Annotated in this window: 108 protein-coding genes (2 of these 108 cut by a window edge); 62 read left to right on the forward strand and 46 right to left on the reverse strand. The window is 72.6% G+C overall.

All coding sequences use genetic code 11. From position 1 onward, the window contains the following. Positions 1-318, forward strand: partial view of an L-lactate permease gene (locus BJY14_RS29570; RefSeq protein ID WP_179846599.1) — the end only. It extends 1,347 nt beyond the left edge of the window; only the last 318 of its 1,665 coding nucleotides appear in the window; its start codon lies off the left edge, out of view; its stop codon occupies positions 316-318. A 15-nt stretch (positions 319-333) separates the two neighbouring features. Here the strand turns inward: BJY14_RS29570 and BJY14_RS29575 are convergent, their stop codons facing one another. Further along, positions 334-579, reverse strand: coding sequence for a DUF2630 family protein (locus BJY14_RS29575; RefSeq protein ID WP_179846600.1), 246 nt, complete (start codon positions 577-579; stop codon positions 334-336). Positions 580-701: 122 nt separating this feature from the next. Between BJY14_RS29575 and BJY14_RS29580 the strand changes: the two genes are divergently transcribed. The 3 genes from BJY14_RS29580 to BJY14_RS29590 all read left to right on the forward strand — a co-directional run bounded on the left by BJY14_RS29580 (position 702) and on the right by BJY14_RS29590 (position 2,492). Continuing rightward, positions 702-1,115: an STAS domain-containing protein gene (locus tag BJY14_RS29580; protein WP_179846601.1), complete on the forward strand. Its 414-nt coding sequence runs from the start codon at positions 702-704 to the stop codon at positions 1,113-1,115. Between the two features lie 246 nt (positions 1,116-1,361). Then, positions 1,362-2,225: an acetate uptake transporter family protein gene (locus tag BJY14_RS29585; RefSeq protein WP_179846602.1), complete on the forward strand. Its 864-nt coding sequence runs from the start codon at positions 1,362-1,364 to the stop codon at positions 2,223-2,225. An 81-nt stretch (positions 2,226-2,306) separates the two neighbouring features. Beyond that, entirely contained in the window at positions 2,307-2,492 is a 186-nt protein-coding gene (locus tag BJY14_RS29590; RefSeq protein ID WP_179846603.1) for a hypothetical protein, read from the forward strand. A gap of 41 nt (positions 2,493-2,533) precedes the next feature. On the opposite strand, the gene BJY14_RS29595 is transcribed toward BJY14_RS29590, so the two are convergent. After that, the gene (locus tag BJY14_RS29595) at positions 2,534-3,730 is read right to left on the reverse strand and encodes a PucR family transcriptional regulator (protein ID WP_179846604.1); all 1,197 of its coding nucleotides are present in this window, start codon (positions 3,728-3,730) and stop codon (positions 2,534-2,536) included. Between the two features lie 98 nt (positions 3,731-3,828). On the opposite strand from BJY14_RS29595, the gene BJY14_RS29600 reads away from it, so the two are divergent. Together BJY14_RS29600 and BJY14_RS29605 are read left to right on the forward strand one after the other, a co-directional pair. Then, positions 3,829-4,743 carry an SGNH/GDSL hydrolase family protein gene (locus BJY14_RS29600; protein WP_246396160.1) on the forward strand — a complete coding sequence of 305 codons (915 nt, stop codon included), beginning with the start codon at positions 3,829-3,831 and terminating at the stop codon, positions 4,741-4,743. Positions 4,744-4,834: 91 nt separating this feature from the next. After that, positions 4,835-5,635: a maleylpyruvate isomerase family mycothiol-dependent enzyme gene (locus tag BJY14_RS29605; RefSeq protein WP_179846605.1), complete on the forward strand. Its 801-nt coding sequence runs from the start codon at positions 4,835-4,837 to the stop codon at positions 5,633-5,635. A 19-nt stretch (positions 5,636-5,654) separates the two neighbouring features. Here BJY14_RS29605 and BJY14_RS29610 read toward each other — a convergent pair whose 3' ends face one another. Continuing rightward, entirely contained in the window at positions 5,655-6,149 is a 495-nt protein-coding gene (locus BJY14_RS29610) for a nuclear transport factor 2 family protein (RefSeq protein ID WP_179846606.1), read from the reverse strand. Next, complete coding sequence (locus tag BJY14_RS29615) at positions 6,146-7,018, reverse strand: TIGR03619 family F420-dependent LLM class oxidoreductase (protein WP_179846607.1); 873 nt, start codon at positions 7,016-7,018, stop codon at positions 6,146-6,148. Before BJY14_RS29615 ends, BJY14_RS29610 begins: the two co-directional genes overlap by 4 nt. A 179-nt stretch (positions 7,019-7,197) precedes the next feature. On the opposite strand from BJY14_RS29615, the gene BJY14_RS29620 reads away from it, so the two are divergent. Continuing rightward, a complete protein-coding gene (locus BJY14_RS29620; protein WP_246396162.1) occupies positions 7,198-8,178 on the forward strand; it encodes an IclR family transcriptional regulator in 981 nt (326 codons plus the stop codon). Between the two features lie 37 nt (positions 8,179-8,215). Here the strand turns inward: BJY14_RS29620 and BJY14_RS29625 are convergent, their stop codons facing one another. Beyond that, complete coding sequence (locus BJY14_RS29625) at positions 8,216-8,830, reverse strand: flavin reductase family protein (protein WP_179846608.1); 615 nt, start codon at positions 8,828-8,830, stop codon at positions 8,216-8,218. A gap of 284 nt (positions 8,831-9,114) precedes the next feature. Here BJY14_RS29625 and BJY14_RS29630 point away from each other — a divergent pair, with 284 nt between their 5' ends. Genes BJY14_RS29630 through BJY14_RS29645 form a run of 4 tightly spaced genes read left to right on the forward strand, consistent with a single transcriptional unit; the run spans position 9,115 to position 13,928 of the window. Beyond that, on the forward strand, positions 9,115-9,984 hold the full coding sequence (locus BJY14_RS29630) for an alpha/beta fold hydrolase (RefSeq protein WP_179846609.1): 870 nt from the start codon (positions 9,115-9,117) through the stop codon (positions 9,982-9,984). Further along, positions 9,981-11,699 (forward strand): FAD-binding protein, encoded by a 1,719-nt coding sequence (locus BJY14_RS29635; RefSeq protein WP_179846610.1) that lies wholly within the window; start codon positions 9,981-9,983, stop codon positions 11,697-11,699. The genes BJY14_RS29630 and BJY14_RS29635 overlap by 4 nt, the downstream gene beginning before the upstream one ends. Beyond that, on the forward strand, positions 11,696-12,721 hold the full coding sequence (locus BJY14_RS29640) for a 2Fe-2S iron-sulfur cluster-binding protein (RefSeq protein WP_179846611.1): 1,026 nt from the start codon (positions 11,696-11,698) through the stop codon (positions 12,719-12,721). Before BJY14_RS29635 ends, BJY14_RS29640 begins: the two co-directional genes overlap by 4 nt. A gap of 22 nt (positions 12,722-12,743) precedes the next feature. Continuing rightward, the gene (locus BJY14_RS29645) at positions 12,744-13,928 is read left to right on the forward strand and encodes an acyl-CoA dehydrogenase family protein (RefSeq protein ID WP_179846612.1); all 1,185 of its coding nucleotides are present in this window, start codon (positions 12,744-12,746) and stop codon (positions 13,926-13,928) included. Between the two features lie 82 nt (positions 13,929-14,010). Here BJY14_RS29645 and BJY14_RS29650 read toward each other — a convergent pair whose 3' ends face one another. Then, the gene (locus tag BJY14_RS29650; protein ID WP_179846613.1) at positions 14,011-14,847 is read right to left on the reverse strand and encodes an SDR family NAD(P)-dependent oxidoreductase; all 837 of its coding nucleotides are present in this window, start codon (positions 14,845-14,847) and stop codon (positions 14,011-14,013) included. Positions 14,848-14,999: 152 nt separating this feature from the next. Between BJY14_RS29650 and BJY14_RS29655 the strand changes: the two genes are divergently transcribed. The 6 genes from BJY14_RS29655 to BJY14_RS29680 are packed head-to-tail and all read left to right on the forward strand — an operon-like array spanning position 15,000 to position 21,191. Beyond that, positions 15,000-15,911, forward strand: coding sequence for a VOC family protein (locus BJY14_RS29655; RefSeq protein WP_179846614.1), 912 nt, complete (start codon positions 15,000-15,002; stop codon positions 15,909-15,911). 5 nt (positions 15,912-15,916) lie between these two features. Beyond that, positions 15,917-17,404, forward strand: coding sequence for an FAD-dependent oxidoreductase (locus tag BJY14_RS29660; protein WP_179846615.1), 1,488 nt, complete (start codon positions 15,917-15,919; stop codon positions 17,402-17,404). After that, positions 17,401-18,288 carry an LLM class F420-dependent oxidoreductase gene (locus BJY14_RS29665; protein ID WP_179846616.1) on the forward strand — a complete coding sequence of 296 codons (888 nt, stop codon included), beginning with the start codon at positions 17,401-17,403 and terminating at the stop codon, positions 18,286-18,288. Before BJY14_RS29660 ends, BJY14_RS29665 begins: the two co-directional genes overlap by 4 nt. After that, positions 18,285-18,749, forward strand: a complete 465-nt coding sequence (locus tag BJY14_RS29670) for a nuclear transport factor 2 family protein (protein ID WP_179846617.1) — start codon at positions 18,285-18,287, stop codon at positions 18,747-18,749. The genes BJY14_RS29665 and BJY14_RS29670 overlap by 4 nt, the downstream gene beginning before the upstream one ends. Then, a complete protein-coding gene (locus BJY14_RS29675) occupies positions 18,742-19,554 on the forward strand; it encodes an SDR family NAD(P)-dependent oxidoreductase (RefSeq protein WP_179846618.1) in 813 nt (270 codons plus the stop codon). The genes BJY14_RS29670 and BJY14_RS29675 overlap by 8 nt, the downstream gene beginning before the upstream one ends. A 41-nt stretch (positions 19,555-19,595) precedes the next feature. After that, on the forward strand, positions 19,596-21,191 hold the full coding sequence (locus tag BJY14_RS29680) for an AMP-binding protein (RefSeq protein ID WP_312879469.1): 1,596 nt from the start codon (positions 19,596-19,598) through the stop codon (positions 21,189-21,191). Between the two features lie 80 nt (positions 21,192-21,271). On the opposite strand, the gene BJY14_RS29685 is transcribed toward BJY14_RS29680, so the two are convergent. Genes BJY14_RS29685 through BJY14_RS29700 form a run of 4 tightly spaced genes read right to left on the reverse strand, consistent with a single transcriptional unit; the run spans position 21,272 to position 24,235 of the window. Further along, positions 21,272-22,060 (reverse strand): SDR family NAD(P)-dependent oxidoreductase, encoded by a 789-nt coding sequence (locus tag BJY14_RS29685; protein ID WP_179846620.1) that lies wholly within the window; start codon positions 22,058-22,060, stop codon positions 21,272-21,274. After that, positions 22,057-22,848: an SDR family NAD(P)-dependent oxidoreductase gene (locus tag BJY14_RS29690; RefSeq protein ID WP_179846621.1), complete on the reverse strand. Its 792-nt coding sequence runs from the start codon at positions 22,846-22,848 to the stop codon at positions 22,057-22,059. Before BJY14_RS29690 ends, BJY14_RS29685 begins: the two co-directional genes overlap by 4 nt. Continuing rightward, positions 22,845-23,081: a ferredoxin gene (locus BJY14_RS29695; protein WP_179846622.1), complete on the reverse strand. Its 237-nt coding sequence runs from the start codon at positions 23,079-23,081 to the stop codon at positions 22,845-22,847. Before BJY14_RS29695 ends, BJY14_RS29690 begins: the two co-directional genes overlap by 4 nt. Further along, complete coding sequence (locus BJY14_RS29700; protein WP_179846623.1) at positions 23,078-24,235, reverse strand: 3-ketosteroid-9-alpha-monooxygenase, oxygenase component; 1,158 nt, start codon at positions 24,233-24,235, stop codon at positions 23,078-23,080. The genes BJY14_RS29695 and BJY14_RS29700 overlap by 4 nt, the downstream gene beginning before the upstream one ends. 143 nt (positions 24,236-24,378) lie before the next feature. Between BJY14_RS29700 and hsaA the strand changes: the two genes are divergently transcribed. After that, a complete protein-coding gene (gene hsaA, locus BJY14_RS29705; RefSeq protein ID WP_179846624.1) occupies positions 24,379-25,545 on the forward strand; it encodes a 3-hydroxy-9,10-secoandrosta-1,3,5(10)-triene-9,17-dione monooxygenase oxygenase subunit in 1,167 nt (388 codons plus the stop codon). A 142-nt stretch (positions 25,546-25,687) separates the two neighbouring features. Here the strand turns inward: hsaA and BJY14_RS29710 are convergent, their stop codons facing one another. The 3 genes from BJY14_RS29710 to BJY14_RS29720 form a co-directional block, all read right to left on the reverse strand. Further along, the gene (locus BJY14_RS29710; protein ID WP_218905633.1) at positions 25,688-26,644 is read right to left on the reverse strand and encodes a ferritin family protein; all 957 of its coding nucleotides are present in this window, start codon (positions 26,642-26,644) and stop codon (positions 25,688-25,690) included. Between the two features lie 167 nt (positions 26,645-26,811). Continuing rightward, positions 26,812-27,969 carry an alpha/beta hydrolase family protein gene (locus BJY14_RS29715; protein ID WP_179846625.1) on the reverse strand — a complete coding sequence of 386 codons (1,158 nt, stop codon included), beginning with the start codon at positions 27,967-27,969 and terminating at the stop codon, positions 26,812-26,814. Next, positions 27,966-29,486: an FAD-dependent oxidoreductase gene (locus tag BJY14_RS29720; RefSeq protein ID WP_179846626.1), complete on the reverse strand. Its 1,521-nt coding sequence runs from the start codon at positions 29,484-29,486 to the stop codon at positions 27,966-27,968. The genes BJY14_RS29715 and BJY14_RS29720 overlap by 4 nt, the downstream gene beginning before the upstream one ends. Before the next feature lie 179 nt (positions 29,487-29,665). Between BJY14_RS29720 and BJY14_RS45750 the strand changes: the two genes are divergently transcribed. The 3 genes from BJY14_RS45750 to BJY14_RS29735 are packed head-to-tail and all read left to right on the forward strand — an operon-like array spanning position 29,666 to position 31,886. Then, a complete protein-coding gene (locus tag BJY14_RS45750) occupies positions 29,666-30,301 on the forward strand; it encodes a TetR/AcrR family transcriptional regulator (RefSeq protein ID WP_179846627.1) in 636 nt (211 codons plus the stop codon). Positions 30,302-30,348: 47 nt separating this feature from the next. Beyond that, on the forward strand, positions 30,349-31,098 hold the full coding sequence (locus BJY14_RS29730) for an SDR family NAD(P)-dependent oxidoreductase (RefSeq protein ID WP_179846628.1): 750 nt from the start codon (positions 30,349-30,351) through the stop codon (positions 31,096-31,098). Between the two features lie 11 nt (positions 31,099-31,109). Then, positions 31,110-31,886, forward strand: coding sequence for an SDR family oxidoreductase (locus BJY14_RS29735; protein ID WP_179846629.1), 777 nt, complete (start codon positions 31,110-31,112; stop codon positions 31,884-31,886). 59 nt (positions 31,887-31,945) lie between these two features. Here BJY14_RS29735 and BJY14_RS29740 read toward each other — a convergent pair whose 3' ends face one another. Next, a complete protein-coding gene (locus BJY14_RS29740; protein WP_179846630.1) occupies positions 31,946-32,866 on the reverse strand; it encodes a 3-oxoacyl-ACP reductase in 921 nt (306 codons plus the stop codon). Between the two features lie 169 nt (positions 32,867-33,035). Between BJY14_RS29740 and BJY14_RS29745 the strand changes: the two genes are divergently transcribed. From BJY14_RS29745 to BJY14_RS29760, 4 genes are all read left to right on the forward strand, one after another. Next, the gene (locus tag BJY14_RS29745; RefSeq protein ID WP_179846631.1) at positions 33,036-34,628 is read left to right on the forward strand and encodes an acyl-CoA synthetase; all 1,593 of its coding nucleotides are present in this window, start codon (positions 33,036-33,038) and stop codon (positions 34,626-34,628) included. A gap of 68 nt (positions 34,629-34,696) precedes the next feature. Then, positions 34,697-35,857, forward strand: coding sequence for a steroid 3-ketoacyl-CoA thiolase (locus tag BJY14_RS29750; protein WP_179846632.1), 1,161 nt, complete (start codon positions 34,697-34,699; stop codon positions 35,855-35,857). A 7-nt stretch (positions 35,858-35,864) separates the two neighbouring features. After that, entirely contained in the window at positions 35,865-38,042 is a 2,178-nt protein-coding gene (locus BJY14_RS29755) for an acyl-CoA dehydrogenase family protein (RefSeq protein WP_179846633.1), read from the forward strand. Beyond that, complete coding sequence (locus BJY14_RS29760) at positions 38,039-38,650, forward strand: PaaI family thioesterase (RefSeq protein WP_179846634.1); 612 nt, start codon at positions 38,039-38,041, stop codon at positions 38,648-38,650. Before BJY14_RS29755 ends, BJY14_RS29760 begins: the two co-directional genes overlap by 4 nt. A gap of 3 nt (positions 38,651-38,653) precedes the next feature. Here the strand turns inward: BJY14_RS29760 and BJY14_RS29765 are convergent, their stop codons facing one another. Further along, positions 38,654-39,247, reverse strand: a complete 594-nt coding sequence (locus tag BJY14_RS29765) for a GNAT family N-acetyltransferase (protein WP_179846635.1) — start codon at positions 39,245-39,247, stop codon at positions 38,654-38,656. Further along, positions 39,244-39,852, reverse strand: coding sequence for a TetR/AcrR family transcriptional regulator (locus BJY14_RS29770; RefSeq protein WP_179846636.1), 609 nt, complete (start codon positions 39,850-39,852; stop codon positions 39,244-39,246). Before BJY14_RS29770 ends, BJY14_RS29765 begins: the two co-directional genes overlap by 4 nt. Positions 39,853-40,067: 215 nt before the next feature. Between BJY14_RS29770 and BJY14_RS29775 the strand changes: the two genes are divergently transcribed. From BJY14_RS29775 to BJY14_RS44590, 3 genes are read left to right on the forward strand one after another with little or no spacing between them, the layout of a single operon-like run. After that, positions 40,068-40,640, forward strand: a complete 573-nt coding sequence (locus BJY14_RS29775) for a TetR/AcrR family transcriptional regulator (protein ID WP_179846637.1) — start codon at positions 40,068-40,070, stop codon at positions 40,638-40,640. Beyond that, entirely contained in the window at positions 40,637-41,374 is a 738-nt protein-coding gene (locus BJY14_RS44585; protein ID WP_218905635.1) for an epoxide hydrolase family protein, read from the forward strand. Before BJY14_RS29775 ends, BJY14_RS44585 begins: the two co-directional genes overlap by 4 nt. A gap of 32 nt (positions 41,375-41,406) precedes the next feature. After that, positions 41,407-41,760: an alpha/beta fold hydrolase gene (locus tag BJY14_RS44590; protein ID WP_218905636.1), complete on the forward strand. Its 354-nt coding sequence runs from the start codon at positions 41,407-41,409 to the stop codon at positions 41,758-41,760. A 6-nt stretch (positions 41,761-41,766) separates the two neighbouring features. On the opposite strand, the gene BJY14_RS29785 is transcribed toward BJY14_RS44590, so the two are convergent. Then, positions 41,767-42,111: a hypothetical protein gene (locus BJY14_RS29785; protein ID WP_179846638.1), complete on the reverse strand. Its 345-nt coding sequence runs from the start codon at positions 42,109-42,111 to the stop codon at positions 41,767-41,769. Next, positions 42,111-42,488, reverse strand: coding sequence for an ATP-binding protein (locus BJY14_RS47820; protein ID WP_376770020.1), 378 nt, complete (start codon positions 42,486-42,488; stop codon positions 42,111-42,113). Before BJY14_RS47820 ends, BJY14_RS29785 begins: the two co-directional genes overlap by 1 nt. Before the next feature lie 485 nt (positions 42,489-42,973). Here BJY14_RS47820 and BJY14_RS29795 point away from each other — a divergent pair, with 485 nt between their 5' ends. The 3 genes from BJY14_RS29795 (at position 42,974) to BJY14_RS29805 (ending at position 45,099) form a co-directional block, all read left to right on the forward strand. Next, positions 42,974-43,450, forward strand: a complete 477-nt coding sequence (locus BJY14_RS29795) for an Imm26 family immunity protein (RefSeq protein WP_246397367.1) — start codon at positions 42,974-42,976, stop codon at positions 43,448-43,450. A 249-nt stretch (positions 43,451-43,699) separates the two neighbouring features. Next, the gene (locus BJY14_RS29800) at positions 43,700-44,317 is read left to right on the forward strand and encodes a Type 1 glutamine amidotransferase-like domain-containing protein (protein WP_179846641.1); all 618 of its coding nucleotides are present in this window, start codon (positions 43,700-43,702) and stop codon (positions 44,315-44,317) included. A 191-nt stretch (positions 44,318-44,508) separates the two neighbouring features. Beyond that, positions 44,509-45,099, forward strand: a complete 591-nt coding sequence (locus BJY14_RS29805; RefSeq protein ID WP_218905637.1) for a hypothetical protein — start codon at positions 44,509-44,511, stop codon at positions 45,097-45,099. Positions 45,100-45,274: 175 nt separating this feature from the next. On the opposite strand, the gene BJY14_RS29810 is transcribed toward BJY14_RS29805, so the two are convergent. The 3 genes from BJY14_RS29810 to BJY14_RS29820 all read right to left on the reverse strand — a co-directional run bounded on the left by BJY14_RS29810 (position 45,275) and on the right by BJY14_RS29820 (position 47,504). Continuing rightward, the gene (locus BJY14_RS29810) at positions 45,275-46,240 is read right to left on the reverse strand and encodes an IS481 family transposase (protein WP_179843367.1); all 966 of its coding nucleotides are present in this window, start codon (positions 46,238-46,240) and stop codon (positions 45,275-45,277) included. A gap of 110 nt (positions 46,241-46,350) precedes the next feature. Then, positions 46,351-47,094, reverse strand: coding sequence for a hypothetical protein (locus tag BJY14_RS29815; RefSeq protein WP_179846643.1), 744 nt, complete (start codon positions 47,092-47,094; stop codon positions 46,351-46,353). An 11-nt stretch (positions 47,095-47,105) separates the two neighbouring features. Further along, entirely contained in the window at positions 47,106-47,504 is a 399-nt protein-coding gene (locus tag BJY14_RS29820; protein WP_179846644.1) for a MerR family transcriptional regulator, read from the reverse strand. 86 nt (positions 47,505-47,590) lie between these two features. Here BJY14_RS29820 and BJY14_RS47420 point away from each other — a divergent pair, with 86 nt between their 5' ends. Continuing rightward, positions 47,591-48,598: an SDR family NAD(P)-dependent oxidoreductase gene (locus BJY14_RS47420; protein WP_179846645.1), complete on the forward strand. Its 1,008-nt coding sequence runs from the start codon at positions 47,591-47,593 to the stop codon at positions 48,596-48,598. Between the two features lie 47 nt (positions 48,599-48,645). On the opposite strand, the gene BJY14_RS29830 is transcribed toward BJY14_RS47420, so the two are convergent. Beyond that, positions 48,646-49,152, reverse strand: a complete 507-nt coding sequence (locus BJY14_RS29830; RefSeq protein ID WP_179846646.1) for a DUF4240 domain-containing protein — start codon at positions 49,150-49,152, stop codon at positions 48,646-48,648. 109 nt (positions 49,153-49,261) lie between these two features. Between BJY14_RS29830 and BJY14_RS29835 the strand changes: the two genes are divergently transcribed. Together BJY14_RS29835 and BJY14_RS29840 are read left to right on the forward strand one after the other, a co-directional pair. Next, positions 49,262-50,683, forward strand: coding sequence for an AAA family ATPase (locus BJY14_RS29835; protein ID WP_218905638.1), 1,422 nt, complete (start codon positions 49,262-49,264; stop codon positions 50,681-50,683). A 773-nt stretch (positions 50,684-51,456) separates the two neighbouring features. Continuing rightward, a complete protein-coding gene (locus BJY14_RS29840) occupies positions 51,457-52,245 on the forward strand; it encodes an SDR family oxidoreductase (protein ID WP_179846648.1) in 789 nt (262 codons plus the stop codon). A gap of 4 nt (positions 52,246-52,249) precedes the next feature. Here the strand turns inward: BJY14_RS29840 and BJY14_RS29845 are convergent, their stop codons facing one another. After that, a complete protein-coding gene (locus tag BJY14_RS29845) occupies positions 52,250-52,762 on the reverse strand; it encodes a DUF6624 domain-containing protein (protein ID WP_179846649.1) in 513 nt (170 codons plus the stop codon). A 30-nt stretch (positions 52,763-52,792) separates the two neighbouring features. Next, positions 52,793-54,400, reverse strand: a complete 1,608-nt coding sequence (gene casG / locus BJY14_RS29850) for a steroid-24-oyl-CoA synthetase (protein ID WP_179846650.1) — start codon at positions 54,398-54,400, stop codon at positions 52,793-52,795. Between the two features lie 243 nt (positions 54,401-54,643). Here casG and BJY14_RS29855 point away from each other — a divergent pair, with 243 nt between their 5' ends. The 15 genes from BJY14_RS29855 (at position 54,644) to BJY14_RS29925 (ending at position 70,918) form a co-directional block, all read left to right on the forward strand. After that, on the forward strand, positions 54,644-55,405 hold the full coding sequence (locus tag BJY14_RS29855; protein WP_179846651.1) for an SDR family NAD(P)-dependent oxidoreductase: 762 nt from the start codon (positions 54,644-54,646) through the stop codon (positions 55,403-55,405). 115 nt (positions 55,406-55,520) lie between these two features. Then, positions 55,521-56,939, forward strand: a complete 1,419-nt coding sequence (locus tag BJY14_RS29860; RefSeq protein WP_179846652.1) for an ABC transporter substrate-binding protein — start codon at positions 55,521-55,523, stop codon at positions 56,937-56,939. 57 nt (positions 56,940-56,996) lie between these two features. Beyond that, a complete protein-coding gene (locus tag BJY14_RS29865) occupies positions 56,997-59,207 on the forward strand; it encodes a branched-chain amino acid ABC transporter permease (protein ID WP_179846653.1) in 2,211 nt (736 codons plus the stop codon). Beyond that, positions 59,200-59,949 (forward strand): ABC transporter ATP-binding protein, encoded by a 750-nt coding sequence (locus tag BJY14_RS29870; protein WP_179846654.1) that lies wholly within the window; start codon positions 59,200-59,202, stop codon positions 59,947-59,949. The genes BJY14_RS29865 and BJY14_RS29870 overlap by 8 nt, the downstream gene beginning before the upstream one ends. Continuing rightward, positions 59,942-60,688 carry an ABC transporter ATP-binding protein gene (locus BJY14_RS29875; RefSeq protein ID WP_179846655.1) on the forward strand — a complete coding sequence of 249 codons (747 nt, stop codon included), beginning with the start codon at positions 59,942-59,944 and terminating at the stop codon, positions 60,686-60,688. The genes BJY14_RS29870 and BJY14_RS29875 overlap by 8 nt, the downstream gene beginning before the upstream one ends. Positions 60,689-60,694: 6 nt before the next feature. Beyond that, complete coding sequence (locus BJY14_RS29880; RefSeq protein WP_179846656.1) at positions 60,695-61,048, forward strand: hypothetical protein; 354 nt, start codon at positions 60,695-60,697, stop codon at positions 61,046-61,048. Between the two features lie 85 nt (positions 61,049-61,133). Further along, entirely contained in the window at positions 61,134-62,381 is a 1,248-nt protein-coding gene (locus BJY14_RS29885; RefSeq protein WP_179846657.1) for an NADH:flavin oxidoreductase, read from the forward strand. After that, on the forward strand, positions 62,374-64,074 hold the full coding sequence (gene casI, locus BJY14_RS29890) for a steroid-22-oyl-CoA synthetase (protein ID WP_179846658.1): 1,701 nt from the start codon (positions 62,374-62,376) through the stop codon (positions 64,072-64,074). Before BJY14_RS29885 ends, casI begins: the two co-directional genes overlap by 8 nt. A 16-nt stretch (positions 64,075-64,090) precedes the next feature. Then, positions 64,091-65,254 (forward strand): acyl-CoA dehydrogenase family protein, encoded by a 1,164-nt coding sequence (locus BJY14_RS29895; RefSeq protein WP_179846659.1) that lies wholly within the window; start codon positions 64,091-64,093, stop codon positions 65,252-65,254. Beyond that, positions 65,251-66,219, forward strand: coding sequence for a bifunctional MaoC family dehydratase N-terminal/OB-fold nucleic acid binding domain-containing protein (locus tag BJY14_RS29900; protein ID WP_179846660.1), 969 nt, complete (start codon positions 65,251-65,253; stop codon positions 66,217-66,219). Before BJY14_RS29895 ends, BJY14_RS29900 begins: the two co-directional genes overlap by 4 nt. Further along, a complete protein-coding gene (locus tag BJY14_RS29905; protein ID WP_179846661.1) occupies positions 66,219-67,283 on the forward strand; it encodes an acyl-CoA dehydrogenase family protein in 1,065 nt (354 codons plus the stop codon). Before BJY14_RS29900 ends, BJY14_RS29905 begins: the two co-directional genes overlap by 1 nt. Then, the gene (locus tag BJY14_RS29910; RefSeq protein ID WP_179846662.1) at positions 67,280-67,744 is read left to right on the forward strand and encodes a MaoC family dehydratase; all 465 of its coding nucleotides are present in this window, start codon (positions 67,280-67,282) and stop codon (positions 67,742-67,744) included. Before BJY14_RS29905 ends, BJY14_RS29910 begins: the two co-directional genes overlap by 4 nt. Beyond that, positions 67,741-68,916, forward strand: a complete 1,176-nt coding sequence (locus BJY14_RS29915; protein ID WP_179846663.1) for a lipid-transfer protein — start codon at positions 67,741-67,743, stop codon at positions 68,914-68,916. Before BJY14_RS29910 ends, BJY14_RS29915 begins: the two co-directional genes overlap by 4 nt. A gap of 81 nt (positions 68,917-68,997) precedes the next feature. Beyond that, positions 68,998-69,849 (forward strand): MaoC/PaaZ C-terminal domain-containing protein, encoded by an 852-nt coding sequence (locus tag BJY14_RS47425; RefSeq protein ID WP_312879470.1) that lies wholly within the window; start codon positions 68,998-69,000, stop codon positions 69,847-69,849. A 439-nt stretch (positions 69,850-70,288) separates the two neighbouring features. Next, positions 70,289-70,918 carry an HNH endonuclease family protein gene (locus tag BJY14_RS29925; protein ID WP_179846665.1) on the forward strand — a complete coding sequence of 210 codons (630 nt, stop codon included), beginning with the start codon at positions 70,289-70,291 and terminating at the stop codon, positions 70,916-70,918. 57 nt (positions 70,919-70,975) lie between these two features. Here the strand turns inward: BJY14_RS29925 and BJY14_RS29930 are convergent, their stop codons facing one another. The 3 genes from BJY14_RS29930 to BJY14_RS29940 all read right to left on the reverse strand — a co-directional run bounded on the left by BJY14_RS29930 (position 70,976) and on the right by BJY14_RS29940 (position 75,536). Continuing rightward, positions 70,976-71,908 (reverse strand): aminoglycoside phosphotransferase family protein, encoded by a 933-nt coding sequence (locus BJY14_RS29930; protein ID WP_179846666.1) that lies wholly within the window; start codon positions 71,906-71,908, stop codon positions 70,976-70,978. Between the two features lie 110 nt (positions 71,909-72,018). Beyond that, complete coding sequence (locus BJY14_RS29935) at positions 72,019-73,611, reverse strand: amidohydrolase family protein (RefSeq protein ID WP_179846667.1); 1,593 nt, start codon at positions 73,609-73,611, stop codon at positions 72,019-72,021. Positions 73,612-73,742: 131 nt separating this feature from the next. After that, positions 73,743-75,536: a serine/threonine-protein kinase gene (locus BJY14_RS29940; protein WP_179846668.1), complete on the reverse strand. Its 1,794-nt coding sequence runs from the start codon at positions 75,534-75,536 to the stop codon at positions 73,743-73,745. Between the two features lie 178 nt (positions 75,537-75,714). On the opposite strand from BJY14_RS29940, the gene BJY14_RS29945 reads away from it, so the two are divergent. Beyond that, positions 75,715-77,274 carry a FadD3 family acyl-CoA ligase gene (locus BJY14_RS29945; protein WP_179846669.1) on the forward strand — a complete coding sequence of 520 codons (1,560 nt, stop codon included), beginning with the start codon at positions 75,715-75,717 and terminating at the stop codon, positions 77,272-77,274. Here the strand turns inward: BJY14_RS29945 and BJY14_RS29950 are convergent. Next, on the reverse strand, positions 77,271-78,173 hold the full coding sequence (locus BJY14_RS29950; RefSeq protein ID WP_179846670.1) for an acyl-CoA dehydrogenase family protein: 903 nt from the start codon (positions 78,171-78,173) through the stop codon (positions 77,271-77,273). The genes BJY14_RS29945 and BJY14_RS29950 overlap by 4 nt on opposite strands. Continuing rightward, complete coding sequence (locus tag BJY14_RS29955; protein WP_179846671.1) at positions 78,170-79,300, reverse strand: acyl-CoA dehydrogenase family protein; 1,131 nt, start codon at positions 79,298-79,300, stop codon at positions 78,170-78,172. Before BJY14_RS29955 ends, BJY14_RS29950 begins: the two co-directional genes overlap by 4 nt. Positions 79,301-79,553: 253 nt before the next feature. On the opposite strand from BJY14_RS29955, the gene BJY14_RS29960 reads away from it, so the two are divergent. From BJY14_RS29960 to BJY14_RS29970, 3 genes are all read left to right on the forward strand, one after another. After that, a complete protein-coding gene (locus tag BJY14_RS29960) occupies positions 79,554-81,191 on the forward strand; it encodes a carboxylesterase/lipase family protein (RefSeq protein WP_179846672.1) in 1,638 nt (545 codons plus the stop codon). A gap of 95 nt (positions 81,192-81,286) precedes the next feature. After that, positions 81,287-81,691: a LytR/AlgR family response regulator transcription factor gene (locus tag BJY14_RS29965; RefSeq protein WP_179846673.1), complete on the forward strand. Its 405-nt coding sequence runs from the start codon at positions 81,287-81,289 to the stop codon at positions 81,689-81,691. 10 nt (positions 81,692-81,701) lie between these two features. Beyond that, positions 81,702-83,285 (forward strand): outer membrane protein assembly factor BamB family protein, encoded by a 1,584-nt coding sequence (locus tag BJY14_RS29970; protein ID WP_179846674.1) that lies wholly within the window; start codon positions 81,702-81,704, stop codon positions 83,283-83,285. On the opposite strand, the gene BJY14_RS29975 is transcribed toward BJY14_RS29970, so the two are convergent. After that, positions 83,275-84,096, reverse strand: coding sequence for an SAM-dependent methyltransferase (locus BJY14_RS29975; protein ID WP_179846675.1), 822 nt, complete (start codon positions 84,094-84,096; stop codon positions 83,275-83,277). The genes BJY14_RS29970 and BJY14_RS29975 overlap by 11 nt on opposite strands. Positions 84,097-84,136: 40 nt before the next feature. Between BJY14_RS29975 and BJY14_RS29980 the strand changes: the two genes are divergently transcribed. After that, positions 84,137-84,583 (forward strand): hypothetical protein, encoded by a 447-nt coding sequence (locus BJY14_RS29980; protein ID WP_179846676.1) that lies wholly within the window; start codon positions 84,137-84,139, stop codon positions 84,581-84,583. 82 nt (positions 84,584-84,665) lie between these two features. Then, the gene (locus BJY14_RS29985; RefSeq protein ID WP_179846677.1) at positions 84,666-85,439 is read left to right on the forward strand and encodes an NYN domain-containing protein; all 774 of its coding nucleotides are present in this window, start codon (positions 84,666-84,668) and stop codon (positions 85,437-85,439) included. Between the two features lie 2 nt (positions 85,440-85,441). Here the strand turns inward: BJY14_RS29985 and BJY14_RS29990 are convergent, their stop codons facing one another. Continuing rightward, positions 85,442-86,734, reverse strand: a complete 1,293-nt coding sequence (locus BJY14_RS29990; protein ID WP_179846678.1) for a phosphodiester glycosidase family protein — start codon at positions 86,732-86,734, stop codon at positions 85,442-85,444. A 488-nt stretch (positions 86,735-87,222) separates the two neighbouring features. Next, positions 87,223-90,384, reverse strand: a complete 3,162-nt coding sequence (locus tag BJY14_RS29995) for an AfsR/SARP family transcriptional regulator (protein WP_179846679.1) — start codon at positions 90,382-90,384, stop codon at positions 87,223-87,225. Positions 90,385-90,629: 245 nt separating this feature from the next. Here BJY14_RS29995 and BJY14_RS30000 point away from each other — a divergent pair, with 245 nt between their 5' ends. Then, positions 90,630-91,793 carry a hypothetical protein gene (locus tag BJY14_RS30000; protein ID WP_179846680.1) on the forward strand — a complete coding sequence of 388 codons (1,164 nt, stop codon included), beginning with the start codon at positions 90,630-90,632 and terminating at the stop codon, positions 91,791-91,793. 13 nt (positions 91,794-91,806) lie between these two features. Further along, complete coding sequence (locus tag BJY14_RS30005) at positions 91,807-93,048, forward strand: hypothetical protein (RefSeq protein WP_179846681.1); 1,242 nt, start codon at positions 91,807-91,809, stop codon at positions 93,046-93,048. A 453-nt stretch (positions 93,049-93,501) separates the two neighbouring features. Here the strand turns inward: BJY14_RS30005 and BJY14_RS30010 are convergent, their stop codons facing one another. Then, positions 93,502-95,658: an ATP-binding protein gene (locus BJY14_RS30010; protein ID WP_179846682.1), complete on the reverse strand. Its 2,157-nt coding sequence runs from the start codon at positions 95,656-95,658 to the stop codon at positions 93,502-93,504. A 180-nt stretch (positions 95,659-95,838) separates the two neighbouring features. Here BJY14_RS30010 and BJY14_RS30015 point away from each other — a divergent pair, with 180 nt between their 5' ends. After that, positions 95,839-96,204: a hypothetical protein gene (locus BJY14_RS30015; protein WP_179846683.1), complete on the forward strand. Its 366-nt coding sequence runs from the start codon at positions 95,839-95,841 to the stop codon at positions 96,202-96,204. A gap of 18 nt (positions 96,205-96,222) precedes the next feature. Here the strand turns inward: BJY14_RS30015 and BJY14_RS30020 are convergent, their stop codons facing one another. Together BJY14_RS30020 and BJY14_RS30025 are read right to left on the reverse strand one after the other, a co-directional pair. Further along, positions 96,223-97,179 carry a DUF5954 family protein gene (locus tag BJY14_RS30020; protein ID WP_179846684.1) on the reverse strand — a complete coding sequence of 319 codons (957 nt, stop codon included), beginning with the start codon at positions 97,177-97,179 and terminating at the stop codon, positions 96,223-96,225. A 223-nt stretch (positions 97,180-97,402) separates the two neighbouring features. Continuing rightward, positions 97,403-98,773: a glycoside hydrolase family 10 protein gene (locus tag BJY14_RS30025; RefSeq protein WP_179846685.1), complete on the reverse strand. Its 1,371-nt coding sequence runs from the start codon at positions 98,771-98,773 to the stop codon at positions 97,403-97,405. Between the two features lie 421 nt (positions 98,774-99,194). On the opposite strand from BJY14_RS30025, the gene BJY14_RS30030 reads away from it, so the two are divergent. Genes BJY14_RS30030 through BJY14_RS30040 form a run of 3 tightly spaced genes read left to right on the forward strand, consistent with a single transcriptional unit; the run spans position 99,195 to position 101,604 of the window. Next, complete coding sequence (locus BJY14_RS30030; RefSeq protein WP_218905639.1) at positions 99,195-100,211, forward strand: patatin-like phospholipase family protein; 1,017 nt, start codon at positions 99,195-99,197, stop codon at positions 100,209-100,211. A gap of 45 nt (positions 100,212-100,256) precedes the next feature. Continuing rightward, positions 100,257-100,751 (forward strand): ArsR/SmtB family transcription factor, encoded by a 495-nt coding sequence (locus tag BJY14_RS30035; RefSeq protein WP_179846686.1) that lies wholly within the window; start codon positions 100,257-100,259, stop codon positions 100,749-100,751. 19 nt (positions 100,752-100,770) lie between these two features. Next, entirely contained in the window at positions 100,771-101,604 is an 834-nt protein-coding gene (locus BJY14_RS30040; protein WP_179846687.1) for a M23 family metallopeptidase, read from the forward strand. Between the two features lie 16 nt (positions 101,605-101,620). On the opposite strand, the gene BJY14_RS30045 is transcribed toward BJY14_RS30040, so the two are convergent. Further along, a complete protein-coding gene (locus BJY14_RS30045) occupies positions 101,621-102,652 on the reverse strand; it encodes a M20/M25/M40 family metallo-hydrolase (RefSeq protein ID WP_179846688.1) in 1,032 nt (343 codons plus the stop codon). A 131-nt stretch (positions 102,653-102,783) separates the two neighbouring features. Here BJY14_RS30045 and BJY14_RS30050 point away from each other — a divergent pair, with 131 nt between their 5' ends. Next, positions 102,784-104,013, forward strand: a complete 1,230-nt coding sequence (locus BJY14_RS30050) for an RNA-guided endonuclease InsQ/TnpB family protein (RefSeq protein WP_179846689.1) — start codon at positions 102,784-102,786, stop codon at positions 104,011-104,013. On the opposite strand, the gene BJY14_RS30055 is transcribed toward BJY14_RS30050, so the two are convergent. The 10 genes from BJY14_RS30055 to BJY14_RS30100 form a co-directional block, all read right to left on the reverse strand. Further along, positions 104,006-104,821: a [LysW]-aminoadipate kinase gene (locus tag BJY14_RS30055; protein WP_179846690.1), complete on the reverse strand. Its 816-nt coding sequence runs from the start codon at positions 104,819-104,821 to the stop codon at positions 104,006-104,008. The genes BJY14_RS30050 and BJY14_RS30055 overlap by 8 nt on opposite strands. After that, positions 104,821-105,834: an N-acetyl-gamma-glutamyl-phosphate reductase gene (gene argC, locus BJY14_RS30060; RefSeq protein ID WP_179846691.1), complete on the reverse strand. Its 1,014-nt coding sequence runs from the start codon at positions 105,832-105,834 to the stop codon at positions 104,821-104,823. The genes BJY14_RS30055 and argC overlap by 1 nt, the downstream gene beginning before the upstream one ends. Further along, positions 105,831-106,679 (reverse strand): lysine biosynthesis protein LysX, encoded by an 849-nt coding sequence (gene lysX / locus BJY14_RS30065; RefSeq protein WP_218905640.1) that lies wholly within the window; start codon positions 106,677-106,679, stop codon positions 105,831-105,833. Before lysX ends, argC begins: the two co-directional genes overlap by 4 nt. Beyond that, entirely contained in the window at positions 106,676-106,843 is a 168-nt protein-coding gene (lysW, locus tag BJY14_RS30070; protein ID WP_179846692.1) for a lysine biosynthesis protein LysW, read from the reverse strand. Before lysW ends, lysX begins: the two co-directional genes overlap by 4 nt. Continuing rightward, positions 106,818-107,822, reverse strand: a complete 1,005-nt coding sequence (locus tag BJY14_RS47430; protein WP_312879472.1) for a transketolase family protein — start codon at positions 107,820-107,822, stop codon at positions 106,818-106,820. Before BJY14_RS47430 ends, lysW begins: the two co-directional genes overlap by 26 nt. After that, positions 107,819-108,661 (reverse strand): transketolase, encoded by an 843-nt coding sequence (locus BJY14_RS30080; protein ID WP_179846693.1) that lies wholly within the window; start codon positions 108,659-108,661, stop codon positions 107,819-107,821. The genes BJY14_RS47430 and BJY14_RS30080 overlap by 4 nt, the downstream gene beginning before the upstream one ends. Next, positions 108,661-109,500 carry a family 3 encapsulin nanocompartment shell protein gene (locus tag BJY14_RS30085; protein ID WP_179846694.1) on the reverse strand — a complete coding sequence of 280 codons (840 nt, stop codon included), beginning with the start codon at positions 109,498-109,500 and terminating at the stop codon, positions 108,661-108,663. The genes BJY14_RS30080 and BJY14_RS30085 overlap by 1 nt, the downstream gene beginning before the upstream one ends. Before the next feature lie 17 nt (positions 109,501-109,517). Next, positions 109,518-110,291 carry an SDR family NAD(P)-dependent oxidoreductase gene (locus BJY14_RS30090; RefSeq protein WP_179846695.1) on the reverse strand — a complete coding sequence of 258 codons (774 nt, stop codon included), beginning with the start codon at positions 110,289-110,291 and terminating at the stop codon, positions 109,518-109,520. Between the two features lies 1 nt (position 110,292). Continuing rightward, positions 110,293-111,231: a sulfotransferase gene (locus BJY14_RS30095; RefSeq protein WP_179846696.1), complete on the reverse strand. Its 939-nt coding sequence runs from the start codon at positions 111,229-111,231 to the stop codon at positions 110,293-110,295. Positions 111,232-111,364: 133 nt separating this feature from the next. Beyond that, a protein-coding gene (locus tag BJY14_RS30100; protein ID WP_179846697.1) for a ketoacyl-ACP synthase III family protein crosses the window boundary here: on the reverse strand, positions 111,365-112,383 show its 3' portion. 19 nt of this gene lie beyond the right edge of the window; only the last 1,019 of its 1,038 coding nucleotides appear in the window; the start codon falls outside the window, past its right edge; it ends in the stop codon at positions 111,365-111,367.

Raw genomic sequence — 112,383 nt, forward strand, 5'->3', positions numbered from 1 at the left:
ATCCTCGGCTGGCTCGGCACCGCCGTCACCGGTTCGGACACCTCGTCCAACTCGCTGTTCGGCTCCCTGCAGGTCACCGCCGCGAACAAGGCCGACCTGTCGACGGTGCTGATGGCGGCGACCAACAGTTCCGGCGGCGTCCTCGGCAAGATGGTGTCGCCGCAGAACCTCGCCATCGCCGCCGCGGCGGTCGGCCTCGACGGGCGCGAGGGCGACATCTTCCGCCGCGTCGTGCTGTGGAGCCTGCTGTTCCTCGCCGGGATGTGCCTGCTCTCCGGCCTGCAATCCACCGCGGTGCTCGACTGGATGGTCCCGTGACGGGCCCGTGAGGCGCTACTGCCGGTAGCCTTCCACCTCGCCGGCGGGACGGACGTGGGCGTCGTCCGGGTTCTGTCCCGCCGCGATGCGGGCCCGCCGCTGGCGCAGCAGGTCCCAGCACTGGTCGAGTGCCACCTCCAGGTCCCGCAGCCGCGACTGGGCCTCGGCGTTGGAGGTCTCCGCCCGCTCGTGCGCCTGCCGGAGGGCGTGTTCCTCCTCGATGAAATCGTTGATACGTTCCAGGATCGCCTTCTCGTCCATGAAATGGCTTCCGATCGTGGTTTTCCGCTCTGGTGGGGTCCAGAAGGTCCCGACAGGTGAGAGCCTTGCATATACGGGGCCGCGCACGGTAGCGGCGGCGCCCCGTTGAGGGTGAGGAGCAGATGACGGTCTGGCGGATCACCGGCGGCGAGGGCGGCCCCGACCCCGGTGCGCGGGAGGCCCCCCGGTACGACATCGTCGAGCACGACTCCGCGCTGCTGCGCATCACGGCCGCGTCGGGCGTGGCCCGGGTGCTGCTCGCCGGGGAGGTCGACGTCTCCAACACCGCCGCGGTCGCGCGCGCCCTGCGCGCCGTCCGGGAACGCGGGTCCGGAGATCTGCACGCCGACCTGTCCGGGGTGGAGTTCATGGACGTCGCGGGCCTGCGCGCCTTCAGCGAGGCCGCCCGCGACCTGCACGACCGCGACGGCCTCCTCGTCCTGCACGGGGTCCCCCCGCACATCGAGCGGCTCTTCACGCTGATCGGCTGGAACGCCACCCCCGGCCTGGAGATCCACTGCCCGCCGCGGGGCTGAGGCACCGGATCGCAGAAGCGAGGCCCCGGCTCACGGCGGCGGGGCGCCGGCTCACGGCGGCGGGACGCCGGCTCACGGCGGCGGAACGCCGGGCGCCGGGCCACCGGATCGCCATGCCCGCGTCAGCGCTCGGCAAAGGGTGCCGGCCGCAAACGCGAACCTCTTCAGGAAACGGTCATATGCCGTTTGACCTGCTAGAACACGGTTAGGAGGGGTTTACAGCTCTCCGATTCAGAGGGGGATCTCATGGCAAGGCGTAGAGAGCATCAATCCGCGCCGATGCCCGGCGAGCACACCGGATCGGCGATGCCCGCGGAGGGCATGGCCACGCCGGCGCACGGCGCGGCCGCACAGGGCCAGGGCGCGGCGATGGCGCCCCCGAGGGGCGCGGACCAGGCCGGCGAGCACGCGCTCTGGGAGGACCGCACCCGCGTCTTCCTGCAGCCCATCGCGTCGCCGTCGATCCTCGGCCTGTTCGGGCTCGCCGCCGCGGCCATGATGGTGGGCGCGTGGCAGGCCGGATGGTACGGCGGCGTCGGCACTCCGCTCATCCTGTGGCCGTTCGTGCTGACCTTCGGCGGCATCGCGCAGCTGCTGGCGGGCCTGTGGGGCTACCGGGCGCGGGACGGCGTGGCCACCGCGATGCACGGCATGTGGGGCACGTTCTTCATCGGCTGGGGCCTGCTGTTCCTGCTGGTGAGCATCGGCGCGGCGCCGGTGGCGCTGGCACCGGTCCTCGGTACCGCCTATCAGGGCTTCGCGTTCTGGTTCATCCCGCTCGCGGTGATCACCGGGCTGGGCGCGCTCGCCGCGCTCGGCGAGAACCTGATGACGGCCCTGGTCTGGGGCTGCCTGGCGGTCGGCGCGGGCTTCACGGCCGCGGGATTCTGGGCGGGCTCGACCTGGCCGCTCACCACCGGCGGCTGGCTGTTCGTCGCGGCTTCGGCGATCGCCCTGTACGCGGCCGCCGCGATGATGTTCGCGAGCAGCTTCGGACGGACGATCCTGCCCACGGGCATGATCCGCAAGGGCGCCAACATTCCCGGCGGCCGGGGGGTCCGGCCCCTGGAGTACCGGCAGGGCGAGCCGGGCCTGAAGATCGGGCAGTGATGTCCGGCGTTTCGCCTTGACATTCCCGTTACCCTATGCTGAGCCCTGGAGTACTCAAACGGGTTCGGAGGGGAAGCGGGAATGTCATCGGCGGTCCGGCGGACGTGGCGGCGCCTCGTCCAGTCCTACAACCACCTGTGCGCGCGCGAGGACGGCGCGACGCGCGGCGTGACCATACCCAGCGGAGTCTGGGCCTGCGACCGCTGCCACGCGCCGCACCTCGAGCTCGCGACGCTCAAGCACCACCTCCGCACCGAGCACGCCTGACGCGCCCGCCCCGGTCTCTCCGCTGATCCGGCTCGGCCGGATCAGCGCAGGGAGCGGCGGGCCACCAGGGCGGCGTTCAGCAACTGGAGGTCGCCGGGGCGCCCCGGGTCCAGTCCCGTGAGGGCGCTGATACGGCGCACGCGGTAGGCGACCGTGTTCGGATGGACGTGCAGAGCCGCGCCGGTGGCGCGGCGGTCCAGGTCGAACGCCAGGTAGCGCTCCAGCGTGCCCAGCAGGTCCGGCCTGCGGTCCAGCGGAGCCAGCAGGGCCGCCAGCGCGGCGAGCGCGCCGCTCGGGCGGCTCAGCTGGTAGTCCAGCAGGACGTCGGCGAGCCGGTACAGGCCGGGCGGGCGTCCCGCCCGGCGCACCAGTTCCATGATCTCGGCGGTCTGGGCGACGGCGCCCGGCACGCCCGCCGGGCCGGTGATCTCCGCGGCGGCCGTCACCTCGATGTCGGCCGCCTTCGCCGCGCCCGCGACCAGGTCGTGCAGGACCTCCCAGCCGGTGGAGAAGGGGAGCAGGGCCGTCCCTCCCGAGGCGTCCAGGGCAGTGAGGGCGGGCTCGTCGGCGACGGCGTCCAGGGCGGTCCGGACGCGGCGGATCTTGCGGCGGGCGGCGATGCGGGCGCGCTGCCCCGAGCCCGTCTCGTCCGGATGCGGGCCGAACGCCAGCGTCAGGACGGCGTAGCGCGGCGCCGGGCGGTGCCCCGCCGTGTCCCCCGCCAGCAGCGCGGTCATCAGGGCGTGCCGGCCGCCGTGCTCCTGGCTGTCGAGGATCTGCCGCACCTCGAGGTAGGCGGCGCTGACGGCGGAGGTCAGCAGCCGCTGGAAGTCGAGGAAGTACCCGAGCGCCTCCTGGAAGGCGGGCAGGTCGGCGGGCTCGGCCCCGGCGGTCAGCTCCTCCCAGGCCATGGCCGCCCCGATCTGGTAGGCGGCGAGGATCGCGTCCAGCGGCACGCCCTCCTCGGCCCGTAGCGCCGCCGAGTCGCGCTGCCGGGCGAAGTCGGCCGCGCGGGCCGGCCGGCGCCGCTCCAGGACGTCCGCGAACTGCCGCAGGCTGTGCTGGACGATCCCGGCGATGTCCCCGGCGACCTCCTCCTGCGGCAGCTCGGCGTAGACGGGCAGCTCGGCGAGCAGCCGGGCCACGACTCTGCGGGTCAGCAGCGGCGCCCTGACCCGCAGATGGGCCGCCACCGGCCGGCCCGCCACCCGCAGCGCCGGCGTCTTGTCCCGCGTCACAACGGCTCCCGGAAGAGTCTGTCCTCACGCCAGTTGAACGGCGTGTCCAGATTCTGGACGATCACGGCGACATCGTCCATGACGCCGGGAGTCAGCTCATGATGCGTCCGCGCAACGGCCGCCGCCTGTCCACCGCCCCGATCCGCAGGGGCCGGGTCCCGAAAGGCCGGGTCCTGAAGGGCGCGGCCGGCGCGATCGTCCTGGCGGGGGCGGCCCTCGGCGGGACGGCCGTGCCCGCGGCGGCGGCCGCGGGGGAGTACGTCGCGCTCGGCGACTCGATGGCGTCCGGCCCGCTCATCCCGGACATCACCGGCCCGGTCGGCTGCGGGCGCTCCACCCACAACTACGCGCACGAGCTGGCCTCCCGGCTCAGCGTCACCCTGCGTGACGTCACGTGCAGCGGCGCCAAGAGCACCCACATGACCCAGTCGCAGAGCACCAGCGTCGGCGGCGTCGACACCGGGACCGTCCCGCCGCAGTTCGACGCGCTCACCGCGTCCACCACGCTGGTGACCCTCACCATCGGCGGCAACGACGTCGGCCTCGTCGGCATCGCCCAGGACTGCGCCACCCTCGACCCCACCGCCACCCCGTGCAAGGGCGAGTTCGAGGACCAGGTCGCCCAGCGCACCCGCGACTTCAGCCCGAAGCTGTCCGCCGTCCTGGACGGCATCCGCGCCCGCTCCCCGAAGGCCCGGATCGTCGTGACCGGCTACGGCCTCTACATCAAGCAGAACGGCTGCTGGCCCGTGCAGCCCGTGCTCCCCACGGACGCCAACTTCCTCCAGGGCTCCGTGAACGCGATGAACGACGTGATCCGCCAGCAGACGACCGCGCACGGCGGAACCTACATCGACCTGGTCACGCCCAGTGCCGGGCATGACGCCTGCCAGTCGTCCTCCAAGCGCTGGGTCGAGGGCTACGTCCCCGTCCACGCCGCCGCCCCCCTCCACCCGAACGCGTCGGGCGAGGCCGCCTACGCCGCCGTCATCGGCGGCGTTCTCGGCGCCTGAACCCGGATGACCCGTCCCGGCCAGTCCCCTCGGCCGGGACGGGCCGTAAGCTGCGTGACGCCGTCGTTCTGTGCGACATCGAGGGGCTGAGATGAACGAGCAGATGCGCGCCAACACCGCCGCCTACGAGCAGACGATCCGCTCGACGCTCGCGCTGGCCGCGACGTTGAGCGACGACGACTGGGACCGGCCGACCGAGTGTCCCGGCTGGACGGTCAAGGACCAGTTCTCCCACCTCGCAGGCGTGGAGCGCGACCTGCTCGGCGATCCCGCGCCGCCCGTCGAGCTGCCCGAGCTCGGCCACCTCCGCAACGACTTCGCCCGCTACCTCGAGAACGCCGTGCACGCGCGCCGGCCCGTGCCCGGCCCGCGGGTCGCGGCGGAGCTGGCGGACGCGCTCGAACGCCGCCTCGTGCAGCTGGCCGGCGAGGACCCCGACCGCGTCCTGATGTGCCCGGACGGCAGGGAGGGCCCCTACACGCGGTTCATGGAGTTCCGCGCCATGGACTGCTGGACCCACGAGCAGGACATCCGGCGCGCGGTCGGCCGTCCGGGCAACCTCGACGCCCCGGCGGCGCGGTGCTTCTGGGACCTGCTGAGCCGCCCCCTGCCCCGCATCGTCGCGCGCGCCGCGAAGGGCGAGCCCGGCCGGAGCGCCGCCCTCTCGATCTCCGGCCCGCCCGACTTCGAGGTCGCCGTCACGGTCGGCGACGACGGCCGCGGCGCGTGGTCGGACGCCCCGGCGTCCCCGGCGGCGAGGATCGCCATGGACTGGGAGACCTACGTCCGGCTGACCGCGGGGCGCTGCGGTGCGGGCGACGTCGCCGTCCGCACCGAGGGCGACGGGGAACTGGCCGGGAGGATCCTCGCCACCATGGGCGTCACCCCCTGAACCCGTGACCCCGTGCGCCTCAGCGGTGCCGGACGGCGCCCGGGAAGTGGGAGGCGAGCAGGTCGGGCGACTCCTCTCGGCCGTCGAGGACGCGGTTGGTGCGGGTCACGGCCCGCCAGCCGGACGGGGTGCGGCGCAGCCGCCAGTGGTTGGCGGTGGCGCGGCGCAGCACGAAGCCGTCCGGCCGCTTGACGATCATGAGGGTGTAGCCGACGGCGGTGGCCTCGTCGCCGGCGACCGCGACGTGCGGCGGGCCGACGACGTGCGCGCAGCCGCCGGAGATCCACCGCTGGTGGTTCGCCGACCGGACCATCCCCTCGATCTCCGGGTGCCCGGTCATCATCAGCTCGTCCACGTCGTAGACGCCGTCCGGCTCCCAGAGCCCGGCGACCTCGGCCGCGCAGCCGCCGTCGACCAGCGGCCCGTAGGACAGGATCAGCCGGGTGATCTCGCGCTCGTCCTCCAGGGCGCGCAGCCGCTCCTCGAGGGCGGCCAGGCGGGCTTCGACGCTCACGCCTCCTCCCCGAACACCAGGCCGTAGTCGGCGGCCAGCCCGCGCAGGGCGGCGAGCTGTTCGCAGTAGTGCCGCGCCGACTCCGACTCCATCCGGACGCCGGCGATCGTGGCGCCCGCCTCGCGCAGCCGGGCCAGCGCCGTCCCGGCCGCCTCCGGCGCGCCGATCGGGTCGAGCGGGCGCGACGGCGCGAGGACCACGTCGAAGCCGGGCGGCACGTCGGCGTCCGCGAGCATCTCCGCGAGCGTGCGCAGCGGCAGGCCGAACGGGACCCAGCCGTCGGCGTCCAGCGCGCGGCGCAGCGAGCGGCCGGAGCGGCCGCCGATCCACAGCGGGACGCGCTCCTGGACGGCGTGCGGCTCCACGACCAGCCCGGAGTAGGAGTAGTGCTCGCCGCGGTACTCCGGCGTCCGCCGCGACAGGGACGCGCGGAGCGCGGCCAGCGCGTCGTCGGCGCGGGCGCCGCGGCCGGCGAACGGGGCGCCGAGCAGGCCGAACTCCTCCTCCAGGCTGCCGACGCCGAGGCCGAGCACGAGCCGCCCGCCGCTGACCTGGTCGAGCGTGCCGTACCGCTTGGCGATGGCGAGCGGGTGGTGGTAGCCGAGGACGAGCACCTGCGTGGCGAGCCGGATCCGGGACGTGCGGGCGGCGAGGTGGCCGAAGGTGGCGAGCGGGTCCCAGTAGACGCCGCCGCGCTGCTCGGCCGCCTCGGCCGGGACGGCGACGTGCTCGCTGCACGTCACGTGGTGGTAGCCGAGCCGGTCGGCGGTCCCGGCGACCAGGGCGATCTCCTCGATGCCCGCGCCGCGCTCCCAGCCGGCATGGCCGGGCGGCTGCGCCACCACCGGCGTGACGATCCCGACACGCATCGCTGCTCCCCTCGTTGGCAGAAAAACGTTCTATCACGGCGCCCGGGCCCACCTGGGGTGCGGTCCCACTCGCCTTCGATCCAGCTGACCTGGTCTTACGCCCCCTCTTCCGTTGACAGCAAGCGGTTGCTACATTCCAGGTAACAAGAATTCATTTCAGTCATGTTCTGGGAGGTGCGATGACCGAGGCCACGATGCCGGAGGCAGCGACGCCGGAGGCCATGACCGCGCCGGAGGCCGGGAGCGGGGCGGGGGTCATGGCGCGGCGGGAGGTCATGTCGACCGCGCGCCGGGAGTCGCCGCCGTCGATGATCGAGCGGATGACGCTGATCCTCGACGCGTTCAACGGGCCCACCGCCCGGCTGACCCTGGAGGACGTCGCCCGCCGCACCCGGCTGCCGCGCTCCACCGCGCACCGCATCCTCGACCAGCTCGTCCGGCAGCGCTGGCTCGCGCACCACTCGTTCGGCTATGGGCTCGGCCAGCGCGCCCTCGGCCTCGGCGGGCAGGACGGCGGGCACGGCAAGATCCGTGAGGCCGCCGCGCCGCTGCTGCACGAGCTGCAGGTCACCACCGGGCTCGTCGCGCACCTGGCCGTCCTGGACGGCGCCGACATCTTCTACCTGGACAAGCTCGGCGGGCGGCTCGCCACCTCCGTCCCGTCGCGGGTCGGCGGCCGCGCCCCGGCGCACTGCACCGCGCTCGGCAAGGCGATGCTGGCGTGGCTGGAGCCCGAGCAGGTGGACGCGCTGCTCGGCTCGGGCATCAGCCGCTTCACCAGCCGCACGATCGGCGAGCTCGGCACCCTCCACCAGGAGCTGCACCGCATCCGGCAGCGCCGCGGCCTGGCCTTCGAGCGCGGCGAGTCCTACCCCGGCATCGCCTGCGTCGCCGCGGCGATCCGCGGCGCGGAGGGGCCCGTCGCCGGGATCTCCCTGGTCGGCGACATCCGCGCGCCGCTGGAGAACGTCGCGCCGCTGGTCGTCACCGCCGCCCGCGAGGCCTCGCAGATCCTCTTCCCCGGCTCGGCCCCCGGGTCCCGCGCGGGACGCCCCGGCGGGCGCACCCGGCGCGCCGTCCGGACCGGCGAGGAGACCAGCTGGTCGCCGGAGACGATGAACCGGCTGCTCGCGGTCGACGGGCGCGGCGACTGGATGTGACGGGCGGCCGGAGGTGAGGTCGACGCCGGGGGCGAGGTCAGCCCCAGCCCCACCGGTCGCCGATGCCCCACGGGTCGGGCGCGATCGGCGCGTCGGGCTCCCCGACGCCGAACCGGCTGCGGAAGAACACCATCGGGCGCCGCCACGCGCCGTCCACCACCTCGTGCCGGTCCACCGCCAGGACCCGCCCGATCACCACCTCGTGGTCGCCGGCCTCGTGCACGTCGTGCACGACGCAGTGGACCGCGAGCAGGACGTCAGGCAGGGCGGGGGCGCCCCACCGCGACTCCTCCCAGTCCAGCCCCTCGAACTTGGTGCCCCGGCTCGACCCGAACCGCTCGCACAGGTCGCGCTGCTCCTCGCCGAGCACGTTCACGCAGAACCGCCCCGCGGAGCGGATCCGGGGCCACGACCGGCCGCGCCTGTCCGCGCAGAACAGGATCAGAGGCGGGTCCAGCGACACCGACGCGAACGACTGGCAGGCGAAGCCGACCGGCTCGCCGCCGTCGAGGGCGGTGACGACCGTGACGCCCGTCGCGAACTCCGCCATGGCCTTGCGGAAGTCCGCCGGTTCCGGCGCGGCCGCGGCGTCCGCCCGCGAGTCGTTCGCGACGGCGTCGTGCAGGGGCGTGAGCGCTGGCTCGGCTGGCATGTGTTCACCTCGGGGCTGCGAGCGGGCGGGCGTTCGGATCCACTATGCGGTATTTCCACTAACGGGTACTCACCCGGCACCGGTCAAGGGGCGGCCGGTGAGCCCGAAGGTAGGCACGCCCCCGCGCGGCCACGCGCCCCGATCCCGATGAGTGGAAGCGGCCGCCGGGACGGGCCCGCCGGGCCGCCCCGGGACCCGCGTCCCGCTGATCGGGATCCACCGCCTGACCACGCCGTCCCGCCGATTACGTTCCGGACAAGCCACCGTCGAAGGACTGGGAGATCATGCCTGCGGAGCTGACCTACGAGTCGACGTTGCGCGAGCTCGCCACCGACCAGGGCGTCCTGCGCTACCACGAGGCCGGCGAGGGCCCGCCGCTGCTGCTGCTGCACGGCTCCGGTCCCGGCGTCACCGGCTGGCGCAACTACCGCGGCAACCTCGCCCGGTTCGCCGAGCACTTCCGCTGCCTGGTCCTGGAGTTCCCCGGCTTCGGGGTCAGCGACCCCACCGACGAGCACCCGATGATGGCCGCCGGCGGAGCCGTCGTGCGGTTCCTGGACGGCCTCGGCCTCGACCAGGTCGACGTCATCGGCAACTCCATGGGCGGCATCGTCGCGACGCAGGTGGCACTGCGGCATCCCGAGCGCGTCCGGCGGCTGGTCACCATCGGCGGGATCGGGCGCAACGTCTTCAGCCCCGCGCCCGGCGAGGGGATCAGGCTGCTGGCGGAGTTCACCGACGACCCGACCCGCGAGGGCCTCGTCCGGTGGCTGAACTCGATGGTGTACGACCCGCGGATCGTCACCGAGGAGATGATCGAGGAGCGCTGGAAGCAGGCCACCGACCCGGGCACCCTCGCCAGCGCGCGCCGCATGTACGGGTCGAAGGCGATGGCGGCCCGCGCGAAGGCGATGGCGGCCTCCGACGAGCCGCCCTACTGGGCGATGCTCCACAGGCTCAAGGCCGAGACGCTGATCACCTGGGGCCGGGACGACCGGGTCAGCCCCGTCGACATGATGCTCGTGCCGATGCGCACGATCCCGAACGTCCAGGTGAACATCTTCCCGAACTGCGGGCACTGGGTGATGATCGAGCAGAAGTCCGCCTGGGAGAGCGCCGTGCTGGCGTTCCTGACCCGGAAGGACGAGCGGTGAGCGACCAGGCGGCGAACGGCCGGGAGCGAGCGGGCGGCTGGGACCACGAGTACGACCTCGTCATCGTCGGCAGCGGCGGCGGCGGGATGGCCGCGGCGCTGGCCGCGCACGACGAGGGGCTCTCCACGCTGATCGTGGAGAAGGGCAAGAAGTTCGGCGGCTCCACCGCGATCTCCGGCGGCGGCATCTGGATCCCCAACAACCCGACGCTGAAGGCGCGCGGCCACGACGACAGCCGCGAGTCGATCCGCCGCTACCTGGACCGGCTCACCGAGGGGCGCGTCCCCGCGGCGCGGCTGGACGCGTTCGTCGACAACGGGCCCGCCGCCATGGAGCTGCTCTGCCGCAGCAGGTGGATGCAGTTCTTCTGGACGAAGGGCTACGCCGACTACCACCCCGAGTACGAGGGCGGGCGCCCGCTCGGCCGGTCCATCGAGGCCAAGCCGTTCGACACCCGCAAGCTCGGCGACGACGAGCGGTTCCAGCGGCCGAACAGCATGAAGGGCCCGCTCGGCCTGTGGATCACCGCGAAGGACTACCACGACCTCGCGATGGCCAAGCGCACCTGGACGGGCCGGCGCGCGTCGCTGGTCGCGGCGTGGCGCGTGTCGTCCAACATGGTCCGCCGCCGCCACATGGCGACCGGCGGCCGGGCGCTCGCCGCGCGGATGCGGATGGCGCTGAAGGACGCCGGGATCCCGCTCTGGCTGAAGACCCCCATGACCGAGCTCGTCGTCGAGGACGGCCGCGTCACCGGCGTCGTCGTCCGGCGCGACGGCGAGGCGCTGCGCGTCCGCGGGCGCCGGGGCGTCCTGCTCGCGACGGGCGGCTTCGACCACAACCAGGAGATGCGCGACGCCTACCTGCCGAAGGGCGGCCAGGAGGACTTCGCGATGGGCGCCCGCGAGAACACCGGCGACGGCATCCGCGCCGGTGAGAGCGTCGGCGCGGCGCTGGACCTGATGGACGACGCCTGGTGGATGCCCGCCGTCCGGCACCCGGCCGGGGCGACGATCCCGCTGCTGTCGGAGCGCTGCATCCCGCGGTCGGTGATCGTGGGCCAGGACGGCAAGCGGTTCACCAACGAGTCGGCCCCGTACGTCAACTTCGTCCACGACCAGCTGGAGGGCGGGCACGTCCCCTGCTGGTTCGTGATGGACGCCAAGGCCCGGGCCCGCTACCCGTTCGCGCAGATCCTGCCGGGCGCGCCGATCCCGAAGGCGTTCTACGAGGCGGGCATCGCGTTCAAGGCGGACACGCTCGCCGAGCTGGCCGGCAAGATCGGCGTCCCGGCGGACGCGCTCGGCGAGACCGTCGAGACGTTCAACCGGTACGCGCGCGACGGCAAGGACCCCGAGTTCGGCCGCGGCGACTCCGCCTACGACCGCTACTACGGCGACCCGAACCTGAAGAACCCGAACCTGGACGAGATCGAGGGCGGGCCGTACCACGCGTTCCGGATGGAGGTCGGCGACCTCGGCACCAAGGGCGGCCTCGTCTCCGACGAGCACGCCCGCGTCCTGCGCGGGGACGGGACGGTCATCGAGGGCCTGTACGTGACGGGCAACTCCTCGGCGTCGGTGATGGGCAACGAGTACGCGGGCCCGGGCGCCACGATCGGCCCGGCGATCGTGTTCGGCTACATCGCCGCCCGGCACGCCGCCGGGCGGGCCGGCACCGGGGGGTCCGCCGGGAAGGCCGCGGGACGCTCATGACGGCACTGAAGGCGCGGGTGGTGGAGGTCGTCCGGGAGACGGCCGACGCGCACTCCCTCGTCCTCGAACCCGTCGAGGGCGGCCGGGAGCGGTTCGCCTACCGGCCCGGGCAGTTCCTCACCGTCCGGGTCCCGGCCGAGGGCGGCTGGGCCGCGCGCTGCTACTCGCTGTGCAGCTCGCCGCTCACCGACGACCGGCCGAAGGTGACGGTCAAGCGGGTCGCGGGCGGGGTCGGATCCAACTGGATCTGCGACAACGTCACGGCGGGCGACGTCCTGGAGGTGCTGCGCCCGGCGGGCACGTTCACCCCGCCCTCGCTCGACGAGGACCTGCTGCTCGTCGCGGGCGGCAGCGGCATCACCCCGGTCATGTCGATCCTCAAGTCGTGCCTGGCGGGCGGCTCCGCGAAGGTGGCGCTGCTGTACGCCAACCGGGACGAGCGGTCCGTGATCTTCGCCGACGAGCTGAGGGAGCTGACCGAGCGGCACCCGGACCGGCTCACCGTCGTCCACCTGCTGGAGTCGGTGCAGGGCCTGCCGACGGCCGCCGCCGTCCGGTCGCTGGCGGGCCCCTACGCGGGGCGTCCCGCGTACGTGTGCGGGCCCGAGATCTTCATGGACCTGGTCTCCGGGACGCTCACCGGCCTCGGCGCGAAGGTGCACGCCGAGCGGTTCTTCTCGCTGGAGGGCGATCCGTTCGAGGAGCCCGAGGCCGCCCCGGACGAGGCGGAGGCGGAGAACGGCGACGCCGGCGAGATCGAGGTCGAGCTGGACGGCGAGACCCGCACGGTCGCCTGGCGCAGGTCCGAGCGGCTCCTCGACGCGCTGCTGCGCGCCGGGGTCGACGCGCCGTTCTCCTGCCGGGAGGGTTCCTGCTCGGCGTGCGCCTGCGTGGCGCTGGAGGGCGAGGTCACCCTGGACGCCAACACGGTCCTCGACGAGCAGGATCTCGCCGACGGCCTCATCCTCGCCTGTCAGGCGAGGCCGGTCACCGACCGGCTGAAGATCACCTACGACGGCTGACGAAACATACGGGAGACAGGCGATGGCTGACCGCGTGCTTGACACGATCATGGAGAGGGCGGAGCAGATCCGCGAGCTCGGCCCGGCCAACGAGGCGCTCGGCCGGCTCGACGACGAGGCGGCGAAGATCCTCAAGGACTCGGGCGCGATCCGGCTGCTCCAGCCGGAGGCGCACGGCGGCCTGGAGGTCCACCCCCGCGAGTTCGCCGAGACTGTGATGGGGATCGCCTCCCTGGACGGCTCCACCGGCTGGGTCGCCGGCATCGTCGGTGTCCACCCGTGGGAGATGGCCTACGCCGACCCGAAGGTGCGCGAGGAGATCTGGGGCGAGGACCCCGACACCTGGATCGCCTCCCCGTACGCGCCGATGGGCATCGCCCGGCCGGTGGACGGCGGCTACGTCTTCAACGGCCGCTGGCAGTTCTCCTCCGGCACCGACCACTGCGACTGGATCTTCCTCGGCGCGATGCTGGGCGACGACGAGGGCAAGATGGCGCAGCCGCCGCGGTCGCTGCACATGATCCTGCCGCGCTCGGACTACGAGATCGTCGAGGACTCCTGGGACGTCGCCGGGCTCAAGGGCACCGGAAGCAAGGACATCATCGTCAGGGACGCGTTCGTCCCGGCGTACCGGACGCTGGAGTACTCCAAGGTCGTGGACGGTTCGGCGCCGCGCGAGGCGGGGCTGACCAACCCGTCCTACCTGATGCCGTTCTCCTGCGTGTTCCCGCTCGGCATCTCCTCCGCCGTGATCGGCATCGCCGAGGGCGCCCTGCACCACCACCTGGCCTACCAGCGCAACCGCGTCCAGATCACCGGCACGAAGATCAAGGACGACCCGTACGTGCTGTACGCGATCAGCGAGGCGGCCGAGGAGATCAAGACGTCCCGCACGGCGCTGCTCGACAACTGCTCGCGCATGTACGACATGGTCGCCGCGGGGCACGTGCCGACGTTCGCCGAGCGCGCCGCCGGGCGCCGCACCCAGGTCCGCGCGGCGTGGCGGGCGGTGCAGGCGATGAACGAGATCGTCGTGCGGTCCGGCGGCAACGCGATGCGCAGCGACAACCCGATCCAGCGGTTCTGGCGGGACGCGCACGTCGGCCTCGCCCACGCCATCCACGTCCCGGGCTCGGTCTACCACGTCTCCGCCCTGACGGACCTGGACATCGAGCCGCCGCAGGGCCCGATGCGGTCGATGATCTGAGCCCCGCGGACTCGCGGCGTGCCGGGGGAGTGGGCGCCTCCACCACCCGGCACGCCGCGTTCCAACCGGGCCCGGCCCGCTCCTAGGCGAGCAGGCCGAGGTCGGCGACGAGCCTGGGCGTCCAGACGACCCGGCCCAGGTACTCCTCCGCTGCCGGGTCGGTGACCAGCCAGACCACGGCCGCCGCAGGCGCCTCCTCCGGCGTCGGCTCGAACCCCTCGTCCTTCAGGCTGTCGAGGCCGCCGCGCGCCGCGCCCGCCTCGGTGACGACGAATCCGGGGTCGAGGTTGAACGCGCGGACGCCGGCGGCGCGGTACTCGGCGTTGACCGCGCCGGCGAGGCGCCCGAACGCCGCCTTGGACGCCGAGTACGCCACGCCCCAGCCGCCCTCGCCGGGCGGTCCGGGCGGGTCGGTGGTCGCCGACCCCGAGCACAGGTTGACGATCGTCCCGCCGCCCCGCTCCAGCATCGCGGGCAGGACGGCCTGGAGCAGGACGATCTGGTTCAGGTAGTTGCCGGTGACGGTCCGCGCCGCCACCTCCGGGTCGAGGTCGAGGAACCGCTCGTGGGTGCCCGCGATGTGCGCGACCGCGTTGTTGACGAGGACGTCCACGCGCCCCCACGCGTCCAGGACCGTCCCGGCGGCGGCCGTCACGCTCGCCCGGTCGAGCAGGTCCATCCGCACCGGCAGGGCCCGCGCGCCGAGCGCCTCGATCTCCGCTCCGGTGCGTTCCAGGCTGCCCGGGACGGGGATCGGCTCCGCCCGCCCGTGGCGCGGCGGTATCCGGCCCCGGCCCTCCTCGACCGTGCGCGCGGTGAACGCGACGTCGTACCCGGCGGCGGCCAGCGCGAGCGCCGTCCGCCTGCCGATGCCCCGGCTCGCCCCGGTCACCATCGCGACCGGCCTGTTCGTCGTCATCAGACCTCCTCCGGAGATGAGAGCCGCCGCCGTCCGCCCGCCGCAGGAAGACTCTCACTCAGCGGGAAGGGCCCGGCGGCCCGCCCCGGGATTTGGCAGGTTGAGCCTCGACGGCCGCCGCGCGGGCCGCTATCCAGAAGGGACCGAGGACAGTGACGCAGATCCGAGGGCTGGGATATCTGAAGGTCCAGACCCGGCACATCGACCGCTGGCGCGAGTTCGCCCTGGACGGGCTCGGCTTCGCCGAGGGGAGCGGACCGGACCCGGACGGCCTCTACCTGCGCATGGACGAGCGACGCTCGCGCCTCCAGGTGCTGCCCGGCGACACCGACCGGGTGCTGGCCGTCGGCTGGGAGGTCCGCGACCAGTACGCGCTGGCCGCCGTCCGCGAGGCCGTGGAGAAGTCCGGGACGGCCGTGACGAAGCTGACGTCCAAGGAGGCGGCCGAGCGCGACGCGGAGGAGGCCATCGCGTTCACCGACCCGGGCGGTACCCCCGTCGAGGTGTTCTGGGGCCCGCTCCTCGACCACGGCCCCCTGCGCACCGGCTTCGCGCAGAAGTTCGTGACCGGCCCCATGGGCATGGGCCACGTCGTGCTGCCCACCCCGAACTTCAACGAGACCGTCGCGTTCTACGCCGAGGTCCTCGGGTTCCTGCCGCGCGGCGCGATGAAGGTCGGCGGCGGCGCCGCGAAGGTCAGGTTCATGGGCGTCAACCAGCGCCACCACAGCATCGCGATCTGCCCGGCGCCGTTCGACGGCGACCCGGGCCTCGTCCACCTCATGGTGGAGGTCGACACGCTCGACGCGGTCGGCATCGCGCTCGACACCATCACGAAGAAGGGCTTCTCGATCTCCTCCACGCTGGGCCGCCACACCAACGACAAGATGGTGTCGTTCTACGTGCGCGCCCCCGGCGGCTGGGACGTCGAGTACGGCTGCGAGGGCATGCTCGTGGACGAGGCGTACTACACCGCCGAGGAGATCACCAGGGACAGCTACTGGGGCCACGACTGGTCCGGGTCCGAGCCGCTGGCCGCCTTCGTCCCGCCGAAGAAGGGCTGACGCCGATGGCGAGGCCCTCGGTGGAACCGGTCGGCGCCGCGGAGGCGGAGCCCGACCACGAGTGCGACGTGCTGGTGGTCGGCTTCGGCGCCGCCGGCGCCGCCGCGGCGTACGAGGCCGCGGCGGGTGGCGCGGACGTGCTCGTCCTGGAACGGTCGAGCGGCCCCGGCGGGACGTCCGCGCAGTCGGGCGGGGAGCTGTACCTCGGCGGCGGCACGCGGGTGCAGAAGGCGTGCGGCTTCGACGACACTCCCGACGACATGTTCGCCTTCCTCACGGCGGCGCTGGGCCCGCACGCCGACGCGGAGAAGCTGCGGCTGTACTGCGACGGGAGCGTGGAGCACTTCGAGTGGTTCCGCTCGCTCGGCGTCCCGTTCAGGGAGAGCCTGTTCGACGCGCCGGGCTGGATGCCGTACACCGAGGACGGCCTGATGTGGCTCGGCGAGAACGCCTGGCCGTACAACGAGATCGCCCGGCCCGCGCCGCGCGGGCACCGCCCGGAGACGCCGATGTTCGCCGGCGGCATCCTCATGGAGAAGCTGATCGCGGCCGCCGCCGGGGCGGGCGCCGTCGCCCACCAGGACACCTGCGCCACGAACCTCGTCGTGGACGCCGCCGGCCGTGTCACCGGCGTCGTCGCGCGCAGGTTCGGCGACCGGGTGGTGTACCGGGCGCGCAGGGGCGTCGTCCTGACCTCCGGCGGGTTCGTCGACAACGAGGAGATGCTCGCCGACCACGCCCCGGTGCTGCTCGGGCACGACAAGGTCAGCGACGGCACCAGCGACGGGTCCGGCATCCGGATGGCGACCGCGCTCGGCGCCGCGACCCGCCGCATGGCGTCGGTGGAGATCGCGCTCACCGCCAACCCCGCCGTCATCTGCCGCGGCATGCTCGTCGACGGCCTCGGCCGCCGGTTCATCAACGAGGACGTCTACCCGGGCCTGTTCAGCCACCGGGCCGTCCAGCACCAGCCCGGCCCCTACTGGGCGATCATCGACGAGGCCGGGCACGACGAGATCGCCGAGGCCGACATGTGGGGCGTCCGCCCCAAGCACGCGGCGGAGACGGTCGCGGAGCTGGAGGAGCCGCTCGGCCTGCCGCCCGGTTCGCTGGAGGCGACCGTCGAGACCTACAACCGGTTCGCGGAGCGGGGCGAGGACCCCTACTTCCACAAGGACCCCAGGTGGCTGCGCCCCCTGAAGGGGCCGTTCGCGGCGATCGACCCGGCCGACGGGTTCTTCGGCGCCGGCGGGCACGGCGCCGGGACCGGCGCGGGCGGGTTCACCCTCGGCGGCCTCGACACCACCGTGGACGGCGAGGTCCGCAACCACTCCGGTGAGCCGATCCCCGGCCTGTACGCCGCCGGGCGCACCGCGTCCGGCATCCACGGCGAGGGCTACATCAGCGGGACGTCCCTCGGCGACGGCACGTTCTTCGGCCGCCGTGCCGGGCGCGCCGCCGCCGCGTCCGAGAACCGGGAGGCGACCGAATGAAGTACGCCGTCCTGCTTCCCGTGGCGGCGGGCGTCACCGCCGATCCCGCGTGGATCGGCGAGTACGCCCGGCACGCGGAGGCCTGCGGCTTCGAGTCGGTCGGCGCGGTCGAGCACGCGGTGGTGGCGAGCGGCTACTCAAGCGTCTACCCGTACGACAGTTCGGGGCGGATGGAGCTGGCCGACGACCTGGACATCCCCGACCCGCTGGACCTGCTGGCGTTCCTCGCCGGCCGGACGGGGCGGATCGGGCTCGCCACCGGCGTGCTCGTCCTGCCGAACCACCACCCGGTGGTGCTGGCCAAGCGGCTCGCCACGGTCGACGCGCTGTCGGGCGGGCGGCTGCGGCTCGTCGTCGGCATGGGCTGGATGCGCGAGGAGATCGAGGCGTGCGGCGCCGACTTCGAGACGCGCGGCCGCCGCGGCGACGAGCAGCTCCGGGTGCTGCGCATGCTGTGGGACGACACCGCGCCCGGGGGAGCGTCCCACGACGGGGAGTTCTTCCGGTTCGAGGGTGCGATGAGCTACCCCAAACCCGTCCAGGAGGGCGGGATCCCGATCCACATCGGCGGCCACTCCAGGGCCGCCGCGCGCCGCGCGGGCCGCTACGGCGACGGCCTCCAGCCGCTCGGCGTGGCGGGGGACGAGCTGCGCGGCCTGGTGGCGCTGATGCGGGAGGAGGCCGGCAGGAGCGGCCGCGACCCGGACGCCCTCGAACTCACCCTCGGCCACTCGCTGTCGGCGGTCACGCCGGAGAAGGCGGAGAAGCTGGCCGCCCTCGGCGCGGACCGGCTCGTCCTGCGCGGGACCGTGACGGCGGACCTCGGCGAGGCCGTGGACGAGCTGTCCGCCTGCGCGGAGCGTCTGGGCCTTTCGGGATCATGACGCTCGAAGCCGCCGGCCGGCTCGCGCTCGGCGACCTCGTCGCCCGGTACGCGCTGCACGCCGACCGCCGCGAGATCGACGCCATGGCGGGCCTGTTCGCGCCGGACGCGGTCCTCGTCCTGCCCGACGCCCCCGGCGAGCTCGACCCCGTGCGGACCTTCACCGGGCGCGCCGAGATCGCCGCGACCCTGGGGGCGCTGCACGGCGTCCCGGTCACCTTCCACGCCCTCGCCGGGGAGGTGTTCGACGCGGGACCCGAGCCCGGCACCGCCACCGGCGAGATCGCCTGCGTCGCCCACCATCTGAGCGACCGCGAGGACGGCGCCGCCCGGGACCTGGTGTGGCACTGCCGCTACACCGACGCCTACCGGCTGGACGGCGGGACGTGGCGGTTCGCGCGGCGCGAGCAGCGGATCGACTCCATCGAGACCCGGCCCGTCCGGAGGCGGCGCCGTGGCTGAGACCTCACGGGTCAGCGTCGTGACCGGCGGGGCCCTCGGCATCGGCGGCGCGATCTCCCGCCGCCTCGCCGCGGGCGGCGACCTGGTGATCCTCAACGACATCGACGCGGACGCCGCCGAACGCGCCCGCGCCGCCATCGAGGCCGCCGGGGGCCGCTGCGTCACGGTCGCCGGAGACATCGTCGAGGACGCGACCGTCGCGGACGTCGCGGCGGCCGCCCTCGCCCACGGCGGCGCCGACGTCCTGGTCAACAACGTCGGCGACTTCCGCCCCGCCGCCGCGTCGTTCCAGGACAGCACGCCCGGCCAGTGGCAGCGCCTCTACGAGCTGAACCTCCTGCACGTCTTCAAGCTGACCCACGCGCTGCTGCCAGCCATGATCGACCGGCGCGCGGGCAGCATCGTCAACAACTCGACGGTCGAGGCGTTCCGCGGCATCCCGCAGCACCCGGTGTACTCGGCGTTCAACGCGGGCGTCTCGGCGTTCACGCGCAGCCTCGCCGTCGCGGTCGGCCGGCACGGCGTCCGCGTCAACGCGATCGCCCCCGACCTCGCCGACACCGAGCAGACCCCCGCGGCGTGGATGCGGCGCGGCTACGACGAGGGCCTGGAGCACACCTGGGTCCCGCTCGCCCGCTTCGGCGACCCCGGCGACTACGCCGCCGTCGTCGCGTTCCTCGCCTCCGACGACGCCCGGTTCGTCACCGGCCACACGATCCCCGTCGACGGCGGCACGCTCGCCGCGTCCGGCTGGTTCGTCCGCGCCGACGACCAGGGCTGGACGAACCGCCCGCACCGCGCCTAGACGAGAGAGGCCAGGGTCGCATGCAGGACGAGAAGAGGACCGTGCCCGGCAGGACCGCCGTGCTGGGCGACGACCGTCCCGCCCGCGAGACCGCGTTCGCGGAACTGGTGGCGGCGCGCGGCGGCGACGACCGGACGGGCCTGTGCTTCGAGGACCGCTCCTGGACCTGGCGGGAGGTCGTCGCGGAGTCCCTGCGGCGGGCCTCCCTCGTCCGGGACCTGCCCGGCCACGTCGGCCTGTTCCTGGAGAACGGCCCCGAGCACCTGTTCTGGCTGCTGGGCGCGGCCCTCGCCGGCGTCCCCGTCGTGGAGCTGAACCCGACGCGGCGGGGCGCCGAACTGGCCCGCGACATCACCCACACCGACTGCGCGCTGCTGGTCACCGAGGCGTCCCGCGCGCCGCTGCTCGACGGCCTCACGCGGGTCCCGTCCCTGGCGGTCGACACCGCCGCGTACGCGGAGCGGCTGGCCTCCGCCCGCCTCGCCGCCCCCGCCCCGGTGGACCCCGACACGGTCTTCTCGCTGGTGTTCACGTCGGGGACGACGTCCGCGCCCAAGGCGGTGATCTGCACGCAGCGCAGGCTGGGCCGGATCGCCGTCCAGCAGCGCGACCGGCGCCGCCTCACGTGCGACGACGTGTTCTACGTGGTCATGCCGATGTTCCACTCCAACGCGCTGATGGCCGGGATCGCGCCCGCCGTCGCCGCCGGCGGCCGCATCGTGCTGCGCCGCCGGTTCTCGGCCTCGGGGTTCCTGCCGGATGTGCGCCGCCACGGCGTCACGTTCTTCAACTACGTCGGCAAGCCCCTCAGCTACATCCTGGCCGTCCCGGAGAAGCCGGACGACGCCGACAACACGCTCCGCATCGCGTTCGGCAACGAGGCGGCGCAGCGCGACATCGACGCGTTCGCCCGCCGCTTCGGCTGCACCGTGATCGACTCCTACGGGTCGAGCGAGGGCGAGATCCGCCTCAACCGCGTCCCGGGCACGCCGCCCGGCTCGCTGGGCGTCGCCGAGGCGGGCACCGTCGTGATGGACCCCGAGACCCTGCGCGAGTGCCCGCGCGCCGAGTTCGACGCGAACGGGCTGCTCCTCAACGCCGACGAGGCCATCGGCGAGATCGTCGACACGATGGGCGCCGCCAAGTTCGAGGGCTACTACAACAACCCCGAGGCGACGGCGCGGCGCGTCCGCAACGGCTGGACCTGGTCGGGCGACCTCGCCTACCGCGACGCCGACGGCTACTGGTACTTCGCCGGGCGCGACGACGACTGGCTGCGCGTGGACGGCGAGAACTTCGCCGCCGCCCCGGTCGAGCGCCTCCTGGCCCGCTTCGAGCCCTTCACCGACGTCGCCGTCTACGCCGTCCCGGACGACCGCGTGGGCGACCAGGTGATGGCGGCCGTCACCCTGGCCCCGGGCCGCGCCTTCGACCCGTCCGCCTTCACCGCCTTCCTGGCCGCCCAGCCGGACCTCGGCACGAAGTGGACCCCGCGCTACGTCCGCGTGGTGGAGGCCCTGCCCCGCACCCCGACCAACAAGGTCGTCAAGCGCGTCCTCCGCACCGAGGGCCGCGACGCCACCGGCCCCGTCTACGAGCATTGCGACGGCTCCTACGTCCCCCGCGGCTCAGCCTGAGAGGGAGAGACCGGCGACCGGGGCGCGGGCATGGTGAACGGACATGCTCCACGCCTACCGGACGCCGGCCGCGGAGCGTGTCAGGACGGCTTCGGAAGCATGCGCTTCATCGCGGCGTGGGCCCCGGCGACGAGCTTCTCGCGGGGGAAACCGGCCCGTTTGCGGGCCATGTCGTAGTTGCCGCCCGCGACCCAGACCGGGCCGTCCGCCAGGTGTTCGAGGCCCTCGCGCGCGACGTCGTCGGGCTCGGCGACGTTCAGGCCCGGCATGTCCATGTTCAGGCCGGCGCGCTCCATCGCCGGGGTGCGGGTCACGCCGAGGACCAGTTCCAGGACGTCCACGCCGTGCTCGCGCATCTCCAGCCACAGCCCCTCGGCGAAGACGCGGCCGAACGCCTTCACCGCCGAGTAGATGCTGATCTGCGGCTGCCCCATGTAGCCGGCGAGGGAGCCGACCAGCAGGATGCCGCCGCGCCCCCGCTCCTTCATCAGCGCGCCGAAGTGGTGCGTCAGCGCGAGCTGGGCGGTGATGTTGAGGTCGATGACGCCCTGGAAGCGGTCCAGGTCGCCGGTGACGAACTCGTGGCCGTAGCTGTTCGCGCCCGCGTTGAAGACCAGCAGCCCGACGTCCAGGCCGTCGGTCACCTCGCGGATCGCCTTGAGCGGGTCCGGGGCGACCAGGTCCAGTTCGAGGGTGCGCACCTCGACGCCCTTCGCGCGGACGGCCTCGGCCGCCTCCGCCAGCGGTCCCGGCTTGCGCGCGATCAGCACGAGGTTGAGGCCCGCGTCGGCGAGGCGGTGCGCGAAGGCCGAGCCGACGCCCTCCGAGCCGCCCGCGATGACGGCCCACGGGCCGTATCGGTCGATCATTGCTCTCCGTCCAGGTCCGGGGTCCAGGCGACGCCGTTGATGTGCGAGCCGCCGTCCGCGAACAGGGTGTTTCCGGTCAGGTAGCGGGCGTCCTCTGACGCCAGGAACACCGCCACGGGGGCGATGTCGGTCTCCGGGTCGCCGAGGCGGCCCATCGGGTTGGCGCGGTCGGCGGCCGCCTCGATCTCCGGGTGCGCGGCCGCCATCCGGCGGAACGCCGCGCTCTTGGCGCCCGGGCAGATCGCGTTGACGACGACGCCGGCCGGCGCCCACTCGCGGGCGGCCGTGCGGGTCAGCGCCCGGAGGGCCTCCTTGGCCGAGTTGTACTCCAGGGTCCCCATGTGGGCGTTGACGCCGTTCAGCGAGCACATGTTGACGACGCGCCCCCACCCGCGGGCCTTCATGTGCGGGAACGCGGCCTGCATCGCCCACAGCGGGCCGTAGTAGCCCATCGCGAACCCGCGCGCGAGCTGCTCGTCGGTCTTGGTCTCCACCCGGCTCACCGTCCCGGCGCCCCAGGCGTTGTTGACCAGGACGTCCACGGAGCCCCACGTGCCGACCGCCGCGTCCACCATCGCGTGGACCTGCGCCCTGTCGGTGACGTCCGTCCGGACGAACCGGGCGTTCGCCCCGATCTCCGCGGCGACCCGCTCCCCGGACTCCGGGTCGAGCTCGGCCACCAGCACGCGGGCCCCCTCGGCGGCGAACCGGCGGGCGACGCCGCGCCCGATCCCGTCGCCCGCGCCGGTCACGACCGCGACCCGCCCGGCCAGCCGTCCGCCCGTCACTCGACCACCGTGATCGCGCCGTTGAGCGCGGCCTCCTGGATCGCCGAGCGCAGCGCCGGGCAGGTCGCGTGCGGGTCGTCCAGACCCGTGCACGCCTCCCGGGCCTCGGCGTTCCACTGGATGCTCGTCTGCTCCCAGCTCGACTTGCGCACCATCACCTCGGCGGCGCAGCGGCGGCAGCGGACCGGCAGCAGCGGCCCGTCGAGGAGGCGCTCGTCCTGGCGGGTCGTCACGCCGACGCCCCCTCGGCCTCCCGGGCGGCCATGTTCGCGTCGACCTCCTTCTGCCAGGACTCCACCGGACGGGTCGTGTCGATCTCGTACTCGAACCGGTCGGTCATCTCCGGCGTGACGTCGTCGGCGTCCACGTAGAACTGCTCGTACCAGCGGCGCAGCTGGTAGACGGGCCCGTCCTCCTCGCAGAGCAGCGGGTTGTCGATGCGGGTCTTGTTCCGCCAGATCTCGATGTCCTGCTCGAAGCCCGTCAGGATGAAGTCCGACAGCTTCTGCGCGGTCGCCTCGGCGGCGTCGGCCGGGAGCGCGTCGCTGTGCTGCACGATGATGCCCGAGTGCAGCGAGAACGAGTTCTCGTCGATCGGGTAGTGGCAGTTGATCAGGACGGAGTGCAGGTCGTACCCCTCGTAGTGGTACGTCAGCTCGTCGATCATGAAGGAGGGGCCGTGGTAGGACGCCACGGAGGTGTTGCCGAGCATCTTCGGCCCGCCCCCGCCGCCCTCGCGGCGCGCGTCCTCCCGCGTCCGGCCCTTCATGATCTGCGTGGCCACCTGGCCCTCGAAGATGTTCTTGAAGTACGTCGGGAACGACTTGTGGATGTAGAAGAAGTGCGCCATGTCCACGACGTTGTCGATGACCTCGCGCGCGTTGGTGTGGACGACCGTCTCCGTCCAGCGCCAGTCGGTCCAGTCGTCGCGGGTGGCGCCCTCGATCACCGGGATCGTCACGTCCTCCGGCGGCTTCCTGCCCTCCGGGTCGTTCCAGACGAACAGCAGGCCGTCCTGCTCCATCGTCGGCCACGCGGCCGTGCGGGCCCGCAGCGGGACGCGGCGCGCGTAGGGGATCTGCTTGCAGCGGCCGTCGCCGCCCCAGCGCCAGTCGTGGAACGGGCACGCGATCGCGTTGCCCTTGACGGTGCCCTGGGACAGGTCGCCGCCCATGTGCCGGCAGTAGGCGTCCAGGACGTTCGTCGTGCCGTCCTCACCGGTGAACACCACGAGCTTCTGCCCGAACGCGGTCACCGTGTGGGGCTTGCCGTCCCGGAACTTCTCGGCCAGCCCGAGGCAGTGCCAACCCCGGGCGAAACGGCGGGTGATCGCCTCCGCCTCGATGGCGCGGACGGCGTCCGACTCGGTTGCGGTCACGTGGATCATCCCTTCAGCGATGGACGGGTGATTCGAACGTTAGGTCGCAGGTCACCGTCCCGACCGCCGAGTCCCGGTGGGCGGGACGCCCGTCCCCGCGCCGGCAGGGGACCATGGTCTCCTGCAATGGCCGTACTAGGGAAGGAGCGGGGATGAGCAACGAGGTCCTGGACGCGGTGCGCGGACTGCTGCCCGGCATCGCCGAGCGGGCCCGGTCCGTGGACGAGAAGGGACGCATCCCCGCCGAGACGATCCGGGAGCTGACCGCCGCCGGGGTGTTCCGGATGCTCCAGCCCACCCGGTACGGCGGCGCCGAGGGCGACCCGGTCGCCTTCTACGAGGTGATCCGCGCGGTCTCCGGCGCCTGCGGCTCGACCGGCTGGGTCGCCGCGGTCCTCGGCGTCCACTCCTGGCACCTCGGCCTGTTCGCCGACGAGGCGCAGCGCGAGGTGTGGGGCGCCGGCCCGGACACCCTCATCGCCTCCTCCTACGCGCCGATCGGCCGCCTCACCCCCGTCGACGGCGGCTACGAGGTGACCGGGCGCTGGTCGTTCTCGTCCGGCTGCGAGTTCGCCTCCTGGGCCCTGCTCGGCGCGCTCGTCGTCGGCGCCGAGGGCCGCCCGGTCGACTTCATGACGGTGCTCGTCCCCCGGCGCGACTACGAGATCGCCGAGGTCTGGGACTCGATGGGGCTGCGCGGCACCGCCAGCGACGACATCGTGGTGGAGAAGGCGTTCGTCCCTTCCCACCGCGCGATGCGCAACTTCGAGCAGGCCCAGCTCCGCAATCCCGGCCGCAAGGTCAACACGGGCCCGCTCTACCGGATGCCCTTCGGGACGATCTTCACCAGCACGGTCGCCGCCAGCGTCATCGGCATGGCGGCCGGCTGCCACGACCTGTACGTGACCCGGATGCGCGACCGGATCCGCCTCAGCCTCGGCGGCGGCCGCTTCGTCGAGGACCAGTTCGCCCAGGTCGCCGTCGCCCGCGCCGCCTCGGAGATCGACGCCGCGGTCCTGCAGACCGACCGCAACGTCCGCGAGATCCACGAGTACGCCGTCCGCAACGAGAAGATCCCGATGGAGCTGCGCCTGCGCGCCCGCCGCGACCAGGTCCGCGGCACCGAGCGCGCCATCGAGGCCATCGACATCCTCTTCAAGACCGCCGGCGGCAACTCGCTGCACCGCGGCAACGTCATCGAACGCGCCTGGCGCGACGCCCACGCCGGCAGCGTCCACGTCGCCAACGACGTCGAGCACGCCCTCTCCATGTACGGCCGGGGCGAGTTCGGCCTCAAGGTGGAGGACAACCTCGTCTGACCACCGGACCGGCGCATCCGGTTCGACGGGCGATGCGCCGACGAAGGACAGGGAACCGAAAGAGGCGGCCGCCCCCCGAACCGGTCGGGGAACGGCCGCGGATTCCCGGCGGCTCCCGAAAGGAGCGCCGCGTGGCGTGGGGTCAGGAGTCCGCGCGCGCCATGTGATGGTGGTGGTGAAGGTGCTTGAGGGCGCGCTTGAACGCGCGGGCGTGCGCGGCCTCGTCGCCGGCGATCTCGGTGAAGAGGCGCGCGGCCTTGTAGGCGTGCTCGGCGCGGGCGGTGCGGGCGAAGCTCGGGTACATCTGCGTGGCCTCGTAGGTCTCACCGGCGATGCTCTTGCGCAGGTTCTCCTTGGTGCGGTGGACGAAGCCGGCGAGGTCGGCCTCCCCGGCGAAGTGCTCGGTCAGCTCGACCGCGGCGGTGCGCTCGAACAGCCGGGCCAGCTTCGGGCTGCGGGCCTTGGCGTGCTCGCCGTAGAGCGTGTACTTGGCGTTCGCGAACGCCTCGCCGTGCATCGCGGTCTCCAGGTTGCGGAGCGTCCTCGCCGAGTGCACCTTGGGCTTGCCCGCGACGACCTTGACGGGGTCGGGGGTGGGCCCCTCGGGGATCTCCCCGCGGTGGTGCTCGATGGCGTACAGCGCCTTCGCGAAGTAGCGGGCGTGCTTCAACTCGTCCGCCGCGATCTCGGTGAAGAGGCGGGCGGCGTTGTAGTCCTTGTCCTCCCGCGCCTCCTTGGCGAACCGCGGGTACATCTGCGTGCCCTCTTCGATCTCGCCCTTGATGCTCTCGCGCAGGTTGGCGGCGTCGTCGCGGACGAAGTGGATGAGGCGCGCCTCCTTGGTGAAGTGGTCGTGGAGCTCGGTGTTCGCGGTCTTCATGAACAGGGCGCGCACCTTGGGCAGGTGCTCGTAGCCGGCCTGCTCGCCGTAGAAGTGGTAGCTCGCGTGCGCCATGGCCTCGCCGTGCATCGCGGTGAGGGTGTTCTCGTAGGTCTTGTGGTGCACTACCGCCGGCGTCGCGGCCTGCGCGGGGAGCGCGGTCCCGACCACCATCGCCGCTCCGGCGAGGACGGCGCAGGTCCGGGTGAGCCCTGACATGGTCATCTTCTTCCCTTTCCGACGATCGGTCGCTTTACGTAGCTGATCAGTTACTACATGTAGCGTCCGAAGGATCGTCGGCACCACCCGAAAGGGGCACGGAAAGGGTCAAATCGATACCACGGGTGTGGCCCCGTCCACCCGCGGACGGGACCACACGGGCCAGGTCAGCAGTTCGTGGACGGGGTCTCGCCTCCGCGGACGGCCTGGGCGAACTTCAGCGCCGTCGCGAACGAGGCGTCGATGCTGCCCCTGTGGTCGGCGCCCTCGAACGTCCGGTACGAGACGGTTCCGTAGCGCTTGCACAGATCGTTGACGATGTTCTGCGTCGCGGCGGGGGAGACCTCGCGGTCGGCGGTGCCCTGGGCGACCAGCGTCGGGACCTTCAGGGTCAGGCCGAGCGCCTCCTGCGAGTCGTAGTAGGCCTCGAAGCGCGTCAGGTCGGCGTCCGGGCGGAACACCTTGTCCAGCGGCAGGTCCTTGCTGAACTGCTTGAGCTGGAGAAGGCACGCGTTCGTCCGGCCCGCCCTGGCGACGGCGGCTGCGTCGTCGGTCAGCAGGTCCTCGGGGACGAAGGCCGGGTCGGCCGCGTGCGCGCCGTTGAGCAGCACGAACAGGAACGGCAGCGCCACCTCGGCGCCCGGGTACCGCGCCTTCACGTACTGCGCGGTCTGGCTCATGTTCGAGCCGGGCGCGATCGCCACGGCGCCCCTGAGCCGGATGTCGCGGGGCTTCTGCTTCGCCGCCGCCGTGTAGAGCGTCGCCTGGCCGCCCTGGCTGTGGCCGGCGACGAACCAGTCGCGTCCGATGCGGCGGTCCGCCTTGCGGGCGGCCCGGACGATGTCGGTGACGGTGTTGGCCTCGCTGGCCCCGTTCATGTACGGGTGCCCGCCGGGCGTGCCGAGTCCCTCGTAGTCGGTCTGGACGACCGCGAAGCCGTTCGCCACCCACTTGTCCAGGTACGCCTCGGTGAGCGACAGGTAGTCGCGCACCGGGCCGCCCGGGGCGTCGGCGGAGGGAGCGCAGGCGTCGGCGGTCCCGGTGGTGCCGTGCGCCCAGCTCAGCACCGGCCAGCCGCCGGGCGGCGGGGTGCCCTTCGGAACGGCGACGGTGCCCGTGACCGTGATCCGCTTCCCGCCCACGCCCTCGGAGGCGTAGGTGACGAACCGGTTCTTCGCCGCGCTCGGCAGCGCCGCCAGGTTCGTCAGCGGCCGGCTGTCGAGCAGCGTCCCGCGCTTCGCCGGGGCGGCCTGCGCGGGGGCGGCGAGGGCGGCCGCCGCGGCGCACGCGGCGGCCGCGACGGCGACCCTTCCCGTTGATCTCACGTGTGGTTCCTCCTGATGTCCTGGACGGCGCGGTAGGCGAAGGCCATGGCCGACCCGATCGGCACGCCGGGCCCCGGGTAGACGGGGCCCGTGAACGAGGCGCTGGTGTTGCCGGCGGCGTAGAGCCCGGGGACGGGACGGCCCGAGCCGGTAAGGACGCGGGCGTCGGCGTCGGCGCGCAGCCCGCCCTTCGTCCCGAGGTCGCTCAGGACGACCCGCGCCGCGAGGTAGGGCGGCCGGTCGACCGGCACGACGCACGGCCCGCCGCCGGAGAAGTACAGGTCGTAGGCGTCCTCGCCGCGGTGGAAGTCCTCGTCGGCGCCCTTGGCGGCGAAGCCGTTGAACCGCTCGACCGTCGCGGCGAGCGCGTCCGCCGGGAGCCCGGTCATCTCGGCCAGCTCGGGCAGGGCGTCCGCCTGGACCCAGGCGCCCGACGCGAGCTGGTCCTCGGCCCGCAGCGGCGGGACGGAGATCGCGGGCAGGCCGTCCGCCCGCGAGTCCCAGACCAGATGGAACGGTCCCTGCGCGGCGGCCATCCGCCGGCCCATCCGGTCGTAGGGGAGGGACTCGTTGGCGAACCGGCGGCCCGAGGCGTCCACGACCAGCCCGCCGCGGAACCCGAGGGTGAACGCGGGCCGGCCGTCCGGGCCGAGGAGGCCGGGGCAGAACCACGCCTGGTCGAGCAGGCCGGTGGAGGCGCCGATCCGGACGGCGGCCTCGATCGCGTCGCCGGTGTTCGCGCCGTCCGGGGCCATCGTCCAGCCGGCGCCGCCCGGCACGCCGCGCTCGGCCCGCAGCGCGGTGGACGACTCGAACCCGCCCGCCGCCAGCAGGACGCCGCGCCTGGCCCGCAGCCGCACCGGACCGTCCGCGGTCTCGGCCGCGACCCCGGTGACCCGGCCGTCCTCGAGGACCAGGTCGGTCAGCGCGGTCCGCGTGCGGATCTCCCCGGCGCCGGTCGCGGTGATCGCCAGCAGCAGCCGCCCGATCAGCGCCCGGCCCTGCGCCAGCGGCCCGGACGCCGCGTGCCCGCGCCCCGCCCTGTCCCGGTCGACCGGGGGGCGGACGAGCGCCGCCAGCTCCCCGAGCCGCTCGGCCGAAAGTTCCACCGGGACGAACGACCGCCCCATGTCCAGGCGTCCGGGCGCGTCGAAGTAGTCGGGGAACGCCTGGAAACGGAACTCGACGGCCGGGTCCTTCTCCAGGAAGTCCACCAGTTCGGGGGCCGTTTCCAGGAAGGCCTCGCGGCGTTCCTCCTCGTCGTCCCCGAGCAGCGCCCGCAGGTACGTCCGCGCGCCCTCGGTCGAGTCGCCGAGCCCGGCGCGCTCCTGCACCCGCGTCCCCGGCAGCCAGATCGCCGCACCCGAGTACGCGGACGTCCCGCCGAGCAGGCCCGTCTTCTCCAGGACGGCGGTGCGCAGCCCGCCCGCCGCGGCGGCGAGCGCGCCCGCCATCGCCCCGGCCCCGGAGCCGGCGACCACCACGTCGTACTCGTCGTCCCACCCGGCTCGTCCCATGTGACATGCCCTCCGACCTCGGGTTCCCGGCGCGGGCACACCGTAGAGCGCGGTCCGGGCGCGCAGGGGCCGCCCGTCCCACTGACCGGTACGAACGTTCGCGGGCACGGCCCGGAGCACGGATATTCTTCCCTGGCAGGACGGGAAGGATCAGGACGCGCAAGGACGGGGGGAGGACCGTGGCGAGGATCGCAGCGGGCAGGCTGTCCGCCGAGCCGAGCTCGCCGGAGCAGCACGACCGGCGCGAGCGCATCCTGCGCGCCGCGTCGCGCATCGGCGCCGAGAAGTCCCTCGAACGCGTCCAGATGCACGAGGTCGCGAAGGCCGCCGGGGTCGCGATCGGCACCCTGTACCGGTACTTCCCGTCCAAGGTCCACCTGTTCACCGCGGTCATGGCCAAGCAGGTCGACCGGCTCCGCGACCAGGTCACCGAGCCCGCGCCCGGCACCAGCCCCGAGGACGCGGTCGCCGACCTGCTGGTGCAGGCCAGCCGGCACCTGATGGCGCAGCCGGTCCTGTCGACGTCGATGCTGCACGCGTCCAACACCGCCCACGTCGCGACCGTCGCCGACACCGTCCACATCGACAGCACGTTCCGGGAGATCCTGCTGCGGGCGGTGGGGATCGAGGTGCCGACCGCGCAGGACGTCACCCTCGTCCGGCTGCTGATGCAGTGCTGGTACGGCGTGCTCCAGTCGAGCCTGAACGGCCGGGCGTCCATGGCCGACGTCGAGAGCGACATCCGCCTGGCCTGCGAGCTGCTGCTCGCGCCCCGCTCGAACGCCCCGGCCGGCGGGGCCGCCGCCTCCCGGTGATCGGGACCGTTCCGGCGGCGTCCCGCCGCCGCGGCTAGCGTGCCGCCATGAATCGCTTTGACGGCGTGAAAGTGCTGCTCACCGGGGCGGCGTCGGGGATCGGACGGGCGACCGCGATCCGCCTGGCCGCCGAGGGCGCCGCGGTGTACGCCGTGGACGTCTCGGAGCGGGGCCTCGCCGAGACGGCCGCCGCCGCGGGCGGTCCCGGCACCGTCGCCACCCGCGTGGCGGACGTCACCGACGAGGCGGCCGTGATCGCGACCGTGGCGGACGCGGCCGGCGCGCTCGGCGGCGTCGACGTCCTCGTCAACGTCGCGGGCGTCCACAAGACCACCCCGATCGAGACCCTCACGGTGGACGACCTGCACCGGATGTTCTCCGTCAACCTCGTCGGCACGGCCCTGTTCTGCCGCGAGGCCCTCAAGCACCTCCCCGACCGCACCGGCGTGATCGTCAACACCGCCTCGCTGTCGGCGACGCAGGGCAACCCGTTCATGACGGCGTACTCGGCGTCCAAGGGCGCCGTGCTGGCGTTCTCCCTCAGCCTGGCCGCCGAACTGGCCGCACGCCGCATCCGCGTCGTGCCGATCTCCCCGGGCGCCGTCGACACCCCGCTGACCAGGGCGCCGGACATGTTCCCCGGCGGCCTGGACCTCACCTACTTCTCCAAGATCCGCTCCTACTACGGCGCGGCCGAGCCCGAGCACATCGCCGCCGCGATCGCGTTCGCCGCCTCGTCCGACGCCGCCTACTTCACCGGCGCCGACCTCCGCGTGGACGGCGGCGCCCACACCTGAGAGGGACCACCATGGCACGCACCATCGCCGTCAGCGGGACGGCGTCCGGCATCGGGAAGACGCTCGCCGGGCTGCTACGGGAGCAGGGCGACACGGTCATCGGGGTCGACCTGCGCGACGCCGACGTGTGCGCCGACCTCGGCGGCGCCGAGGGACGGTCGCGGGCGGTCGCGCAGGTCCTGGACCTGTGCGGCGGCACCCTGGACGCCGCCGTCGCCTGCGCCGGGGTCAGCGACTTCACCGAGCTGCCCGTCAAGGTCAACTACTTCGGCGTCGTCGCGCTGATGGAGGGCCTGCGTCCCGCGCTGGCCCGGGCGGAGGCCCCGCGCGCCGCCGTCGTCGGGTCGATCGCGGGCACGCACCCCGCGGACGACGAGATCGTCCGGGACTGCCTGGCCGGGGACGAGCCCGCCGCGCTGGAGGCGGCGGCGAAGGCCGTCGCGGCGGGCGCGGGCAGCAGGACCTACCCGTCGTCGAAGGCGGCGCTGGCCCGGTGGATGCGCCGGGCGTGCGTCACCCCGGAGTGGGCGGGCGAGGGCATCCCGCTCAACGCGGTCGCGCCGGGCGTCGTCAAGACCCCGATGAGCGCGCCGCTGTTCGAGGACGAGGCGATGCTCAAGGTGATGAACGAGGCCGTCCCGATGCCGCTGAACGGCTACGCCGGGCCCGAGGTGATCGCGGAGGCGCTGCGCTGGCTGATCTCCCCGGCCAACACCCACATGACCGGCCAGGTCGTCTACGTGGACGGCGGTGCCGAAGCGACCCTGCGCGGCCCGGACACGTTCTGAACGCGGACGGCCGCCCCCGCCTCGGCGGGAGCGGCCGTCTTCTGCGCCCTGGTCGCGCCTCAGTGCTTGCTGGTGCCCGTGTCGTCGAGCGCGGCGACGCTGTAGGCGGCGTAGGTCCGGTGCGGCTCGCGGCCCTCGAAGTACGGGGTGACCTGCTCGCCGAGCTCCTCGACGGAGAAGACGCCGTCCGCCGCGGTGAACTTGTGCTCCACGGTCGGCGCGGCCATCAGCGCGACCATGTCGCCGTAGACGACGAACACCTGCCCGCTGATCTTTTCCGCCGTCGGGGACGCGAGGTAGCCGACGAACGTCCCGACCCGCTCGGGAGCCATGGAGTCCAGCCCGCCGGGGGAGGTGCCCTCCGCGAACGTCGCCTCGGTCATCGCCGTCCGGGCGCGGGGGCAGATCGCGTTGGCGCGCACCCCGTACCGGCCGAGGCCCGCCGCCGTCGACAGCGTCAGCGCGACGATGCCGGCCTTGGCCGCCGAGTAGTTCGGCTGGCCCGCCGACCCGAACAGGAACGCCTCGGACGCGGTGTTGACCACCCGTCCGTAGACCGGGCCGCCCGCGGCCTTGCTGGCGGCCCGCCAGTGCACGGCGGCGGCCCGCGACACCGACGCGTGGCCCTTCAGGTGGACGTGCATGACGTCGTCCCAGTCCGACTCCGACAGGTTGAACAGCATCTTGTCGCGCAGCACGCCCGCGTTGTTGACCAGGACGTCCAGGGAGCCGAACGTGTCGACGGCGGCCGACACCAGCGTGTCGCCCATCGACCAGTCGCCGACGTCGCCGGTCACGGCGACGGCCTGCCCGCCCGCCTGCTTGATCTCGGCGACGACCTCCTCGGCGGCCGGGCCCATGTCGTTGACGACGACGTTGGCGCCCCGCGCGGCCAGGGCGAGGGCCTCGCAGCGGCCCAGCCCGGCGCCCGCGCCGGTGACGACGGCGGTGCGGCCCGCCAGGGACAGGTCAGCGTTCATCGGAGCCTCCGGTCGGTGTGGGGAACGTCCGCCGGGAGGCTAGTACGTATTCTAGTTCCGCGGCCGGTGGCGTCCCGCTGAGCGGGTCGGCACCGGCCGTTCGACCGGCGCGGACCGCTGAGTGGGACACCCGTTGCCCGCGAATGAGAATGAATTCTAGTCTCGCGGTATGACGCTGAACCTGGCGACCCTCTTCGAGGCGGTGGCCGCGGCCGTGCCCGGCCGCCTCGCCCTCGTCTGCGGCGACCGTAGGGCGACCTTCGCCGAACTGGACCGGCGGGCGGACGCCGCGGCGCACCGGCTCCGCGTCGCGGGCATCGCGCCCGGGGAGCACGTCGGCGTCCACATGCTGAACAGCGCCGAGTACGTCGAGACGCTGCTCGGCTGCCTGAAGGCCCGCGCCGTCCCGGTCAACGTCAACTACCGGTACACCGACCGCGAACTGCGCCACATCTACACCGACGCCGAACTCGCGGGCCTGGTCGTGGACGCGGAGTTCGCCCCCGCCGCCGCCCGCGTGGCCGGCGACTGCCGCGCGCTCCGCCACGTGGCGGTCGTCGGGACGGACGGTGAAGCCCCGGCATGGCCGCCCCAGGTCGACGTCACCGTCTACGACGCCGACGGGACCGAGCCCGACCCGTCCCTCCGGGAAGGCCGCAGCGCCGACGACCGCTACATCCTCTACACGGGCGGGACCACCGGGCTGCCCAAGGGCGTCGTCTGGCGCCACGAGGACTTCTACATGGCCGCCGTGAAGGGCGGGAACCCGTACGGCGACCCGCACCTCACCGCCGAGTCCCTCGCCGCCGCCGCGCGGGACGGGTTCGCGCTCAGCTACATGCTCACGATGCCGCTGATGCACGGCGCCGCGACCTACACGCTGCTGATGTCGCTGTTCACCGGCTCCACCACGGTCCTGATGCGCCGCTTCGACCCGGTCGAGGCGCTCGACCTGATCGAGCGCGAGCGGCCCGTGATCGTCACGGTGGTCGGGGACGCGATCGCCCGCCCGCTCGCCGACGCGATCCGCGCGCACGGCGCCGGCCGCGACCTGTCCTCGTTCAAGGTGCTCGGATCCGGCGGCGCGATCCTGTCGCGCAGCGTCCAGGAGGAGTTCGCCGAGCTGATCCCCGGCCTGCACGTCAGCAACGGCTTCGGCGCCTCCGAGTCCGGTGTGGACGGCAACATCAGCGTGGGCGAGGACGGCCTGATGCGGCTCGCCGCCGGCCCGCGCGTCACCGTCGTCGACACGGACATGAGGCCGGTCCCGCCCGGTTCCGGGGAGATCGGGCACGTCGCCCGCTCCGGCCACGTCCCGCTCGGCTACCACAACGACCCCGTGAAGACCGCCCGGACGTTCCCCGTCATCGGCGGGACGCGCTGGTCGATCCTCGGCGACATGGCCCGCGTCGAGGCCGACGGCACCATCGTCGTCCTCGGGCGCGGCTCCGGCTGCGTCAACACCGGCGGCGAGAAGGTCTTCCCCGAAGAGGTCGAGCAGGCCCTGAAGTCGCACCCGGCCGTGATGGATGCCCTGGTCGCCGGCGTCCCCGACGACCGCTTCGGCGAGCGCGTCGCCGCCGTCGTCGAACTGCGCCCCGGCACGACCGCCGCGGCCGAGGACCTGCGCGCCCACTGCCGCGCCCACCTGGCGGGGTACAAGATCCCCGCCCTCGTCACCTTCACCCCGATCGTCCGCTCCCCGAGCGGCAAGGCCGACTACCGCTGGGCCAAACGCGTCCTCACCGAGCCCACGGCCTGACCTCCCGCCTTGCGCGGGGCCCGGTGGCGCACTGATCTGCTCGTTCGTCGTGTAAAGGAGTGTCCTCCATGCCCGAGGCCGTCATCGTCGATGCCGTCCGGACCCCGGTCGGCAAGCGGTACGGGGCCCTTTCGGGGCTCCACCCGGCGCAGTTGCTCGGGGCGGTGCAGCGCGGGCTCCTCGAACGCGCGGGCGTCGAGGCCGCGACGGTGGGGCAGGTCGTCGGCGGGTGCGTGACGCAGGCGGGCGAGCAGTCCAACAACGTGACCCGCAACGCCTGGCTGTACGCGGACCTGCCGTACCAGACGGCGTGCACGACGATCGACTGCGCGTGCGGCTCGTCCCAGCAGGCCGTGCACCTCGTCGCCGGGCTGATCGCGTCCGGGGCCGTGCACACCGGCATCGGCTGCGGCGTCGAGGCGATGAGCCGCGTCTTCCTCGGCCAGGCGCTCACGCCGGAGACCGGCAGCCCGGCGCCGGACGGCTGGGAGCCGGACATGCCCGACCAGTTCACCGCGGCCGAGCGCATCGCGAAGATGCGCGGCATCACCCGCGCGGACGCGGACGCGTTCGGGCTGGCGTCGCAGGTCAAGGCGAACGCGGCGTGGGCGCGGGACCGTTTCGCCGGCCAGATCCTGGAGATCGAGGCGCCGGTCATGACCAAGGAGGGCCCCACCGGGGAGACCGCCGTCGTGACCCGCGACCAGGGCCTGCGCGACACGACCGCCGAGGCGCTCGCCGGGCTGAGGCCCGTCCTGCCGGACGGCGTTCACACCGCCGGCAACTCCTCGCAGATCAGCGACGGCGCCGCGGCGGTGCTGCTGATGGCGGCGGACCGGGCCGCCGAACTGGGGCTGCGTCCCCGCGCGCGCATCGTCGCGTCCGGGATGGTGGGCTCCGACCCGTACTACCACCTGGACGGGCCGATCGACGCGACGCGGCACGTGCTGGACCGGGCCCGGATGACGCTGTCCGACATCGACCTCGTGGAGATCAACGAGGCGTTCGCGTCGGTCGTGCTGTCGTGGGCGTCCGTGCTGGACGCCGACATGGACCGGGTCAACGTCAACGGCGGCGCCATCGCCCTCGGCCACGCGGTCGGCTCCACCGGCGCCCGCCTCATCACCCAGGCCGTGAACGAGCTGGAGCGGTCCGACAGGTCGACCGCCCTCGTCACGATGTGCGCGGGCGGCGCGCACTCCACGGCCACCATCATCGAACGGATCTGAGGAGCACATGACCATCGGGCTGACCGAGGAGCACCGCGACCTGCGCGACGCCGTGCGCGCGTTCACCTCCCGGCAGGTGACGCCCGCGGCCGTCCGCGCCGCCGTGGACGCCAGCCGGGAGAAGGCGCCCGCGTTCTGGGACGACCTCGCCGCGCAGGGCCTGCTCGGCCTGCACCTCCCCGAGGACGCCGGCGGCGCGGGCTACGGTCTGGTCGAGCTGGCCGTCGTCCTGGAGGAGCTGGGGCGCGCCGTCACCCCTGGACCGTTCCTTCCGGCGGTGCTGGCGAGCGCCGTGCTGCACCGGGCGGGGCACACCGAGCACCTGCCGTCCCTCGCCGACGGGAGCGCGGTCGGCGCCGTGGGGCTGGACGCGGGAAGCCTGACGATCTCCCGCTCGGGCGGTGGGATCACGGTGACCGGCACGTCGGGGCCCGTCCTCGGCGCCCCCCTGGCCGACGTGCTCGTCCTTCCGGTGAAGGACGGCGACGCGACGGCCTGGATCGTGCTGCCCCGGGACGCCGTGAGGGTGGACGAACTGCCCAGCCACGACCTGACCCGGCGGCTGGCCCGGGTCGGGCTGGAGAACCGGGCCGTCCCGGGCCGTTCGGTCCTGGACCTGGACCCGCGGGCCGTGCCCGACCTCGCGGCGGTGCTCTTCGCCGCCGAGGCCTCCGGCCTGGCCGACTGGGCGACGGCGACGGCCGCCGAGTACGCCAAGGTCCGCGAGCAGTTCGGCCGTCCCATCGGGCAGTTCCAGGGGGTCAAGCACCGCTGCGCCCGGATGCTCGCGCACGCCGAGCAGGCCCGCGCCTGCGCCTGGGACGCCGCCCGCGCCCACGACGAAGGCGCGGCGCGGGAGGCGTCGCTGGCGGCGGCGGTCGCCGGGGCCACCAGCGTCCAGGCCGCGTTCCAGACCGCGAAGGACTGCGTGCAGACCCTCGGCGGCATCGGCTTCACCTGGGAGCACGACGCGAGCCTCTACCTGCGCCGCGCCCAGACCCTCCGCGTCCTGCTCGGCTCCACCGCGTCCTGGCGCCGCCGCGTCGCCCGCCTCACCCTCGACGGCGTCCGCCGCGAACTGCGCGTCGAACTCCCCCCGGAGGCCGAGCGCATCCGCGTCGAGGTCCGCGCCGAGCTGGAGCCCGCGAAGGCCCTGGACGGCAAGGAGCGCCTCGGCTACCTCGCCGACCGCGGCTACACCTCGCCGCACCTGCCCGAACCGTGGGGCAAGGGCGCCGACGCCGTGTCCCAGCTCGTCATCGCCGAGGAGATGCGCGCCGCCGGCCTGCGCGCCCACGACATGATCATCGGCAACTGGGTGGTGCCGACGCTGATCGCGCACGGTTCGGCCGCCCAGCACGAGCGGTTCCTGCCCGCCTCGCTGCGCGGCGACATCCGCTGGTGCCAGCTGTTCTCCGAGCCCGGGGCGGGCTCCGACCTCGCCGCCCTCGCCACCCGGGCGGAGAGGACCGAGGGCGGCTGGAAGATCACCGGGCAGAAGGTGTGGACGTCCATGGCCCGCGAGGCCGACTGGGGCATCCTGCTCGCGCGCACCGACCCGTCCGTCCCGAAGCACAGGGGCCTGTCGTACTTCCTGCTCGACATGAGGTCGCCCGGCATCGACATCCGGCCGCTGCGCGAGCTGACCGGCGACACCCTGTTCAACGAGGTGTTCCTGGACGGCGTCTTCATCCCCGACGACCTCCTCGTCGCCGCGCCGGGCGACGGCTGGAAGCTCGCCCGCACCACCCTGGCGAACGAGCGGGTCTCGCTCTCGAACGACTCGTCCCTGGGCAGCGGCGGCGAGGCCCTCCTCAAACTGGCGACGGACGCGGACGACGAGCGCCTGACCACGCTCGGCGGCATCCTCTGCGACGCGCAGTCGAGCAGCCTGTTCGGCCTGCGCACGACGCTGCGCTCCCTCGCGGGCGGCCAGCCCGGCGCCGAGTCCAGCATCGGCAAGCTGATCGGCGTCGAGCACATCCAGCAGGTGTGGGAGACGGCCGTCGACTGGATCGGCCCGGAGGCCCTCACCGGCGAGGGGCGCGGCGGGATGGACGACCCGACCTGGATGTTCCTGAACTCCCGCAACATGTCGATCGCGGGCGGCACCACCGACGTCCAGCTGAACATCATCGGGGAGCGCCTCCTCGGCCTCCCGCGCGACCCGCAGGCGGCGTCGTGACCCTGGACCTGCAGGCCGAGCACCAGGCGACCGGCGTGGACGCGGCGGCAGCGGCGGCCCGCCGCGTCGTCGACGCGCTGGTCCGCTCCGGGGACCTCTCGGGCGCCGACATGTCCGAGGTGGCCGACCGCCTGAACGCCGTGGCCGACGACCTGGAGGCGGCGGCCCCACCGTTGCGCGACCGCCTGGTCGACATGTGGCGCGGCGACGGCAACACCCGCCACGACCCGGTCACCGGCCCCGAGAACCCGATCGCCCCGCCGCTCGAATACACCGCCGCGGACTCCCGCACCATCGAGGCCACCGCGACGCTGGGCCTGCCCTACCAGGGCCCGCCGTCCAGCGTCCACGGCGGGATCTCGGCCCTCCTCCTGGACCACACCTTGGGCGTGGCGAACGGGTGGGCGGGCAAGTCGGGCATGACGGCGGAACTGACCCTGCGCTACCACCGCCTGACGCCCCTCTTCGAGCCCCTGACGATCAGCGCCCGCCAGGTCTCCGTGGACGGCCGCAGGATCCGCACTGTTGGAGCGATCCAGGCCGGTGGCGAGGACTGCGTGACCGCCGAGGGCCTCTTCATCGCCAAGTACCCGCCCCGCCCCCGCTGACCGTCACCCCGTCTGAGCGAGTCGCATGGAGACGTAGTCGGTGAACCCCGCGCGCCGGGCGAACCTGACGGGGCGTCGCTGGTACTCGGTGAACCCGAGCTTGGCATAGAGGCCGAGCGCTGGGGCGTTGGTGTCCTTGATGTCGCGGAGCACGAATTCGCGGTGGTCGGGAAGGGCGAGGATGTGCCGCATGAGCGCGGTCGCGACCCCGCGTCCCTGGCTGCCGGGCTCGGTCGTGACGAAGCCGATCTCTGCCAGGCCCGCCCGGTTCTCGTCCGCCGCGCCGAGAAACTGGGAGCGAAGGACGAGGTGGCTGATCGTGCCGTGCACCGCGCCCAGGTGGCGTCGGATCTCGGACCATCGGGGCGCGAAGCACTCCTGCGCACCCGCGGTGACAGAGGCGACGGCCGCGGGCTCCCCCTCCAGGAGGGCGACGTAGAACCGGTTCAGCAGGACCATGTGCTCGAACGCGTCGGTGAGCTTCCGCGGGTCGGAGGAGAAGAACGCGAAGTCTTCGGCGAAGCCGTGGACCAGCACCGCGGTGATCCGCCGCCGGTAGTCCTCGCCCAGTTCGTCGCCGCGCCTGACCTCGATCATCCGGACGTTCCTTCCGTGAGTACTCTCAGCACGATGTGGACGTCCGGGACGGCGAGCTCGGCACCGAGGGCGAGCCGCATGGTCGTCAGACCGCCGAGGGTGGCGAAGTAGCATGCCGTGATCTCTGCCGGATCGCCGCTGCCGAACTCGCCGGCGGCCTGGCCCCGCCGCACGCACTCCTCGAAGGCGCGCCACATCGAGCGCTGTGCCCCGACGATCCGCTCGACCGTGCCGGGGGGCGTGTCGGTGGTGACCCCGTGGTTGACGACGACGACGAACTCGGCGGCGCCGTCGTCGGCCGTGACGTCGGCCAGAAAGCGGGCGGTGAACGCGCGGATCACGTCCTCCGGCCGCCCCTCTCCCGAAATCTCGGCCGTGAGCGCGACGAGGCCGGCGACGGCCTGGTCGAGCAGGGCCAGGTACAGCTCGTCCTTCGTGGCGTAGTGGCGGTAGATCGACCCGACGCTCACGTCCGCTTCTCGCGCGATGTCGCGAATGGTCGACGCCGCGAACCCTCGGCGGGCGAACACCCGGACGGCGGCCGTCTGGATGACCTCCTGCCTGGCCGCGCGCAGCGCGGCGTTCTGCTCGGCCGTGCGCGGCATGGAACCCCCGAGATGAAATGAACTTTCGTTCACTCTACGGCAAGCGCACGGTCGAAGCGATCCCGGCCGGCCCGCCGAGGAGCCGTTGCCGCCGGTGGAGCCCGCCCTGAGATCATCGGCGGGAGGAAGCGGCCTTCGAGGAGACCGTCGACCACGACACTGACCTGCACATTCGATGTGTACGCTTGTTCCTAAGGTTGTGTACGTTTGTACGCATGGGAGAGCAGACGACGACCCGCAGGCGGACGCGCCGCACCGATCCCGGCCGCAAGGCGCGCATCATCGAGGCCGCCCTCGACGCCATCGCGGAGGACGGCGCGGCGGCCGCGACCCACCGGAGCATCGCCGCCCGCGCCGGCGTGCCGCTCGGCTCCGTCACCTACCACTTCACCGGCCTCGGCGACCTGCACGCTCAGGCGTTCGCCCGGTACGTGGCCGAGGCGTCGGCGGCGTTCGAAGCCCTGTTCGCAGGCGTCGAGACCCGCGAGCAGCTCGTCGACGTCCTGGTCGACTACGTGCACGGGGGTCCGGCCCGGCGCCGCAGCGCCACCCTCGGGTTCGAGCTCCACCTCGCCGCGCTCAGGGCACCCGCCCTCCGCTCCCTCACCCAAGCCTGGACGTCTGACAGCCGCGCAGTGCTGGCACGCTTCACCGGCCCCGACGTAGCCGCTCGCCTGGACGCGCTGCTGGAAGGGATGGTCATGCACGCACTCCTCAGCACCGAGCCGGAGCCGCGCGAAGCGACGCGGGCGGCGATCGTGCAGACGCTGGGGGAGGCGCGTCCGTGACACCCGTGATCACCGTCCCCGACGCCGACCTGGACGACCTGCGCTCACGCCTGCGGCGCACCCGGTGGCCGGACACCTGGCCCGTCCCCGGCTGGAGCGCCGGCACCGACCCCGCCGAGCTGCGACGCCTGACCGCCTACTGGGCGGACGGCTACGACTGGCGCACCCACGAGGCCGCCATCAACGCACTCCCGTCCCACTTCGCGGACATCGACGGAACCCCCGTCCACTACCTCCGCTTCGACGGAGAGCACCCGGACGCGCTGCCGATCGTCCTGACGCACGGCTGGCCCAGCACCGTCCTCGAACTCGTCGAGCTGGCACGCCGCCTTTCAGCACCGTCGCACTACGGAGGCGTTCCGGCCGACGCGTTCACCGTCATCGTCCCGTCCCTCCCAGGCTTCGCGTTCTCACCGCAGCGTCCGTCGCTCGAAGCAGAGCAGACGCACGAGCTCTGGCACCGCCTCATGCACGACGAACTCGGCTTCACCCGCTATGCCGCCCACGGCGGCGACCTAGGAGCCGGAATCAGTGCCCGCCTGGCCGAGAGGCCCACCCCGAAGCACTCGTCGGCATCCACGTCCTCGCGGTCGCCGCACCGCCCACCTACGACCCCGCGACCCTCACCCCGCAGGAGCAAGCGCACCTCGACTCCGTCTCTGCCTGGAGCGCCGAAGAGGGCGGCTACCAGCACGAACAAAGCACGCGCCCGCTCACACTGGGATACGGCCTGACCGACTCCCCGACCGGCCTGCTCGCCTGGATCGTGGAGAAGTACCGCGCCTGGAGCGACTGCGGAGGCGACCTGTCCTCCCGGTTCAGCGACGACTTCGTCCTGACGCAGGCGTCCCTCTACTGGTTCACCAACACCATCGGGACGTCCTTCCGCCCCTACTACGAGTACAACCGCGGCCTGACGAGACGCGTGGAGAAGGTGGACGTCCCCACGGCCCTGGCCCTCTTCCCGGCAGACCTGGCCCACCCACCCAGCACCTGGGCCGAACGCACCTACAACCTCACGAGGTACAAGGTCATGCCGCGCGGCGGCCACTTCGCCGCCCACGAAGAACCCGCCCTACTCGCAGACGACCTGACCGAGTTCTTCCGCCCCCTCCGCTAGAAGGGGTCACCAGGTGGACGGGAACATGCGGTGCTTGAGGAGCAGGTCGACCTGCTCGGCCGCTGCCTCGGCGTCCCCGCATGGGACCAGGTAGCCGAACCGCCCGCGCTGCGCCCGGTGGTATGCCCAGCCGCCGGGGACGGCCCGGACGCTCACCACGACCCCGACGTCCTCGGCGACGCCGCTCGCATAGACCCAGAGCAGCGGCACCGGCAGGGGGAACTCCTCGGGCTCATAGAGCCTGACGCACCGCCAGCCTCGCGAACCGACCGCCCTGGCGAGCATCTCCAGGAACCGCACCGCCGTCCGGTGTCCCCGGCGGGTACGCCACCTCAGCAGAAGCCGCTCCATCAGAAGGCCACCCTCGCCCACACCCATTTGCCGTGCGGCTCGGTTCTGGTGACCCCGCACTCTGCGGCCAGCGCCTGCACGATCGGCAGGCCCCGCCCCCGCGTCCCGGCGTCGTGCCCAGGTTCGAGTGCCCGCGCGTCCGGGACGATGTCCTCCAGGGACAGTTCGACGATCGGACGCAGCACGGGCATGGCATCGGACGAGTCCCACACCGCGAGCATGACGGTTCGCACCTCTCGCACGAACCTGACCCGGATCTCCCGATAAAGGGTAACCTCCACCGCATTGGCGACTAATTCGCCGGCCACCTGGGAAACGTCCCCGGCGATCCCCGCAAGCCCCCATTCGCGAAGCCGAAACCCCACGAGCGTCCGCACCAACCCCGCCGTCGACCGCCTGGTTGGGCTCGCTGCCCTGCACGGCGAATCCGGACTGGTGCGGCATGGTGCCCGGCATGCCGCCGATCAAGGAGGGGGAACCGGCTCCGCGCTCGCCAGGAAGCTGGCCAAGGGGCTTCCCGCCGGGCTCCGCAGCGGTTGGAACGCACGGAAGAGCTATCAGGTGTACCTGGGCTTTGACAAAACGGAACGGACATATATGCAGGTACCGTGAACAATCTGCTCGGGAAGCGGCAATCGAAACGCGGCGCGAGATTAAGGGTTTCACCGATCACGTCCGGTTCGGGAGTAACTCGAGGCGAGGCGTGCGCGATCGAGTAAGTCATGCTCAATCGGAATTCACACTACGTTGATAAAATCAACAGCATTGATCCGCAGCGTGGCGAGTACTACAAGCCTGCCGTAACATGAGATAAGGCATGACTTAAGTCTAATGGCTACCAGGTGGGTTTGAAGTGCCGAACATGGAGATATTGAAACCGTCCCGGCGGAAGCTACGGGAGGGCGACGTCTTCGCCTTCCGCGTTCCCCGGGCCGGCGAGCATTTCATGTTCGGCCGGGTGATCAGGGTCGACATGCCGATGGGAGATTCTCCCATGCCGGGGGACAACCTCGTCTACCTCTACGGCCATCGTTCGAAGGAGAAGGTCCCCGAGCTGGGAGCGCTGACGGTGGACGACCTGCTGGTCCCACCGAAGTTCATCAACCGGCAGCCCTGGCTCAAGGGCTTCTTTGAGAACGTCGTGCACGCGCCGCTCGAAGACAGTGACGTGCTCGCCCGGCATTGCTTCCGCAAGCCGCTAAAAGAAGTTTATGTAAACGACCGGGGCGATGTGCTCGCCGAGCGCATCGAGCCCTGCGGTTTCTTCGCATTGGACAGCTATCTGACGCTCGATGACGCCATCAGCGAGGCCTTGGGTGTGGCTCCCGCGAGCGACTGAACACCGGTATTTCTAGCAGAAAGGGGCTTTTCCGGGAACCTGCACCCGCACACGGACGCGGCACAGGTGTGCGCGGCGTCCATGGTCCGCAAAGCGCCAGAGGCCGGTCATCTCCTCATCAGCCCCCAGGCGTTCGGAGCGCTGATGGACCGTTTGAAACGCGGCGATCAGGTTTGCTGACCGTTGTCCCACAGGGAGCCTCGGCTGGGGTCGGGGCTCGGTCGTGTAGGGGCGGGGGACGATCGGGGGGTGACGTTCTTGGGGGCGCGGTTGTTTCTGGGGTCGGCTGGGTTGGGGGCGTTGCCCGCCTGGTTGGGCTCGCTGCCAGACGTGCCGCGCCGGGCGGTGCTCGTTCCCACGGCGGCGAATCCGCTGCCGTCCGCGCCCTTCGTCCGTGCCGCCGCCGAAATGCTCAGGGGCGAAGGGTTGGCGGTGGACGTCTTCGATCTCGAAGGCGCCTCGGGTGACGGCGTCCGGCGCGTGCTGGACGGGGTTCAGGTCGTTTTCGTCACCGGGGGTATCCGCTCTTCCTGCTGGAGCATGTTCGTCGCAGCGGGGGTCGATCGCGTTGCCGTGCCCTCTGTCGGCGACGGGTCCCTGGCCTACGTGGGGATCTCGGCCGGGGCGGCTCTCGCCGGGCCGGATCTGCGGCCGCTGCGAGGTTCCGACGATCCCGGGACGGTCGACTCCACCGCCGGGCTCGGCCTGGTCCCGTTCGTCGTGCTGCCGCACCGGAACCGGGGACGGGCCGCGCGGCACGACCGGCTGGCCCGCGAGCCCGGACGGGCGTGGCCCGTGATCTCGATCAATGACGACCAGGCCGTCGGCGTCGCCGGCTGCGGCTTCGAGGTCCTGGAATCTCGGTAGGGGGCGCAGGAGGCAGGTTGGGCTGCTGACTTCCTGCCGCGGCGAGGGTGATCGCCGTAAGTGCCGATCATCCTGTGCCATGGACGGTGGTGGGTGACACCCGCGTATGAGCCGCGTGTGCCAAGCAACCCAGACACCCACCACTCAAGGAGCACGACATGTGTCGTCTTCTCAGTCCGCGCCTTCTGACCATGAAGTCCGACCGCCGTCCCATCATCGTGGGCGGTTCGGCTCCGGTGACCGTCGTCGCCGAGGACCGTGAGGACATCCAGGTCATCCTGGAAGGCGTCAACCTCAAGAGGATCGCCGAGCGGGCCATCCTGGAGCCCGCCAACGACAAGCACGTCTTCATCAGGTGTGAGCGCCTGTGGAAGAGGGGCGGGTACCTCACGGCGGTCATCCTGCGCGTCCCGCGCGGCTCCGACTACATCCGCGTGGACACGTGGGGCCGTATCACCGTGACCGGCCCGCTCCGGGTCGCGCACCTGCACGCCGCCAAGAGCATCGAGGTCGAGGAGATTCCCTCGTACTCCTCGTTCCAGATGAGGACCACGCGCCGCCACGGTCAGCCCATCAAGGTCGGGAGGACCAGCGGTGACCTCACGGCGTGGACCAAGGGCGGGTCCGTGCAGATCGTGGCGGACCACCCCCAGAGCCTCCGCGTCAGCACCATCGGAGGCGACATCGATCTCCACGGCTGCTGGGGCAACAAAGCCCTGGAGATCTTCGGCGACAGGGGGCGCGTGACCTATCGACGGGATACCTGTCCCCGCAACGGGTAACGGCCACTCGCCGTCACCTGCCACTAGGACTTCGGCGCCAGCCGAAGCCCCCAGAAGGGCCCGGCGTTAGCCGGGCCCTTCTGTTCGCCCATCGTCAGTTCGCGACCGAGCGCCCATTCGTCGCCAGGTTCCTTGGACGGATGGCCCTCTTGGTCACGGCACTAGCTGTACTCGGTCATGATCTTGGTGACAGTCGGGTGATGGGTGGCTTGCCGCCCAGGGCCGAGTGGGGGCGTGTGGTGTTGTAGTGCTCCAGCCAGGGCTTGAGGGCTTGGGTGCGTTGGTCGTTGCTGGTGTAGGGGCGCCGGTAGGCCCATTCGGTGGCCAGGGTGCGGTTGAGTCGTTCGGCTTTGCCGTTGGTCCAGGGATGGCGGGGTCGGGTGAACTTTTGGCGGGCGCCCAGTTGGGCGCAGGCCTGCTGGAAGGCGGCCGAGACGCGGTAGTTCTTGGCGTTGTCGGTGAGCACCCGGTGGATCCGGGTGATGCCGTGGCCGGCGAAGAACGCTGCGGCTCGGGTGAGGAAGGCGGCGGTGGTGGTGCCTTTCTCGTCGGGCAGGACTTCGGCGTAGGCCAGGCGGGTGTGGTCGTCGATGGCGGTGTGGACGAAGTCGTAGCCGATGCCGCGGACGCGGACGGCTTGGCCGCGGCCGTGTGCCCGCCAGCCGCCGCCGTCGGGGATGCGGCCGAGTTTCTTGACGTCCAGGTGGATCATCTCGCCCGGTGCGTCGTGCTCGTAGCGGCGCTCGCTCGCGCGGGACGCGCGGATCCGGGTGCCGGTCAGCGGGTCGCAGGCCGCCAGCACCGGCACACCGTGACGGCGCAGGATCCGGGTGACGGTGCGGGCCGGCACTCCGGTGGCCGCCGCGATGTGGTCGGGCCCGGCACGCAACTCATCTCGGGCGGCCAGCACCCGCTCCTCGGTCTTGACCGGGGTCCGGGACGGGCACGCGCGCGGCCCGCTGCGCCGCTCGGCCAGCCCGGCCCAGCCTTGGTCACGGAACCGTCGGACCCACCGGTGCGCGCATTGCCGCGACACCCCGAGCTCGGCGGCGACGTGCGCGACCGCACGCCGGTCGAACACGACACGGCGAACCAGTAGACATCTGCCATGAAGCGTCAGCCGGGCATTAGCGTGACCCACAAGGACCTCCTGGTGACGGTGAAGTCGGTGAAACTCCACTACGCCAGGAGGTCCTCTTGCTGATCAAAGACCTACCGGTCAGGTGTCACCAAGATCATGGCCAAGTACAACTAGCGGCCGGTGCCCAGGGCGGTGTGCGCCGTGCAGCCCTTTGCGGCCTCTGTCTGGGACGGGAGCCATGCCTTCGTCTTGCCCGGGGCGACTCTGGCGAGGACGCAGCGGGGTTTGCTCGGGGGCGCGGAGTCCGCGACCAGGGCCACGCCAACGGCGAAGTCGGATTCGGACTCGGTCTGGATTCTGATCGCGGGGTGCAGGGCGAGCTTCGCCAGCGCGGCGCGGACGTCCTTCTCCTCGACACCCCGGCCCGAGGGAAGCGTCTTCACCTTGGGGAGGGCTCGCTCGATACGGGCGGCGGAAAGCGGTGGTGTCTCGGGCCAGGGGGCGAACGTCGGGGGAGCCCCGCCGGGGCAGGGGGTTCGTGGCGGGACGGCGTCCCATTCGCCAGGGCTGCCGTCGAAGGCCAGGTCGTAGCAGCGGTCCACGGTGACCCGTCCGGGGCCGTGGAACAGGCTCTCGCTCTGCTGCGCGGTGCCGGAGACCTTCACGATCACTCGGACGCCGCCCGGGGCGCCGGTGTCCGTGCCCGACACCCTCAGGACCTCGACGCCCTTGAGGTCCGCGATGTGGTGGCCGATGTCGCCCGCCTTGACGAGCCGGGTTCCGTACATGGCGTTGACCACCTGCTTGGCCTTGTCGCGCGCGTCGTCCGCGGCGTTCTCCTGGGCCGCGGCGTCCGCGCAGCCGGCGGTGGCCAGGGCGGTGACGGCGAGGGCCGCGATCACGGTGAGTCGCATCGGATGCCCGCCTACGCCCGCGGCGGTGCGGGGTTCGCGGGCAGGGGGCCGAGGCGGTGCAGGGCGGTGGCGAGGATCGAGTCGAGCGCCTGCTGGGCCGTCCTGAGCCTGGTGATCGCCCCAGTGATGCGCGACTGCTCCTGCCGCAGCCGGGCGATCGTGGTCGGGCAGGACGACGGCACCATCCGTCCGTTCTCGTCGTGGACGCAGGGCAGGAGCTGGGCGATGGTCGCGGTGGGGAGCCCGGCCGTGAGCAGGGCCCGGATGTGGCGCACCGCGGTGGCGTCGGCGTCGCTGTACTCCCGGTAGCCGTTGGCCAGCCGTGCCGGGTGCAGCAGCCCCTGGTCCTCGTAGTAGCGCAGCAGGCGCCGGCTGACCCCTGTCGCGTCGGCGAGCTCCCCGATCCGCATCCGCTCTCCTCCCGGCTTGACCCTCACATGAATGTGACGCCTTAGCGTGCCAAGTAGTGCCGACCAAGATTTCGAGGAGGCGGAGAGTGTCCGGAGCAGTGATCATCGGAGCGGGCCCGGGTATCGGTCAGGCGGTGGCGCGCAGGTTCGCCCGGGAGGGATATCCGATCGCCCTCGTGGCCCGAGGCGAGGAGACGCTGCGAGCCGCGGCTCGTGCCGTCGAGCCCAGCGGAGTGCCCGTCCTCACCCTCGCGGCCGACTGCGCCGACGAGGACGCCCTGCGCGCCGCCCTGGACCGGGCCGTCGCCGAGTTCGGCCTGCCCGACGTCGTGGTCTACAACGCCGCGATCGTCCAGGCCGATGTGCCGGGGGAGCTGCCGGTGCGCGGGCACCTGGACGCTTGGGCGGTCAACGTCGTGGGCGCGCACACCGCCGCCGCCCACCTGGCGCCGGAGATGGCGCGCCGCGGGAGCGGGTCGATCCTCCTCACCGGCGGCATGCCCGAGCCGAAATGGCAGTACACCAGCCTGTCCCTGGGCAAGGCGGGGGTCCGGACCCTGGTCCGAATCCTCGACCAGCGGTACGGGGACGCCGGGGTCCACGCAGCCAGCGTCACCGTCGACGGCCCTGTGGCGCCGGGCACCGACTTCGATCCCGACGACATCGCCGAGCACTACTGGCGCCTGCACGGCCAGCCGCGGCACCGGTGGGAGCACGAAGTCCTGCACACCGCGCGGTCGGCGCCAGGCGTCCTCGCAGGACTGCTGGACGCCTGGCAGAGCGCCTTCGACCGGCACCGGCCCGCCGAAATGGCCTCGCTCTTCAGCCCGGACGCGCTCTTCCAAGGCATCAGCCCTTCCCTCCGCCGGGGCAGGGAGGAGGTCGCCGCCTACTACGCCGACGTCCCCGAAGGCACGACGGCCAGGGTCGACGTGCTCGACGAGGTCCGGCTGAGCGAACGCCTGGTGAGCGGATTCGCGGAGGTGGCCTTCACCGCCCCCACCGGCGAAGTCCGCCGCGTCCGGTTGTCCATCGTCGCCGAGAACCGCGAGGACGCCTGGCTCATCCGGCAGTACCACGCCGCCGCCCTCTGAGGCGTGAGGCGGACCGCCGCCTCCCGGAGCGCCCGCATCGCGGGGGCTCAGCCTGGCCAGCCCTCGGGGTTGCGGCAGGACTCGCGGGAGATGCCCGAGCCGGTGTCCGGGAACTCCCCGAAGCGTTCGCGGTGGACGTGCGAGAAGAAGTAGCACATCGACTCGCATTCGGCGTCCGGGACGGCGACGCGGGGGTCCGCGGCGACGGCCGTGTAGAAGTCGCGGCCCAGGGCGACGATGAAGCCGCGCGCGTAGAGGAAGCCGTCGTCGGAGCCGTCCGTCACCTCGTGGACGTCGGCCCGGTCGATGTCGTAGAGCAGCCGCTCGCACGATCGGTCGAGGGCGGTCAGCTCACTCGCGGACAGGTCGCGGGCGGCTTCGGCGAGGTTGCCGAGGAACGCGTCCAGGGCCTTGTCGACCAGGGACACCTCGGCCATCTCCCAGGCGTCCGAGGACGGGTCCCGCGTGGTGAGGGCCCGCCGCGCCGCGCCGACCTCGTCGCCCAGCGGCGCCCACGCGGCTTCGATCACGTCCCAGAATCGCTCGTCGGTCATGACGGAAGCCAACCAGGCCCCGCCGACAGTTCACTGCCGCCAGCGGTTCTGGCCCATCTATGTAGACTGAATCTACATAGATGCGGGCTACCTGATGCGGGAGGGCCTGGTGTTCATCGGTCGAAGGGCCGAGCTGGCGCTGCTGGGGAAGCGGCTGGAGCGGGTCGCGGCCACCGGGGCCGGGACGGCGGTCGCGTTGCGCGGGCGCCGCCAGGTCGGCAAGTCGCGGCTCGTCCAGGAGTTCTGCGACCGCGCCGGAGTGCCGTACCTGTTCTCGGCCGCCACGAAGGGGGCGTCGCCGGTCGAGGCGGTGGCCTCGTTCACCCGCGACCTCAGGGAATCGGCCCTGCCGAGCGAGCCCGACCTGATCCCCCAGTTGGACGGCGGCAACTGGCCTGACGCGTTCAGGGTCCTTGCGGCGTCCCTGCCGGACACGCCGTCCATCGTCGTGCTGGACGAACTGCCCTGGCTCGCCGAGCAGGACCCCGTGTTCGACGGCGCGTTGCAGACCGCGTGGGATCGGCTTCTGTCGTCCAAGCCCGTCCTGCTTCTGCTGCTGGGCAGCGACCTGCACATGATGGAGCGCCTCACCGCGTACGACCGCCCCTTCTACGGGCGGGCCGACAACATGGTGCTCGGCCCGCTGAACCCGGCTGACCTGGGCCGGGCGCTCGGGCTCGGCGCCGCCGACGCCATCGACGCGCACCTGGTCTCCGGAGGGTTGCCGGGCATCATCCGCACCTGGCCGAACGCCACGCCCGCACTGGACTTCATGCGGGACGAGTGCGCCGATCCGGCCGCGGCCCTGTTCGGCGTCCCGGAGGCGCCCCTCCTGGCCGAGTTCCCCAATCCCGACACGGCGCGGCGCGTGGTGGAGGCCATCGGTTCCGGCGACCGGACCCACGCCAACATCGCCGCGGCGGCCGGTGGTCGCGGCGAGGCGCTCCCGTCCGGGACCCTGTCGCCTCTCCTGCGCCGGCTGACCGGGGACAAGCGCGTCCTCGTCGAGGACCGTCCCCTCTCCACGAAGCCCGGCAGGCCCGCCCTGTACCGGATCGCCGACAGCAACATGCGCCTCTACCTGGCGGTCCTTCGCGCGGCCCACGAGCAGGCCCGCCGGGGACGGCCGGAAGCGGGCTTCCGCCTGATCGAGCGCCGCTGGACGTCCTGGCGGGGCAGGGCCGTGGAACCGCTCGTCCGGGAGGCTCTGGAGCTGTCGGACCTGCCCTGGCCGCAGGTCGGCGCGGTCGGCGGCTGGTGGAACCGCCGCTTCGACCCGGAGGTCGACCTCGTCGGCGCCGACCGCGCCCCCGTGGCGAACCGGATCCTTTTCGCCGGCTCGATCAAGTGGCTCAACGGCCCCTTCGACGACCGCGATCTGGCGGACCTGCGCGGTGCCGCCGCCGAGGTGCCCGGCCTGGACCCTGCGACGGCGGGGCTCGTCGTGGTGTCGCTTTCCGGCACGGACATCACCGGTGACGTCGCCCTGAGCTGGGGCCCGGACGACGTGATCGGCGCCTGGCGCCAGTAGTCGAAGGCCGCCCGGCCTCGACGGGCGGCGGGGATGTCGGCAGTCGCATGCCCAGGGCTCTCGGATTCTGCTTTTGGAGAACGACGCCATGCGTATTGACGAGTTATCTCTCTGTTGTTTTCCAAGGTCATCAAGTTGACAATGCAGCCTCAGTTGTGTTCTGACTCACAATGGGTTGCCGGGATCCCTTGCTCGGGTACGGTTCACGTTGTCGGCAGCGAAGCGCTGTCGATAAGTCTTCAAACGGAGGTAAGGTCATGAAGCCCGACGAGTGCCCCATTTGTCGTGCCCCGAAGGGCAGCTGCCCGCACGGGTAGTAGCTTCCTGAGCAGGACGCCACCAGCAGTGGTGGCGCTCTCATAGATACCGCGGGAACCGCGGCCTCAGCACCGGCTCCGGCGTCCGCCCATCGTGGCGAGGCGTCGGAGCACTTTTGCGCGCCCGATCCAGAATTCGGCTCGATGTCATTCATGTGAATGAAGAACTTTCGAGTTCTGTGTCGAATGGAAACCTATCTCGTATTCGCCGCATCGGAAATGAGGGTGGCTTTGCCGTGCCCGGGAACAGCTCACGTGCACCGTGTCCTCGCCCGGAGCCGGATCTGTGCCGCGGCCGTGCTCGTGGCCGAGCCACCCGCCTGTCGCGCAGCCCACGAGCATGCGCCCGGTCGGGGCAGGGGAGCGGCGCGGGAGGAGGGGCGGCGCTGATGTCACATTCTTCGGGGCGGTGCAGTCGTGACGGGTGAATGCACAGCGGATTCACTTGGAGGAGTCATGGCAGCCATCCTGGTCACCGGCGGGACGGGCACGCTCGGGCGGCAGGTCGTGCCGCGGGTGCGGGAGGCCGGGCAGGACGTGCGGGTGCTCAGCCGCAGCAGGCGGGAGCCCGCCGAGGGCGTCGAGTACGTGACCGGCGACCTGGCCGGGAACGAGGGGATCGACGCCGCCCTGGACGGCATCGAGACCGTCATGCATCTCGCGGGCGGCAACAAGGGCGACGACGTGGTCGCGCGGAACCTGATGGGCGCCGTGTCGCGCGCGCATGTGAAGCACCTCGTGCTCATCTCGGTCATCGGGGCCGGCAGCGTGCCGGTGGCCTGGCTCAAGACCCAGATGGAGGTGGAGCGGATCGTGGAGGAGTCGGGCGTGCCGTACACGATCCTGCGGGCCGCGCAGTTCCACGACCTGGTGTTCAAGGTGGTGCGAGGGATGGCGAAGTCCCCGGTGGTGCCGGTTCCGGGCGGGCTCCGCTTCCAGCCGGTGGACGCGCGCGACGTCGCGGAACGGCTCGTGGAGCTGGCGCTCGGCGAACCCGCGGGCCGCGTCCCCGACCTGGCCGGCCCCAAGGTGTTCCCGATCGGCACGCTCATCCGCGGCTACCTGCGCGCGAGCGGCAAGCACCGCGCGACGATGCCGGTCCGCATCCCCGGAAAGGCCGGGCGCGCCTACCGCGCCGGCGACAACCTCTCCATCGAAGGAACCGCCCGGGGCACGCGCACCTGGGAGGACTTCCAGGCCGAGCGGCTCGGCCTCCCCACCCCCGCCAAGGCGGCGGCCGGTTGAGTGCTCATGGCCCCTCGCCGTGGGCCAGGCGACGCATGCGGGCGTCCTGCTCGGCCATCGGCGGCAGTCCCGCCTCGGCGCGGCGTTCGCCGAGGCGGTCCGGGTTCTCGATGGGGTGCGGCCCGAAGACGCCCTCGGTCATGCCGTACTGCGTCCCGTAAAGCTGGGGGCGCCCGGCGTTGACCCGGACGCGGTCCTCCAGGTAGGCGAGGTCCTTGCGGTCGGCGTCCCCTGCCTCGACCGCCCCGCGCATCGCCTCCAGGAACGTGCGCTGGAGGCGCGGCCGCCGGTCCGCGTGCTGGGCGAGCAGCCAGGCCGCGTGCGCCGCCTCCGGGCCGACGGCGGCGACGCCCGGCCATCCGTGCCGGCGGACGGCGCGGGCAAGCCACGCCGTGTTGCGCCGGTCGGTCCAGAGGAAGCGCAGCCCCTGCACGATCGTCAGCCGTCCACCGGGCGCGGCCGCCTCCCGGACCCGCTGGTCCCGCTCGGCGCGGCGCAACAACTCGTCCCGCAGCATGCCTCCACTATCGCCGGAGGCGCGGGCGGGTCAGAGGACTTCGGTTTCGACCTGTCTGCGGAGGACCTTTCCGGTCGCGTTGCGGGGGAGGGGGTCGGTGGTGACGTGCCAGCGGGACGGGACCTTGAAGTAGGCGAGGCGCTCCCGGGCGAAGTCCGCCAGCTCCTCGGCGGCGGGCGGGGCGTCGGCGAAGACGGCGACCGCGGCGACCTCCTGGCCGAGGTCGGGGTGGGGGACGCCGATGACGATGCACTCGCGCAGCCCCGGGTACTCGGCGAGGACGTTCTCGATCTCCGCCGGGTAGACGTTCTCGCCGCCGCGGATGATCAGGTCGGAGCGGCGGGTGGTGAGCCGCAGCCGGCCCTGCTCGACCATGCCGATGTCGCCGGTGTGCAGCCAGCGCTCGGCGTCGAACGCGCGGGCGGTCGCCTCGGGGTCGCGCCAGTAGCCGACCATGTTGTAGGCGCTGCGGACGCAGACCTCGCCCTCGACGCCGTCGGGGAGCGGCTTGTTGTCCGGATCGCGGATCTCCAGCTGCACCCCGACCGACGGGCGGCCGAGCGTCCCCGGCGCCTCCGCCAGGTCGGCGGGGGTGGCGGTGGACACGCCGGTGCACGACTCGGTGAGGCCGTAGCTGTCGACCAGGCCGCCCTTCGCGGGCGGGAACACCGCGCGCAGCCGCTCCTTGAACGCCGGTGAGGACGGCGCGGTGGCCAGCGAGAACGCCGTGAGCGAGGAGACGTCGTACTTCGACAGGTCGCCGTGCTCGATCATCCGGTGCGCCATGGTGGGCACGGCGCCCCAGTTCGTCACCCGCTCCCGCTCGATCAGGCCGAGCACCCTGTCCACGTCGAAGCCGCCCTCGTGCATGATCACGGCGGTGCCGGTGGCGAGCCGGGGGACGGCGAGGTTGTGCAGGCACGCGATGTGGAACAGCGGCAGCGCCAGCAGGTAGCGGCGGGACGCGGGGTCCACCGGGTCGCCGAAGGCGCGCATCAGGGCGTCGTTGAACCGGTGGTACTCGACCACCGAGGTCAGGTTCCGGTGCGAGTGGACGGCCCCCTTGGGGCGGCCCGACGTGCCGCTGGTGTAGAGGATGACCGCCGGGTCGTCCTCGGCGACCCGCGGCGGCTCCAGGACGGCGTCCGGGTAGCGGCGCGTCAGCGACGGGACGTCCCGCTCCACCGTCAGCACGTCCTCGGAGATCAGCGCGGCGCGCTTCTCGTCGGCGATCACGACCTTGGGATCGGTGTGGCCGAGGGCGTACTCGATCTCGCGGGGCGCCCACCAGGCGTTGTAGCCGACCGCGACGGCCCCGGCGGCGATCGCCGCCCAGAACGAGATGATCCACTCGGGGCTGTTGGCGGCGTCGATCGCGATGCGGTCCCCGGGGCGCACGCCGAGGTCGTCGCGCAGCGCCTTCGCCATGGAGGCGACGGCGGCGGCGTGCTCGGCGAAGCTCAGCCGCCGGTCCGCGGTGACGATGTAGTCGCGGTCGCCGTAGGACGCCGAGTGGACGAGCACCTCTCCGAGGCTGCGGGCGCGGTTCGCGAACACCGGGATCGGGGCGCCGAGCACGTCCTCCTCGCGGAGCTCGAACTCGCCGCCGGGACCGGTCAGCTTCCGGACGATCTCCATCGGGACCCCTCCTCCTCGCCGGACGCGCTCATTGTCGGCCGCCCCACCACGGGCTTCACCAGGGCATTCCGCTCAGCGGGACCGCCGCCCGCGACCCCTCGCGCGGAGATTCCCGGTGAGCGGGACTGGTCCCTTCACGTGGTCCCCATCACATCACGATGGGCCCTCACCAGGACTGATTCAGTCCGGCCCCCGCTGCGGGGGCCGGGCTGGGCGCGAAGCAGGACTGAGCGGAGTCGTTTCATGGGAAGCCTCAGCGGCAAGGTCGCGATCGTGACCGGAGCGGGACAGGGCGTCGGGCAGGGCATCGCGCTCGCGCTGGCGTCGGAGGGCGCGGCGGTCGCCGTGCTCGGCAGGACGCGGGCCAAGCTCGACGCGACGTGCGAGCTGGTCCGGGAGCGCGGCGCGGAGGCCGAGGCGTTCGAGTGCGACGTCGCCGACACCGAGGCGATCCCCGCGGTGGTCGAGCGGGTCGCCGAGACGTTCGGCGGCGTCGACATCCTCGTCAACAACGCCTACTCCGGCGCCTACGGGCCGCTCCTGGAGATGAGCGACCGCGCGTTCCAGAAGGGCTTCCGGACCGGCCCGTTCGCCGCGTTCGCGTTCATGAAGGCGTGCCACCCGCACATGAAGGCGCGCGGCGGCGGCAGCATCGTCAACCTCGTCACCTCCGCCATGGTCCGCTGGGACCCCACCACCTTCGGCGCCTACGCGGCCGCCAAGCAGGCGCTGCGGTCGCTGACCCGCACGGCCGCCGCCGAGTGGGGGCCGGACGGGATCCGCGCCAACAGCATCGCCCCGCACGCCCTGTCTCCCGGGCTGAAGTGGTGGGCGGAGACGAACCCCGAGGAGGCCGAGGAGTTCCGCAAGACGATTCCCCTCGGCTACATCGGCGACTGCGAGGACGACATCGGCAGGGCCGTGGCGGCGCTCGTCCAGCCCGCCATGCGCTACCTCACCGGAGCCACCATCCCGCTTGACGGCGGACAGGCCCACTTCGGCTGACCCGGCGGCGACACAGACCACGCCCCCCCGCCTGACATCAGCTCACCACCCCATCTCAACCCCACCCCATGCCACCGGCCGCGTGCGCGCGCGCCGGTGAAAGGAGTACGTCCGTATGAAGGTCGACAAGATCGGACGCCTCGCGGCGGGAGCCCTAGCGGTCGCGCTCGTCACGACGTCCTGTGCCAGCGACCGGTCGGGCACCGACGGGACGGCCGCCGGGAACGGTCCAGGCGGTGGCGCGAGCACGGGCGCGGGCGCCAAGGCGTTCGGGACGCTGCCCTCGCCGTGCGGGCCGGGCGACGCCAAGGGCAGGACCGACCAGGGCGTCACCGACGACCAGATCGCGATCGGGTTCGGCGACGACCGCGGCTTCACCTCCGCGCCCGGCCTCTCGAAGGAGATGGGCGACGCCGTCGGCGCCATGATCGACTGGTGCAACCAGCAGGGCGGCATCAACGGGCGCAAGATCAAGGGCAACCAGTACGACGCCGCCTACATGCAGTCGGCGAAGGTGGTGCAGGAGTCCTGCAAGCAGGACTTCATGCTCGTCGGGCAGGGCTTCGCGATGGACGAGGCCGCCGAGCAGTACCGGGTGGGCTGCAAGCTGCCGACCGTCGCCGGCTTCACCGTCGGCCCGAACGCGGCGATGGGCCCGATGAAGTACGAGGCCGTCCCGTACCCGGTGGACATGATGAACATCGGCGCGCTGCGCATCGCGCAGAAGATGTTCCCCGACTACAAGGACAAGACGGACCTGCTGCTGTCGACGTCCCCGGCCGTCAGCACCGGCACCAACAAGGTCGCGAGCGCGATGAAGGGGATCGGCGTCAAGCCGCTGGAGTGCGGCGTCCGGCTGAACGACGCGGGCGAGAGCAGCTACATGCCGTTCGCGAAGAAGATCAAGGACTGCGGGGCGAAGTACCTGTGGACGTCCGACTCGCCCGACCCGGGGCAGTTCAACCTGCTGGAGTCGATCGAGCGGGCGGGCGCCGACCCCACCTACGTGTTCGAGGCGACCTGGTACAGCTCGCTGGTCTCCAAGTGGAACACCTCCGGCGCCGGTGACCGGCTGCACGTCGGCATGATCTTCCAGCCGCTGGAGAACGCGGACAGGGTCCCGGCGGTCAAGCAGTACACCGACCTCGTCAGCGCGAAGAAGGGCAAGGTCGCGCTGCTCGGCATGCAGGCCACCTCCGCGTTCCTGCTGTGGGCGCAGTCCGCCCAGAAGTGTGGCTCGGACCTGACCCGGCAGTGCGTGATCAACGAGCTGTCGAAGGTGCACGAGTGGACGGGCGGCGGCCTGCACGCGCCGACCGACCCGGGCAACAACAAGCCGGCGTCGTGCTCCCTCATGGTCAAGCTGAACAAGACCGAGTACGAGCAGGTCTACCCGAAGAACGTGGGCGAGTTCGAGTGCGGCGGCGACTTCGTCGTCAAGACCGACCCGAAGACGTGGGGGACGAAGCTCGACGACGACCGGATCTCCACCAAGTTCCTGACCGGCGACGTCATCAAGCCCCAGACGTCCTGACCGCGACGGCGGCCGGAGGCGTCCTCCCCATGGCGGTGAACAAGTGGCGGTGACCACGTGACCACGTTCCTGACCTACACCATTCTCGGCCTGGTCCTCGGCTCGGTGTACTCCATCGCGGCCTCGGGGCTCGTGCTGACGTACAACACCTCAGGGATCTTCAACTTCGCGCATGGCGCGCAGGCCATGTTCGGAACGTTCCTGTACTGGCACTGCACCGAGCGGTGGGGCTGGCCGGTGTGGCTCGCGCTGATCGTCGTGGTCGGCGTCGCCGGCCCCGCGATGGGCGCCGCCCTGCACGCCGCCATCATGCGGGGCCTGCGCGGCACCGCCGACGTCACGAAGATCATCGTGACGGTGGCGGTGCTGCTCGGGACCGTCTACCTGGCGCAGTGGATCTGGAACCCCGACGAGGCCCACACCGTGGACATGTTCTTCGGCGCGGGCTCGAAGATCACGATCGCGGGGGTGGTGGTCCGCTACCACGAGATCGTGTGCCTGGTCGCCGCCGTCGCGATCGCCGCCGGGCTGCGGGTGCTGTTCACCCGCAGCCGGGCCGGCGTGGTGATGCGCGGGTCCGTCGACGACCCCGACCTGCTGCGGCTGAACGGCCACGACCCGGAGCGCGCCGCGATGCTGTCGTGGGCGCTCGGGTCGACGCTGGCCGTGCTCGCCGGGGTGCTGATCGTCCCGATCAGCGGCGGCGGGCTGGACGCGAACGCGCTGACCCTGCTGGTGATCGACGCGTTCGCGGCGGCGATGTTCGGTCGGCTGCGCAGCATCCCCCGCACCTTCGCCGGCGCGATGGTGCTCGGCCTGGCCGCGAACTACGTGCTGGCCTACCTGCCGTCGGCGGGCACGTTCACCGGCAACCTGCGCGTCTCGCTACCGATGATCATCTTGTTCACGGTGCTGGTGGTGCTGCCCCAGGACCGGCTGCGCGGGGCCGCGATCCGGACCCGCGAGCGGTACCGGCCGCCGACCGTGCGGTCCGCGGCGGTGTGGGGGCTCGTACTGGTCGCGGTCGTCTACCTCTACAGCCTGCTGCTGTCGGACGGCGCGGTCACCACGTTCTCGCTCGGCATGACGTTCGCGATCATCGCGCTGTCGCTGACCGTCCTCACCGGCTACGCGGGCGAGCTGAACCTCGCGCCGCTGGCGTTCGGGGCGGTCGCGACGGTGGTGGCGTTCCACTTCGGCGTGCAGGGCAGCGGGCTCGCGGCCCGGACGAACCTCCAGGGCGTGCTGCTCGCCGTCGCGGCGGCGGCCCTGGTCGGCGGGCTCGTCGCGCTGCCGGCGCTGCGGCTGCGCGGCCTGTACCTGGCGCTCGCGACCATGGCGTTCGGCGAGTTCCTGTCGAACATGGTGTTGCGCGACACCACCGAGCACGAGCTGTTCGGGATGCGGTTCACCCTCTTTCCGGACGGGGCGCTCGTCGTCCCGCCCCTCGAGGTCGGCCCGCTCGACCTGCGGGACGGGACGACGTCGCTGATGACCGCGACCGTGCTGTTCGCGCTCATCGCCGTCGGGCTCGCCGCGCTGCGCGGCAGCGGCTACGGGCGGCGGCTCGCGGCCATGAAGGACAGCCCGGCGGCGACGGCGATGCTCGGGCAGAACCTCGTCCGGCTGAAGCTGAGCGTCTTCATGATCTCCGCGGCGATCGCGGGGCTCGGCGGCGTGCTGATGTCGGCGGCGACCGGCACCGTCGCGCAGGAGAACTTCTCCTTCGTCGGCAGCCTCGCCCTGCTCATGCTCGTCGTGGTGGCGGGCATCGGCTACCTCAGCGGCGCCCTGTTCGGCGGCCTGATGGCGGGCGTCGGCTCGGCCGTCCTCGTCTCGACGTTCGGCGACCTCGCCCTGGAGAACGAGGGCATGGCCACCGTCTACCGGACGCTCGGCCACCTCGTCCTCGTCGGGACGGCGCTGGTCGGGATGGGCGTCGGCCGGAACCCGAGCGGGTTCGTGCACGACCTCGTCGACGGCTACCGGGCGATCCGGACCGCCCGGCCCCTGCTGGCCGGGGCGGGGGCGCTGGGCGCCGTCCTGTACGTCCTCGCGCTCACCGGCGTGATCGGCACCTGGACGTTCGCGCTGGCCGCGCTGTGCGTCGTCATGCTGCTGCCCGTCGTCGGGCGCGCCTACCTGGAGGAGGGGCGCGGGGCCCGGCCGGTGCCGCTGGAACTCGCCGGCGTGGACGAGCCCTACACCGACGAGCTGCGCGTCCGGCTCGACCGCGAACTCGGCCTGAAGGGAACGGTCCATGCCTGAGAACCCGCCCCTGCTCGAAACCCGGGGCGTCACCGTCCGGTTCGGCGGCAACACCGCCGTGGACGACGTGAGCCTCACCATGGACGAAGGCCGCATCACCGGGCTCATCGGTCCGAACGGCGCGGGCAAGACCACGATGTTCAACACCGTCACCGGTCTGCAGCGGCCCGCGTCCGGCCAGGTGCTCCTGGACGGGGACGACATCACCCGGCTGTCCCCGGCCAGGCGCGCCCGGCGCGGCATGGCCCGGACGTTCCAGCGGCTGGAGCTGTTCCTGTCGCTGTCGGTGCGCGACAACGTCCGCGTCGCGGGCGACGTCCTGCGCGCCACGTCCCGCAAGCGGTTCGACCTGGACGAGGAGACCGACCGGGTCCTGGAGCGCACGGGCCTGACCGACGTCGCCGGCCGCGACGTGTCCGACATCCCGATCGGGCGGGCCCGGGTCGTGGAGGTGGCGCGCGCGCTGATGACCTCGCCGCGCGTGCTGCTGCTGGACGAGCCCGCCTCCGGCCAGACCGAGCGCGAGACGGAGGCGTTCGCCGAGATGCTCACCGGCCTCGCCGCCGAGGGCCTCGCGATCTGCCTGGTCGAGCACGACCTGCCGCTGGTCATGCGGCTGTGCTCCACCATCCACGTCCTCGACTACGGCGCGCTCATCGCGTCCGGCGCACCCCGGGAGATCAAGGAGTCGCCCGAGGTCATCGCCGCCTACATCGGCACCGAGGAGGCGAGTCATGCCTGAACCGGACGCGACCACCACCGGACCGGCAGCCGCCGCGTCCCCGGAGCCGCTGCTCGAACTGAGGGGGATCCGCGCCGGCTACGGCGCCATCGAGGTGCTGCACGGAGTCGACCTGGCGCTGCGGCCCGGCTCGCTGCTGGCGCTGCTCGGCCCGAACGGCGGCGGCAAGTCGACCACGATGCGGGTGTGCGCGGGCCTGCACCCGCCGACCGGCGGCGACCTGCTGTTCGCCGGGCGCAGGGTGAACGGCGTCTCGGCGCAGGACGCGGCGCGCCTCGGCGTCTGCGCGATCCCCGAGGGCCGCGGGATCTTCCCCAACCTGACGGTGCGGGAGAACCTGTGGGCGGCCACCGGGACCGGCGCCCGGCTGGAGGACCTGGAGGAGCGGGCCTACGCCCGCTTCCCGATCCTCGGCGAGCGCCGCCACCAGCTCGCCGGATCCATGTCCGGCGGCGAGCAGCAGATGCTCGCGCTGTCGCGCGCGCTCGGCAGCGATCCCGCGGTGCTGCTGCTCGACGAGCTGTCCATGGGCCTCGCGCCCATGATCGTCACCCGGATGTACGAGACGGTCGCCGAGCTGGTCGGGGGCGGCCTGTCGGTGCTGGTCGCGGAGCAGTTCGCCCGCGCCGTCCTGCCGATCGCCGACACCGCCGCGCTGATGCTGCACGGGCGCGTGGTGGCGGCCGGCCCGCCCGCCGAGATCGAAGACCGGCTGTCCAGCGACTACCTGGGAGGTTGACCCACCATGCTCACTGAGGAACGGCGCCAGCAGTTCAAGGACGACGTCGCACGGCAGCGGCTGAGGACCGACGGTTCCCGCTTCGACGGGGCGGCGCGGATCGCCGGGATCCTGGCCATGATCGTCGGCGTCGCCGGGACGTTCGTCGCCTACAACGTCTCCCTCGCCAAGGACGACCTGCGGGACGTGGGCTCGCTGCAGACGCTCGCCGTCGGGTTCCTGGCGGTGACCGTGCTCGGCGCGGCCCTCTACCTGGCCGCCGCCGTCACCCGCGTCCTGCGCCTGTGGCTGCTGCGCCAGCTCGTGGAGCAGCAGTCCCAGGCCGACCAGATCGCCGCCGCGCTGCGCGGGGACGCCTAGCGGCCCGTCGCTCCCAGTCAGCGGGATGTCCGGAGTGCCCGGACATCCCGCTGATTAACGTCTAGTCCGGATGGAGGACTCTGAGATGAACGACCCGAACCGCCTGCGGGGGGGCGACCCCCCGCACCCCCCGGCAACCGCCCCGAAGCCCGACGTGTTCGAGGCCGCCAAGCTCGGCCCGGTCACGCTGCGGAACCGCACGATCAAGGCGGCGACGTACGAGGGGCTGACCAAGGACGGCCAGGTCACCGACGCGCTGATCGACTTCCACGTCCGGCACGCGCGCGGCGGCGTGGGGATGACCACCGTCGCGTACTGCGCGGTCGCGCCCGAGGGCCGCACCGACCGCAGGCAGATCCACTGGCGGGACGAGGCGATGCCCGGCCTCCGCAAGCTCACCGACGCCGTGCACGCGGAGGGGGCGGCCGTCCAGGCGCAGATCGGGCACGCCGGCCCGGTCGCCAACCCCAAGAGCAACAAGCTTCCCGCGCTCGCGCCCAGCCGCCACTTCCACCTGACGACGCAGACCGTCGCGAAGGCCGCCACGCACGCGGACCTGGAGCGCGTCGTCAAGGCGCATGGCCGCGCGGGCCGGATGGCGATCGAGGCGGGCTTCGACTCCATCGAGATCCACATGGGGCACAACTACCTGACGAGCGCGTTCCTCAGCCCCAAGATCAACCACCGCAAGGACGAGTACGGCGGCTCGCTGGAGAACCGGGCCCGGCTGGCGCGCGACATCGGCCGCGCCGTCCGCGACGCCGTCGGCGACCGCATCGCGATCACCGCGAAGCTCAACATGGACGACGGCGTGCCCGGCGGCTTCTGGATCGACGAGGCCATCCAGGTCGCCCGCTGGCTGGAGGCCGACGGCTCGGTCGACGCCCTCCAGATGACCGCCGGCAGCTCCCTGCTCAACCCCATGTACCTGTTCAAGGGCGACGCGCCGCTGCACGAGTTCGCCTCGGTCATGAAGCAGCCGACCAAGCTCGGGATCAAGCTGATCGGCAGGCACTTCCTGAAGTCCTACCCCTACGAGGACCTCTACCTGCTCAAGGACGCCCGGCAGATCCGCGCCGCGGTGAAGCTGCCGATGATCCTGCTGGGCGGCGTCACCGACAGGGCGGGCATGGACACCGCGATGGCGGAGGGCTTCCAGTTCGTCGCGATGGCCCGCGCGCTGCTGCGCGAGCCCGACCTGATCAACCGGATCCAGGACGAGCCGTCGACCGAGTCGCTGTGCATCCACTGCAACAAGTGCATGACGGCGATCTACGGCGGCACCCACTGCGTCCTGTCCACCGAGCCGGCCTGGGGTGCCGCGGGTGCGTGACGAGACGATCGCGGCGATGCTGCTGGCCAGGCTGGGCGACGCCCGGCCCGGCCTGCGCAGCCGCGAGCGGACCTGGACGTGGGACGAGGTGGTCCGGGAGAGCGCGGCCCGCGCGGCGCTGGCCCGCGATCTCCGCCGGGACGGGCCTGTCCCTTGTGGGGGGTCGACCCCCCACTCCCCCCGGAACCCCCCGTTCCACATCGGCGTGCTGCTGGAGAACGTCCCCGAGTACGTGCTCTGGCTAGGGGCGGCGGCTCTGGGCGGCGCCACGATCGTCGGGATCAACTCCACCCGGACCGGCGCCTACCTGGAGCAGGAGGTCCGGCACACCGACCTCCAGCTCGTCGTCACCGACCGGGCCGGGCTGGAGCTGCTGGACGGCCTCGACATCGGCGTCCCGCGCGACCGCTTCCTGCTGGTCGACGACGACGGCTACCCGGACCTCGTCGCCGCCCACGCCTGCGAGCCCGAGGCCGACGCGTCGGTCACGCCGGAGACGCAGCTCCTGCTGCTGTTCACCTCCGGGACGACCGGCGCCTCGAAGGCGGCGCGCTGCTCGCAGGGCCGGCTCGCCGAGCTGGGCCGCAACAACAGCGCCAAGTACGACGTCAAGCGCGAGGACATCAGCTACTGCTCGATGCCGCTGTTCCACGGCAACGCGCTGATGGCGCTGTGGGCGCCGTCGCTGGCGGCAGGCGCGACCGTCGTCCTGGCGAGGAAGTTCTCCGCGTCCGGGTTCCTCCCGGACGTCCGGTACTACGGCGCGACGTTCTTCACCTACGTCGGCAAGGCGATCGGCTACGTCCTCGCCACCCCCGAGAAGCCGGACGACGGCGACAACACGCTGACGCACGGGTTCGGGACGGAGGCGTCCCCGGAGGACAAGGCCGAGTTCCTGCGCCGCTTCGGCGCGCGGCTGGTCGAGGGCTACGGGTCCAGCGAGAGCGCCGGAATGATCAGACGGGATCCGCAGGCGCCGCCGAGCGCGCTCGGGCGCCCCGCCCACGACGGCGTCCGCATCGTCAACCCCGAGACGCGCGAGACCTGCGCGCCCGCCGTCCTGGACGGGCACGGCCGCGTCACCAACGCCGAGGCCGCCGTCGGGGAGATCGTCGACGTGCACGGCGCGGCCGGGTTCGAGGGCTACTACCGGAACCCGGAGGCCGACGCCGAGCGGGTCAGGCACGGCTGGTACTGGACGGGCGACCTCGGCTACGTCGACGGCGACGGGTTCCTGTACTTCGGCGGGCGGTCCGGCGACTGGATCCGGGTGGACTCGGAGAACATCTCCGCGCTGCTCACCCAGAACGTCGTCCGCCGCCACCCGAAGATCGTGGACGCGGTCGCGTTCGGCGTCCCCGACCCGCGCTCGGGCGACCAGGTGATGGCGGCGATCGAGATCCCCGAGGGCGTTCGCTTCGAGGACCTGGACCTGCCCGCCTTCCTCGCCCGCCAGGACGACCTCGGGACCAAGGGCGCCCCGCGCTTCGTGCGCGTCTCGCACGCGCTGCCGACGACCGGGTCGGGAAAGCTCAAGAAGAAGGAGCTGCAGCTCGACGGCTGGCGCACCTCCGACCCCGTGTTCCGGTGGGCGGGCCGGGGGTCGCCGGAGTACGTCCCGATGACCGGCGCGGACAAGGCCGCGCTCCGCGAGGAGTTCGTCGCCGCGGGCCGCGGGCGCTTCCTCCCCTGACCGAGAAAGGGCATGTATGGATCTGCGTGAGTCCGAGGCGCATCGCGAGTTGCGCGCGGAACTGAGGGCGTACTTCGCGGGCCTGCTGCCCGAGGACGTGCGGCGCCGCGCCGGCGAGCAGGGCGTGGGCGGGGAGCGGTTCCGCGAGATCGTCAAGATGCTCGGCAACGACGGCTGGCTCGGCTACGGCTGGCCGGAGGAGTACGGCGGGCAGGGCAGGTCGATCGCCGAGCAGTACGTGTTCTTCGACGAGGTGCAGCGGGCCGGGCTCCCGTTCCCGTTCGTCACCGTGAACACGGTCGGCCCCACGCTGATGCGGTTCGGCACCGACGAGCAGAAGCGCAGGTACCTGCCCGGCATCCTGTCCGGCGACATCGTCTTCGCGATCGGCTACACCGAGCCCGAGGCCGGGACCGACCTCGCCTCGCTGCGCACCCGGGCCGTCCGGGACGGCGACCGGTACGTCGTCGACGGCAGCAAGGTCTTCACCAGCGGCGCCAACACCGCCGACCACATCTGGCTCGCGGCGCGCACGAACCCGGACGCGCCCAAGCACAAGGGCATCTCGATCCTGATCGTCCCGACCGACGCCGACGGGTTCTCCTGGAGCCCGATCCCGACGGTCGGCGGGATGGTCGTGACGGCGACCTACTACAACGGCGTCGCGGTGCCCGCCTCCTCGGTGGTCGGGGACGTCGACGGCGGCTGGAGCCTGATCACCACGCAGCTCAACCACGAGCGCATCGGGCTCGCCGCGCTCGGCGGCCGGATGATCCGGCTGTGGGAGGACGTCCGCGACTGGGCGCGCGGCAACGGGGTGATCGACCTGCCCTGGGTGCGGGCCGACCTCGCCCGCACGCACGCCAAGCTGGAGGCGATGCGGCTGATGAACTGGAAGATGACGATGGCGGTGGAGGCCGGGACGCTGACCGGCGCGCAGGCCGGCGCCGCCAAGTCCTACGGGACCGAGACGCACATCGAGGTCCAGCGGACGCTGACCGGGGTCCTCGGCGCCGCCGGGCGGATCCGCCCCGAGTCGCCGGGGGCCGTGCTGCACGGGCAGATCGAGCAGCTGTCGCGGCAGGGCATCGTCAACACCTTCGGCGGCGGCGTCAACGAGGTGCTGCGCGACATGGTCGCCGTCCAGGGGCTGGGCCTGCCGAGGTCGAGGCGGTCATGAGCGACGGCGAGGAGTACGAGGCGCGGCTCCAGGCGTGGGTCGGACGGCCCTACGGGGCGCGGCGCGACGGGCAGGACCCGGTGAACGTCCCCATGATCCGGCACTGGGTCGAGGCCATGGCGGACGACAACCCCGTCTACCTGGACGAGGAGGCCGCGCGGGCCACCGGCCGCGACGGCGTCGTGGCGCCCGCGTCGATGATGCAGGCGTGGACGATGCGCGGGTACGCGGCGTCGGTCCGCGCCGACCCCGCGGGCCCGGACGAGCTGACCGAGCTGCTGGCCGAGGGCGGCTACACCTCCGTCGTCGCCACCGACTCGGAGTTCGAGTTCCATCGGGAGCTGGTGCCGGGCGACCGCGTCAGCGTCGAGGAGACCGTCGAGTCGATCTCCCCGGAGAAGAGGACCGCGCTCGGCGCGGGACGCTTCGTCAGCACGGTCAAGACCTACCGCGACGGGGCGGGCGAGGTCGTCGCCACGCAGCGGTGGCGCCTCCTGCGGTTCCGGCCCGCCGACAAGCCCGCCGCTCCTGAGCCGGAGAAGAAGGCGCTGCGCCCCCGCCCGGCGATCAATCTGGACAACGCGTTCTGGTTCGAGGCGGCCCGCGAGCGCCGGCTCGTCATCCAGCGCTGCGCCGACTGCAAGTCGCTGCGGCACCCGCCGGGGCCGTGCTGCCCGCAGTGCGGCTCGTTCGACTGGGACACCGTCGAAGCGTCGGGCGACGGCCACGTCCACAGCTACGTCGTCAACCACCACCCCCGCCACCCCGCGTTCGACTACCCGCTGGTCGTCGCGGTGATCGAGCTGGCGGAGGGGACTCGGCTGATCGCGAACATGACCGGGGTCGCGCCGGAGGACGTCGAGGTCGGCATGCCCGTCGTCCTCGACTGGATCGACCCGGACCCCGACCTGTCCCTGCCGGCGTTCCGCCCCGCCGGACCGCCGCACATTTCCAAGGAGCGCTGATGGACTTCACGCTTGGCGAAGAGCTGGAGGCGGTCAGGGACCTCGCCCGGCAGATCTTCACCGACCGCGCCACGCAGGCGCGGATCAAGGACGCCGAAGGGTCCGGGCGCGGGTACGACGAGGGGCTGTGGGCCGAGCTCGGCGAGACGGGCCTGCTCGGCGTCGCGCTGCCCGAGTCCGCGGGCGGCGCGGGACTCGGCGCCGCCGGCCTGGCCGTCCTGCTGGAGGAGCAGGGCCGTACCGTCGCCCCCGTCCCGGTCTGGCCCGCCGTCGTCGCCGCGCTCACGCTCGCCTCGCACGGCGAGGACGTTCCCGCGGCCTTCGCGGACGGGACGTCGCGGCCGACCGTCGCGCTGGAGGAGTTCGGTCCCGCCGACCCCGCCGCGCCGCGCTGCGCCGCCGTCCGCGACGGCGAGGACTGGCTGCTGACCGGCACGAAGGCGGCCGTCCCGACGCCGTTCGGGGCGAGCCACGTCCTCGTCTCGGCCGCGTCGCCGCAGGGGCCCGGCCTGTTCCTGCTGGAGACCTCGGCCGCCGGGGCGTCGTGGGAGCGCGCGGAGACCACCAGCCGCGACGCCGCCGGGCACCTGACCCTGGACGGCGCCCGGGCGCGCGCCCTTCCGGACGGCGCGCTCGGCACGGCGCTGCGGCTGGCCCGCGTCTCGCTGGCCGCCGTCCAGGTCGGCGTCGCGGAGGGCGCGCTGCGCATGGCCGCCGACTACCTGTCGGGCCGCGAGCAGTTCGGCCGCCCGCTCGCCACCTTCCAGGCCGCCCAGCACCAGCTCGCCGACTGTTACATCGAGATCGACGCGCTGCGCGTCTGCCTCTGGCACGCCCTCTCTCTGGTCGACGCCGGGGAGGACGCCGAGTCCGCCGTCCTCGTCGCCAAGTGGTGGTCGGACGAGGGCGGGCTGAACGTCGTCCACCGCGTCCAGCACCTGCACGGCGGCATCGGCGTGGACGTCGACTACCCGGTGCACCGCCACTTCCTGTGGGGCAAGCAGATCTCCGGGACGCTCGGCGGAGCCTCCTCCGACCTGGACCTGCTGGGGGCGGCCCTGTGATCGGGAACGCTGTGACCAGGAGCTACGAGGACGTGGCGGTGGGGGAGGAGCTCCCCGAGCTGAGCGTCCCGCTGACCCGCACGATGATCGTCGCGACCGCGCTGGCGAGCCGCGACTACCAGGACGTCCACCACGACCCGTCGCTCGCCGTCGAGCGCGGCTCCAGGGACGTCTTCATGAACATCCTGACCACCAACGGGCTCGTCGACCGGTACGTGACGGCCTGGGCCGGGCCCGCCGCCGTCGTGAAGGCCATCAGGATCAGGCTGGGCGCGCCGAACTACCCGGGCGACACGATGGTGCTGACCGGGACCGTCGCGGCCAAGGACGACCCCGGCCGCCGGGTCGAGATCGCCGTGCGCGGCGTCAACGCGATCGGCCCGCACGTCACCGGCACCGTCGTGGTGGAGCTGCCCGCCGTCGAGGCGCCCGCAGCCGGGGAACGGGGGAGCGGCGCATGAGCGTGCTGCCAGGGGCGGCCGCGGTCGCCGGGATCGGCGCCACCGAGTTCTCCAAGGAGTCGGGCCGCAGCGAGCTGCGGCTGGCCTGCGAGGCGGTGCTCGCCGCCATCGTGGACGCGGGGCTCCAGCCGTCCGACGTGGACGGCATGGTGACCTTCACCGCCGACACGAGCTCCGAGATCCACATCGCGCGCAACCTCGGCATCGGCGAGCTGAGGTTCTTCTCGCGCGTCGGGCACGGCGGCGGCGCGGCCTGCGGCACCGTCCAGCAGGCGGCGATGGCCGTCGCGACCGGCGTCGCCGACGTCGTCGTCTGTTACCGCGCGTTCAACGAGCGGTCCGGCACCCGCTACGGCCTCGGGCAGGCCGACCGCCCGATGGACGTCAGCGCCGACAGCGCCGCGTACGCGTGGATGAACCCGTTCGGGCTCTCGACCCCCGCGCAGTGGGTCGCGATGTTCGCCCGCCGCTACATGCACGAGTACGGCGCGACCAGCGAGGACTTCGGCCGCATCGCCGTCGTCGACCGCAGGCACGCCGCCGCGAACCCGGCCGCGTGGTTCTACGGGCGGCCGATCACGCTGGAGGACCACCAGGCGTCCCGCTGGATCGCCGAGCCGCTCCGCCTCCTGGACTGCTGCCAGGAGAGCGACGGCGGCCAGGCCCTCGTCGTCGTGTCCGCCGAGCGCGCCCGCGACCTCCCGCACCGGCCCGCCGTGATCTGGGGCGCGGCGCAGGGCTCCGGCAACGACCAGCACATGATGACCAGCTACTACCGCTCGGAGATCACCGGCATCCCCGAGATGGGCCTGGTGGGGCGGCAGCTCTACGGGCAGTCGCGGCTCACCCCGGCCGACGTCCAGGCCGCGATCCTCTACGACCACTTCACGCCGCTCGTCCTGCCGCAGCTGGAGGAGCTGGGCTTCTGCGCGAAGGGCGAGGGCAAGGACTTCGTCGCCGACGGCAACCTGGAGCTCGGCGGCAGGCTCCCGACCAACACCCACGGGGGCCAGCTCGGCGAGGCCTACATCCACGGGATGAACGGCATCGCGGAGGCCGTCCGGCTCGTGCGCGGCACCTCGGTGAACCAGCCGGGCGACGTCCACAACGTCCTCGTCACCGCCGGGACCGGCGTCCCGACCAGCGGTCTGATTCTCGGAGCGGACGAATGAATGAATGAGCGGAGCGAACCGGGGGGTGTGGGGGGGCGTCCCCCCACAGGAAGTAGTGATGAGCGGAGCGAACCGGGGGGTGTGGGGGGTCGGCCCCCCACCGGCGGCGGCGCCCATGAATGGCAGGGGCGGTCGCTCGGCGCCCGGACGGTGGCCTACGACGAGACGCGGCCCATCCTCTACGCGCTCGCGGTGGGGGCGGGCGCCTCCGACCTGGACCTGGTGTTCGAGGAGAGGCTCCGCGTCCTCCCGACGTTCGTGCTGACCCTCGCGCAGTGGGCGCCGGACGTCCTGGGCTCGGCGGGCGCGTTCGACGTCCGGACGGCTGTGCACGGGACGCAGCGCCTCCGCGTCCTGAAGCCGCTGCCGCGCTCCGGCTCGGTGGAGATGAGCGCCCGCGTCACCGACGTGTGGGACAAGGGGTCCGCGGCCGTCTTCGACGTGGCGGTGCAGAGCGAGTACTTCGAGGCGACGTGGTCGCTGTTCGCGCCCGGAGGCGGCGGTTTCGGCGGCGAGCGCGGCCCGTCGTCCCGCCGCCGTCCCGAGACCGGACCGGACGGCGTGCTGACCGTCCCCACCGCGTCCGGGCAGGCGGCCCTCTACCGGCTGCTCGGCGACCGCCACCACCTGCACATCGACCCGGAGGCGGCGAAGGCGGCCGGGATGCCGCGCCCGATCATGCACGGCCTGTGCACGCTCGCGGCCGTCACCCTTCCGCTCGCCGAGTCCCTCGGCGCCCACCCCGCCGACCTGGCCGAACTCGAAGGCCGCTTCGCCGCGCCCGTCTTCCCCGGCGACGCGCTCCAGGTGAGCACCTGGCGCGACGGTTCTGAGAGCGGAGCCGTCCTGTTCGAGGCGGCCGTGGACGGGACGACGGTCATCTCCGGCGGCCGGGCCCGCTTCGGCGCGCCACCAAGCCGGCGAACCCGCTGATGGTCCCGCTGTTCGTGGACCTGGTGGATTCGGCCGGCACCGGACGGTACTTCCACGTCGCGAAGGAGAGGCTGCTCAGGGCCAGGGCCCGCGACGGCGCGCTCGCCCGCCGCCTCTGGGACGACGCCGAAGGCGTCCTCGCGGCGATGTGGCTCCGGACGCCTTGCCTCGCGCCCGGCCCCGGCTTTGCCCGGCGCTGGGCCCGGTGTTCAAGAATTCTTCATCCGCCGTCACCGGACCGGCATCGCCCGTTTCGTCGCAGCTCAGAGGCCATCGGCCGGCGATAGACGTCACCTTCCGACCAACGGCGGCGCCGCGCATGGGCAAAGCGTGACATTTATTCGGATTTGTCGAAAATGTCACCGTCGCAGTGCCGTCGTTCCCGCTCCCCCTCGGGGCACTGGCCCCGGCCCGGGGACGACTGCGGAAAGGCATCCCGATGCGACGACTTCTCACGTTCGCGCTCCCCGCCGCCCTGAGCGCGGCCCTGCTCGGCACGGCGGCCGCGCCCGCGTCCGCGACGCCGCCCAACATCCCGTCCGCGTCCACGGCCGCGAGCCGCCTCGCCACCCTCACCGTGGCCGCCGAGTCGCACGGGAGCACCTACGACCGCGACCTGTTCCCGCACTGGATCACCATCTCCGGGACGTGCAACACCCGCGAGACCGTGCTCAAGCGGGACGGCACGAACGTCACCACCGACTCCGCGTGCGCCGCGACGTCCGGCAGCTGGTACTCGCCCTACGACGGGGCCACCTGGAAGCTGGCGTCCGACCTCGACATCGACCACATGGTCCCGCTCGCCGAGGCGTGGGCGTCCGGCGCCTGGTCCTGGACGACGTCCCGCCGCCAGTCGTTCGCCAACGACCTCGGCGGCCCGCAGCTGTGGGCCGTCACCGACAACGTCAACCAGGCGAAGAGCGACAAGGACCCGGCCGAGTGGCAGCCGTCGGTCACCTCCTTCCGCTGCACCTACGCCCGCGCCTGGATCCAGGTGAAGTGGTACTGGGGCCTGACCGTGGACAGTGCGGAGAAGAGCGCGCTCAACACGATGCTCGGCAGCTGCTGACCGACCCCGCCGGCGCCCGCGAGGACCTCCTCGCGGGCGCCGGTGCGGCCAGGGCCCTCAGCCCGCCCGGTGGCGCAGGAGGGCGGTGGCGATGGCGACCTGGGCGGGGTGCAGCGCCGTCTCGCCGTCCTCGACGTCCCACAGCGCGTTCTGCAGGACGCGGCCGAGCGTCCAGCCGGTCGCCCGCTGCCGGTCCAGGCGGAGCGCATCGGTCAGGAGATCGAAACGGCGCAGGACCGCCCGGGTCACGTCGCCGCTCGCGACGACCTCGTCCCACCGGTTGTCCAGCGCCGGCAGCAGGTCGAAGCCGGGGTCGCCGGCGAGGGGCTTGGGGTCGATGGCCAGCCACGGCTCCCGCTCCGCGGCGAGGACGTTGTCGTAGTGCAGGTCCCAGTGCAGCAGCCGGTCGCCGGGTTCGCCGACGAGTTCGGCGACGGCGGACGCGCACGTCCGCACCAGCCGCCGGTCGGCCGGGTCGGCCAGCGCGGGCACGGCCCCGGGAACCTGGTCGAGCATGTCGGCGGCGATGTCGGCCAGACGGCGCAGCCCCTCGGGCGCTCGCACCGCGACCAGGCGCTCCAGCAGCCCGGCCAGGACGCCCATCGCGGTGTCGTCGTCGGCCACGGACGACAGCGGCCGGGCCGCGTCCAGGCGTTCGAGCAGCATCGTTCCGGTGTCAGGGTCGTGGTCGAGCAGGCGCACCGACCCGTCGCCGTCCCACACGCGCAGGCCGACCGGTTCGGTGGCGTGCTCGTCGGTGACCGGCTGGAGCTTGAGCGCGGCCGGCGTGCCGTCCGCGCGGGTCACCGGCAGCACGAGCGAGGCCATGCCGTGCCGTCCCGGACCGTCCGGGCGCAGCGCCCAGCGGTCCAGGAAGGCGGCGGCGAGGTCGGGCAGCGCGGCGATCCAGGCGCGGCCGGACGCGCCGAAGTGCTTGCTGTGGGAGGCGGCGAGCGCCTCGGGAACGTCGATGCGGATCGACGTGGACATGGTGACGTCTCCTTCGTTGGCTCCGGTTTCGGTCGCGTGTCACGAAGGAGACGTCGGCGGTGCCCGGCTCGCGGGCAGGGGTCAACGCATGCCCCGAAGTCTACCGATCTTTACGACGGCGCGGTCTCGGCGGCACGCCACATCCGCAGGTAGGTCTCCGCGCCGCGCGCCATGTCCTCGGTGATCTCCGGTCCGCCGACCGCGCGGAGGTCGGCGAGCCAGTCAGGGACGAGGCCGTAGTTCGCGACGCCCTCGGTGCCCAGGTCCCAGGTGCGCTGCCCGGTGCGGAGCCGGTCGAGCTTCACCGCGGGGTCGATCGGCGAGGTGAAGGGGTACCGCAGCGGGCCCGCGGCCCCGCCCGTGCGGGGCTCCGGAAGCGCGCCCATGCCGTTGGCGTCGAGCCCGTACCCGTAGCCGAACGGGCGGGCGGGGTCGCGCTGGGCCTTGTTGCGCCGCCACTCGGCGGTGAAGCGGTCGGCCGCGCTGCCGTACCCGGCCACCATGCCGCCGAGCCGGTAGACGCGGGGCAGGTAGGTCGCGTCCATCCAGCTGTGGGACGAGATGACGCCGGGGTACCGCGCGGCCTCCAGGAGGCCGAGGGCCTGCCCGGCGGCCTTGGCGCTCATGTGGTCGACCTCGACGATCATGTGCCGCTTCATCATCCCCTGGATCATGTAGGCGCCGAGGTCGCTGAGCCCCCGGACGTTGCAGTGCGGGGCGCTCGGATAGATCGGCAGCGTGATCCCCGCCAGCCCGAGCAGCTTCAGGATCGGTTGCAGGGCGTCGCCGACCTCGCCCGCCGGGGCGATCGTGTTGTCGTGGGCGGGTCCGGTGCACGTCTCGGCCTGCCAGAACCGCCCGGTGCCGAGGAAGTTGGCGAGGTTCACGAACGCGCCCGCCACGCCGCCGTCGTACCGCACGCCGCACAGCGCGTTGTCGTACTTGTGGCACACGAACATCGAGGCCACGCCGAGGCTCCGCGCCTCGTCCAGCCCCCGGTCGATGTCGGCGCGGGTGCAGGCCGGGGCGCCGCCCACCAGCCGGCAGCCGAACGGCTCGGAGGTCTCGATGCCGAGGACGACGGCGAGCTTGCCGTCCTCGATGACCTGCCGGGCCTGCGCCGAGTCGCGCACGATCCGGAACCAGCCCTTGCCGGAGCCGCCGCTGCGCTCGTCGATGAAGCTCTGCATCTCCCGCATCCGCTGCGCCTGGACGCGGATCGAGGCCATCTCGTCGCAGGCCGTGCGCTTGAGCGGATAGATCTCGCAGAGCTGCCGGTTGTCCACCAGATGGTTGACGAGGACGCGCTGCCCGGCCCGCCAGGACCGCTCCAGCCACTCGTAGTAGACCTGCTGGTGGGTGCGGGAGTCGTAGGCGGGCCAGTCCTTGAACGTCGGCCAGCCCGTCGGGTCGTGGGTCCCGAACGGGGTGCCGTACCTGAGGAAGTTCTCCCACCAGGCGAGCACGCCGTTGCCGGCGTGGTCGGGGCAGTCGCGGAGCGCCTCCTCGATGCCGTCCGGGTCGAACGGCTTGCCGCACATGAGCGCGCCGCCGAACGCCTCGTACGCCATCAGGTGGCTGTGGGCGTCGATGTAGCCGCGCACCTCGGGCGGCTCGCCCTCCGCTTGCGCGCGGGGGACGGACAGGAGGGCGAGCAGGAGAACGAGAAGGATCGGAACGCAGGCGGCACGGCGGACGGGCATGGGGCACCTCGGCCGGGGGGAGACGTCCAGTGGCTCTCAGCCGAGTGAAACACCGATCCGAGTAAATGTGAATAGTCCTCACATCATCGCCGGTCAGCCCGGGTGCCCCGGGCCGGCGAGCTGCGCGACGGCTAGCGGCACACCCTCTTCACGACCTTGCCGTCCCTCTCGTAGGTCTTGCACGTGCGCCCGCCGCCGCCCGGCCTCGCGGTCGCGGGCCCGGTACCGGTAGGCGACGGCGCCGTGGCGGGCAGGACGGTGATCACCGGCAGGGTGCCCTGCGCGTAGGCGCCCAGGGCCTGCGGGGAGTACCGGCGGCCCCTGACCTCCAGGCTGGTGATCGCCGGTGGCGAGAACGGGATCACCAGGTAGCGCCCCGGCCGCAGCCTGCCGTTCGAGGGCACGGTGACGGTGTAGGTGGTGGTGAACTCGCCGACCCGCCAGCCGCCGGGCGCCGCCCCGTCCCGCTGCGGGCCCGGGGTCGACCGGCCGGGGACCCACAGCGGCGCGGGGCCGGTGGGCAGCGTCCCCTCGGCGCCCGCCGCCACGGGGTAGAACGAGAGGCGCCCGTCCACCGGGGTGGCGCCGAACCGGCCGGAATGCTCGCCGGGAGGGTTGCGGGACTTGGCCGTCGCCACGAGGGAGACCCGCGTCCCAGGGGTCGCCCTGGCGGGCGTGACCGAGAAGTCGTAGGCGAAGCTCGGCCCCTGTGAGGTCCCGTAAGGCCGGCCGTTGCGGATCCCGAGCCGGAGCTGTCCCGTCGCCTTGCCGCCGACGGTCGTCGGGGCCGGTGCCGGGGTCGCGCCGCCCGAGCGGGGGCTCGCGCCGGTGTGCGTCGTGCCGCCCGCCTTGTGCTCGCGCAGGACGAGCCCTCCGGCGGTGAGCACGGCCCCGGTGGCGAGCGCCGCTCCGACGACAGCGATCTTGCTGCTGCTCACCTGGCGGAGGAGGCCCTTGCTGTGCCGCGCCGCGTCCGCCCCCTGAGTGGCCACGGTCTGCTGCACGGACGTCGTCCCGGGCGCCGCGTCCGGGCCGGCGAAGGAGCCCAGCATCGCCAGAGGTGCGGCGGACGCGAGCGCCGCGACCGCCACGGCCAGCGCGCGGACGCCGCGCTGCTCCCAGTCCGGCCCGTAGGCCGCCACGGCGGTGCGCTCCAGTTCGGCGACGAACTCGCCGGCGTTCCACAGGCGCTGCCCCGGGTTCTTGGCCAGCCCGCGCGCCAGCATGGGACGCACCGGCTCCGGCACGCTCTCCAGCGGGACCGGCGTGTTGAGGTGCTGCGCCATGAGCTGCGCCGTGCTGCCGCCCCTGTAGGGCCTGGCGCCGGTGAGGCATTCGAAGAAGACGCAGCTCGCCGCGTAGATGTCGGTCGCGGGGGAGGCGGGCTCGCCCTGCCACTGCTCCGGCGCCATGTAGGCGGGCGTGCCCGCGCGGGAGCTCTGGCCCGTCAGGACGGCGATCCCGAAGTCGATGAGCTTGCTGGCGCCCTCCGGCTGGACGACCACGTTCGCCGGCTTGTAGTCCCGGTGCACCACCCCGACCGCGTGGGCCGCCGCGAGCCCGAGCAGCGAACCCTTGAGCACGGTGAGCGCGGCCTCCGGCGCGAGCCCCCCGTCTCCGTGTCGGTCCAGTACCGCACGGAGCGACGTGCCGGTGACGGCCTCCATCACGATGGCGGCGCCGCCCGGCCCCTCCACGTACCGGTACAGGCGCGCGACGTGCGGGTTCGCGACCCTGGCGAGCGTCTCCGCCTCCCGCCGGAAGACCGCCAGGCTCGCCTCGTCGGCCTGCGGCGCGGGCGCCAGGTACTTGATCGCCACCAGTGCGCCGTTCCCGCCCCTCGGCTCGGCCAGCACGACCCGCCCCTGGGCCCCCGACCCCAGCTCCCTGATCTCGTCGAACCCGTCGACCCGCCACTCGTTCATCGAAGCCTCCGGCCCCCGCGCCGCACTTCGCGACCGGATACGCAGTTCACGGAAAGGTAGTGGACACACCCGGTTGATCTAGACGCGCCTACACCCTCGTTTGTTGGGACGAGACGGATGTACCGGTCACCGGGACGCCGGGGGCCGGGCAGGGGCGGGGCCGGGATGATGAGGGTTCATGAACGAGCTGACGATCCCGGAACTGGTGGCGCGGGCGGCGAACGAGTTTCCGGACGCGGAGGCGGTCGTGGACGGCGACGTCCGGATCACCTACGCCGAGCTGCGGGAGCAGGTCCGTGAGGCGACGGGCGCGTTCGCGGGGGCCGGCGTCGAGCCGGGGGACCGCATCGCCATCTGGGCGCCGAACGGCCTGCGCTGGATCGTCACCGTGCTCGGCGCGCTCGGCGCGGGCGCGACGCTCGTCCCGCTCAACACCCGCTACAAGGGCGACGAGGCGCGGTGGCCGCTCTCCAGGTCCGGGGCGAAGATCCTCTTCGTGGAGGACGGGTTCCTCGGCATCGACTACCCCGCCATGCTCGGCGTGGACGGATCCGGCGTCCCCGGGCTGCCCGCGCTGCGGACGGTCGTCACGTTCAACGGCCCCGCGCGCCCGGGGGTGATCTCCTGGGACGACTTCACCGCCGCGGCCGTCTCCCCGGACGAGGCCGACGCGCGCGCGGCGGCCGTCCGTCCCGAGACCGTCGCCGACATCCTGTTCACGTCCGGGACGACCGGCAGGCCCAAGGGCGCCGTCGTCACCCACGAGCAGAACGTCCTCACCTACCGGGCGTGGACGGGCCGCACCGGCGTGCGGGCCGGCGACCGCTACCTCATCGTCAACCCGATGTTCCACACGTTCGGCTACAAGGCGGGCGTGCTGGCGTGCGTGATGCGGGGCGCCACGATGGTGCTGCAACGCACGTTCGACGTCCCGGAGACGCTGCGGCTGATCGAGCAGGAGAAGATCACCGTCCTGCCGGGGCCGCCGACCGTCTACACCGCGCTGCTGCACGCCCCCGGCCGGGACGAGCACGACCTGTCGAGCCTCCGGCTCGCCGTGACGGGCGCGGGGGACGTGCCCGTCGCGCTGGTGCGGCGCATCAAGGACGAGCTGTTCCCGCAGGTGGTGACCGCGTACGGGCTGACCGAATCGTCCGGGACGGTCACGGCCTGCTCGGTGGACGACGACGACGAGACCATCGCCACCACGTCCGGCCGGCCCATCCCGGACGTCGAGGTCGCGATCGTCGACGGCGAGGGCGGGCCCGTCCCGGCCGGGACCGACGGCAGGATCCTCGTCCGCGGCTACAACGTCATGAAGGGCTACCTGGACGACCCGGAGGCGACCGCCGAGGCGGTCCGCGACGGCTGGCTCGACACCGGCGACCGCGGGCGCCTCGACGAGCGCGGCAACCTCACCATCACCGGGCGCACCAAGGAGATGTTCGTCGTCGGCGGTTTCAACGTCTACCCGGCCGAGGTCGAGAACGCCCTCGCCCGCCACGACGCCGTCGCCGAGTCGGGCGTCGTCGGCGTCCCGGACGCGCGGATGGGCGAGGTGGGGCGCGCCTACGTCCGGCTCCGCCCCGGCAGGACGGCCACGCAGGAGGAGCTGGTCGCGCACTGCCGGGAGCGGCTCGCGAACTTCAAGGTCCCCCGGGAGGTCGTCTTCGTGGACGACCTCCCGAAGACCGCGTCCGGCAAGATCTGGCGCGTGAAGCTCAAGGAGCGCCTCTAGAGGGCGGCGACGACCCGGGCCCTGTGCTCGGACACGGTGCCCCACGCCGAGTACAGGGCCCGCGCCTTGCGGATCCACAGCGACGGGTCGTACTCGTCGGTGTAGCCGATCGCGCCGTGCACCTGGAGCGCGGTCTTGGCCATCCCGTAGGCCGCCTCGGACGCGGCGACCTTCGCGGCGGACACGTCCCGCGCGAAGTCGGGCGTCCCGTACGCCAGCGCCGCCCCGTACACCAGCGGCCGGGCGAACTCCAGCTCGACCAGCGCGCTCGCCAGATGGTGCTTGATCGCCTGGTACTCGCCGATCGGGCGGCCGAACTGCTGCCGCGTCCTGGCGTACTCGACCGACACCTCCAGCAGCGCCTGCCCGAGCCCCACCTGCTGCGCCGCGCACAGCAGCACGCCGAAGTCGGTGAACCCCGCCCCCTCCGGGACGCGGAACAGCCGCCGCGCCGGGTCGAGCGACGTCACGGGCTCCCCGGTCGCCTCGCGCTCGACGCCGTCGGCGGTGAGCACCAGGTCGGCGACGTCGGCGTCCAGCGCGTGCGGGACGGCGAGCGTCACGACCGCCTCGCCCTCGGCGATGCGCGGCAGCCACGGCGACTCGCCCAGCAGCACCGCGGCGGCGAGCGTCTCCACGTAGGGGCCCGGCGCGGCGGCCCGCCCCAGCTCCTCGGCGGCGACGGCCAGCTCCACCGGCAGCAGCCCGGCGCCGCCCGCCTCCTCCGGGACGGCCACCGCGAACGCCCCGGCCTCGGCGACCGCCGACCACAGCGCGCGGCCCGGCCCGGCGTCCCCGGCCGCCCAGGCGCGGGCCGCCTCGGCGGTGCCGGGGCCGCCCAGCAGCTTGCGCAGCGTCTCGCCGAACATCCGCTGCTCGGCGGAGAGAACGAACTTCACCGGGACCCCCTCGGCAGGCCGAGCAGCCGCTCGGCGATCACGTTGCGCTGGATCTCGTTGGTGCCCGCGTAGATCGGCCCGGCCAGCGAGAACACGTAGTTCTCCAGCCACTCCGACTCCAGCTCGCCGTCCGGGCCGAGCAGGTCGAGCGCGGTCTCGTGCAGCGCCACGTCCAGCTCCGACCAGAACACCTTGTTCAGGCTCGACTCCGCGCCGATGTCGTCGTCCCGCGAGACCGTCTCGAACCCCTTGAGCCGGTAGGCCCGCGCCCTGATCCAGGCGTCCGCGACGCGGTCCCGCAGCGCGTCGCCGGAGGCGTCCGCGCGCTCCTTCCACAGCTCGACGAGCCGCTCGGCCGCCGCGGTGAAGCGCCCGGGGCTGCGCAGCGTGAGGCCGCGCTCGTTCCCGGCGGTGGCCATCGCGACCCGCCAGCCGTCCCCGGGCGCGCCGATGACGTCCTCGTCGGGCACGAAGACCCTGTCGAGGAACAGCTCGGCGAACGCGGGCTTGCCGTCCAGCCGCCCGATCGGGCGGACCGTCACGCCCTCGGCGTCCAGCGGGAACATCAGATAGGTGAGGCCCTTGTGGCGGGACGACTCGGGGTCCGACCGGAACAGCCCGAACCCCCGGTCGGCGAACGCGGCGCGCGAGCTCCACGTCTTCTGCCCGTCCAGCAGCCAGCCGCCGTCGGTGCGGGTCGCCGTCGCCCGCAGGGCCGCCAGGTCGCTGCCCGCGCCCGGCTCCGACCACGCCTGCGCCCAGATCACCTCGCCCGCCGCCATCGGCGGCAGGATCCGCGCGAGCTGCTCGGGCGTCCCGTGCTTGAGCAGCGTCGGCGCCAGCAGGTTGATGCCGTTCTGGCTCACCCGTCCCGGCGCGCCCGCCGCGTAGTACTCCTCCTCGAAGACGAGCCACCGCAGCACCGACGCGCCGCGCCCGCCGTACTCCTCCGGCCACGACACCACGCCCAGCCGCGCCGCTCCGAGCGTCCGCTCCCACTCCCGGTGCCGGGCGAAGCCCTCCCCGGTCTCCAGCGACGGGAGGGGCCGCGCCGGGACGTGCTCGCGCAGCCACGCCCGCACCTCGCCGCGGAACTCCTCGTCCGCCGCCCCGAACTCAAGATCCATGCGACCCTCTTTCTAACAACTGTTTGGTAGAGTATCCGCCCCCCGGCACCCCCGCCTCCCCCTCCCGCCCAGTGAGATCCCCCGCGGCCGGAGAACCCCCCGAGAGGCCGCCGCTGGGCGGCGGGCGCCGGCCGTTCGGCGCGTCCCCGGCGCCGCTCTCCGCATCTGCCGGGAATGTTCTGTCGTGGGGCTCGCGAGCCGCCTTACCTTCGGGCCGTCCGGCAGGAGACCCACGCGGTGAGGACGGTCAGACATGCAGCCCAGAAGATGGCTTTTCGCGGTCGCCTCGGCGGCGTCGGCGGGAGCGGCGGCCGTGGCGTTCGCGGCCTCGGCGCCCGCCCAGGCGCAGGACGGGCCACGCGCCGGAGAGGCCCCGGCCTGCGCGGACGGGACCACGGTGCGGACCGACAAGGGCCCGGTGTGCGGGACGGCGGGGAGCGGCGTCAGATCCTGGCTCGGTGTCCCCTACGCGGCGCCGCCCGTGGGAGACCTGAGGTGGGCACCGACGGCGCCTCCCGCGGGGTGGACGTCCACCCTTGAGGCGACGCGGCGCGGCAGTGCCTGCCCGCAGCCGCCCGGCCTCGGACCCGGCTCGACCAGCGAGGACTGCCTCAAGCTCGACATCACCGCCCCAGAGAAGACCGACGGGAAGCCCCTGCCGGTGATGGTGGAGCTGCACGGCGGCGGGTTCCGGCTCGGGTCTCCGTCCGACGGGACGCACCTCGTCAAGGAGGGCGGCGTCATCAACGTCGGCGTGCAGTACCGGCTCGGCATCTTCGGGTTCATGGCGCACGAGGGGTTCGGGAGGCACGCGGGCAACTACGCGCTGCGGGACCAGCAGGCCGCACTGCGGTGGGTCCAGCGCAACATCGCGCGCTTCGGCGGCGACCCCCGCAACGTGACGATCTACGGCGCGTCCGCCGGAGGATCGAGCGTCTGTGCCAACACCGCGTCCCCGGCCGCGAAGGGCCTGTTCCAGAAGGGCATCGCGCAGAGCGGCGAGTACAACTCGCTGCTCGGCGTGGACGTCCAATGGCAGGCGCAGGACTGCAAGGCCGAGCTGCCCGGCGAGGAGGAAGCCCAGAAGGCCGGTGAGCGGTTCGCCGCCGCGCTCGGCTGCAAGGACGCCGCCTGCCTGCGCGCGCTGCCCGTCGACGCGCTGCTCAAGCAGGCCGGCAACGGCATCGGACCGGACGCCGGGACGCAGGGCCCGGTCGTGGACGGCGAGATCCTCCCGATGTCCCCCGGCCGGGCGTTCGCCGAGGGGAAGGTCAACAAGGTCGCGCTGATGCACGGCGTCGACCGGGACGAGGTCCAGCTCCCGTCCGCCGACACCCCGGAGAAGTACCGGGAGAACGTCCGGCTGCAGTACGGTCCGCTAGCGAGCCGCGTCATGGAGCTGTACCCGCTGGAGCGCTTCCCGGCGCCGTCGGCGTTCATCGCGTACCGGACGATCGTCGCCGACTCCAACTCCGTGTGCCCGGCGCTCCTCAACGACCAGCGGCTGGCCGAGCACATCCCGGTGTTCGCCTACCAGACCGACAACGCCGACGCCCCGCCCATGTTCTTCCTGGACCCGACGAAACCGAACGGCTCCTACCACGTCAGCGAGAGCCCGTTCCTGTCGCCGTTCCCCGGCGGCGCCGAGCTCACCGCGAACCAGAAGGCGTTCGGCGCGCAGCTCACCGCCCAGTGGACGGGATTCGCCCGCACCGGGAACCCCACCGTGGACGGCACGCCGTACTGGCCGCGCTTCACCCGGCACGACCCGGCCGTCCTGTCGCTCGTCCCGGCCGGGGACAGCCAGGTCACCCACGAGATCGCGGAGCAGCACCACTGCGGCTTCTGGAACCGGCACGCCCCCTTCCGGGAGATCGGCGCCGCCGGCTGACCGCCTTGACGCCCGATGCCACGACCTGTGCCCGACGTGCCAGATGTCCCGCCCCGCCCTTGATCATCGATCGGCCCCGCGGTTTCCATGTGCGCATGCACGCCACAGTGGTCGTCCTGGTGGTCGACGCCGGCGGGCGGCGGGAGGCCGCCGACGAGGTGATCCCGGTCGGGGTGGGGCGCGCGGTCCGGTTCGTCCGGCGGTCGGACGTCCGGTACGCGGAGGCCCACGGCGACTACGCCCGCCTCTACACGGGCGCGGGCAGCCACCTCGTCCGGGTCTCGCTCGCCGCGCTGGAGGAGGCGTGGCGGGACGCCGGATTCGTCCGCATCCACCGGTCGCATCTGGTCGCCCTCGCCCACGTCGAGGAGATGGTCGTCGAGTCGGGGCGGTGCACGCTCCGGCTCGGCGACGCGCGGCTGACCGTCAGCCGCCGCAACGCCGGCGCCCTCCGCGACCGGCTCGTCCGGGGCGCCCTCCCCGGAACCAGAATTCCGTGAAGGAGAACCGATGCGTCACAGAAGACGGGCGGCGGCCCTCACCGCCGCCGCATGCCTGGTCGCCGGCGCGACCGTCGCCCCCGGCCCGGCCGCGTCCGGACGGCCCGTGCGCGGCGACTGGCCGACCTGGCAGCAGAACCTGAACGGCACCCGGTACAACCCGGCGGAACGCGAGATCACGCCCGCGAACGTCGGCGGGCTCAAGCTGAAGTGGGCCTTCGGCTTCCCCAGGCAGACCGGCGCCCCGCACAGCCAGCCCGCCGTGGTCGGGCGCACCGTCTACTTCGGCGGCCCGGACGGCCGCTTCCGCGCCCGCGACGCCCGCACGGGCGCGGCCAGATGGGAGTTCGACCTCAGCACCGTCGGGACGGGTTTCGCCCAGGTGCGCGACGGCGCCGCCGTCTCCCACGGCCAGGTGTTCTTCGGTGACACGCGCGGCTACATGTACGCGCTGGAACAGGAAACCGGCAAGCTCCTCTGGGCGAAACGGATCGACGACCATGTCAGCGCCACCGTCACCAGTTCCCCCATCGTCTACCAGGGCCGTGTCTACGTCGGGGTTTCCAGCGGCGAGAACCTCATGGGCAAGGAACACCCCTGCTGCACCTTCCGCGGCCACGTCGACGCTTTGGACACCGACACGGGAGAGCTCGACTGGCGCTTCTACACCGTCCCGGAGCCGCGCCAGGACGGAACCTGGCCGAACGGGGTACCGCGCTACACACCGTCTGGCGCGGGCGTGTGGAGCACCCCGTCCATCGACCCCGCGACCGGCACCCTCTACGTCGGCACAGGACAGAACTACAGCGGCAGCGGAGGGCACTTCGACTCCGTCCTCGCCCTGGACGCCAGGACCGGGAAACCGCGCTGGACCCGCAAGATGACCGACGTCGACACCTGGCGCCGCGAGTGCAACAGCCCGTCCCCCGAAGACCAGCAGTACTGCCCCAACCTCCCCGACGGCACCGCCCTGGACTTCGACCTCGGCGCCGCGCCCAGCCTGTTCACCGTGCACGGCCGCCGCCTCATCGGCATCGGCCAGAAGCTCGGCGTCTACCACGTCCTGGACGCCCGCACCGGTGAGATCGTCTGGCAGCGCCAGCTGTCCACGCCGATGCCGGGCGGCGGTCTGAGCGGCATCCAGTGGGGCGCCAGCTACGACGGGCAGCGCCTCTACGTCGCGACCTACATGGCGAATCCGGGCACGCTGTTCGCGCTCGACCCGTCCAACGGCCACGTCATCTGGAAGACGCCGAATCCCGCGGACGGCTGCACCACGGGCGGCGCCGCCCAGTACCCGAAGGTCTGCCGCCTCGGCCACCCGCCCGCCGTGACCACCACTCCCGGCCTCGTCTGGGAAGGCAGCATGGACGGCAAGATGCGCGCCTACTCGTCCCGCACCGGCGAGGTCCTGTGGAGCTTCGACACCATCGCCGACCTCCCGACCGTCGACGGCGGCACCGCCCGCGGCGGCTCCCTGTCCGGCGGAGGCGGCGCCGTCGTCTCGCACGGCATGGTCTACGTCCTGACCGGCGACATGTTCACGCCCTACCCGAACGACAAGGGCTACGCCCTCCTGGCGTTCAGCCGCTGACGCGGGCGACGCCGCAGAAGGCGTCCACCTCGGGCGGCTCGTCGAACGGGGACGGCTCGGGACGCCACCGCGACACCGGCACGACCCCCGGCTCCAGCAGCTCCAGGCCGTCGAAGAACCCGGCGATGCGCTCGGGGGAGCGCAGGTTGTAGGCGACGCCGCCCGCCTCGACATAGCGGGCGATCGCGCGGGCGCGGGCGGTGTCGTCGGCACCGTCCGCCCCCGGCGTCCCGAAGACGTCGCTGCCGTCGTTGACGACCACATGACTGCCCGGCGCGAGGGACGCCACCAGCCGGGCGAGAACGCCCTCCGGGTCCTCCTCGTCGGTCAGGTGACCGAGGATCCCGAGAAGCAGCAGCACCACCGGCCGGTCGAAGTCGAGCGTCTCGGCGGCCTTGCCCAGGATCGCGTCCGGCTCGCGGATGTCGGCGTCGATGTAGGACGTGACGCCCTCGGGCGCCGAGGTCAGCAGCGCCCGCGCATGCGTGAGCACGAGCGGATCATTGTCCACGTACACCACGCGCGCGTCGGGCGCGATCCGCTGCGCGACCTCGTGCGTGTTGTCGACGGTGGGCAGCCCGGTGCCGATGTCGAGGAACTGCCGCATCCCGGCCTCGCCCGCCAGATACCGGACGGCGCGCCCGAGAAAGGCCCGCGAATGCCGGGCGATGTCGACCTGACCGGGAAAGATCGCAAGAAACTCGTCCCCCACCTCCTGGTCGATGGGGTAGTTGTCCTTCCCGCCCAACCAGTGGTTCCAGATCCGCGCCGAATGCGGAACAGACGAGTCGATCCGCGGATGCTCGGTCATCGAAACCCTCCAGAGGGCGGGGAGATCGTCGCGGCCGGACATGATCCTATGGCGCCCGTGCCCGGGCCGCCGGTCGTCGCGCGGTCCCCGCCTCAGGACGGCCCGCCGGCGACGCCGGAGGCTGTCCCCGTCCGGTGATACAACATCGGCCGTTACTCCGATCCGCGACTTCTGGGCGGTCCACCACGGGCTGGACACCGGCTTCGACTGCGTCGGCGGTGACCTCGCCTGCAACACCCTGGAGTTCTTCGCCGACGACAGTTGGAGCGTGGTGGCCGAACGCCTCGACGGATGCCCGCCGGACCGGTTCGTCCACGCCGTCGGCAACGCAAACTACGACACCTATGTGCTCGACCTGGACATGCTCGACGGCGCGGGCAACCCCACCGTCGCCCACTGGGCCTTCAAGGAACGGCAGATCGGTGATCACAAACAGTACTGGGAGTGGCTCGACGGCACCGGCACCGACCTGATCTTCGGCTCCTGACGGCGGACACCGCGCGGCAGGCCCGGGGCAGGGCACCGGAGCCGGATAATAGAGAGAGGACCGGCGGCTTCAGGGGGTGCGGATGGTCAGCGAGAACACGGCCAGGCTGGCGGTACTGATCGATGCCGACAACGCGCAGCCCGCGATCGTCGAGGCTCTGCTGGCCGAGGTCGCGAAGTACGGCACCGCGCACGTCAAGCGGGCCTACGGCGACTGGACGGGCACCAGCCTGCGGGGCTGGAAGGAGCAGCTGCTCGACCAGTCGATCCAGCCGATCCAGCAGTTCGCCTACACCAAGGGCAAGAACGCGACCGACGCGGCGATGGTCATCGACGCGATGGACCTGCTGTACTCCGACCGCTTCGACGGGTTCTGCCTCGTCTCCAGCGACAGCGACTTCACCCGCCTGGCCGCCCGCATCCGCGAGTCCGGCCTCACCGTGTACGGCTTCGGCGAGCGCAAGACGCCCAAGCCCTTCGTGGCGGCGTGCGACAAGTTCATCTACATCGAGAACCTGCTGTACGAGAGCCCGACCACCCCGGCCGCCGAGACGCTCAAGCCGGCGCCCCCCACCCCGGCGGCCAAGCTGAAGCAGGACACCGCGCTCGTCAACCTTCTCCGCAACGCCGTGGAGGCCGCGTCCGACGAGGACGGGTGGGCCGCCCTGGGGTCCGTCGGCCAGATCATCACCAAGCAGCGCCCCGAGTTCGACTCCCGCAATTACGGCTACGCGAAGCTCAACGCGCTGATCGCCGCGACGACGCTGTTCGACCTGGACCGCCAGGGCTCCGGTGACGGCAAGGCGCACATCATCTACGTCCGCGACAAACGCCCCCAGGACAAGAAGCCCTCCTAGCCTCAGCGGCGGGCGCTCGTCGTGAAGACGCCGATGCCGTTGGCCACCGCGCGTTCCGAGCCGTCCGAAGGGGTGTTGCGGACGGTCACCGCGGGCTCGCCGGGGGAGCGTGCGACGAGGGTGGACGAGCCGCCGCCGTCGAGGTTCACGGCGTCGTCGGCACCGGCCTTGTCCAGCAGGGACGCCAGCTCGGCGACGGTCACCCCGCCGCTCTGCTCGGACCGTCCGTCCACCACCACGAGGTAGAAGTGGCGGCCGTCGCGGCTCACCCCGGCGGCCGTGCGCGGCGCCGGGCCGGTGGCGCTCAGGCCGTCCAGCGGGCCTCCGTTCCGCAGGACGGGGAAGCCGCCGACGGCGAACCGGAAGCGGACCGGCCCGGTGAAGCGGTAGGAGACCCGCACCCGGTCGCCGGGCTTGAGGCGGCGCAGCGCGTCGGCGCCCTTCTCCCGCCCGACCAGCACGGTCGTGCCGGACGGGATCGCGCCGCCGCCGACCGTGCCGGAGATCCCCGTCACCACGCCGCGCCGCACGGTCACCTCGGCGGTCTCCGTGCTGCACGGGTCGCTGCGCTTCTGGTCCGTCCCGCACACCGCGCGCTGCCGCGACACGTCTCCCCATTCGGGACCGAACGCGCCGACGCCGCCGACCGGGAGCGCGTACTGGTTGAGGCCGCGCAGGGCGATGGTCGTCTTCCCGGAGCGGACGGTGCCGGTCAGGCGCAGGCGTGCCACGTGCCCGCGCCGGTCGGCGCCGACGCCGATCACGTCCTCGGCGGACGTGCCGGGCGGCAGCGCGGGGCCGAACCGCTGCCCGTCCGGGACGGCGCCCTTGAGCGGCCGGCCGCCGTCCACCTCCGGCCCGGACGAGGACCCCGTGGGCACGACCCCGGCATGGGTCTCGCTGATGTTGAAGAAGTCGCCGTTGACCCCGGCCACGGCGTGCTGCGCGTCCGCCATCGCCGACACCGTGCGGCGAGCGGCGACCACGGGCGGGCGCAGGAGCCCGACCCCGGCCTGGCGCAGGTCGACGTCCACCAGCTCACCGGCGACCCGGCCGCCGGACCCGGACGTCTCGAAGGTCCGGAAGGTCGCGCCGGACGCGAGCGTCTCCGAGGAGGTGTACCGCACGTCCCCGACCCCGGCCGAGACCCGGGCCCGCGCCCCCGCCGCGTCGGCCCGCTCACCCGACCCCGCCCCGTCGCCCCCCGGCGGCGGCACGTCCGCCCGCGCCGGAACCCACCCGACCCCCACCGCCACGATCGCCGCCGCCCCCACGGCCACCCACCAGCGCACCATCCGCCCGCCCTTCTTTCGACCACAGTCCATTGATCATGACGCAGGGACGGTGAAAGGCGGGCAGCCGGCGCGCTAACATTCGATGCAGGTTCGTTCGACGCGTTCGATGGTCGGGGCCGCGAACCCTCCGACGTAGCAATCGGGCGGGGCTCCGCTTCTCGCGGCCCCACCCGATGCGCAATGTGATCAGCTCAGGTCATGTGGACCAGCGTTGCGGCGCTGGCCTCTCCCGCGATGATCAGCGAAAAAGCGGCGGCCGTGGCGGTCACCGTCAATAGCCGCTTCTTTGTGAACAGCCGCTTCATTCGTGCTAGCCCTCGTCTCAGACGCTGAACCCGGGTAGATCCCGGGTCGTAGAGCCATTGTATGTGGTGTGCCGAGTAGCTCGCGAGCATTCCGGAGGTTTTGTGGAGGCCGCTTCCCGGCGAGTTGTGTCGCTTTTGTGTATGCCTGACGGTGATGCCCTGAATGAGTGGGCGGAATGCGTCTTATGTACCCGTGAACTCGTCGAGGTGGCTGAGGCGAGTTCGGAGGCTTTCGGCCTCGCGGAGGTCGAGGGACTCGAATATCTGCGCGGCTTCCTGCCAGTACTCCCGGGTCTTGTCCCGGCCCTCAACGTGCAGGAAGGCGGTGCCGAGGCTTGCCAGCGTCTTGGCGATCTCGTCCGGCACACCTATCCGGGTGGCGAGGTCGCTGGCGCGCTGTAGGTGTTCGATGGCGGCCGGATACCGGCCGGACGCCGTCAGCGTCTCGCCCAGATGCCGGAGGGCGACCGCTTCCTCGTATCGCTCGCTTATGCTCTGAGAGATCGCCAGTGCGCGCTCGTGATGTATGAGTGCTTCGCCATAGCGGCCGGTATCCTGAAATGTGGCGCCGATACCGATCAGAGTCTCGACTTGGGTTCGGCGGTCCCCCAGCTCCATCGCCAGGGCAAGTGCCTTCCGATAGTGTTCCAGGGCGGTCTCGTGTTCACCGGTATGCCTACTGACATTACCCAGGTTAATGAGCATGATGGCCTGGTTCTGGCGCCCGAGTTCCGCTGCCGCGGCGGCCGTTCTCCCGTAGTAGTCCACAGCCTTGTCGACGGCGCCCATGCGAAGCATGAGATCGCCCATGTTGTTGAGCGCCATCGTCCGGCGGCGCGGATCCTCGATCTCGGTGAAGATGGCTAAGGCGCGGAGGCGTAGTTGTTCAGCCTCCCGATATCGCCCCCTGTACTCAAGGAATATCGCCGTGTAGTCGAGATTCTTGGCCTCGCCGCGCCGGTCGCCTAATGATCGGTGGATGGCGAGCGCTTCCCTGCCGTGAGCGAGTGCCTCGGGGAAACGGGAGAGGTGCCAGTGGATGAGGCCCATGTGATCGAGGATGTCCGCCTCGCCGTGTCGCTCACCTGCCGACCGGAAGACCGCTAAGGCTCGCTCGGCGTCCTCCAGCGCGCTGTCGTACTCGCCGCTGCGGAACCGGACGAGACTGCGGTCCGACAGCGCACGGGCGAGACTTGGCCCGTCGCCGCTGTCGCGGAGGGCGGTGATCGCCCGGGAGTGGAGCCGTTCCGCCACCTCCCAGTGGCCTTGCGACTCCAGATACCCCGCGAGCACCCGCGCGAACCCGGCGACGTGGCCGGGCAGCCCCGCACGCTCGGCTTCGGCGGCCGCGTTCAGCAGGCAGTGGTACTCGGTGGCGAACCACGCGGTGGCCTCCGGCTCGTCCCGCGGTGAAGGGAGCTCCGGGGGCGTGTGGACCAGCCGCAGGTCGTGCGCAGCCCGGTGCGGGGAGATCAGCCGGTCCGCCTGCTCGGCCGCGGCAAGGTAGAAGTCGAGGATCCGGTGGACGATCCGGCGGCGCTCCTCCTCCGGATCCGTCTCGCGGGTGAGGCGGCGGACATAGTCGTGCACGAGGTCGTGAAAGCGGTATCGGCCGCTGACCGGCTCGGTGATCAGATGGCGGTCGAAGAGTTCCTCCAGGATCCGCTCGGCCTCTCGCACCGGGCGCCCGAGCGCCGCCGCGGCCGCGTGTGCCGTCAAGTCGGGCCCGGGATGCTGCCCGAACGCGCGGAAGGCGTCGCCGAGCGACGAGGGAAGCCCGCGATAGGAGATCTCGAACACGGTGGTGATCTCGCGCCCCTCGTCCCGCACCTCGTCCAGTCGCCGGTCGTCGGGGGACAACCGGACGAGGAGGTCGCGGGTGGTCCAGGCACGGCGGTGCCTCAGCCGGCTCGCAACCATGCCCACCGCCAGCGGCAGTCGCCCGCAGCGTTCGACCACCTCCCTGACGTCATCGCCTGCCTCGGCGCGCCCGGCCCCCGCGATGCCGGTGAACAGGGCCGTCGCGTCTTGCACCGGCAGGACGTCCAGCGAGAGCGGCCAGGAGTCGTGCAACCCGGTCAGCCGCCGGCGGCTGGTCACGATCACCAGGCATCCGGCGGACGCCGGCAGCAGCGGTCTCACCTGCTCGTGGCCTGCAGCATCGTCCAGTACGAGGATCGCGCGGCTCGCCGCCAGTTCGGACCGCCACAACGCGGCGCGCTCGTCCAGCGCCCGCGGCACGCGGGTTGCCGGAAGCCCGATCATGCGGAGCAGCGTGTCGAGCGCGTCGGCGGGGTCGAGTGGCTGCTGCCGAGGGTCGTGCGCGTGTAGGGAGAGGAACATCTGGCCGTCGGGGAAGTGCTCGGCCAGGTGGTGTGCCAGGCGGACGGCCAGCGCCGTCTTGCCGACGCCCGCCATTCCGTCGAGGGTGATGACGGTGACCGTGGACGTGCTCGGCGGGCCCGCGGGCCCGCGCTCCCGGATGGTCGGCACCATGTCCATGAGCTGCTGGAGTTCTTCGTCGCGCCCGACGAACACCCGCGGGTCGTGGGGCAGCGTGTGCGGAGACCGGTCGACGCTCAGCTGGGTGCCGGGAACACGCAGCAGCGCGGGGTCGGACCGCAGGATCTGCTGTTGGAGCTGGCGCAGCCCTGGACCCGGCTCCGTGCCGGTCTCCTCCACGAGGAGGCCGTGAGTACGCCGATACATCTCCAGCGCCTCGGTCTGCCGACCGCACCGGTAGAGGGCCATCATGAGCCGCTCGACCGGCCGCTGGTCCTGAGGGTGGCGTTCGGTGAGGTCGGACAGCTCTCGGAGGACATCGGCGTGGTTGCCGCGCTGGAGCTCCAGATCGATGCGGTCGAGTGCGGCGGCGAGCAGTTCCTCCTCAAGATTGCGGCGGGTGCGCTCGGCCCAGTCGCCGGTGAGGTCGGCGAGCGGCTCGGCGCGGCAGAGCGCGGCCGCCCGTCGGTGATGGTCCAGGGCGTACTCGTCGTCGCCGCTCTCTGCTATCGCCCGTGCCTGACCGCGCAACCGCCGGAACAGATGCAGGTCGACCGCCTCGTCGGCGATGTCGATTTGGTAGGAACCCTGTCGCGACACGAGGGCGATGTCTTCCACGCCTTCCAGCCGGTTCCGTAAACGCGCCATATAGGTGTGGAGTCCCTGGCGAGCTTTGGCGGGAGGGGTGGCGCCCCATACGCGAAATATGAGAATCTCAGCGGGTACAGGTTGCCGTGGAGTCAGCAGGAGCGCGGCCAGCACACATCGCTCCTTGGTCGTTCCGAGGTCGCGCCGCTGGCCGTCGATCCACAGCTCAACGGGGCCTAAGACACGGAACTCCACCCGGCGCCCCTTTGTGGAAAATATCCTCCTGAGTCGATTTTGGCATCGAGGGCCCGGCATGACCAGAGTTCTGGTCATAGTTCACATGGCCGCCAGGGGCCGCACCTACTTGCCAAGTCAGGCCGACTGCAAGTTTTCGTCAAGTTTTCCGATCGACACTCGATTCCAGAAGCAGGTCATTTCGATCCGCGACGGAGGAACGGATGACAACATCCGAGGTCGAAGGGGGTTCGTTGACGGGGCCAATGGGTTTCGAATGGCGTCGGCCGCTCAGCCGGTTCGATCCTGGCTGGTGGGGCGGACTGGGGGACCGGCGCACGGTGCTGGTGGTGGTGGGCTCGCCCGAACTGGGGCAGCCCGTCCTGGACACGGCCCGGCTGGCGAGCACCGATCCGCGGCTGCGGGTGCTCCTCACGACGCTCCCCGGGCCGTCCGATGCGGCGGTCGACGCGCTGCTCAGGGACGCGGGCACCGTGCCGCTGTCGTGGCGCGAGGCGAGGTCCGGCGACTTCGCACTGGTCGTCGCCGCCGGTCTGGCGCCTGGGCGCTGGCCGTCGGCGCCACTAATCGTGTTTCCGTGGAAGGGCATGGAACGCGCAGTGCACCTGGCGGGCAGGAAGATCCACGGGGGACCGGTGGTCCTCGCCTGTGCCCACGAGGTGGACCGCCCCCTGCTGCACGAGACCGGGGCGACCACTGAGGCGGTTGTCGTCGGAGACTCCGTCCACGACAGGATTGTCGCGAGCCTCCCGTTCCGCGACTTCTATCGGCGTGCTCTGGGGGTGGGCCGGCACCGCAGGCTTGTCGTGGTGGCGCTCCCTGCCGCTGGCGCGGCGAACCGTTGCGGAGGCCTCCGCCGTGGCTCGGGGACTCTCGCGCACCGCCTGCTCACCGAGCTGCCCCCCGAGGGCTTCCAGGTCCTCGGCCTCCACGAGCCGGGAACCCTCCCGTCTCCCAGCAGCCCTAGCGCGGCCGACCTGCGGAACGGTCTCGGGCTCCTGCCACTAGAGGCGGACTGGCGCGCGGCGCTCGTCGCCGCCGACTGGATCATCGGCGCGCCCGGTGCGGTGACCCGGTACGGCACGATCACCGGCGTCCCGGTGATGCTCACCGACGCCCCGCCTCGCGCGACGGGGATTTCCTCTGCCGCGGCCTCGTACGGTGTCCGGCTGGTGGCGCACCGTCCGGTCCTGGAGCAGTTGACCGAAGCGGTGGCGCAATGGCGGCCGGACCACGCCCAGACGGTGGTCAGGGGCATCACCTCAGAGCCGGGGCGGTTCGACCGCGCCGTCCGCCGCACGATGTACAGGCTCCTGCGCCTACCGCAGCCCGCCACGATCCCCGTCGCGGAACCGGTCTCGCCGCCGTTCCGCATCGAGTGCCCGGCCGATCGTCCGATCGACGTGTGACAGGAAGGTTGTTATGGAGTGCACGATCCACCCCTGGGTGCCGGGCCCGTTCGGACTGGACGCCCGGCGGGGTTCGACGATGCCCGGGCAGCGCACCGTCCTCGCGGTGGCACACCATCTGACGGCGGCGACGCGGCTGGCGGACGTCATACCGCTGCTGGAGACCGACCGGAGAGTGGCCGTCGCCTACACCGCCGCACCGGCGTCGGTCTTCACCGGCGGACTGGACGCGCATCTGCGGGACCTCGGAGGGCTGGTGCTGCCGTGGGCCCAAGCGGTCACCACCCGGTTCGACCTCGTCGTGGCGGCGAGTCACGGGATGCTGGAGAACCTGCACGGCCCCGTCATGACGGTCCTGCACGGGGCCGGCCCCGGCAAGCTGCTCGGCCGCCTGCGGGGCGCCGGACCTCCGGCCGCGCGGCCGGTCACCGGACTGATCAGGGAGCGGATCGTCGTCGCGGGACGGGTCGTGCCCTCATCGATGGCCCTGGCGCACGAGCGGCACCTGAGCATGCTCGACCGCGAGTGTCCGGAGGCGCGGCCGGTTGCGTTCGTCTGCGGGGACCCGTGCCTGGACAGGCTGACGGCGAGTCTGCCCTACCGCGAGGCGTACCGGCGGTCGCTGGGCGCCGTCGGCGGCAGGCGCTTGGTCCTCGTCAGCTCCACTTGGGGCCGGGACTCGCTGTTCGGGGCGCACCCCGACGTGCTCTTGCGGGTGGCGACCGAGTTGCCGCGCGACCAGTACCAGATCGTCGCGGCACTGCACCCGCACATCTGGTCGTGGTACGGCAGAAGGCAGGTGCTCTCATGGCACGCGGACTGCCTGCGGCTCGGCGTCCGGCTACTGCCACCGGAGGAGGGCTGGCGCGCTGCGCTGGTCGCCGCCGACCGGGTGGTCGGGGACCATGGCTCGGTGACGTACTACGGCGCTGCGCTGGGCGTGCCGGTGCTGCTCGGTGCGTTCCCCGAGGAGAGCGTGGCGCCTGGGACGCACACCGCCGGGCTCGGGGCGGTCGCTCCGCGGGTCGAGTGGGACCGGCCGCTCGTCCCCCAGCTCGCCGAGGCCGCCCACGCGTTCACCAAGCGGGTGCACGACGAGCTGCGCCATGGCCTGAGCTCCCGGCCAGGGGAGGCGGCCCGGCTGATCCGGGCCGAGATGTACCGGTTGATGCGACTGCAGGATCAGGCGCGCTCGCCGGACGTCCTACCCGTACCGGCGCCGTGTCCACCCGCCGCCGGCGTGCAGGCGGCGTGATGGTCATGCTGGTGCGGGTCTGGAAGGAGCCGGCCGAGTACCGCGATACGGGAACGGAACGGGTCCTGGTCGGAGGCCGGGTGCTCCGGCTGGAGCGCTCGCCGACCGGCGGCCCTTTCGAGCCGCCGCTCGACGAGCACTTGGTGGCCGGGCCCGGTGAGACGTCGCGGGACTTGCTCTCCTGTGCGGACGTGATCGTGCGGTACGGCGGTGAACCGGCACTGCACCAGGCGGAGTTCCCGGGATGCCTGGTCGTTGCGGTGAACACGCGCGACGGGTGCCTTCTGGCCGCGGGCGGATGGTCGGCACGACTCGTCCCGGTCCTCGGGGAACGGTGCGGGGAGGCGGACGCGTCGGCGTTCGCCTCGGCCATCCATGCCTGGATGGTGGCGGGCCTTCCACTCGATGCGGTCACGCGCCTCACAGCTGTACGGGGCAACGCCGTCGCCCAGGTCAGGGTCCGGGATCCGGCCGTGCGGGCGGCTCCTGGGGCGCCGGCGGTTCGGACTGAGCTTCGTCGAGCCGTTCCCTGACCGGTGTTGCCTGCGGGGCGCCGAGCTCGGTGTAGATGGCGAGCGCCTGTTCCAGAAAGCGACGCTCGTCCGCCCCGGCGCCCTGGTGCGCCGCCACTCTGGCGAGTTCCCACAGGGCGCCGGCCTCCACGTGGCGCGCGCCCGCCTCCCGGGCGACGCCGTGGGAGGCGTGGAGCGCCTCCGCTGCCTTGTCCGGGTGCCCCGCCAGCAGACGGGCCTGGCCCAGACAGGTCAGGGTCCGCGCCTGGTGGTAGGGCTCGTCGAGCCGCACGAACGTGTCCAGCGCGCCGGTCAGCACGGCCTCGGCCTCATCGTGCCGCCCTGACGCGCTGAGCGCTTCGCCGATGTGCCGTTCCATGAGCGCTATGCCGCGCGGACGGTCGAGTGCCGCGTGCACGTCCCGCGCCTCCCTGAACAGGCCCACGGCGGGGGCCAGGTCGCCGGTGGCGAATGCGACGAGGCCGAGCCCTTCCAGGGCCGCCGCCTCGCCGAGTCGATGGCCGGTCTGCCGCTCAAGCGCGAGCGCCGCCTCATAACGGTCGCGGGCGGCATCGATCTCCTGGAGGTTGAGGTGGGCCACGCCGAGGCCCTCCAGCATCCGCGCCTGAGCGCGCGGGTCTTCGCAGCTGCGGGCGGCGACGAGCCCCAGCTCGTACATCCGTACCCACGCTCGGTAGTGCTTGCGGTGGAGGAACAGCGGCCATTCCGCCTCGCATAGCTGCCACGCGACGGAGTGCAGCCCGGCCTCATGCGCGTCCCGGGCGACAGCGGCGAGGTTGTGCCGCTCCTGCTCAAGCCAGGACAGGGCCATGGGACGGTTCGTGAGCGCGCCGTTGCGCCGTCCGGAGGTGTAGCGGTCGCCCAGATGCCACCGTCCGGGCATCAGGAGGAGGTCGGCGGTGACCGCGGACGTGAGGTACCAGTCCGCCAACCGGGCCAGCGCCTCTTCCCGGTCGGGCGCCGCTGCCGGTTCATGGGCCTTGTCACGGGCATGCAGCCGAACCAGGTCGTGGAAGAAGTAGCGCTCGTCTCCGGCTTCGATCAGGAGGCTGGCGTCCACCAGATCGTGCAGCAGGTCTGCGGCGTGGCCTTCGTCCGTTCCGAGCAGGGCCGCGGCCGCGGCCACATCGAAGTCGGCCCCGGGATGGACGCCGAGCAGCCGGTAGGCACGTGCGTGTGCGTCGTCGAGAGCCTGGTATGAGGTGTTGAACACGGCGTCCACCGAGATATCTCCCTCTCCGGTGCGCAAGGCCGACAGCCGACGCGCCTCGTCGCCGAGCTCGGCGACGGCGCGTGCGATCGGCCAGCGCCGCCGAGCGGCGAGGCGGGCGCCCGACGCGCAGACCGCGAGCGGCAGCGTCCCGCAGAGGGCCACGAGCGATCGGGCGTGCTCGCGTTCCGCCCTTATCCGGTCCGCGCCGATCAGACGCTCCAGCAGTTCCAGCGCACCCGTCACACCAAGCGGATCCACGTCCACGAAGCGTGCGCCGTCGACGACGAGCCCCGATAGGCGACGCCGGGAGGTGACCACGACCAGTGACCCGCCTGCGCCGGGCAGCAACGGCCTGACCTGGGCCGCCGAGACCGCGTTGTCGAGAAGAACGATGAGGCGGCGTCCCGTGGTCATGGATCGGAACAGGGCCGCCTGCTCGTCGATGCTGGACGGGATGCTCTCTGGCAGAGCACCGAGCGCCCGCAGGAAGCGTTCCAATGGCTCGTCCGGGGGAAGCGGATCGGCTCCGGAGAATCCGCGCAGGTCGACGAATAACTGACCCTCGTATTCGCCTTTCACCTCATGTAACCAGTGCAGGGCCAGTGTGGTCTTCCCTACACCGCCTGCCCCGATGATCACGACGAGCCCCTGCCGGCCCGTGTGCGCACGAAGCTCCGCCATTTCGTCGTGGCGGCCGGCGAACAGCCCGGGCGCAGGAAGTTGCGCCGGAGCGGGGAGAGACGCGCTTGGCGGCATGGTGATGTGGACACCGCCGGCGATGGAACCCGCCTGAACGCTGGAACCCGCTATCGTTCCGGTCAGTTCGTTGGCCCACCGGTCCCGTTCGTCGGGAGACTGCACCATCGATCCATCCCATGACATGGCGGACGAGAGGGTTCGCGCCCGGTCCACTCTTTAAGTTACCTCGCCTTTATGGGGCGCCATCAATTGACGTTGCGGTCGGCGAAAATTCGGCGAGAACTGCTGGTTTCGGTTATTGGATTGCCGGAGTCCTCGTGATGAACTGTGAGGGTGACAGATCCGATGACCGTCGCAGTCGCGACCGCGATGGCGGGCAAGGCCGTCGAGGTCGCCGGAGAACCGGTCCGGGCCGCCGTCGCCGAACTCTCCCGGCGAGTCCGTGAACGGTTCCGGGGACGTCCGGCTGACGAGGAGGCCCTGGCGAGAGCGGTCGGCGATCCGGCTCCCGACCAGATCGCAGGGCTCGCGGGCGCCGTCGAGCGCCTCATGGCCGAGGACCCCGGATTCGGTGTGGAGCTGCGGAATCTCTGGAACCAGGCCCAGACCAACGCCGCCGCTACGAACGACGGCGTGGTCAACGTCCTTAACGGCCGGGCCGGAAGGGTGATCCAGCTCAGGGACGTCCACGGCGACCTGAACATCGGCTGATCTCTCCTCGCGGCGGGGTTAGCCGAAGGTGGGGAGGCCGTAGCGGTCCTGGTCGGAGGGGCGCGGGGCCTCGGGGCCGTCGCGGCCGAGGCGGAGCATGCGGCAGACGCGCACCGTGCGGAACTCGCGGCCCCGGACGCGGAACACGTGGCCCGGCGTCGCCCGGATGCCGTCGGCGATCCTGGTCCACTCGGCGAGTTCGGCGTCCGACGGGGGGTCGCCCTGGAACTCGCGGAGCCGGGGCATCAGGTCGGTGAAGTGGCGCGCCAGCCGGTCGCGGGCCTCGTCGGGGTCGTCGCCGCCGGTGAGCGGGGCCCAGGCCTCGCCGTCGACCTCCACCGCGATGAAGGTGGGAGGGAGCAGCACGACCCCCGGGTGCGTGCGGACGGCGTGCCGCGCCTCCGTGCGGATCATGTCGGGCACCGTGCCGGCCACCGGCAGCCGCCCGACGAGGTTCAGCCGGAGCTGCGCCTCCCACTGGCCGCACGGCGCCGGCGGGTCGAGCAGGTGGTCGCGCAGCAGGGCGTCGGCGGTGAGGTCGGCGTCGGTGGACCGGGGCGGCTCCATCACCCGGTCGCCGAGCAGGATGAACTTCTCCACCCGGACGACGCGGTAGCGGCGGTCGCCGATCTCCCACTCGTCCTTGGCGAGTTGCTCGCCCTCCTCCGGGTCGAGCCGCGCGGCCGCCGCGAGCATCGCCCGGGCGGTCGGGGGATCGGTCTCCCGCGCGGCGGCGGTGCGCAGGTCGATCGCGAGGTTGAAGCGGGCGCTGGCCGGGCCGTCCGCGCCCAGCGACCCGATCCGCCATTCTTTCCCGAATTGCACCGCATGGCCGAATTCGGGGGATCCTGCGGGAAAGAGCTTCGGATACTGCCGAATCCGCTCACCGAGTTCCCGATCTCGGACGTCCGCGACCGGGTCCAGCCGGGCCACCACGTTGATGTGATCGTACCCGTGCATCAGCGGGAAGGTCATGCCCGCATCTTGGCCGGATGAGGCACCGCCCGCACGGCTTTTCCCGTATTCGAACGCCGGGAAGATTCGAGCTTGATGGTATTTGCGGAGTTTATTCGACGGGCTATTCGGTAAGGGTGATAACGACTTTCACATCGTCCGGATGGGGGGTTTCCGGTGGGCCGTCCGGCACGGCGGCACGGGAGCCGCCGCCGTGCCGGACGGCGGTCTCACGGAGCGGGCGTCAAGGACTGCTGCAGGTGAGGGCCGGGGCCGCCTGGTTCCCGCTCGGGGCGTTGACGGTGAAACCGAACGAGGCGGACGCGCCCGGCGCGAGACCGGCGTTCCAGCCGACCGGCTTCACCGTGACGACGTTGCCGCTCGTGCTCGGCGTCCCGTTCCACAGGCCGCTGATCTGCTGGCCCGAGCCCATCGTCAGGACGGCCGTCCACGAACTGACCGCACTGGCGCCCGCCACGATGGTCACCTGGCCGTTGAAGCCCGTGTCCCACTGCGCGGTGCGCGCGTAGGAGCAGGTGACGGTGCCCGGATCTCCCGGGTCGCCCGGGTCGCCCGGGTCAGTGCCGCCCAGGGCTTCGAGGGACGCGTTGTACGCGGGCTTCTTGCCGTAGTTGTCGTCGAACAGCAGTGCGGCACCCTGGCCGGGGAACACGTCGGGCACCCACGAGTACTTGTCGGTGACTCCCCAGACGGTGATGACGGTGCAGCGCGACACGGCGAGGCACGCGGAGACGACCTTCTTGTAGTCGTTCGCCTGGATGGCCAGCTTGGAGCCGTCGGCGGGCGTGGACATGCGGACGTCCAGCTCGGTGATGTGCACGTCCACGCCCAGGTCGGCGAAGCGCTGCATGTTCGCCTGCATGTCGGACGGGACGTTCCCCAGCGTCAGGTGCGCCTGGAGGCCCACGCAGTCGATCGGGACGCCGCGCGCCTTGAAGTCCTTGACCAGGGCGTAGACGGCGTCGCTCTTGGAGTTCCGGCCGTCGATGTTGAAGTCGTTGTAGCAGAGCTCGGCGGTGGGGTCGGCCGCGCGCGCCGCCCGGAACGCCTCCTCGATGTAGCCGTCGCCGATGACGCGCTGGAACACCGAGTCGCGCCGCACGCCCGAACCGTCCTGGAAGGCCTCGTTGACGACGTCCCAGTAAGCGATCTTGCCCGCGAAGTGGCCGGCCTCCTTCGCGATGTGGCCGCGCATGGCGCTCAGCAGGTCGTCCCGCGAGGAGATGCCGCCGACCCAGCCCGGGAGCTGGTTGTGCCACACGAGGGTGTGCCCCCGGATCTTCATGCCCTGGGCCTGCGCGTGAGCGACGAGCTGGTCGGCCGGACCGAAGTTGAACGAGTTCCGGGACGGCTCCGTGGTGTCCCACTTCATCTCGTTCTCGGGCGTGAGCTGGTTGAACTCGCGGTCGAGCGTGGAGGCGTACGCCGCCTCGCCCATGTGGGACTGGGCGGCGGCGGCCCCGAAGACCCGGCCCTTGGCCGCGGCGGCCTCCTTGAGCGTGCCCGGGGCGGCCGCCGCGGGGAGCGCGACGGCCACCAGCGCCGCCAGGAGCAGTGCGCCCGCGCCGAGCAGCGCGATGAGTGCTCTCCTCATGGTCTCGTTCTCCTTGGGGTGGGGGAGAGGCCTTCGAAAAGTTTCGACATTCTTTCGACGGCCGATTGGAAAGTAACCCCAGGGCTCCCGGGCGTCAACGGCCTTTCCTCGCTTTTCAGAGGCCAGTGCTGCCGACCTGCGATCGGAGTCGAGATCATTGGTCGAAAGGTTTCGATCCCGCCCCGCCGTGAGACGGGTCTCCCGCCCGCCGCTCTCCCGCCGCATCGATGGGTATCGCACCTGGAGGCCGCCGTTCGAAAACGTGCGAGAAAAGGGAGGTTGAGACCATTGAAAGAATGATCGATAGGGCATCTCTCCAAGTGGGGGAGAAACGGAATCCAATCGCCGGCTGGTCGTTTTCTCCTGCCTGGAAACAGTGGATCGCGGTGCTCGGGCGAGCGCCGCGGCGGAAGGGAGATCGATGGACTCTCCGGCAGTGCCGCGCGCCGACCTCGTGCTGGAGGGCGGCGGCGTGAAGGGCATCGCGCTGGTCGGCGCGATCGCCGAGACGCAGGCGCGGGGGTACCGGCTCGGCGCGCCGGCCAGGGTCGCCGGGACGTCCGCGGGCGCGATCGTCGGTTCGCTGCTGGCGGCCGGGATGCCGGTCCCCGACATGGTCGCGCTCATGCGCGAGCTCGACTACCGGTCGTTCCAGGACGGCTCGCGCTTCGCCGTCGTCCGCGGTCTGTCCCTGCTCACCACGCTCGGGCTGCACAAGGGCGACGCCCTGCACCGGTGGATAGCGGCGCGCCTGAAGGAATGCGGGGTCGAGACGTTCGGGCAGCTGAAACTGAGCGATCCCGATTCGGCGCTGCCGCCGGGCCGCGCCTACAAACTCGTCGTCGTGGTCTCCGACATCAGCAGCGGCCGAATGGTCCGCCTTCCGTGGGACTACGAACGGTACGGCCTGGACCCCGACGAGCAGTCCGTCGCGGACGCGGTGCGCGCCTCGGCGTCCATTCCGGTGTTCTTCCGGCCGTGCCGGATCTGCCGGAAAGACGGCCGCGCATGCGTCCAGGTGGACGGCGGGATGCTGTCCAACTACCCGATCACCATCTTCGACCGCGATGACCGCGAGCCCCGCTGGCCGACGTTCGGGGTGAAACTGTCGGCGCGTCCTCTGCCCGGGGGCGTCTTCCCGCGGTGGCGCGCCGTCCGCGGCCCCGTCGGCTACGGGCGCGCGCTCGTCACGACGATGGCGGAGGCGCACGACCGGGAGCAGATGGACGAGCCGGCCCTCGTGGCCCGCACGATGTTCGCCCGCACCGACGGCGTCCTCGCGACCGACTTCGACCTCGACGCGGCGACCCGCGACCGCCTCTACGCGGCGGGCCGCGAGGCGGCGGCCCGCTTCCTCGACGGCTGGGATCACCGCGCCTACCTGGCACGTCACCGGACGCCCCGGCCCCGGCCCCTCGCGAGCCCGGCCGCCGACTGAGGCACGCCGTTTGTCGAATCTACGTACTTACGTAATAGTGGAGGCGTGACAGAGGAGACGCTGGCGGAACGCGTCGCGCGCCTGGAGGAGCGCGTCGCCGCGCTGGAAGGGCCCGGCACCGAACGCCCGGAACCGGCCGGCGTGTTCTGGGCCCTGGACGCCCTGAAAGAGCGGGCCGACGAGCCCGGCGCGGTGCTGTTCACCGGCTCGGTGACGCTCCCGTCCGGCGAGCACTACGAATGGCAGCAGGGGCACAGGGCCGACGACCTGATGGCGGACGACTGGTCGCAGAGCGCCGAGACGCTCTCGGCGCTCGCGCACCCCGTCCGGCTGCTCCTGCTCCGGGAGATCATGCAGGGCGCCCGCACCACCGCCGAGCTGGCCGCCCACGAGAGCCTCGGCACGACGGGCCAGCTCTACCACCATCTGCGCCAGCTGGTCGCGGCCGGCTGGCTGCGCACCACCGGACGCGGGCGCTACAGCGTCCCCGGCGAACGGGTGGTGCCGATTCTGACCGTGCTGGCGGCCACCCGCCGCTGACCGACCCGACGGAGGGGCGATGCTCAGGACACTCGCACGATTCAGGACACTGTTCATCCTGCTCGGCCTGCTACTGGCCCTCACCGTGTCCCTGCACGGCGTCGACGCGCTCTGGTGGCTCGGGATGGCCCTCGTCGTGGCGGGGTTCGTGCTGTTCTTCGTGCGCAGCGGCCCCTCGGACGCGGCACCGGTCGTCCTGCGCAGCCCGGTCGAAGGACGCTGGGTGCCCGTCAACAGCCCCGCCGACAAGGTGCCCAGCCACGGAACCCACGAGCTGGGCCAGACCTACGCGATCGACCTGGTCCACGTCCCGGACGGCGAATGGAGCGCCACGCGGAGCTGGCCCCTCGCGGCACGCCCGGACACGTTCCCCTCGTTCGGGCGGGACGTCCTCGCACCGGCCGACGGCGTCGTCGTCCAGGCGAGCGGATGGCAGCGCGACCACTGGAGCCGGAACTCCTGGCCCGGCGTCCTCTACCTGATGGTCGAGGGGATGGTGTTCCGCCAGCTGCTGTCACTGCTGACGCTGTCGGCGGGACGGTTCGTCGTCGGCAACTCCGTCACCCTCGACCTCGGCGACGGCACGTACGCGGTCTTCGCCCACCTGCGCCGCGGCTCGACGCGCGTCTCCAAGGGCGACCGGGTCCGGGCCGGGGACGTCCTCGGCGAGGTCGGCAACTCCGGCAACTCCTCCGAGCCGCACCTGCACTTCCACCTCATGGACCGCCCTCGCCCGCTGGCCGCCGCAGGCCTCCCGTTCGCCTTCCCTTACGAGAGCGGCGGCGAGGCCCGGACCGGCGTCCCCGGCGGGCGCCGTCCCTTCACCACCGCGGCCGGGGCTCCGGCCCGCTGAGCCGGCGCCGCCCGGGTCAGAGCGTGGCGGCCAGCTCGTCGAGGGCGGTGGTGAGCACGTCCACGCCCTTCAGGAACTCGGCGATCTCGATGTGCTCTTCGTCGGAGTGGTCCAGCGAGCTGTCGCCCGGCCCGTACGTCGCCATGGGCACGTCCCAGTGCGGCGCGACGGTGTTCATGTCGGAGGTGCCCGTCTTGAGGGTCGGCCGGGGCGTCCCGCCGTGCCGCCGGATCGCGGCCGACACCGCCCGCACCACCGGGTCGGCCCGCCCCCGGCGCACCGCCGGGACATGCCGGACGATCGTGACCTCCCCGCCGTTCGCGCGGGCGCGCAGCCGCGCGGCCAGGGCATCGGCGTCGTACCCGGGCGGGACGCGGCAGTCGACGTCGAGCCGCGCCTCGGTGGGGTCGCCGTGGACGCCGCGCAGCGTGGCGGCGGGCAGCCCGAACGCGCCGTGGTCGCGCTCGGGGCCGAGCGCCTCCAGCAGGTCGTGCCAGAACGCCACCGCGACCTCGGTGGCCTTGGCCGCGGGGTTGGTGGAGTGCGTCGCGGCGCGGGCCACCCGGTACTCGACGTCGATCTTGCCCTTGTAGCCGAGCACCACCCGCGACCAGCCGCTCGGCTCCCCGACCAGCAGCGCGTCCGGCGCTGGGACGGTGCGCGCCAGGTGCTCCCCGCCCCGCGACAGCCGCTCCTCCTCGACCGCGCCCACCACCCGCAGCGTGCCGGGGAACGAGGGCCGGGCCGCCGCCGCGCTGATCATCGCGGCGAGCGGCCCCTTGGCGTCCGCGGCGCCCCGGCCGACCAGGCGGCCGCCCTCGCGCCGCGCCGGCAGCGGCCGGTCGACGGTGTCGAGGTGGCTGAGCAGCATCACCACGGGCCCCCGGCCGGTGCCGATGTCGCCGATCACGTTGCCGGCCTCGTCCCGTCCCGCGGCCATGCCGAGGTCGTTCATGACCTTCTCCAGGTACCGCGCCAGCTCGTCCTCCCGCCCGGACGGGGAGGGGATGGACAGCATCGCGTGCAGCAGTTCGACGGGGCCGCTCATCGGGGTTCCTCCATGGATGCCCCGACCTTCGGGCCGGGGAAGAAACGGTCTTCTATGGAGCAGGGCCGAGCAGCTGGGGCGTTTCGGCGTCCGCCGGAGTGGCTGGCAGCGAGGCTGCTAGAACGTTGGTTATGGCGCGGCAGGTCAGGCGGGCGTTCAAGTACCGCTTCTACCCCACCGAGGAGCAGGCGGCTGAGTTGTCGCGCACGTTCGGCTGTGTGCGGTTGGTGTACAACAAGGCGCTGGAGGAGCGCACCCGGGCCTGGCACGGCGAGAAGCGCCGGATCTCCTACGCGCAGTCGTCGGCGGCGCTGACGCAGTGGAAGAAGACCGAGGAGCTGGCCTTTCTGGCCGAGGTGTCGTCGGTTCCGTTGCAGCAGGCGCTGCGGCATCTGCAGACGGCGTTCGCCAACTTCTTCGCCAAGCGGGCCGCCTATCCGCGGTTCAAGTCGCGCAAGCGGTCGCGTGCGTCGGCCGAGTACACCCGCAGCGCCTTCACCTTGCGCGACGGTCGACTGACGCTGGCGAAGTTGGGGGCGCCGCTGGACATCCGCTGGTCGCGACCGCTGCCCGAAGGAGCCGAGCCGAGCACGGCGACGGTGTCGCGCGATAGAGCGGGCCGCTGGTTCGTGTCCCTGCTGTGTCAGGACACCATCGCCGGTGGCCCCGCCACGGACGCGTTGGTGGGGGTGGACGCAGGGATCACCGCGCTGGTGACTCTGTCGTCCGGGGAGAAGATCGCCAATCCCCGGCATGAGCGTCGTGACCGCGCTCGCCTGGCCAGAGCGCAGCGCAACCTGGCCCGCAAAGCCCCCGGCTCGGCGAACCGGGACAGGGCCCGCCGGAAGGTGGCCCGCGTGCATGCGCGGATCGCCGATCGGCGCCGCGACTTCCTGCACAAGCTGTCGACTCGTCTCGTCCGTGAGAACCAAACGGTCGTGATCGAAGATCTCGCGGTCCGCAACCTTCTGAAGAACCGCAGACTCGCCCGCGCGATCTCGGATGCGGCGTGGGCGGAACTGCGCTCCATGCTGGAGTACAAGTGCGCCTGGTACGGCCGTGACCTCGTCGTGATCGACCGCTGGTTCCCCTCCACCAAGCTGTGCGGAACCTGCGGCACGGTCCGCACCAAGCTGCCGCTCAACTTCCGCGAATGGACGTGCGAATGCGGCGTTGTGCATGACCGCGACGTGAACGCCGCGCGCAACATCAGGGCCGCCGGGCTGGCGGCATCGGCCTGTGGAGACGGTGTAAGACCTCAACGGGACACCTCCCGGACGGGGCGGTCGTCGGCGAAGCAGGAAACCCAGCGGGCGACCGCCGGAACCCCCCGCTCATGGGCGGAGGAGGAAGTCAAATGATCTCCAGGGTCGTGCCGGCGCCGGACAGGGCCGCGGTGACCGGGCGGGGGATCCGCCCGTCGCCGATCGACACCCGGGGGACGCCCGCGAGCAGGGCCTCGCGGGAGGCGATGAGCTTGCGGTGCATGCCGCCGCTCGCCGCGTGGGGGACGGGGCCCTCGCGCGGGAGCGGGCAGCGGTCCAGCAGGGAGTCCTCGTCGGACGCGTCGCGCAGCACGCCCGGCGCCGCGGTCAGCAGGACCAGCCGCTCGGCGCACAGGGCGCCCGCGACCGCCGCCGCGACCCGGTCGGCGTCCACGTTCACCGGGGTGCCGTCCTCGCCCAGCGCGGGCGGCGACACCACCGGGACGAACCCGGCGCCGACCAGCACGTTCAGCACCCGGGGCCGGACGCCGGTGAGCCGCCCGCTGTGATCGTCCCGGACGATGACGGTGCGGCCGTCGCGCACGGTGCGCTGCGCGGTCTTGCGCCGCGCCCGCAGCAGCCCGCCGTCCAGCCCCGTCAGGCCCACGGCCGGGACGCCGTGCGCGGCCAGGGCGCGCAGCAGCCGCGGCTTGACCCGCCCGGCGAGCGCCAGCGTGAGGACCTCCAGCATGGCCGGATCGGTGTGCCGGCTGGTCACGCCGCTCGGCGAGACGAGGGTGCGGGCGGGCACGCCGAGGTCCCCGGCGAGCCGGTCGACGTCGGCGGCGCCGCCGTGCACGAGGACGGCCCGGCCCGCGAGCCCGGCGAGGTCGGCGCACACCGTCTCGGCGGGCACCCTGCCGCCGCACTTCACCACGACGATTCCGCTCGAACCGGCCCCCATCAGACCGGGTGCAGGCCGGGGAACCCCAGGCCGAGGGTCTCGGGCTGGCCGGTGCGGATGTTCAGGCACTGCACCGCGGCACCCGCCCCGCCCTTCACCAGGTTGTCCAGCGCGGCGATCGCGGTGACGCGGTCGCCGTCCACGGCGAAACCGACGTCGCAGTAGTTGGACCCGGACAGCAGCTTCGGATCGGGGAGCCGGTGCGTCCCCGTGCGGTGCGCGACGATCCGGACGAACGGCTCGCCGACGTAGCGCTCGCGGTAGGCGCGGCGGACGGCCTTCTCATCGACGGGCCCCGAGCCGGTCGCGTGGCAGACGACCTGCACCCCGCGCACGGCCTCGACCCCGGTGGCGGTCATCCTGGCGTTCAGCCCGGTCAGCCGCGCCACCTCCGCTTCGTGGCGGTGCCGCACCGGGGCGAACACCCGCAGCGCGCCGCTGCGTTCGGCGTGCAGGTTGGCGTCCCCGGCGAGCGCGCCCGACCCGCTCGACCCGGTGCGCGCGTCGATCTGCACGTCCGGGCCGATCAGCCCGGTCAGAGGGTGCAGCGCGAGGATCGCCGCCGCGGCCATGCACCCGGGCACGCTGATGAGGTCCGCCTCGGCCAGCTCCGCGCGGAACAGTTCGGGGACGCCGGGGACGAACGCGCCGAGCAGTTCGGGCGCGGTGTGCGGGACGCCGTAGTACCGCTCGTAGACGGCGGGGTCGGGGTCGCGGAAGTCGCCCGACAGGTCGATGACCGTCTTGGCCCGTCCTCTCATCTCGGGCAGCAGGTCCATAGTGGCCTTGTGCGGGGTCGCCATCAGCAGCACGTCGCAGGCGTCGAGGTCGTCCGGGGCGCTGAACAGCAGGTCGGTCTGGGCCCGCAGGTTGGGGTGGACGGAGTCCACGCGGCGCCCGGGGAACCGGGTCGAGACCGCGTGCGCGACCTCCGTCCCCGGATGGCCGATGAGCAGCCGCAGCAGCTCGCCGCCGAGATATCCGGCGGCGCCGATGACGCCGGCCCGGATCACGCCGCCTCCAGCACGTGGGAGACGATCGCGTCGGCGACGTCCACGTCCTCGCCGTGCGCGTCCTGGAACCCGCGGAACTCGACGGTGTGGTTGACCTCCAGGACGAGCGGCCCCTCGGGTCCCTCGATCAGGTCGACGCCCAGGATCCCGCCGCCCACGGCCCGCGCGGCCCGCAGGGCCGGCTCGACGAGTTCCGGGGTGAGCGGGCAGGGCTCGGAGCGCGCGCCCCGGGCGGCGTTGGTGCGCCAGCCGTCCGCGTAGCGGTACGTCGCGCCCACCACCGCCTCCCCGGCCACGATCACCCGGATGTCGCGTCCCGGTTTGTCGACGAGTTCCTGCAGGTAGACGATGTGCTGGAGCGGTGAGGGCAGGGCGGCCCGGTGCTCCAGGACGGTCTGCGCCGCCTCCCGGTCGCGCACCGCCGCCGCGAGCCGTCCCCACGACCCCGTCAGCGGTTTGATCACCACGGGGAAGCCCAGCCGCTCGGCGGCCTCGGCGCCCTCGTCCGGGGTCAGCGCGACCGCCGTGCGCGGCGCGGGGACGCCGGCGCGCTCCAGCTCCAGCGAGGTGCGCAGCTTGTCGCCGCAGACGGCGATCACCTCCGACCGGTTGACCGCCGGCACCCCGCGCGCCTCCAGGATCATCGACGCGTAGAGGCCGCGGCTGTGGGAGATCTCCCGGTTCAGGGCGGCCGCGTAGCGCGGCCCGTCCGCGGCACGGCCCAGCTCGGCGCTGAACCGGCGGGTGTCCACGTGCGCGTACGGCACCCCCCGGCGCTCCAGCGCGGCGAAGATGCGCTTCTCCTCGTACCGCACCCGGGAGGCCAGCACGGCCACCGGCCTCACTCGCCCCAGTCCTCCTCGATCTCGGGGGCGAGCGCGAGGGTCACCGGGTCCAGGCCGACCACCTCCAGCTCGCTGGAGCAGTCGGCGCACTGCGCGATCTCGCTGAGCCGGACCGGCTCGGCGAGCTGGACCGGGCCCTCACACTCGGGACAGGTCTGGGTCATGCGTGCCACCTCCATGGGTTCCGCCGGTCAGGTTCAGCGCCGCGGCGACGACGGCGCCCGTCGTGATGCCGTACCGGTCGAGCAGGTACTCCTGGCCGCCCGCGCGCTCGGCGAACGTGTCGGGCATGCCGACCCGCGCCACCCGGGCCGGCGCGTGCTCGGCGAGGGTCTCGGCGACGGCGCCGCCGAGGCCGCCCGAGCGCCAGTGCTCCTCGACGGTGACGACGCCCGCGGTGCCCTCGGCCGCCGCGACCACGGCCGCGACGTCGAGCGGGCGCAGCGTGTGCAGGTTGAGGACGGAGGCCCGCACGCCCCGCTCGGCGAGCCGGTCGGCGGCGCGCACCGCGGCGAGCACCGGATGCGGCCCGCAGGCGACGATCGCCACGTCCCCGCCGCGCCGCAGCCACTGCGCCCGCCCGATCTCGAACGGGCCGGCCCCGGGCGCCGCGCCGTCCAGGTCAGGGGTGGCGGAGCGGCCGAGCCGGACGTAGGCGGGACCGGGCAGCGCCGCGCACTGCCGGACGGCCTCGCCCGCCTGCCCCGCGTCGCCCGGGACGACCACGGTGAAGCCGGGCAGCGCCCGCATCACGGCCAGGTCCTCCAGCGCGTGGTGGGTCGGGCCGAGGTGCCCGGCGGCCAGCCCGCCGTGGGTGGCGACGATGCGGACCGGCAGCGCGTTGTACGCGATGTCGATCTTGATGGCCTCCAGGGCCCGGGTCGCGGCGAAGGTCGCCATCGTCGTGACGAACGGGACGTTTCCGCTGGCGGCCAGGCCCGCGGCCGTCCCCATCAGGTTGTGCTCGGCGATGCCGAGGTTGAGGTAGCGGCCGGGGACCTCGGCGAAGGCGGCCGCCTCGAACAGCCCGGTGTCGCTGTCCAGGCAGAACAGCCGGTGGTCGGCGCGCATCAGCTCGGGCAGCAGGTCGCGGTACACCTCCCGCGCGGAGCGCGGCCGGGCCGTCCCTGGGGCGGCCGTCACGAGCCGGCCCTCCTGCGCCGGGCCTGGAGCACGGCCAGGGACCGTTCGGCCTGGCGGCCGCTCAGCCTCGCGTAGTGGCTGCGCGTCTCCGCCTCCAGCGACGGCAGGCCGCGCCCCTTTACGGTGCGGGCGATGACCGCCACCGGAGGCCCCGCCCCGGTTCCATTGGGGGCGAGCGCCTCGCGCAGCGCGCCGAAGTCGTGGCCGTCCACCTCGCGCACCGTCCAGCCGAAGCTGCGCCAGCGGTCCGCCAGCGGCTCCAGCCCGATCGCGTCCTCGGTTGGGCCGGTGATCTGGAGGCGGTTGCGGTCGACGACGGCCGTCAGGTTGCCGAGGCCGAGCGCGGCCGAGGCCATGGCCGCCTCCCAGACCGCGCCCTCCTGCAACTCCCCGTCACCGAGGACGGCGAAGCAGCGGCGGCCCCGGTCGGCGACGGCGAACCCGTTGGCGAGCGCGAGCCCGTGCCCGAGCGAACCGGTGGGCATCTCCACGCCGGGCACCGCGCGGACCGGATGGCCCATCAGCCTGCTGCCCGGCCGCGAGTACTCCGCCAGCTCCGCGACGGGGAAGAAGCCCCGCTCGGCGAGCACCGCGTAAAGGCACATCGCGCCGTGCCCCTTGCTGAGGATGAAGATGTCACGGTCCAGCGCGGCGGGGCGGCGCGGATCGACCCGCATCACCTCGAAGTACAGGAGCGTGAGGATCTCCACCAGCGACATCGACCCGCCGAGGTGGCCGCCCTCCGGGCCGGCGCACATCCGAACGATGTGCTCGCGGACCCGGTGGGCGACCGTGGGCAGGTCCGCCTCCGGTGGGTCGGCCGGTGCCGCCGCGCCCATCAGCGCCCGCCGGGAAGCGAGGTGAGCACGAAATGGCCGGGCAGATGGACGGCGAGGCCCTCGCGGATCTCGGCCACGAGCGCGTCCCCGTCCAGCCGGATCGTGGAGGACCGGCGGTCCAGCAGCGTCGCGGCGGCGGTGAAGTCGCCGACCAGGGCCGTGCCCGCGGGCACCATGCGGGTCCTGCTGACCTTGACGCCCTGCACGGCGAGCCGTTCCAGGAACGCGCCGTCCTCGACGAGCGGCCACCAGTCGTCGGGGTGCATGACGATCCCGTCCGCGGACCCGCCGTACCACTCGCACAGCGCCGCCGTCGCCAGCAGCGTCCGGGCCGCCGAACCGCCGTCCGACGGGTCGGCGGGACGTTCGCGCAGGCCCGGGACGCGCAGCAGACCCTGGATCGGTCCCGTCCCGTTGAGCAGCACGTCGTTCTCCGCCGTGCCGAGCCGCACCAGCAGGCGGTAGTCGACGAACGCGGCGAGGGCGGCCGGATCGGCGAGGATCTCCTTGGGCACCGGCACCGAGGCCCGCACCACCTGCGTCCGGACGGTCGCCGAGCCCACCTCGAACTCCCACTCGGGAGCGGCGTCGTCCGGCGAGGTGTTCTCGGCCCGCTCGGTGAAGACGACGACCTCGTCGGCGTCCACGACGGCCTTGCGGAGCAGGTGCCGGACGGTGAGCCGGGGACGGCGCTTGGCCGGCGGGAACAGATCGCTGATGGAGGCGCGCAGCCCGACCGCCGCGTCCGGCCCGTACCGGGCGTGGGCGAGCGCGAACTCCTCGCCCGGGCTGCGCCGGGTCAGTTCGGGATCGTCCAGCAGCATGCGCACTTCGGACACGGGCACCTCCGGCATGGTCAGACCCCCAGGGAACGGCCGCCGTCGACGACCTGGACGGTGCCGGTCACGAAGCTCGCTCGGGCGCTCAGCAGGAACACCCCGGCCGCCGCGACCTCCTCCGGCCGCGCGACCCGGCCGAGCGGGATGCCCGCCTCCCGCGCGACGCGTGCGGTCTCGGCCCCGGGCTCGCCGGTGATGCCGGACAGCAGCGCGTCCGTCGCGGTGTAGCCGGGCGCGAGGACGTTGACGGTGACGTCCCCGGCGCCGAGTTCGTGCACGAGGGTCTTGGCGTAGCCGACCAGCCCGGTCCGCACGATCCCCGACAGCGCGAACGCGGGGATGAGGTCGCGGATCGTCTCGCTGGTGACCATCAGGACCCGGCCCCAGCCGGCGTCCCGCAGGTGCGGGAGCGCGGCCTGCACGAGCCCGATGTGGGAGACCATCGCGAGGTCGAGCGCGGCGCGGTAGTCGTCCGGGCCGAACGCCCCGGTCGGCCCGGCGGGCGGCCCGCCCGCGTTGGTGACCATGATGTGGACGGCGCCGTGCTCGGCGGCGGCGTCGTCCACCCACGCCCGCGCCGCCTCCGTGTCGCGCACGTCCAGCGGGCGGGTCCCGACCTCCGCGCCGAGGTCCGCGCGGATCCCGTCGCGGGCCTTGGCCAGCCGGCCGGGGTCGCGGCCCGCGATCGACACCGTGGCGCCCTCGCGCACCAGGTCGCGGGCGATCGCGAGCCCGATGCCCGCCGACCCGCCCGCGACCAGGGCCACCTTCCCGTTCAGTCCGAGGTCCACGTCACACCCTCTTCTCGTAGCCGTACCGGTGCAGCAGCGGGAGCGCCATGAGCGTGGTCGCGGAACGCTGGGGGCGGGGCAGCGCGGCCTGCCACCTGCGGTCCTCCTCGATCCGGGTCCGGCCGCGGCCGAACCGGTCGGGGTTGCCGGTGACCGTGTGGTTGCCGCCGAGCTCCACCGTCCCGTCGGCGGCGACGGGGTTGCGTCCCTCGTGCCCGAGCAGGTCGAGGATGGTGCCGACGGCGGCGCGGGGGCTGCGCACCAGCGCCTCGTAGCGCATGTGCAGCGAGCGGTCCCGGTGCGCGCGGCCGACCGCCTCGGCCGCCAGGTTGAAGCCGGTCCAGTGCCAGGTGCTGTTCAGCGCGGAGCGGCGGCCCGTGTACGCCTTGGGACGGAGCCACGACCAGGCGACCGCGCGGGGATCGCGGATCAGGTGGACGTAGCTTCCCTCGACGCCCGGCAGGGACGCCAGCAGCGCGGCGTCCGAGGCGAACTTGGAGCTGTCGACGATGACGCGCGCCCCCGAGACCCGGGCGATCGCGCGGTAGGTGGCGGCGAGCACGTCCGGCCAGCCGTCCCGCGGCGGGTCGCGCAGCACCCGCCAGGTGTGCCGGGTCCGGTACGCGTCCTGCCAGGCGACGACGTCGGCGGCGTGCCGTTCGAGGGACGTCCCGGGCGGGCGGACCTCCTCCAGCACCTCGGACCAGAACGGGCATTCGCGGTGGCCGAGCCCGCAGCCGCACCGGCCGTTGCTGCCCGTTCCGAGAACCCCGTTCAACCAGAGAAAACGCAGTTCGCCGACGTGCACGATCCCGGGGACCTCGGCGAGGACGTTGCCCAGCATGGTGCTGCCGCTGCGACACCAACCGGTGATGTAAAGCACCTTCATTGGCAAACCGCGACCTTCCGGGGTGTACCGGCACAAGCTGGTCGGGAACATAAAAACATGATCTTCCGTAAAGTGGAACCATCACGAGTGAAACAGGATTGATCCGTCTTTTTGTGACGTCATGACATAACAGAGGGCGGTCGCGACGGTCCGATCGGCCAGCGCTCCGCAATATCGGCGGGCGTCAGCCGCCCCAGCCGGGCCGCTCGGTGATCTCGACGGCGGCGCACGTCCAGGCGAACCCGGCGCCGATCCCGACCAGCAGCACCCGGTCGCCCGGCCCCGCCTGCCCGGTCTCGACCAGATGGGTCAGGCCGGTGAGCTGGTCGGCCGCGCCGACGTGCCCGGTGCGGCGGCCCCACTCCCACGTGGTGCGCTCCACGTCCAGGCCGAGCGGCTCGGCGTACCGGGTGCGCAGGACGTGCAGGCCGACGTTGGGGAAGGCGAACCGGGAGACGTCGGCGAGCCCCAGCCCGGCCTCGTCCAGCGTCCGGCCGACGGCCTCGCTCAGGCCCGACGTGGTCCGCTCCGCCAGGCTTCCCGCCAACCGCCTGGCGTGCGCGGCGAACGCGGCGCGGCGGGCGCGCACGTCCACCGGGCGGCCCGGGGCCGCGGCGAACGGCTCGTCGCCGCGGTACATGCCCTCCAGCGCGGTGTCGACGACCGTCGAGACGGCCAGCAGCCGCGCGAAGCCGCCCCGGGCGAGCACCGCGGCGGCCGCGCCGTCCCCGTAGACGATGCCGCGCACGTCCCCGCGCCACCGGTCGAACCCGGGGCCCGTGAACCGGTCCGCGGTCGTGACCAGGGCGGACGCGCGGGAGGCGTCGGCGGCCAGGTAGGAGGCGGCCAGCTCCAGCGCGCCGAGGGCGCCCGCGCACATCTGCTGGACGTCCAGCGCGGGCGCGCGCCGGCCGTCCTCGCCGAGGACCTCGCGGTGCACGAACGAGGCGGCCGGCCAGTAGTCGACGCCCTGGAACCAGGCCGACGCGTGCAGCAGGAGCGCGACGTCCGACGGCGGGATCTCCGCCCGGCGCAGCGCGAGGCGGGCCGCCGCGGCCGCCATCTCGGGCGGGGCCTCGTCGTCGGCGACGGCGACGGAGGCGTACGCGTCGGCCTTCCGGTCGGCGGGGTCGTAGCGGCCGTCGTCCACCGCCCCGTCCACGTCCACGGCCGCGGGGATCCGCTGGGCGAGCCCGGCGAGGA

The sequence above is a fragment of the Actinomadura luteofluorescens genome (genome assembly GCF_013409365.1).
Classification (GTDB): Bacteria; Actinomycetota; Actinomycetes; order Streptosporangiales; family Streptosporangiaceae; genus Spirillospora; species Spirillospora luteofluorescens.

Coding starts and splice junctions, on each gene's coding strand:
- BJY14_RS29820 (WP_179846644.1), bottom strand. CDS start 47,504: ATGCGGATCGGGGAGCTCGCCGACGCGACAGGGGTCAGCCGGCGCCTG.
- BJY14_RS30095 (WP_179846696.1), bottom strand. CDS start 111,231: ATGTTCCCGACCAGCTTGTGCCGGTACACCCCGGAAGGTCGCGGTTTG.
- BJY14_RS29945 (WP_179846669.1), top strand. CDS start 75,715: ATGAACGAGCTGACGATCCCGGAACTGGTGGCGCGGGCGGCGAACGAG.
- BJY14_RS30040 (WP_179846687.1), top strand. CDS start 100,771: ATGCTCAGGACACTCGCACGATTCAGGACACTGTTCATCCTGCTCGGC.
- BJY14_RS29590 (WP_179846603.1), top strand. CDS start 2,307: ATGTCATCGGCGGTCCGGCGGACGTGGCGGCGCCTCGTCCAGTCCTAC.
- BJY14_RS29630 (WP_179846609.1), top strand. CDS start 9,115: ATGCCTGCGGAGCTGACCTACGAGTCGACGTTGCGCGAGCTCGCCACC.
- BJY14_RS29830 (WP_179846646.1), bottom strand. CDS start 49,152: ATGACCGACGAGCGATTCTGGGACGTGATCGAAGCCGCGTGGGCGCCG.
- BJY14_RS30025 (WP_179846685.1), bottom strand. CDS start 98,773: ATGAGGAGAGCACTCATCGCGCTGCTCGGCGCGGGCGCACTGCTCCTG.
- BJY14_RS29985 (WP_179846677.1), top strand. CDS start 84,666: ATGGTCAGCGAGAACACGGCCAGGCTGGCGGTACTGATCGATGCCGAC.
- BJY14_RS29935 (WP_179846667.1), bottom strand. CDS start 73,611: ATGCCCGTCCGCCGTGCCGCCTGCGTTCCGATCCTTCTCGTTCTCCTG.
- BJY14_RS29930 (WP_179846666.1), bottom strand. CDS start 71,908: ATGTCCACGTCGATCCGCATCGACGTTCCCGAGGCGCTCGCCGCCTCC.
- BJY14_RS29620 (WP_246396162.1), top strand. CDS start 7,198: ATGACCGAGGCCACGATGCCGGAGGCAGCGACGCCGGAGGCCATGACC.
- BJY14_RS29670 (WP_179846617.1), top strand. CDS start 18,285: ATGACGCTCGAAGCCGCCGGCCGGCTCGCGCTCGGCGACCTCGTCGCC.
- BJY14_RS30055 (WP_179846690.1), bottom strand. CDS start 104,821: ATGGGGGCCGGTTCGAGCGGAATCGTCGTGGTGAAGTGCGGCGGCAGG.
- BJY14_RS29875 (WP_179846655.1), top strand. CDS start 59,942: ATGCCTGAACCGGACGCGACCACCACCGGACCGGCAGCCGCCGCGTCC.
- BJY14_RS29970 (WP_179846674.1), top strand. CDS start 81,702: ATGCGTCACAGAAGACGGGCGGCGGCCCTCACCGCCGCCGCATGCCTG.
- BJY14_RS29900 (WP_179846660.1), top strand. CDS start 65,251: ATGAGCGACGGCGAGGAGTACGAGGCGCGGCTCCAGGCGTGGGTCGGA.
- BJY14_RS29625 (WP_179846608.1), bottom strand. CDS start 8,830: ATGCCAGCCGAGCCAGCGCTCACGCCCCTGCACGACGCCGTCGCGAAC.
- BJY14_RS29645 (WP_179846612.1), top strand. CDS start 12,744: ATGGCTGACCGCGTGCTTGACACGATCATGGAGAGGGCGGAGCAGATC.
- BJY14_RS30020 (WP_179846684.1), bottom strand. CDS start 97,179: ATGACCTTCCCGCTGATGCACGGGTACGATCACATCAACGTGGTGGCC.
- hsaA (WP_179846624.1), top strand. CDS start 24,379: ATGAGCAACGAGGTCCTGGACGCGGTGCGCGGACTGCTGCCCGGCATC.
- BJY14_RS29580 (WP_179846601.1), top strand. CDS start 702: ATGACGGTCTGGCGGATCACCGGCGGCGAGGGCGGCCCCGACCCCGGT.
- casG (WP_179846650.1), bottom strand. CDS start 54,400: ATGGAGATCGTCCGGAAGCTGACCGGTCCCGGCGGCGAGTTCGAGCTC.
- BJY14_RS29805 (WP_218905637.1), top strand. CDS start 44,509: ATGAAGTCCGACCGCCGTCCCATCATCGTGGGCGGTTCGGCTCCGGTG.
- BJY14_RS30005 (WP_179846681.1), top strand. CDS start 91,807: ATGGAGTGCACGATCCACCCCTGGGTGCCGGGCCCGTTCGGACTGGAC.
- BJY14_RS29795 (WP_246397367.1), top strand. CDS start 42,974: ATGGAGATATTGAAACCGTCCCGGCGGAAGCTACGGGAGGGCGACGTC.
- BJY14_RS29885 (WP_179846657.1), top strand. CDS start 61,134: ATGAACGACCCGAACCGCCTGCGGGGGGGCGACCCCCCGCACCCCCCG.
- BJY14_RS30015 (WP_179846683.1), top strand. CDS start 95,839: ATGACCGTCGCAGTCGCGACCGCGATGGCGGGCAAGGCCGTCGAGGTC.
- BJY14_RS29660 (WP_179846615.1), top strand. CDS start 15,917: ATGGCGAGGCCCTCGGTGGAACCGGTCGGCGCCGCGGAGGCGGAGCCC.
- BJY14_RS29755 (WP_179846633.1), top strand. CDS start 35,865: ATGACCATCGGGCTGACCGAGGAGCACCGCGACCTGCGCGACGCCGTG.
- BJY14_RS29650 (WP_179846613.1), bottom strand. CDS start 14,847: ATGACGACGAACAGGCCGGTCGCGATGGTGACCGGGGCGAGCCGGGGC.
- BJY14_RS30080 (WP_179846693.1), bottom strand. CDS start 108,661: ATGGGCGCGGCGGCACCGGCCGACCCACCGGAGGCGGACCTGCCCACG.
- BJY14_RS29770 (WP_179846636.1), bottom strand. CDS start 39,852: ATGCCGCGCACGGCCGAGCAGAACGCCGCGCTGCGCGCGGCCAGGCAG.
- BJY14_RS29965 (WP_179846673.1), top strand. CDS start 81,287: ATGCACGCCACAGTGGTCGTCCTGGTGGTCGACGCCGGCGGGCGGCGG.
- BJY14_RS29845 (WP_179846649.1), bottom strand. CDS start 52,762: ATGCTGCGGGACGAGTTGTTGCGCCGCGCCGAGCGGGACCAGCGGGTC.
- BJY14_RS30045 (WP_179846688.1), bottom strand. CDS start 102,652: ATGAGCGGCCCCGTCGAACTGCTGCACGCGATGCTGTCCATCCCCTCC.
- BJY14_RS29575 (WP_179846600.1), bottom strand. CDS start 579: ATGGACGAGAAGGCGATCCTGGAACGTATCAACGATTTCATCGAGGAG.
- BJY14_RS29860 (WP_179846652.1), top strand. CDS start 55,521: ATGAAGGTCGACAAGATCGGACGCCTCGCGGCGGGAGCCCTAGCGGTC.
- BJY14_RS29960 (WP_179846672.1), top strand. CDS start 79,554: ATGCAGCCCAGAAGATGGCTTTTCGCGGTCGCCTCGGCGGCGTCGGCG.
- BJY14_RS29880 (WP_179846656.1), top strand. CDS start 60,695: ATGCTCACTGAGGAACGGCGCCAGCAGTTCAAGGACGACGTCGCACGG.
- BJY14_RS29700 (WP_179846623.1), bottom strand. CDS start 24,235: ATGATCCACGTGACCGCAACCGAGTCGGACGCCGTCCGCGCCATCGAG.
- BJY14_RS29735 (WP_179846629.1), top strand. CDS start 31,110: ATGGCACGCACCATCGCCGTCAGCGGGACGGCGTCCGGCATCGGGAAG.
- BJY14_RS29765 (WP_179846635.1), bottom strand. CDS start 39,247: ATGATCGAGGTCAGGCGCGGCGACGAACTGGGCGAGGACTACCGGCGG.
- BJY14_RS29730 (WP_179846628.1), top strand. CDS start 30,349: ATGAATCGCTTTGACGGCGTGAAAGTGCTGCTCACCGGGGCGGCGTCG.
- BJY14_RS30000 (WP_179846680.1), top strand. CDS start 90,630: ATGGGTTTCGAATGGCGTCGGCCGCTCAGCCGGTTCGATCCTGGCTGG.
- BJY14_RS29710 (WP_218905633.1), bottom strand. CDS start 26,644: ATGTCAGGGCTCACCCGGACCTGCGCCGTCCTCGCCGGAGCGGCGATG.
- lysW (WP_179846692.1), bottom strand. CDS start 106,843: ATGACCCAGACCTGTCCCGAGTGTGAGGGCCCGGTCCAGCTCGCCGAG.
- BJY14_RS29585 (WP_179846602.1), top strand. CDS start 1,362: ATGGCAAGGCGTAGAGAGCATCAATCCGCGCCGATGCCCGGCGAGCAC.
- BJY14_RS30010 (WP_179846682.1), bottom strand. CDS start 95,658: ATGGTGCAGTCTCCCGACGAACGGGACCGGTGGGCCAACGAACTGACC.
- BJY14_RS29940 (WP_179846668.1), bottom strand. CDS start 75,536: ATGAACGAGTGGCGGGTCGACGGGTTCGACGAGATCAGGGAGCTGGGG.
- BJY14_RS29720 (WP_179846626.1), bottom strand. CDS start 29,486: ATGGGACGAGCCGGGTGGGACGACGAGTACGACGTGGTGGTCGCCGGC.
- BJY14_RS29640 (WP_179846611.1), top strand. CDS start 11,696: ATGACGGCACTGAAGGCGCGGGTGGTGGAGGTCGTCCGGGAGACGGCC.
- BJY14_RS29925 (WP_179846665.1), top strand. CDS start 70,289: ATGCGACGACTTCTCACGTTCGCGCTCCCCGCCGCCCTGAGCGCGGCC.
- BJY14_RS29775 (WP_179846637.1), top strand. CDS start 40,068: ATGGGAGAGCAGACGACGACCCGCAGGCGGACGCGCCGCACCGATCCC.
- BJY14_RS29685 (WP_179846620.1), bottom strand. CDS start 22,060: ATGATCGACCGATACGGCCCGTGGGCCGTCATCGCGGGCGGCTCGGAG.
- BJY14_RS29615 (WP_179846607.1), bottom strand. CDS start 7,018: ATGCGTGTCGGGATCGTCACGCCGGTGGTGGCGCAGCCGCCCGGCCAT.
- BJY14_RS29955 (WP_179846671.1), bottom strand. CDS start 79,300: ATGGATCTTGAGTTCGGGGCGGCGGACGAGGAGTTCCGCGGCGAGGTG.
- BJY14_RS29605 (WP_179846605.1), top strand. CDS start 4,835: ATGAACGAGCAGATGCGCGCCAACACCGCCGCCTACGAGCAGACGATC.
- BJY14_RS29905 (WP_179846661.1), top strand. CDS start 66,219: ATGGACTTCACGCTTGGCGAAGAGCTGGAGGCGGTCAGGGACCTCGCC.
- BJY14_RS29600 (WP_246396160.1), top strand. CDS start 3,829: ATGATGCGTCCGCGCAACGGCCGCCGCCTGTCCACCGCCCCGATCCGC.
- BJY14_RS29990 (WP_179846678.1), bottom strand. CDS start 86,734: ATGGTGCGCTGGTGGGTGGCCGTGGGGGCGGCGGCGATCGTGGCGGTG.
- BJY14_RS29870 (WP_179846654.1), top strand. CDS start 59,200: ATGCCTGAGAACCCGCCCCTGCTCGAAACCCGGGGCGTCACCGTCCGG.
- BJY14_RS29975 (WP_179846675.1), bottom strand. CDS start 84,096: ATGACCGAGCATCCGCGGATCGACTCGTCTGTTCCGCATTCGGCGCGG.
- BJY14_RS29785 (WP_179846638.1), bottom strand. CDS start 42,111: ATGGAGCGGCTTCTGCTGAGGTGGCGTACCCGCCGGGGACACCGGACG.
- BJY14_RS29665 (WP_179846616.1), top strand. CDS start 17,401: ATGAAGTACGCCGTCCTGCTTCCCGTGGCGGCGGGCGTCACCGCCGAT.
- BJY14_RS29855 (WP_179846651.1), top strand. CDS start 54,644: ATGGGAAGCCTCAGCGGCAAGGTCGCGATCGTGACCGGAGCGGGACAG.
- BJY14_RS29750 (WP_179846632.1), top strand. CDS start 34,697: ATGCCCGAGGCCGTCATCGTCGATGCCGTCCGGACCCCGGTCGGCAAG.
- BJY14_RS29915 (WP_179846663.1), top strand. CDS start 67,741: ATGAGCGTGCTGCCAGGGGCGGCCGCGGTCGCCGGGATCGGCGCCACC.
- BJY14_RS29840 (WP_179846648.1), top strand. CDS start 51,457: ATGGCAGCCATCCTGGTCACCGGCGGGACGGGCACGCTCGGGCGGCAG.
- BJY14_RS29815 (WP_179846643.1), bottom strand. CDS start 47,094: ATGCGACTCACCGTGATCGCGGCCCTCGCCGTCACCGCCCTGGCCACC.
- BJY14_RS30030 (WP_218905639.1), top strand. CDS start 99,195: ATGGACTCTCCGGCAGTGCCGCGCGCCGACCTCGTGCTGGAGGGCGGC.
- BJY14_RS30050 (WP_179846689.1), top strand. CDS start 102,784: ATGGCGCGGCAGGTCAGGCGGGCGTTCAAGTACCGCTTCTACCCCACC.
- BJY14_RS29740 (WP_179846630.1), bottom strand. CDS start 32,866: ATGAACGCTGACCTGTCCCTGGCGGGCCGCACCGCCGTCGTCACCGGC.
- BJY14_RS29980 (WP_179846676.1), top strand. CDS start 84,137: ATGATCCTATGGCGCCCGTGCCCGGGCCGCCGGTCGTCGCGCGGTCCC.
- BJY14_RS29895 (WP_179846659.1), top strand. CDS start 64,091: ATGGATCTGCGTGAGTCCGAGGCGCATCGCGAGTTGCGCGCGGAACTG.
- BJY14_RS29745 (WP_179846631.1), top strand. CDS start 33,036: ATGACGCTGAACCTGGCGACCCTCTTCGAGGCGGTGGCCGCGGCCGTG.